This is a genomic window from Erythrobacter sp. NAP1, from assembly GCF_000152865.1.
Classification (GTDB): Bacteria; Pseudomonadota; Alphaproteobacteria; order Sphingomonadales; family Sphingomonadaceae; genus Erythrobacter.
In genome coordinates this window covers 2419535-2531866 of sequence record NZ_CH672390.1, presented here as the reverse complement: position 1 = coordinate 2531866, position 112332 = coordinate 2419535, and the positions used below count along the sequence as shown (strand labels likewise).

The window sequence follows — 112332 nt, the reverse complement described above, 5'->3', positions numbered from 1 at the left end:
GATGCCGCCGCCCGCGACATTGACGGGTTGCTCACCCTGCGTGCGCTGGGCGTAGCGTTGTTCCCATTCTTCCTTGTTCCACGAACCATCGGTGGCCTCGCCAAGCTGGCGGCACACCACGATCTCGCCCGCGATCCGGCCTGCATCGGCCTCTTCCTCGCAGTCTTCTTCAAGGAGGCGGTCCGATTCCTCGCGCGGGACCGTCACCGACAGGTCTAGCCGAAGCGGGCGGGGCGCGCGGCGCGGGGTCGCGGCGCTATCGGGCGCGGCGTCTTCGGCATCAGCCTCGGGCTCAGTTTCGGCTTCCTGTGTCACCGGTTGGTCATTCTGCGCGGCCACAGGAGCGGCAAGCGCGATGCCCAATCCTGCTGCAACCCCGAAAAGGGTCGATTTTCGGGGAAGGCGGGCGGCATTGCTCGACAAATGCGGCTCCTCCTGTCTAAGCGCATTGCGTTTCGAAGCTGAGCCGATGACAAGGCGCAAGAGGACTGAATTTCGCATGAACACCCCTACTGACACAGATGTGCTGGCGGCAAAAGAGCCTGAAGATTCAAACGCGATCGACCGTGTTTTGGTCCTGGAGATGGTTCGCGTGACCGAGGCCGCTGCGGTCGCCGCAGCGCAGCTGATCGGACGCGGGGACGAGAAGGCCGCTGATGCCGCTGCGGTAGAAGCGATGCGCCGCGCTTTCGACACGCTTTACATGGATGGCACCGTCGTAATCGGCGAAGGCGAACGCGACGAAGCGCCGATGCTCTATATCGGCGAGAAGGTCGGCATGGGCGCAGATGGCGGCAAGGCTCCGAAGATCGACATCGCGCTCGACCCGCTCGAAGGCACCACTATCACCGCCAAGGCTGGCCCCAACGCGCTTGCCGTTCTGGCAGCAGCGGAGAAGGGCGACCTTCTCAATGCGCCCGACGTCTACATGGACAAGCTCGCGGTTGGCCCCGGCCTTCCTGCCGACGTGATCGACCTTGCGAAGTCTCCGACCGAGAACGTGCAAGCAGTTGCGGCAGCCAAGGGCGTCGAGCCAAGCGCGATCAATGTCTGCGTCCTCGACCGCCCGCGCCATGCCGACCTCATCGCAGAGCTACGCGCGCTCGGTTGCGGCGTTTACCTGATCGGCGATGGCGACGTTGCAGGCGTGATCGCCGTGACCGATCAGGACACCGGGATCGACATGTATATGGGTCAGGGCGGAGCACCCGAAGGCGTGTTGGCCGCTGCCGCGCTTCGCTGTGTCGGCGGACAGTTCAATGGCCGCCTCGTCTTCCGCAACGACGATGAAAAGGCGCGCGCGAAGAAGTGGGGCATCGAGGACCTGGGTCGCATCTACAAGCTCGACGATCTTGCGAAAGGCGATTGCATCTTTGCAGCCACCGGCGTGACCGACGGCTCACTGCTGGACGGCGTGAAGAAGCGCCGCAAGTCAACGGGCGCAACGATCATGACCACCGAAAGCGTCGTGATGCGCGCATCCTCAGGCACGGTAAGGTGGATCAAGGGCGAGCACCGCATCACTCCGCACCGGAGTTGAGCCAAGGCAATATGCAATCGCAACAGTCCTCGCACCCGCAGCAAATCACGTGCGCTGGATCAAGGGCGAGCACCGCATCACTCCGCACCGGAGTTGAGCCAAGGCAATAAGCTATCGCAACGGCCCTCGCACCCGCAGCAAATCACGTGCGCTGGATCAAGGGCGAGCACCGCATCACTCCGCACCGGAGTTGAGGGGCGGCTCGCCGCTAAACCATTGCTGACCCAGCCAAAACGCGCAGGCTGACCTTTGAACAAGGGGGCAAGCATGCTTTGGCTTTTTGGACCGGTTATCCTCACGGCGGCGAGCGCGCAGGGCGCCGCTTCCGGCGATGCTCCCATCCCGCCCACCGAGCCCGAAGTGCTGGGCGTTGGAACGGTCTCGCAAGAGGGTCGCTACGAGTTCTGCTCGACCATGTCGCGCGACCGGCGCACGATCACTATCGGGATCGAGCATGGCGAGTGGCAGTCGATGGAGGCGTGGCGCTGGGAAGACGGCGAGTGGACGGGGCCTCAGCATATTCTCGGCACGCCCGAATACACCGCGCAGGACCCCTATCTCAGCGAGGACGAGGCGCGGCTCTATTTCATTACGCGGGTGCGCGGCGATGCAGATATCGGCTACCTGACCCGCGACGAGGCTGGCGATTGGGCGGACCCGGTCCTGCTCGATGCGCCCATCAATGGGCCGGGCAATGACTACTTCGTCTCGATCACGCGTGCAGGCGAGGCCTACTGGTCATCCGATCGCGCCAATGACGAGGGCGGTTACGATATCTATTCGGCCAGTCTTGAGGGTGCGAGCGATAGCGAGGCCACCCGCCTTCCATCGCCCGTCAACACCCGCGCCTATGAAGGAGATCCTTATATCGACCCGGAAGGTCGCTACCTGATCTTCGCCTCAAGCCGCCGCCGGGGGCTGGGGCGGGGCGATCTCTACCTATCCCTGCCCGACGGAGAGGGCGGCTGGTCCTATCCGATCGCATTCGATGAGCGGGTAAACACGCCGGGCCATGAGCTGTGCCCGCTGGTAACGCTCGACGGATCGGCGCTGCTTTTCACAAGCAATGAGGACATTCGGTGGGTGTCGACAACCATCATCGACGAGATGATTGCCGAGCACTCCGAAGCGTCGGCTGAACGCTAGCGCGGCTGCTCGTCCCACTCGGCCTCTCTGGCACGATCACGTCCATACTCGATCAGGCAGCGCATGAAGCGGCGGTGAAATTCGACCGGGTCGTCCTGTGCATCGTCGATGCTGCGCCATTCCTCGCAGGTCTTGGGGCCCTGATCTTCGAAATCGGGGATCGAATAGCGGCGATGCGGATCGCTCAGATCCTGATTGCGGATGCGCGCAAAGAAGAACGGCAGGTTCTGGTTGCGAGCGCGCTCGCGGGCGCGGTCAACCGAAAGCCGCCTGATCTGGTTTTCGAACAATTCAAGCGTGCGCACAGCAAGGTCCAGCACCTCCCAGTCCTTGCGCTGGCCGAACAAGGCCCGCTCGGGCGTGCAGTCGTCTGGATTGACCTTCTGACACTCTTCGCGCGAATCCCCCGACGCGTTGAGGATCAGGTAAAGCGCGTGGCGGTCCCCCGTGCGGACAGGCACATTCACAGGAGAAGGGCGCAACACTTCGCTGAAGCGGTCGTCGAAGACGGCGTAGCGCACGCCGCCGTCAATATACATGCGGTTGTCGATGAAGGACGGGCGCGCGCCCGGCGGGACAATCGATGAGGCGACGAGCGCTTCGATGTAGCAGTCCTTGTGACGATCGCGATCGGCCTTGGTTTTGGCCTCCGCATAGTCGAACGCGATCTTGGTCATGTCGAATGCTACGGCGACGCCGAGGTCGACATCGGTCGCGCCGGCGAGCAGGTAGGAGCGGTTATCGGGATCGCGGTAACGGTCCGCCACCTCTCTCAGGACCTCGTCGGTCATGATCTCGTCCAGCCGATCGCGCAGCGGGATGAGGTCCGAGATCGCACCTTTGGTCAGCAGTTTGTAGATCGCCTTGGGGCTGAACCCGTCATCGACATCCGAGCCATCGACATAGGTGACGAGCAGGCGGCCCTCATCATCAATCGTGTAGCCGTTTACGGAAATCTCCGGCCGCCCGATGAAAGCGCCGGTCGATTGCAGCGCTCCGGTGCTTATTCCGGTGACGAGCCTGAAATTCGGCATCGTGCCGCTCTTGTGCCAGCCATCGAGAAAGCCGACCCCGAACGCCCCGTTCTGGCTGCCGCCCGACAGGAGCAGCATGTTTCCGGGATTTTCTGCGATGACACTGCTGAGGGGCCGTTCGCCCGGCAAGGATGTCTCGAGCGAATAGCGCGTTATATTGCACAGCTTGTCTTGCGGCGTGAACTTCGGCGTGTGCGAGCATGCGCCGAGGAAAATCAGCGCGAGGAATGCGACCCAAAAAGACTTCATGAAACGACCCCCATTTGCGTAACGCCCTTGGACTGACACCAAAAAAGCGCGGATGCAAACAGGAGCGCGGCAAACACGCATTAGGGCAATCTGACGACAACGCGGACGCATGTGTTGCAATTGCATGACGCTTGGCTAGGCGTGGCGGGACAGCAGCACACCTCGTCGGGGATTCGCATTCATGAAAATCATGTCGGGCAACTCGAACCTGCCGCTTGCGCGCGCGATTGCGGCCTATCTCGAAATCCCGCTGACCGATGCGAGCGTTCGCCGGTTTGCCGACGAAGAGATCTTCGTCGAAATCCATGAAAACGTGCGCGGCGAAGACGTCTTCCTCGTCCAGCCGACCGGCTATCCGGCGAACGACAATCTCATGGAATTGCTGATCTGCATCGACGCGCTACGGCGCGCGTCGGCCAAGCGGATTACCGCGGTGATTCCTTATTTCGGCTATGCCCGGCAGGACCGGAAGCCCGGCCCGCGCACGCCGATCTCGGCAAAGCTCGTGGCCAACCTCATCACCGAAGCTGGCGCAGACCGCGTGCTCGCGGTGGACCTGCACGCAGGGCAGATCCAGGGCTTCTTCGATATCCCGACCGATAACCTCTACGCAGCGCCCGTCATGGCCGCCGATATTCAGGCGCGTTATGGCGACCAGGACCTGATGGTGGTGTCGCCCGACGTCGGCGGCGTGGTGCGCGCCCGTGCGCTTGCCAAGCGGCTCGACAACGCTCCGCTCGCCATCGTCGACAAGCGCCGCGACCGTCCCGGCGAGAGCGAGGTCATGAACATCATCGGCGACGTCGAGGGGCGGCACTGCATCATGATCGACGACATCGTCGATTCGGGCGGGACGCTGTGCAACGCAGCCGACGCGCTGCTTGAGGGCGGAGCGAAGTCGGTTGCCGCCTACATCACCCACGGTGTCCTTTCGGGCGGCGCGGTGGCGCGCATCGACGGGTCGCAGCTGAAGGAACTGGTGATCTCCGATTCGATCCGCCCGACCGAAGCGGCCGAAGCATCCGAGAAGATCCGCATCCTCACGATGGCCCCACTGGTAGGCGAAGCGATCCGCCGGATTGCGGACGAGAGCAGCGTTTCCAGCCTGTTTGACTGATGGGATCGGTCGCAACGCGACCGCAAGGCCGACCGGCCGCCCGCAGCGACGCGATCTTTGATCGCATGAGCGAGGAAGTCGCGCGCCCGGATGGGCGTGCGCAAGAACAATAGTGTTTGATCCCATCGAAGTTCGCGAACTCCTCATTGGCGCTGCCCGCGCAGGAAACGCGCTGACCTATTCGCAGATGCTCCGCCTGCTCGGCTACCGCTTCACGCGGCCCAAGATGCGTGCGCTGTGCAAGGTGCTCGACTCGATCGATCAGGACGGACGCGTGGCGGGGGAGCCTGACCTTGCGGTTCTCGTAGTGCGCCAGTCCGACGGGCTTCCCGGCCAAGGCTGGTTCGTCGCCCGCTCGCATCTGGCAGAGACTATGAAAGGCACATGGCCGCTCGACTGGGAAGGCGCGGATGCGAAGGCCTATGTCAAATTGCACCAAGAACAGGCTTTCGAATATTGGCGGGAAAGGTAGAGGGGAGCGCATGACTCCAGCCGATCTCCAACTCGCCAACCGCCTCGCCGATGCTGCAGGCGCAGCTATCCGTCCCTTGTTCCGCGGCGAATGGGCCGAAGAGCGTAAGGAGGACCGCTCCTTCGTCACCGAGGCCGATCGCGCAGCCGAAGCCGCGATGCGCCAGATCATCGAGGCGGAGCGCTCAGAAGACGGCATTATCGGCGAGGAATACGGCACCCGCAACGAAGGCGCAGGGCGCCAATGGGTGCTCGACCCGATCGACGGCACGACCAGCTTCATCGCCGGTCGCCCGATCTTCGGCACGCTGATCGCACTCCTTCAGGACGGCTGGCCCGTCCTCGGTGTCATCGACCAGCCGATTGCGAAAGAGCGCTGGGTCGGGCGGATCGGGGAAGGCACGACCTTCAATGGCAAGCCTGCCAAGGTTCGCCCCTGCAAGGACTTCTCCGACGCGGTGCTCGGCACCACCACTCCGCACCAGTTCGCAGGCGACGATGTCGATGCTTTCATGGGCGTCGCCAAGGCGGTCGCCGAGCGCAAGATCATCTATGGCGGGGACTGCTACAACTACGGACTCGTCGCATCGGGCCATGTCGATGTCGTGATCGAAGCAGGCCTCAAAATCCACGACTTCGCCGCGCTCGTCCCCGTGGTCGAAGGCGCTGGCGGCACGATGAGCGACTGGCAGGGCAACCCGCTCGATGCGGGCAGCGACGGGCGCGTGATCGCACTTGGGGACCCAGCACGGCTTGAGGACGTTCTTGAAGCGATGGGGTGATCCGCCCCGCTGCCATTCGAGGACACGCATGCCACATATGACGACCAGCGGTATCACCGACTGGACCCCCGACGAACTTCCCGATCTCACCGACAAGCGCTTCCTCATAACCGGAGGCAATTCCGGGATCGGCTTCGAAGCTGCGAAGATCCTTGCGAGCAAGAACGGCGATGTCGTGATCGCGTGCCGCAGCGAGGAGAAGGGCAAGCAGGCGCTCGCCAAGCTGGTGAACGAGGGGGAGGGGCGCTGCGAGCTGCTGCGAATGGACCTTGCCGACATGTCCTCGATCCGCGCAGCGGCGGACGAGGCGAAGGACCGGTTCGGGGCGATCTGGGGCCTCGTCAACAATGCAGGCGTGATGCAGACGCCCAAGTTCAAGACCAAGGACGGGTTCGAGCTGCAGCTTGGCACCAATCACCTTGGCCATTTCCTCTGGACCGCGCTGATGATGGATCAGGTCGACGGGCGCGGCGGGCGTGTGGTCACGGTCGCCAGCATCGCGCACAAATTCGGGCGGATCGATTTCGACAATCTGATGATGGAGCGCGGCTATGACCGCAGCCGCGCTTACCTGCGCTCCAAACTTGCAAACCTGCTGTTTGCGATGGAGCTTCACCGCAGGCTCGATGCGGCGGGCTCGAAGGTGAAGTCTGTCGCCTGCCACCCCGGCTATTCCTCGACGCCGCTCCTCAGCAAGACGCAAAACCCGCTCTCGCGCATCGTCAATGGCGTTAGCTCGGCGGTCTTCGCGCAATCGCCGGTGCGCGGTTCATGGCCCACGGCTCTCGCAGCAGCAGATGACCGCGCGGAAAGCGGAGGCTATTATGGCCCCACCGGCTTTTTCGATGCGCGCGGCCCTGTCGGCGACAGCGACGTGGAGGCGCGCGCTCTCGACGAAACCGTCGCCAAGCGGCTGTGGGGCGTGAGCGAGGAACTTGTCGGGGAGACCTTTTCGATATGAGCAGCGAACAACCCGCGACCCTGTTCTTCTACGGCGTTTTGCAGGACGGGCTTGGTCCCGGCGGACAGGACTGGCCGTTTCTGAAAGGTCTGGGCCTTGGTGCGAAGGCGAGCGTGCATGGTTCATTGTTCGCGATCCCTGACGAGAACGGCTGGTATCCTGCACTCATCCCCACGCAGGCGCGGCTTTCGTCGGTTGTGCAGGGCACGATCCACGATGCAAGCGGGGTGGATATCGCGGCAATCGATGCGTTCGAAGGGCCCAACTACACTCGCCAGCCGATGCCGGTCGATGGCTGGGACGGATATGGCGAGACACACGCCGACACATATGTCTGGACCGCCGAGCTGCCCGAAGGTGCCGAAGTGATCGTGAGCGGCGATTTCAAACTGTGGCTTGAGACGACGGGGCGTAAACCCTTCAGCGGGTGAGCGTTCGCAGCGTTTTCCTACAGCGCTGCGGGCCGCTATGTTCGCTCGCGCTCTTTCCCATCGTCGGCCAGCCTTCAGCTTACACAAACGGGGTGACACTTGATGAGCGCGAAGGTGACACTTTTGGCACTCTAGGTGACGGTTCTCGCCCTAAGGTGACGGTTTCACAGCACCAGAGTGACAGGTGAGTAGTTTTGGCCCTGGACCGTGTAACATGCGGTCCACTTCTTGCCTGCAGGACCCCCTCACAACGCTTGCAATCCTGCGCCAAAACGCTAAATGGCGCGTCTTCAACGACACGAATCAAGCGACCGGCCTGGCTGAAAGGGCTGCCAGGGCTGGTTTGACGTGTCTCTGATCAAAGGAGATGAAAATGCCCAAGCTTAAGACCAAGAGCGGTGTGAAGAAACGCTTCAAGATCACCGCCAACGGCAAGGTCAAGCACGGTGTTGCTGGTAAGCGCCACCGACTGATCAGCCACAATGCGAAGTACATCCGCCAGAACCGCGGCACCACTGTCCTGTCCGAACACGACACGAAGACGGTGAAGAAATGGGCCCCTTACGGGCTCGACTGATCGCGATCTAAGGAGAAACTGATATGCCTCGCATCAAACGCGGCGTTACCACGCGCGCCAAGCACAAGCGTCTGCTCGATCAAGCCAAGGGCTATCGCGGTCGTCGCAAGAACACCATCCGCATCGCTCGTCAGGCCGTCGAAAAGGCCGGCCAGTACGCCTACCGCGATCGCCGCATCAAGAAGCGCAACTTCCGCGCTCTGTGGATCCAGCGCATCAACGCGGCGGTCCGCGCTGAAGGCCTGACCTACTCGCAGTTCATGCACGGCGTGAAGCTTGCCGGGATCGAGCTCGACCGCAAGGTCATGGCCGACCTCGCCATGAACGAAGAAGCGGCGTTCAAGACGATCATCGCTCAGGCGAAGAAAGCACTTCCCGCCTAAGCAGCATTGATCTGCTGACACCCCAAAAAGGGCCCCGGTGCAGGTGATGCACCGGGGCCCTTTTGCGTTGGAAGCAGGCGTTCGGCGCCCGCGTCTTATGCACCGCGCTCTTGTAGCAATGCGCCAGAACGCTTGTAGAAGTTCGTCAATTGGCGCAGACTTCAACTCATGGGGATTGAACAGGACATGCGAACCGGGGCAATCGCCCCCGCAGCCGGGCTGACGGGCCCCCGGCACTCTGTCCGCAGCCAGTTCTTCGCACCGACGAGCGAGTTCGACGGGTGCTTCACCACGTTCTACCACCTTGAACTCGACGTGGCCGATGGCGGCACGGTCGAAGACTACCTGCAGCCCGAATGGGGCAATATCCGGTTCTTCAGCGGCTCACTGCCGAAATCGCAGATCGGAAACACCTCGCTTGAGGGGGCTCGGTTCAACACCACCGGCCCAAGCTCGCTGCCCTGTCACTTCACAGTCGGCACGACGCGCATGTGGGGGATCGGCTTTCTCCCGATGGGCTGGGCGCGTTTCGTCGATGCGGAAGCCTACGACCTTGCCAACACGGTCTTTGAAGGAACCCGGCACCGGGCCTTTCGCAAGTTCGATGAGCTGTCAGGCGTGCTGTGCGATCCCGATGCGACGCTTGAAGAGCAATACGCTCACATCATCGAGGTCATGGGCAGGCTGATGCGGCCCTCGCGCGATGAGGCCAAGATCGTGCGCGTCCATGCAGCCCTTGTCAGCGGAGAGCATTTCGCGGTGGGCGACCTTGCCGACGCCTGCGGGATGAGCATTCGCACCCTCGAACGGGTTTGCCACCGCTACTTTGGCTTCGCACCCAAGCTGCTGATGCGTCGCCAGCGCTTCATGCGCAGCCTCACCAGTTTCATGCTCCATCGCGGGCAGGGTAGCAGTGTACGGTGGACCGAAGCTATGGACGGCGACTATCACGACCAAGCGCAGTTCACGCGCGAGTTCACCGAGTTCATGACGATGACGCCGAGCCAGTATGCGGCGCTCGACAAGCCGGTGCTGACCTCTTTCATGGAAGCCAGGGCCCGCGTCTGGGGAAGCGCAGCGCAGACGCTCGATGAACCCAAACAAGGTGAGGGGACCTAACTCGCACGACGATCCGTGCAGTTTGCGGTTTCCTACCGGGCAAGGCGTCGCTACGTAACAGCTCTTCACAGGTAATGGGGTGAAGTCTCAGGCGGCCTTAAGCGGGGCCAACGGGACCACAAAACGGGCAGTTGGGGGTTCGCACACCGTAAATGCGGAACGAGTTGGGTAATGCGATCACGATCCGCTTCGCGCTGCCTGCTGAAGAGCTGCGCCCTTATGTGACGACCTATTACTGCACCGAAGTTGCCGCTTCGCCCAAAGAGCCGGTGCTCGAAGATTACCTGCATCCCGAATGGGCCAATCTGCGCTTCATGGACGAGGGCTGGGCACAGAGCGCGATCGGCGATGCGCCGCTTGAAGCCTCGCCCGCATTCTCGGCTACCGGCCCGACCAGCAAGGCGGCCCGCTTTCGCATCGGCACCGGAAGAAGCTGGGGGATTGGCCTGATGCCGCTGGGCTGGGCCAACTTCGTGGACGCTCCCGCGAGCGATTACGCTGATCGCACCGCTGACGGGAATGCCGACAACGCCTTTGCGGCGTTCCAGCCGCTTGCCCGCGCTCTGGCCGCAAGCACTGGCGACTTTGCATCCGAACTGCGCCTGATCGAAGCGCACATGGCGCAGATTGCCCCCACCGAGAATGCATCGGCGCAGGCGATTCAGCGCATCAATGCGCAGCTGGTCGATCCAGAGCTTTCGAAGGTCGCCGATCTCGCCGACCGGGTGGCGATGAACGTGCGCTCGCTTGAACGGCTGTCGAAGCGCGCCTTCGGCTTCACGCCCAAACTGCTGCTGCGCCGCCAGCGGTTCCTGCGCAGTCTTGCCCAGTTCATGCTCGATCCTTCGCTCAGATGGCTTTCGACGCTCGACTACCAGTATCACGACCAGGCGCATTTCGTGCGCGATTTCAAGCGCTTCATGGGCATGAGCCCGACCGCCTATTCAAGGCTGGAGAAGCCGCTGCTGGTCGCTGCTGCCCGGGCGCGCATGGCGATTGCGGGCGAGGCGGTGCAGGGCTTGCACGACCCGCGCAACAAGGGTTCGTAAGCCACACCCGCGCCTGGCTCGCTCGCACCTGCAACAAGCGCTTTGCAACTGGAGCCAATAGGCGCTAGCGGACCCGCTCACCCAAGCAGGCCAGACAATGACCGAACTGACACAACAAAAGACCACCGCTCTTGAAGCGATCGCGGCCTCGACGTCGCTCGATGCGCTCGAGGAACAACGCGTTGCCGCGCTCGGCAAGAAGGGCTGGGTAAGCCTTGCTCTCAAGACGCTCGGCCAGATGAGCCCAGAGGAGCGCAAGGACGCAGCTCCCGCCATCCAGGCCGTGCGCGCCGAAGTCGCCGAAGCCATTGACGCGCGCAAGGCTGCGCTCGAAGCGGAAGCTCTCGAAGCGCAGCTGGCAAGCGAGACGATCGACCTGACGCTTCCCGCGCCAGACACTCACAAGGGCTCGATCCACCCGGTGAGCCAGGTGATGGACGAGCTGGCAGAGATCTTCGCCGACCTCGGCTTCCAGGTCGCGACCGGTCCCGAGATCGAGGACGATTGGCATAACTTCACCGCGCTCAACATGGATGAGAGCCACCCGGCGCGCGCGATGCACGACACGTTCTACTTCCCGGACAAGTCGGCGGATGGTGGCGAGATGCTGCTGCGCACGCACACGTCACCGGTGCAGATCCGCTCGATGAAGGAGCAAGGCGCGCCCATCCGCATCATCGCGCCGGGCCGAGTCTATCGCTCTGACAGCGACGCGACGCACACGCCGATGTTCCACCAGGTCGAGGGCCTCGTCGTCGACAAAGGCATTCATCTGGGCCACCTCAAATGGACGCTGGAGACCTTCTTCAAGGCCTTCTTCGAGCGCGAGGACATCACCCTTCGCCTGCGCCCCTCCTACTTCCCCTTCACCGAGCCTTCGGTCGAAGTCGATGTCGGCTACTCGAACGAGGGCAACCGCCGCGTGGTCGGCGGTCACGGCGATGATGAGGGCCATGACTGGATGGAGCTGGGCGGCAGCGGGATGGTGAACCGCCGCGTGCTGGAAATGGCGGGCGTCGATGCGGACGAGTACCAGGGCTTTGCCTTCGGTCTCGGCATCGACCGTATCGCCATGCTCAAATACGGGATGAACGACTTGCGCGCCTTCTTCGATGGCGATCCGCGCTGGCTGCAGCATTATGGCTTCTCGCCCTACGATCAGCCAACCCTCTCCGCAGGTGTAGGAGCGCGGCCATGAAGTTCTCGATCACATGGCTGAAAGACCACCTCGAAACCGAGGCTTCGCTTCAGGAAATCACCGATACGCTGAACGCGATCGGGCTTGAGGTCGAAGGCGTTGAAGACCCGTCCGAAACGCTTGCCGGCTTCAAGGTCGCCAAGGTCCTGACGGCAGAGAAGCATCCCGATGCGGACAAGCTTCAGGTGCTCACCGTCGATACTGGCGAAGGCGATCCGTTGCAGGTCGTGTGCGGCGCTCCGAATGCGCGTGCTGGTATGAAAGGCGTTCTGGGTCTGCCCGGCGCGGTCGTGCCCGCCAATGGCATGGAGCTCAGGAAGAGCGCGATCCGAGGGGTCGAATCGAACGGTATGATGTGCTCTGTGCGCGAGCTTGAGCTGGGTGATGAGCATGATGGCATCATTGAACTGCCCGAGGATGCGAGCGTCGCGCACAGCTTTGCTGACTATCAGGGCTCCTCGCCGATCATTGACGTCGCAATTACGCCGAATCGCCCCGACTGCATGGGTGTCTACGGCATTGCCCGCGACCTTGCGGCAGCTGGCCTCGGCACGCTGAAGCCGATCGCCTTTCCCGAATTCGCAGCCTCGGGCGATTGCCCGGTCGAAATCCGCACTGACGACCCCGAAGGCTGCCCAGCCTTTTATGGCCGCGTGATCAAGGGAGTGACAAACGGTCCGTCGCCTGATTGGCTGCAGCAGCGGCTGAAGAGCGCGGGCCAGCGTCCGATCTCGCTGCTGGTTGACCTCACCAACTATCTGATGCTCGCGTTCGGGCGTCCGGCGCACGTTTACGACCTCGCCAAATTGTCGGGCGCAGTCGTCGCCCGCCGCGCGAAGGACGGCGAGCAGGTGCTGGCGCTGAACGAGAAGACCTACACGCTCGATGAGAGCATGGTCGTGATCGCGGACGACAACGAAGTCCACGACATCGCAGGCATCATGGGCGGCGAGAATTCGGGCGTTCAGGACGAGACGACCGACGTTCTGCTCGAGATCGCTTACTTCGACCCGCCGCGTATTGGCGTCACGGGTCGCAAGCTGGGCCTGGCCTCCGACGCGCGCACCCGGTTCGAGCGCGGGGTCGATCCCGCATTCCTCGAAGACGGTCTCGACCTTTTGACCGGCCTGATCGTCGAACTTGCAGGCGGAAGCGCGAGCGAAGCCGTGCAGGCCGGCGTCCCACCAATGGCTCCGAAAGTCGTGCTGTTCGACACCGACCTCACCGCCAAACTCGGCGGCGTCGATGTACCAGCCGATGAGCAACGCCGTACCCTTGAAAGCCTCGACTTCACGGTCGATTCCAACTGGAACGTCACCTGCCCGCTGCGCCGTCACGACATCGAAGGGCCCGCTGACCTCGTCGAAGAAGTCGTGCGCATCCATGGCCTCGACAAGGTCGAAAGCGTTGCACTCCCTCGCATGGACGGCGTGGCTCGTCCGACTGCTACGCCGCAGCAGCAGATGGAGCGCAAGCTTCGCCGCGCCGCTGCCGGAAGCGGGCTGGACGAGGCAGTGACCTGGTCGTTCCTGCCCGAAGATGCCGCCGCGCACTTCACCGCGACCGACGATCTGTGGAAGCTCGACAACCCGATCAGCGAGGACATGAAGGTCATGCGCCCCTCGCTCATTCCGGGCCTGCTGATCGCCGCCAAGCGTAATGCCGATCGCGGCGCGGGCGCCTCGCGCCTGTTCGAACTCGGCCGCCGCTACTTCCGCGGCAAGAATGGCATGAGCGACGAGCGCGCGACGCTTGGCGTGGTGCTGACGGGTGAGAAGGTCCAGCGCGGCTGGGCAAGTGGCAAGGCCGCGATGTACGATGCCTACGACGCGAAGGCCGCCGCGCTCTCGCTGCTCGAGGCGGCAGGCGCACCTGCGGATAAGCTGATGGTGATGGGTGAGGCTGGCGACCAGTTCCACCCGGGACAGTCGGCAACCGTGCGCCTTGGTCCCAAGAACGTGCTTGCGCGCTTCGGCATGCTCCATCCCGCAACGCTCAAGGCGTTCGACATGGATGGCCCCGTCGCAGCGGTCGAGCTGTTCCTCGATGCGATCCCGGCGAAGAAGGCACCCAAGGGGCCGGTCAGCTTCGCACGTCCGGGCTTCACGCCGCCCGCGCTGCAGGCCGTGACCCGCGACTTCGCCTTTCTCGTGCCCGCCGACCTTGCAGCAGAAGACCTGCTCAAGGCAGTTCGCGGCAGCGACAAGACGAACATCACCGCCGCGCGCGTCTTCGACCTCTTCACCGGCGAAGGCGTGCCCGAAGGCAAGAAATCGCTCGCGATCGAGGTCACGCTGCAGCCGCAGGACAAGAGCTACAAAGACAAGGACCTCAAAGCGATTGCGGACAATGTGGTCGCTGCTGCGGCCAAGCTGGGAGCGGAACTGCGCGGCTGATCCGCAGGCCAGATTGTCATGTCGAACAGAAGAACCTTCGCGATCATCTCGCACCCAGACGCGGGTAAAACGACGCTGACCGAAAAGCTGCTGCTGCAAGGCGGAGCAATCCACCTCGCGGGCGAGGTCAAGGCGCGCGGGGCTGCACGGCGGGCGCGCTCGGACTGGATGAAGATCGAGCAGCAACGCGGTATCTCTGTGACGTCCAGCGTGATGACCTTCGAGCGTGACGGCGTGACCTTCAACCTGCTCGACACGCCGGGGCACGAGGACTTCTCCGAAGACACCTACCGCACGCTGACTGCGGTGGACTCGGCGGTCATGGTGATCGACGCGGCCAAGGGTATCGAGCCGCAGACGCGCAAGCTGTTTGAGGTCTGCCGCCTGCGGAACGTCCCGATCATCACCTTCGTCAACAAGGTCGACCGCGAAGGCCGCGATCCGTTCGAGACCCTCGATGAAGTCGCCGACATGCTCGCGCTCGACGTCAGCCCGCAAGGCTGGCCGATCGGCATGGGCGGGCGGTTTGAAGGCATTCTCGACTTCGAAACAGGCGAAGTCAGCCGCCCGGAGGGGCCCTCAAAGGAATTCTTGGGCAAGCGCGATGCCAACCCCGAGATACCCGAGGAATTCGCAGAGGAGGCCGAGCTTGCACAGGTCGGCTATCCCGAATTCGACCTCGAAGCCTATCGTAGCGGCGACCTGACGCCTGTCTATTTCGGATCGGCCCTCAAGAATTTCGGTGTGACCGAACTGATCGAAGCCATCGCGCGGGTAGCGCCCCCGCCGCGGCCGCAACCTGCGGGCGAGGAGCAGATCGCGCCTGACCACGGCGAGGTCACCGGCTTCATCTTCAAGGTGCAGGCCAATATGGATCCCAACCACCGCGACCGCATCGCTTTCATGCGGCAGGTGTCGGGCACCTTCAAACGCGGGATGAAGCTGACGCCGTCAGGTCTCGGCAAACCGATTGCGATCCACTCGCCGATCCTGTTCTTTGCGCAGGACCGCGAGATTGCGGATACGGCAGAAGCGGGCGACATCATCGGCATTCCGAACCACGGCACGCTGCGCGTGGGCGATACGCTGTCGGAAAAGAACGAACTTCGCTTTACTGGCCTGCCCAACTTCGCGCCGGAAATCCTGCGCCGTGTGCAACTGAAGGACCCGACCAAGACCAAGCAGCTTCGCAAGGCGCTCGATGATTTGTCCGAAGAAGGGGTGATCCAGGTGTTCTATCCCGAGATCGGCGCACAGCACATTGTCGGCGTGGTCGGACAGCTTCAGCTTGACGTGCTCATCTCGCGGCTGTCGGCGGAATACAAGGTCGAGGCCGCACTCGAAGCCTCACCCTTCGCGACCGCGCGCTGGATCAAGGGCGATGCAAAGGCGCTTGCCGAGTTCGAAAGCTTCAACCGCGCCAACCTCGCGCGCGACCGGGATGGCGATCTCGTCTTCATGGCCAAGAGCCCGTGGGACGTGAACTACCAGGTCGAGAAGAACCCCGAGCTTACGTTTAGCGCGACCAAGGAAAGGTGAGGTTGCGGGAGCCGCAACTTCGGGCCATTGGAACCGAATGAACGGTTCAGGCCCCACCTCACAAAGCTTCATCTCCCAGCGGCTCAAGCTCAATTACGAGGATTGGGGTGCCGAAAATCAGGGACGCGGAAAGCCTCCATTAGTCCTCGTCCATGGCGGACGCGATCATGCGCGCAGCTGGGACTGGACCGCCGAGGCGCTGCGTGACGAATACCATGTCATCGCGATGGACCACCGCGGCCATGGCGACAGCGACTGGGTGTCCGACGGCAATTACGGCGCGGGCGATATGGTCTATGACCTTGCCCAGCTAATCCACCAGCTTGGCGTTGGCCCGGTGCGGATCGTGTCGCACTCAATGGGCGGCAATGTCGCGCTGCGTTACTCCGGCATGTTCCCGGAGATGGTCACTAAGCTCGTCGCGATCGAAGGCCTTGGCCCGTCGCCCGAGTGGAAGGATAAGCAGCGCGAGACGCCTTACCCTGAACGCATGCGCGAATGGATTGAGAAGAAGCGCAAGGCGGCAGGGCGAAGCCCACGCAAGTATGAGAGCATCGAGGCCGCCTTTGCCCGGATGATCGAGGAGAACTCCTACCTCACAGAGGATCAGGCGCGCCACCTCACCATCCACGGCGTCAACCGCAACGAGGACGGCACGTACAGCTGGAAGTTCGACCCGCACCTCAATGTCTGGGGCGTAGAGGATATCGCCGACGAATTCATGGAGGCGATCTGGGGCGCGATCACCTGTCCAACGCTCCTGATGTACGGTGCAGACAGCTGGGCCTCGAACCCGGAGAAGGACGGGCGGATCAAACACTTCAACACCGCCGAGGTGATCGAATTCGAGAAGGCGGGCCACTGGCTCCACCACGACCAGTTTGACCGCTTCATCGGGGTCGTGCGAGACTTCCTCAAGGATTAGGAGACCAAGAACATGTCTGATTTCTTCGACGCGCTTGAGCCCAAACACTTGGCGATGATCGAGAAACAGCCGGTGTTCTTTGTCGCCACTGCCGCCGCGGATGCGCGCATCAATCTCAGCCCTAAGGGCTACGATGCTTTTCGCGTGCTCGAGCCGGGCAAGGTCGCTTATCTCGACCTTGGCGGATCGGGGAACGAGACTCACGCCCACCTGGCTGCGGATGGCCGCATCACCATCATGTTCTGCAATTTCGAGCGGCCCGCTCTGATCCTGCGCATCTATGGTCGCGGGAGGCCGGTTCTGCCGCAGGATACCGAATGGGAGGAGCTTGCGGCCCATTTCACACTGCTTCCCGGCACGCGACAGATCTTCATAATCGACATCGACAGCGTCCAGACCAGCTGCGGCTGGGGCGTTCCTTTCATGAGCCTCGAGGGTGAGCGCGAAACGCTCAAGAAAGCCCACAAGCAGTCCAATCCGGAGGAGTGGGAGGCCAAAGCCGCATCTCGCACAAGCAGCATTGATGGACTGCCGACCCGCGCGACAACGCAATATATTGCAGGCGAGTAGCCCACTGCGGTTACAAAGTAACATCAGAGAGGCGTCAATTGCGGTAAATCAACTAACCTTGCTCAAAAAATAAACAAATGATTAAACCTTAGGCACGCACTTTTGTGCAGGTGCGAAGAAAGCGCCTGATTCCCCAGCGTCAACCGTGTTGCACAATTGTGGCACGCCCCTTGCAGACCAATCGGTCAGCCGGATGAGCCGGCCAAAGCCAAAGGGGGCACGGATGAAGTTCATCATCGCCATCATAAAACCGTTTAAGCTTGATGAGGTCCGCGAAGCGCTGGGCTCCATCGGGGTCGCTGGGATGACTGTTTCCGAAGTTAAGGGGTTCGGGCGCCAGAAGGGCCAGACCGAAATCTATCGCGGGGCCGAATACTCCACCAACATGTTGCCGAAGGTGAAGCTGGAGATTGCTGCGAGCGACGATATCGCTCCGCAAGTGGTCGAGACGATCCAGCAAACCGCCAACACCGAGGCCATCGGTGATGGCAAGATCTTCGTGCTCGACCTTGCATCGGCCACCCGCATTCGCACCGGCGAAGCCGGCGAAACCGCGCTCTAATTCGGGGGACCTGAACTCATGAAAAAGCCTCTCCTTACCGGCGCTGCCCTATTGGCAGGCTCGGCATTCGCCGCGCAGCCCGCTCTTGCTGCCGTGCCTGACGCGGAAGTCGTTTCGGCTGGCACTGCGTATATCTTCAACACGCTGCTGTTTCTCATCGGCGGCTTTCTCGTCATGTGGATGGCAGCCGGCTTCGCAATGCTCGAAGCAGGCCTTGTCCGCGCCAAAAACACCTCCACCCAATGTATCAAGAATATTGGCCTATATTCGATTGCCGGCCTGATGTTCTGGGTGATCGGCTATTCGATCGCGTATCCTGGCTTTGCCGAGGGTTCGCTTGGCCTGTTCGGCATCGGCGCTGCGCCTTATTCGATGCAAGGGGTGGGCGAAGCCGACACTGGCACGGGTTACTCCGTCGCGTCGGACTGGTTCTTCCAGATGGTTTTCTGCGCGACCACCGCCTCGATCGTTTCGGGAACCGTGGCTGAGCGTGTGAAGATCGTTCCGTTCTTTATTTTCGTTACCATCCTGACCGGCATCATCTATCCGGTGGTCGTCAGCTGGGAGTGGGGCGGGGGTTACCTCGACACCGTCCACGGCTTCAGCGATTTTGCTGGTTCGACTCTGGTCCACTCGACCGGTGGCTGGGCTGCGCTTGTTGGTGCTGTCATCATCGGCGCTCGTGCCGGTCGCTATGGCGCGGATGGCAAGGTCAACGTATTCCCGGGCGCGAACATTCCGCTCGCAACACTTGGTACCTTCATCCTGTGGCTCGGCTGGTTCGGCTTCAACGGCGCATCGCAGCTTGCGATGGGCACGGTTGGCGATGCTTCCGATGTTTCGAAGATCTTCGTGAACACCAACATGGCAGCCTGTGCCGGTGTGGTCGTCGCGATCATCCTCACCCAGGTCATGTACAAGAAGGCCGACGTTACCATGGCGCTCAACGGCGCACTGGCTGGCCTCGTGTCGATCACGGCAGAGCCTCTTGCACCCACCGTTGGCCAATCGATCCTGATCGGCGGTATCGGCGGCGTCATCGTGGTCCTGACGGTCCCGATGCTCGACAAGCTAAAGATCGACGACGTTGTCGGCGCCATCCCGGTTCATCTCTTCGCAGGTATCTGGGGCACGCTGATCGTTGCCTGGACTGGTGATGCGACCTTCCTTGGCCAGCTGGTCGGCGTGCTGCTCACCGCAGTCTGGGTTAGCCTAGCTTCGGCAGTTGTCTGGCTCGCTCTCAAGTACACCATCGGGGTCCGCCCGACGGAAGAAGAAGAGATGGCAGGCCTCGACCATGCCGAGATTGGTGTGGAAGCCTATCCCGAATTCGCTCGAACCTGAGCGCAAACAGTTTGGCGGGGGGAGGCTCTCTCTCTCTTCTCCCCTCTCCCCGCCAAAAGCCGTTCCTCCTGCGAACGAACAGACTGATGAAGGCCGGAGCGGCATGTTCGCTCCGGCCTCTTTTTTGTTGGGTTCGCTATGCGCCGCGCGCCTTGGGTAGCGCTAACTGCACTACGTGTTACACGCCTACTTTTTCAGCTGCCTTGATGAAGTCAGCGCAGCGTTCGCCGATCATGATGCTGGGAGCGTTGGTGTTGCCGCTAACTATCTTGGGCATGATGCTCGCATCGGCAATCCAGAGACCATCTATCCCGCGCGCTTTCAGCGTCGGGTCGACGACAGCATCGTCATCCGCGCCCATCCGGCATGTGCCGACTGGGTGGTAGACCGTGTCGGCACGCTCGCGGATCAGCTGATCGAGCGCATCGTTATCCTGAAGGTCAACCGGATGGCGGTCAGTGGGCCCGTAAACCTGCATCGCTGGCGTATCGACAATGCGGTGCGACAGGCGCACGCCCTCGCGCAGCACCGCGATATCGCGATCATCGTCGAGGAAATTGGGGTCGATCACCGGAGCCGCAGCTGCGTCCCGTGACCCGAGGCGCACAGTTCCGCGGCTTTCGGGGCGCAGCACGCAGGCGTGCAGCGAGAAGCCGTAACCCTTCACATTCTCGCGCCCGTGATCCTCAAGCACCGCGGGGACGAAGTGCCATTGCACATCGGGCGCAGGGGCTTCATCCATGACCTGCCAGAACCCGCCGGCTTCGGCGAAGCACGTGGTCATGGTTCCGGTACGTTTGCGACGATGTTCCAATACAGCCGCCGCCATTTTGAGCGTGCCTTTCAACGTGCCGCCGATCGGCACGTCGCTGTCGGTTTGCCAGCCGGAGACATAGTCGATGTGATCCTGAAGCTCGGAGCCCACCGCTGGCTTGTCGAGCACGACGTCGATGCCATGCTCCTTCAAGTGTTCGGCGGGGCCAATGCCCGACAGCATGAGGATTTGCGGCGAGCCGAATGCGCCTGCTGAAAGGATTACGCCATGCTTTGCGTGCAAAGTCTTCGACGTCTTGCCGTCGCGGATTTGGACCCCGGTGACCCGGCCATCCTCGATCACCAGCTTTTCAACCAGCGTCTTGGTGCGAACGGCGAAATTGCCCTGCTCGCGGATCGGCTCGACATAGCCGCGCGCGGCGGACCAGCGCTCGCCGTCACGCTGCGTGACCTGATAGAGGCCAAAGCCCGACTGTCGCTCCCCGTTGAAATCATCGTTGGTGCGAAGCTGGAGAGACGCGGCGCCTTCGACGAAAGCGTGGCTTGTGGGATTGGGCGCGCGTTGGTTGGAAACGAAGAGCGGCCCTCCGCCGCCGTGATACTCGTCCCCGCCATTCTCGTTCGATTCGGACTTGCGGAAATAGGGAAGCACGTCGTCATAGGCCCAGCCGGTGCAGCCCATGTCTGCCCAATTGTCGTAGTCCCACTTGTTTCCGCGGATATAGACCATCGCGTTGATGGCCGAGGATCCGCCCAAGCCCTTGCCGCGCGGCTGATAGCCAATGCGTCCGTTCAAGCCCTTTTGCGGGACGGTATCGAACTTGTAGTTCGACGAGTTGCGGATGAACGGCATAAAGCCGGGCGTCTTGATCAGGACGTTGTCGTTGCGCCCGCCCGCTTCGAGCAGGCAGACCCGCCGCGTTCCATCAACCGCAAGCCGGCCCGCTACAGCGCTGCCGCCACTGCCACCGCCGATGACGATGTAGTCAAAGCTTTCCATATTCTCTCCTCTTGGCGAGGGAGGTTAGGCAGCTTGGCCGGGGCTTTCAATCGGGTTTCTTGTCGCAACCGAATTTGTGGGGGCATCGGCATGCCTTGTCTGCGCGTCTTGCCGCTCCAGCCAGCGCGCGCGGATCGTGTCGGATGTGTCGCGGCTGCCGTCATGCGTCCAGCCGGGCTCGCGAAGGAGGTAGGAAAGTTTGTGCTTCCACGGCGCGCTCCAGATATCGCGCACCATGCCGATCCATTCGTGAAACACAGCCCACAGCAGGTTGAACGAGCCTAGCTGTTTGATAATGCCGTAGCGGATCTGTTCTTCGTCGCGCTCTGGCTCGAAGGTGCCGAACATCTTGTCCCAGACGATGAAGACGCCCGCATAGTTGCGGTCGAGATAGCGCGGATTGGTTGCGTGGTGGACGCGGTGGTGGCTCGGCGTGTTCATGACCGCCTCAAACCAGCGAGGCATGCGGTCGATTGCCTCGGTGTGGATCCAGAACTGGTAGATGAGATTGAAGCCGCCACAGATCGCGATCATCAGCGGATGAAAGCCGAGCAGCACGAGGGGGATCGCGAACAGCAGGCCGAACGTGAAAGCGCCGGTCCAGCTCTGCCTAAGCGCAGTCGAAAGGTTGTAGTGCTGTGATGAGTGGTGGTTCACATGGCTCGCCCACATCCAGCGGATGCGATGGCCCGCGCGGTGGACCCAGTAATACTTGAGGTCATCGAGCACGAAGCAAAGCGGCCATGCCCACCAAACCGCCCACCACTCAGGGCCGAAATCGAACAACCGATATTCGTAGGCCTCGATAAAGACGTAAGCAGCAAACCCACCGAAAAGCGCGCCCGCCACCGTCGATCCCAGCCCAAAGGCGAGACTGACGAGCGTATCCATCGGCTCGTATGCTTCCGGACGGCGCAGGCGCGACCAGATCATCTCGGCAAGCACGGCGACCACGAATAGCGGCACGGCATATTGGGTGGGTGAGAAGTCGGGCATTGAACGCTCTATAGCCGGTTGATCGCGTCAGCCCAATATCCGGGGTCGTCGAGAGATAACCGGACTGTTCCGAATCGCGCCTCTCCGAGATCGACTATCAGTGCATCGATCACCTCACTCACCGAAGCACGTGCGTCCAGCACCCTGCCAGCGAACCGATTGCCGTGGAGCTTGATCACCATGATCTGTCCCGACGCGTCGCGGGCAAGGGCAGCCGAACCGCCGCGCGCTATCGATATGCGCGTTGCCTCGTAGCCATCGAGCACTTCACCCGCGACCCGGCGCACATCGGCCTCGTCATTTAAGGTCGGCTTGTCCCCGAGCTTGAGCCAGCGCGCCAGCACAAAGAGCGCAAAGATTGCAATGAGCGACCCGCCAAACTGAAAGAGGAGTGGGGGGATATCCATGCGTGATGAGAGAGACTGCCTGCGGTGAAGCCTGGCTTCAGCGCGCTGCGAGCATGTCGATCATTGGTCGGATCGGGCTGACATCATACCCTGCCGCCATTGCAGCGCTGACGATCTCGTCAGGTGCAGCGCCGCTCTTCGCCTGAGCAAGGGCCCACAGAAAGGTCGAGCGGGTCCCCGACCGGCAATAGGCGAGAACAGGGCCGTCGGCTGCGTCGAGTGCAGCAACCATCTCGTTCACCTGCGCTTCGCTGAATCCGGTATGCCCGATTGGAATGGCGACATACTCAAGTCCCGCATCGCGCGCGAGGTTGGCGATCTCATCTCCCTGCGGCGCGGTTGGCTCCTCGCCATCGGGGCGGTTGTTGACGATCATCGCGAAGCCCTGCTCCTTTGCTGCAGCGATATCCTCTGCGCCGATCTGAGGGCTTGCGGAGACGGAATTGGAGAGCTTGCGAAAATCTGACATCGTTCCTGCGCTTTCTTCTGGCTTGTCGCGACCTGCGTGGCAATGCCCTCGCTTGATCCGGCATGCAAGATCAGCAGATCCATCAGGACCCCTCGAAATTGTCACATTTTTACGTCAAGACACTGTCTTGAGTTAAATCATTCGCATAGCGCCGCTTTGTGCGCTATGAGTTGATCAATGAAGAGTTCTCTCGAATGTGGGAGCACGATTCTTCGTCTGGTGCGGGTTGTTGCCCACGTTACCAGCGATTTGGAGGCCGGGCAGCGTGATAAGGTACGTACTAAGTTATGGGTTACGACAGGGGACGTCGGCGCGGACGGGACAAGCGGGACGGATTCGGCGAAGACAGCTTTGATCCATTTGGCGGAGGTGATGGCTTCTCGCCTCCTTCCGATTACGGAAATGATCGTGGTGGCGACCGTTTCGGCGGTGGTGATCGTTATGGCGGCGGAGGCGGTGGTGATCGCTTCGGCGGCGGCGATCGAAACGGTGGAGGCGGCGGCTTCGGCGGCGGTCCTCGTGGCGGCGGCGGTGGTGGCCGCGGCGGCGGCGCTGGTGGCGGTGGCGGCGGCTTCAACCGCATGCCCGCTCAGGTCGTTGGCACCGGCAAAGGTACGGTAAAGTTCTTCAACGGCCAGAAAGGCTTCGGCTTCATCCAGCAGGAAAGCGGCGGTGAAGACGTCTTCGTTCACATCAGCGCAGTCGAACGCGCAGGGCTCGAAGGTCTTGCCGAAGGTCAGGAGCTGGAGTTCAACCTGGTCGACCGCGGCGGCAAGGTGTCCGCCCAGGATCTGCAGGTTGTGGGTGACGTGATCGCCGTCCAGCAGGCCGGCGGCCCGCCCAAACGCGAACTCACAGGCGAAAAGGCAACCGGCACCGTCAAGTTCTTCAACAGCATGAAAGGCTTCGGCTTCCTCGTGCGCGATGATGGCCAGCCGGACGCTTTTGTTCACATCAGCGCAGTTGAGCGCTCGGGCCTCTCGGCGATCAACGAAGGCGAACGTTTCGAGTTCGACCTCGAAGTCGATCGACGCGGGAAGTATTCGGCGGTCAACCTCGTGCCGGTGCAGGGCTAAAACTCTCAACATCCGGCCGTTTGACCATTCAGGTGAGCGGCCCTATTTCAAAACGAATGGCGGCTCATAGACGAGCCGCCATTTGCTTTTGAGCTGCAAACACAATCAGGGATTAAACTCATGTCGATATCGCCGCTTATGCCAGTCTATCCGCGTTGCGGAGTGCGGCCTGTCCGAGGCGAGCATTGCCACCTTATCGACGAGGACGGCACGCGTTACCTGGATTTTGCCAGCGGCATCGCGGTGAACCTGCTTGGTCATTCTCATCCCGGGCTGACCAAGGCGATCCAGGATCAGGCGGCGACCCTGATGCATGTCTCGAACCTATATGGCAGCCCGCAAGGCGAGAAGCTGGCGCAGCAGTTGGTCGACAAGACCTTCGCCGATACCGTTTTCTTCACCAACTCGGGAGCAGAAGCGGTGGAAGGCGCGATCAAGGCAGCGCGCGCCTATCACCAGAACGCCGGTGAGCACGGGGACAAGGATCGCTTTGAGCTGATTACGTTCAGCAATGCCTTCCATGGACGTACGATGGCGACGATCAGCGCGTCCAACCAGACCAAGATGCATCACGGCTTCTCGCCAATGCTCGAAGGTTTCAAATACGCGGAGTTCGACAATCTCGAGTCTGCGAAAGAATTCATCGGTCCGCGCACGGCAGGCTTCTTGGTAGAACCGATTCAGGGCGAAGGTGGCATCCGGCCTGCTTCCGACAGTTTCATGAAGGGGTTGCGCGAACTCGCCGACCAGCACGACCTGATGCTGGTTCTGGATGAGGTTCAGTGCGGCGTTGCTCGAACCGGTAAGATGTACGCTTACCAACATTACGGGATCGAGCCAGACATTCTCGCCACGGCGAAAGGGCTAGGCGGAGGTTTCCCGATCGGGGCCGTTCTCGCAACCGAGAAAGCTGCGCGCGGCATGACCTTTGGCACGCACGGCTCGACCTACGGCGGTAATCCGCTCGCAATGGCCGCAGGCGGCGCTGTCATGGACGCGGTCGCAAACGAGGAATTCCTCGCTGAAGTAACAGAGAAGGGCGAGCGCATCCGAGCCCGGCTCGAACAATTCATCGGAAACTATCCAGAGCTGTTCGAACTTGTTCGGGGCAAGGGGCTGATGCTTGGGATTAAGATGAAGGTCGAAAGCCGACCCTTCTTCGTCCACCTGCGCGATAATCACCAATTGCTCACTGTTGCCGCTGGCGATCAAACTCTGCGTGTTTTGCCGCCGCTGGTGATCGGCGATGCTGAGATTGACGAGTTTTTCGAGAAGCTCTCGGCTGGGGCGGCAAGCTTCAAAGTGCCCGAGGCCGCGTGATGACTGTTGCCCGGCATTTTCTCGATCTTGGCGATGCCGGAGCCGACGCAATAGCCGCGATGATTTCGGACGCTCTCGACCGCAAGGAAGCGCGGCGCGATTGGCCGAAGGGCAAGACGGACGCGGATGAGCCGCTCAAGGGGCGTGTCTTGGCGCTCGTCTTTGAGAAGAACTCGACTCGAACCCGTGTCAGCTTTGATGTGGCGATGCGGCAATTGGGCGGGACCGTGCTGATCCTCGAAGCGGGATCGAGCCAATTGGGCAGAGGCGAAACTATCGCTGACACCGCAAGAGTGCTCAGCCGGATGGTAGATGCGATCATGCTGCGCACCGACGATCATGCGAAGATCGAAGAAATGGCCCGCCATGCGAGCGTACCGGTCATAAACGGCCTGACCGATCGTTCTCATCCCTGTCAGATTGTGGCCGACCTCTTGACCATCATTGAACATAAGAAGCCTTTACCCGGCCTCGAAGTTGCATGGTTTGGAGACGGCAACAACGTGTTGCACTCGGTTCTTGAGGCCGCAGGGCTGCTTAAGTTCAACGTGCGAGTGGCCACCCCAGAGGGTTACGAACCAGCGGCGGAGTTTGTCGAGATAGCTCGTTCAGGCGGCGCAAGCGTGACGCTGACGCATAACGCTCAGCAAGCCGCAGATGGCGCCGATGTGCTTGTTACGGACACTTGGATATCGATGGGTCAGGCAGATGCCGACGATAAGCGCAAGGCAATGGCCCCCTATCAGGTCAACGGCGACTTGATGGCGCGTGCCAAGCCCGAGGCAATCTTCCTACATTGCTTGCCGGCCCATGTGGGCGAAGAGGTGAGCGAGGACGTGTTCGAAAGCTCACAGTCTGTCGTATTTGACGAAGCAGAAAACCGCATCCACGCCCAAAAGTCGGTGCTTCTTTGGAGTTTCGGACTCTTGGCCAACGGCTGAGAATTTCAGGAACTCGGCAAGAGGGCTTCAAGGCAAGCATATCACCCACCATATGATGGGGATGGAGAACCAACCTGAGACTTTTGCCGACAAGTTGCTCGGCTTTACACTGCCTTTGCGCAATGCCCGCGCGAGGGTTGTGAGGCTAGACCGCGTCATAGACGACGTTCTTGCCGCCCATGATTACCCGCCCCCGATCACTCACTTGCTAGGAGAAGCGCTGGTCCTCGGCGCCCTCATGGGCGGCTTGCTCAAAGCTGATGGCGACGATGCCCAACTGACAATGCAGGCTCAGACCAAGGACGGGGCGGTATCGCTTCTCGTGTGCGACTATCGCGGTGGGCAATTGCGCGGATATGCTGATTTTGACGATGCACGCCTGTCGCAGCTTGGGGCCAACCCGTCGCTGACCGCCCTGTTCGGTGAAGGATATCTCGCGATCACATTCGAGACTGGCCAGGGGCAGAGATACCAAGGAATTGTTCCGCTCGAAGGCGATAATTTGGCTCAGGCGTGTGAAAGCTATTTCACCCAGTCTGAACAGATCCCCACGCTAATCCGAATTGCCAGCAAGTCTTCTTCGACCGGGCGAGTTGCAGCGGGTATTCTCGTTCAGCATTTGGCAGACGGAGAAGAAGGCAGGGAGCGTCTGCATGTTCGGATGGATCATCCAGACTGGGAGCACATCGTCGCATTGGCGGGTACGATCAGTCACGAAGAATTACTGGACCCCGCTCTGTCGCTGGAAGGCATCGCGTGGCGCCTTTTCCACGAAGAGCCAGAGATCAGGATACAGCCAGGAGCAGCCCTTTCGCGAGGCTGTCGCTGCAATGCCGAGTATTATAACACCGTGATCGCGCGGTTTCCTGAGGCCGAACGTGAAGAAATGCGCGATGAGCAAGGACTTATCGTCGTTGACTGCGCATTTTGCGCAAAGAAATTTGAACTGTCAGTTTAACGATTTGCCGCTGTTCAGAAACGGCTCATCGTACTTAGCCTAATTTGAACAAGTGAAATTCATGCAATCCCGCAAGGACACCAATATGACTGAGCGTGTTCAACTCTCGCCGATTGGCATAATCGCAGCCTTGGGAATGATTATCCTGGGGCTCACGGTCCCGGCTGCCGCGCAGTCAGATAGCCTGTCCATGCTGACTGGGCTTTCGAAAGGCGAATGGACGATCAAACATCGAGACGGATCGGCAGATCGCAAGGTCTGTGTCAGGACCGGTGAGGAGCTCATTCAGCTGCGTCATATGACCTCTGGTTGCAGTCGATTCGTTGTTGAGGACGATGCGAGCAAGGTGACCGTTCAGTATACGTGTCCCGGCAATGGCTATGGCCGCACCAACATCCGTAAGGAGACCGGCGCGCTCGTGCAGATTGAAAGCCAGGGGATCGCTTCAGGACTGCCGTTTCAATTTGTTGCAGAAGCGCGGCGTACGGGCAGCTGCTAGGTCTGAGACCAGTAAGTCGGGGTGGATTGCTAATTCGTCTACGTCCGCTAGTTGGTCTTGATGAAAAACAAAGGAAACCAAAGCGGTCGACCCAAGGCGGTGGTTCTATTGTCTGGTGGGCTCGACTCGATGGTCAGTGCGGCGACTGCTCTCGAGAACGGTTTCGACGTTCATGCCCTGACAATAGACTACGGCCAGCGCCATAGGCGGGAACTGGCAGCGGCGAGGTCGATTGCTGAGAAACTTGATCTGAGCAGCCAGACTGAACTCGCTCTCGATTTGACTGCGTTTGGCGGATCAGCGCTTACTGACGAGATTGATGTGCCGAAAGGAGGGGTCGGGGACGATATTCCGGTCACTTATGTGCCAGCGCGCAACCTCGTCTTCCTCGCGCTCACCACAGCTTGTGCTGAGGCCGCAGGAGCAAATGACATCTTCATCGGGGTGAATGCGCTCGATTATTCAGGCTATCCTGATTGTCGGCCCGAATTCATTGCCAGTTTTGCGGAAACAGCAAAGCTCGGGACAAAGGCTGGCGTGGAAGCGGCTCCCTTCAAGATTCACGCACCGCTACAAAACATGACGAAGGCTGATATTGCGCGCGAATGCGCGAGGCTTCGCCTCGATCCGTCATGGAGCTGGTCTTGCTATGATCCGACGCCTGAAGGCCTTGCATGTGGCCTGTGCGATTCCTGTCGGCTTCGCAAGAAAGGGTTTGAAGAAGCAGGGCTCATCGACACCACGCCCTACGCCAACTGATTGAAGCTCTTCAGAATCCTCTTTGAGCCACCTGCGAAGATCGCCGAGCCAAAAAGAAAGGGGCCGGATCTCTCCGGCCCCTTCTTTACTTTGTGGCTGAAGCAAATTCTTACATGCCCGAGCCCGGACCGTAAGTAACTTCAACGCGACGGTTCTGCAGTTCGCGAACACCGTCAGCGGTCGGAACACGCGGCTGTGACTCGCCGAATGCTTCGCTGCTGATGCGGCCGTCCGGAATACCGCGACCCGTGAGGTATGCGCGGACCGATGCGTTGCGACGCTCAGCCAGACCCATGTTGTAGGTCACGCTGCCCGAACGGTCGGTGTGACCTGCGAGCATCACTGCAGCGGTGCCGCAGTTTGCGTAAGCCGTGACCGCGTTGTCCAGGATCGTCGCAGCATCAGCCGTGATGACCGATTCATCGAAGTCAAAGAAGACGATGTAAGGGCCCGTGTTGCACGGCGGCGGCGGCGGCGGTGGAGGCGGCGGCGGCGGCGGTGGCGGAGGAGGCGGCGGCGGCGGTGGCGGCGGCGGCGGAGGCGGAGGAGGCGGTGCTTCACCACCGAAGTTGTACGTCAGCGTACCAAGGATCGAGTGCGTGTTGAAATCGCCTTCGAGCGGACGACCGAGCGGGTCAATGATGCTCACGCTTTCGGCGTTGAAGTAACGATACTTCAGCCCGACGTCGAAGCTGTCGCTAAGCGGCGCACGGATACCTGCAAGCAGCTGCCATGCGAGACCGGTGTCGGAATCGTCCCACACGCCAGGGCCGTTGGTGTTCACGCGACCATCGAGATCGACACGAGCAACACCAACACCAGCGCCGGCAAAGCCCTGAATACCGTCGTCCGAACCGAAGTCGAACAGGCCGTTGATCATGAAGCTGAGCGCGCTCGTTTCACCGAGAGCGTCACGCACGTCAAAGAAGCGGTTAAAACCACCTTGAGCCGACGGGTTCAGCGCGAGGCCTTCCGTGCCTGCAGCCACTTCGTCAAGTTCAGCTTCTTTGTAGCTAACCTCTGCTTCGAGACGGAATGCTCCGAAGTCATAACCGACAAGCGCACCAAAGTCGCCTCCGGTGTCGTGGTCAGCAACGGCGTCGCCGGGGCTGCCGTCTACATCAAATGTGGTGTCTTCGACGAGCATCACACCAGCATCACCCTGTACGTACCATTGGCCTTCGCGGGCCATGGCGGGCGCGGTGAGTGCGGTCGAAGCCATCGCCAAGCCGATGACTAATTTACGCATTCTAGAATTCCCCTTCTTTTAAGTCTGAGGCGCCCAATATCTCTATCTTCTCCACAGATGAGTAGCAAGCGATCAATGCCGCAGATGTGTTGCAAGAATGCCGCTATTGGGGTGCTTTGCTGCAAAATGTGCAATTCTGACCAGAGCACTTTGCAAGGCGACCGCTGTTCCCAGCGCTCTTAAGCCGAGTTTCTCGGAAAAACTCCAATCATTCGAAGCGCTTCAATTAACTCGCCGATGGCGGCACGAGCTTCGCTATCGACAGTCGCCCCGCCGGTTGGGATTGCCGGTTCTGATGCTGCGCTCCAGCCTGCCTCGAAAAGCAGTGTCGCCATCGTTTCACGATTGAAGACCTGCATGCCGTCTTGAGGCGAGACATACTGCCAAGCCCCGGCGATCCACATAGCAATTTCGTCAATGTGGCCGGCCCATCCATCGATTGGGTCCGGACCGACCAGGAAACAGGCACCTTCCGCGGGATTGTCAGGCGGTGTGCTTGTGTGCTGCTCAACTGCACGAGGCAGCAAGGCATCGAGAATGGAAAAGGCTTGGTTTAGGAAGAATTCCTTCTGAGCCTGCCCCGAAAACAGCAGCGGTAGCGCGGCGTTTGGGGTGGTCGAGGGAAAGTGAATGGGGACAGCCATAACGAGTGCTCCTGAAGTTAGTCGATTGTTGCAAGCAGAAGGGCGCTTGATTGGCCGAAAGTGCCGATCTGTCTGACCCAAAGGGCGTTGCTGCCGTGTTGAGCGAGAAGCTCAGCCCGCATCGACTGCGAGAGCGAGAAGCTCGCAGCCGTTACAAGCCAAGCCTTTGCAGGATTTTCGCAAGAGCCATAACCGACGGTATAGGCTTCCTTTTCCTCAACGAGAGGCACCTCACTGGCATCGGGCCAATGCCATTGTCCACGCGCGCGCCTTGTCCAACAGAACGTTTGTTCACCGTCAGCCTGTCGGGTCGAGCGCGGCGCCATGGGCATAAGCGGACGTTGCGACAAGCCCGCATTGTGAATGCTGGAAAAGACCGGTTCCTGGTCGGCGCGCCCGATGGCAGCGATCCTCGAACCTGCTCCCGGTTCCACCAAAGTCGGATCGATAGTTGTCAGTCTATGGTCTAGCAGCACAACGAGAGTCCCCGCTGCATGTCCTTCGGATGCAACGTCTTCTGTACCAGCGCGTGCTCGCAACAGGCCTTGGAGCCGCCACTGTGTCTCCGTGAGGCGCTGTGCAGACAAGAACTGGATGATCTCTCCGCCCACCAGCAAGCGATTGGCTCCCATGGCCAGCCCAGTCACATCGGTATCGTCGAACGCCAGGTCGTCCGCAGCGAGAGCAACGTCGAGGTGCGCATTGGGCTCCAGCAATGCACCTGAGGACGCCCCGACTGGCGCAGATAGCTCACCCGCGACAGCCCGGTCCTTGGCGCTCACACCGATTTCTTCGAGAGTCCCGGCGCGCTCGGCATAAAGAGCCGATCCCCGCCACCCTGCCCCTGAGGAGGATGCAGCCGCCATCACTATAGGATTGGTGGGCGATGAGCCATTCTCCGGGGGCAGTTCAAAGGCCCAAAGGAGGCTTGGCGTCGCAATCAAATCCGCAGGGATGTTTGCAGCCCCTGCATCGCTCGACAAGGTTTCGGGAAGGACAGGTGCAAGTCGCTCGAGGCCAAGCTCGATTCCGCGGTCGAACCACTCCCAGCTTCGCACCTTCCAGTTCCCGGTCTTGTTGGGCAGGCGAACCACGCTCCCAGGAGCTACGTTGGGGTCAAGTTCTCCAATGCGCCAAACAACCTGCTCGTTGCGCCACCGAGCGCGGTAGGCGTTCGAATTCGCGAGCCTTCGTGCGCCTTGAGCGGTCATCGTGGCGGGTAGGTCGACCATCATCTCACGGCCATTTGGGCGCAAGCCCGCCGCGCGTTGCACGCCTGGCTGATAATCCCGTTGCTCGTCGTAGTAACGAATGGCCAAAGGCTCTGGGCCCGGCGCGGCCTCGCGCCGCGTGACTTGCTCGCTCGCCTCTTCGCTGTCGCGGTCAGACAGTTGTTCGGGCAGGACTGGAATTTCGCTCGGCAGGATACTCGCCGATGACAAGCGCAAGCCTTCACGCTGCGTCACGCAATCCATGGGAAAGACGCGGTTAATTGCGGAGAGTGAGGACCCCACTGCCCCTCCATCATCGGTAAACCCGCGAGCATCTTGAAGCTTGGATTGAGGTGAGTCCGAGATGCATTCCGGAACCAGCCGGTCGAGCGTTACTGCCGCGTCGTGGTCCGCGAATATCTCGAAGCTCAGCGCTGGGATGCGATTGCCATACTCGCTCAGTTGCAAGTTTTCGAACACGACATGAGCGCAATCGCGAAAGGCGGGTGCCGAAACGCCCTTGTCGGCCGAGATTGCCGGGTCGACCGAATTGTCGCCCGTACCAAGGTAAACCCGCATATCGCCATCTGCCTTGAGGTCGCCGCTTGCACCTCGCAACAGATTGCCATCCGCCCATATGCGCCCAATTCCTGCGATCGGAGTGCTTGAAAGAGCGACGGCAAAGGAGACCGAATAGGAGTAGGTCGTGGTCGAAGGACGGCCCTTGCCGCCACCTTGTTTCGCCGAGGTTTCGACCAGATCTGTTGACCAGATGATCGTCCCTGCCGTTCGCACTCGCCCGAAGTTGCGCGGAATCGACTGGCCGTACGTCGATGTGGTGACGGAGAGCTCTTTCAGCCTCGGGCCTTCCCGGGTTCCTGCTCCGACAATGATGTTGTCGGCCTGTCTTCCGACGAAAGCACCGACTGCGCCCCCAAGCGGGCCGCCGATCGCAGTGCCGATCGCGGTGAATAACAAGGTGGCCATGGCCGCTCCTCAAATGTTCATGATGGAAAGCGCCAGCGCGCAACTGTAGTAAGCGTCGGATCGCGCCGCCCGCGAACAACACGCCTGATCCCGGCATGCGCGTGAATGATTTCCGAGGACGCTTCGATGATCTGAATGTGCTGCTGGCCAGGCCCCGGCTGTACAAGCAACACGTCGCCGCGCCTGTCGCAGCCTGTCGCCTGTTCCAGACCATACTGGCCGGCGGCCGCGAACCATCGCGAAGGAGCGCTGTTGCGCAATCTGTATCCTGATGGCGCAGGTGCTGATATTCCGATCCTGCGCAGGCTTTCATGAAGCAGACCGATACAATCGAGGCCTGTTTCGACATCCCTGCCATACAGCCGAAATGGCGTTCCGATCAGCCCCGCGGCGGCTTGGGCAAGCGCGTCGCCGCGCGACACCTCGGCGTTATCTGCTGCCATTTCCGTACCGGGCTAAAAGATCATTGCCGGGAAGGAATGGCTCACCGCGAAAATTGATCGAGTTGCCGAAGCGCGAAGTGCAAGTCGCGAGCAGATGATCGCAGCCCTGCAATAGCTCGGCCTGCACGCCGGCTTCGATCTGCGCGCTGATTGGCCGGTCTAGTGTGAGCCAGTCCTCTTCGCCGCCTAGAACGCCAAAAACTGAACCGGTCTGGGGGCCAACAAGAAAGCGAACCTGCCCCTCGATGTGATCCGCGGCCAGAACGTCAGCGACCTTGATGCGGTTGCGTTCATGATCGACCGCCGCGACGGTGCGCCTCGAAGTGAAGCGCGGGGCAGAAAGCCCACAGCCAGGCCCGCAAAACTGGGCTCGGCAAGTGGGACTTGTTCGCGGCACGAGGTCGCGTTCGAGGATATGCTTCGCTGACTTCAACTCGCCCGAAAACGCGCGACCGTCATCCTCGATGGAGCCAAGAATTCCGGAATAGATCGTATGGTGATCGAGCGTTTCCCAATCCACTATTCCAACTTCGATCGTCGCGTCATCAAAGAGGCCGTTGGCGAGATCATCTTCTCGGATTGAAGCATGACTAAGCGCACCTTCGACACCTGCACTGTCTTCCGACAGATCGGACGTCATTCGAATGGCGGCTGGAACCATGCCCGGCGCTGCGCGGTGCGTTATTCCGTCGATTAGGAGATCGCGATTGTGACTGGTGAAGCCATACGCCACTCCATCGCGGCGGAAGATCCGCCAGAAGGTGGCAGCCGTTTCGAGCTCGCTGGAGAAAAACCGCCGCATCAGATTTCTTCGCGAAGCTCGATCAGCGGCACGCTTGGCGCTTCTCCAGCTTCGAAGTTCACAGCCGAAATGTCGATGCGATCCTCGGCAAATCGAACTGGGACGTCGAACAGAAAACCCGCCCGGATTTCATCGCCTTCAACCGGCGCGGTGGCAAAAGTCAGAAGGCCTTTCTCACCGAGCGTCCAGTCAGTGTTGGGGCTGCCGCCAACACTAACCAACAGGCTTTCAGGGCGTGGACGTGTGATCGGACGGATTTGTGGATCGGAGCCTGATCCATATGATTTGACTAGCTGAAAATCTGCAGTGAGCCCGTCCCCAGTCCCGATCAACTGGTCGAACATGGACGGCGTACCGGTCATTGCGTTTGTGCTGTTGTCGAAGGGGTCGCTTATACGAAATCCTCGCGCCGCCCCACGCCTGGCGCGGAAGAAGGCCACCAGTTGCGAGAGCTCGCTTTCCGACCGGATCCCCGGCCCCACGTCGAAATGCACGCGTGCATCGGACCAAAGCGAATTGCGGCGCTCATGACCTGACGCGGTAACTGACACCGAAGTTGCAAACTCTGGAGCGACAGCGGTGCTCCGCCCGAGGGGGAAGGGGTAAAGCGTGTCGTCAAATGCATCCATGGCATCCTCCAGAATTGTTGGCAGGCGGGTGTAGCCATCGCGGTTGATCTGAGGCTGCGCCCAAACATATCGGCGCATGATCGAACGCCGTGCGGCTTCGTCGATGCCCGCATCAATGCGGGTCCAGAATGTCTTGGCGTCCTCTGGCAGCAAAACGAAACCAGCGAGGTAATCCTGCTCTTCAAGCGGATACTTCAATCGCTCGTCCACAAAAGCGTAGGCATTGCGGCGCAAGGCGTCTGCCCCGCCAGTCAGCCAATCGTAGTCTTCAAGTTGCAGGCGATCGAAGGCGGGGTGCGCCCATCCTGTCGGAAGGTTTGCCCGATACAGCTCGGGCATGTTGGGATCGAGGATAGTTGGCGTGAATGCGAGAAGCAGAACCTGCGCATCACCGGTAGCCGCGCTTTGAATATCCGAGGTGAGAGCGGCAGTCGATTGGGCGAGCAGCTCTCCTGCGGCCTCCAACAGCGCGATCTGTGCTGAATCGAGTGGCAAACGCATATCGGCGATTTCAGGTGGCGAACCGCCGAAGACAGCTCGCGCGGCATCGTCATATAGGCAGATTTGTGCGTCGCTCGTAGTCCACCACCACGGTTCCCCAATCTGCATTCGAACAGGCTGGGACGATTGTTCGAGCAGGCTGACAAACCGAAGAGCACCGGCGCTGAGCCAGGCCATGGCATCGGAGTTGGCTGGAGACAGAAGCGTTGAAGGAGGTATCCATCCTGTCAATGCTGGTGCACCGCTTGATGTTCTTTGCTTCCATTCCTCCGGGCAATACGCATCGAACAGTTCATAAGAGATCGATGCAATCGTCTCCAAATCCTGATCGGCTGCCAGTTTGAAGAAGTTCGCGTGCCATTCCGCCGCCGGGGTACACAATTCGCCGATTGGGCTTGCCAGGAGGTCCGAGCCTTGCCGTTCAAGCCGCATGAAGTGGCTCATTCCGACGTAGTGAACGATGTCCTCGCGATAACCCAGACCGATGACCCCGCGCAGGAGGCGAGCGGGTGTCTGGTCGTATCCATCGTCATAAGCCGTTGCCATGCGTTCGCCGTGTATGGGCAAGCGCACGTCACCGATTTCCAGCATCGAGTTGAGGCCATCAGCGTTGATTTGCGAGATCGTCACCCGGCCATTGAATCGCTCCGACAAAGGAGCGTTGCTGCCAGCGACATATCCAGGCGCGACCATCGAGATGAACATCCGGTCGATATCGGCCGCGTTGATCGGCGCGCCGGGCAGAGCGAAGCCTGACTGGATTTCGGAGAATGGCAACTCGATCTCGGCATCGGTTGGCGTCCCGGATGCATAATTCCACAAACGAATGAACCAGGTTTGCGGATTGCCTGCGTCGTCGCGGCCCTCGATCGTCAGGGTCGGCCCGTTGACCGCGTCGAGCGGGATCACGCCTTGCGACTTCCAGCGAAAGCTCAGCGTCGTGTGCGAATAATCCAGGCTGGTTTCATATGCGAGAAGCGGATGGTCAAGCCGATCCACACTGTCCCAGATCAGCCCGACAAGCTCGCCCTCGTTATGGAGCTCAAGGTCGACCTGCATGCTGTCGGCGCTGGTCGTGATGACCGATGCCATCGCGGGCCGCGGAAAATTGACCGTCCAGAAGCGTGGATCAAAGCGCTGGATAAAGCTCGATTGCTGTCCCCTGCGTCCGTCTGCGAGATAAAATGACACGGGCCTTTCTCCTCTCTCAGCGGTCGCGCAAAGCGCGGCGAACTGCGCTTGCGACCTGGCGTGACGAGCGTTTCATCGCGGTGGGCGCTGCCGTTCCGCGCGGTGTTGCGAGTTGAATAGAGACCTGCACATTTTGGCCCGGTGCAGACGTTCCAGCGTTCGGCGCGATGCTGCCGGCGCTGGTGGGCACGAAAAGTTCAGGACCATTCTCACCGACGACATAGCCGCGTCCGGGTGAAACCGGGCCGCCGGTTGCACGTCCCGGCAATCCGAGCAAAGCTCCAAGCGATCCGCCGAGAAGTTTGCCCGCTCCGCTTTTCGAGTTTGAGAAAAGAGATCCGATCCCGGCGCTGATCGCATGCGCGGCGATGGAGTCCATCGCACGAAAAGCGACACGCTTGAGGTCGTCGAAGCCGAGTACCCCTCGGCGCAAGGCCGAGGTGAGGCCGCGTTCGAGGACAGAGCCTGCGCGCCCGAAACCATCGACCAGAGACGTGTCGAGCGCCCCCCGCATCGATTGCAAGTCTGACGTGAAGCCGTCGGTAGTCGCTCGCACGTCGATCACGAGTTCATCGAAGTTGTCATCCATTTTGATCGCGCTCCATCAATTGGGAGATCAGGTCGCGGCTGGGCGCTGCAGCGCCTAGCGAGTGGGTTTCGGGGTCGCGCAGGGCTGCGATGAGCTCGGCTGGAGTTGCGCTCCAGAACTCGGCTGGACGCCAATTGAGCAGGCGCGAGGCGAGGCTGCACCACGGCGGCCAGCAATCTGCGAAAGCTGCCTCACGATCCTCACTCACGTTTTGCCTTGCAGCACTTGAGCGAGGATCGCGCGCACCGGCTTGGTGGCTTCAACCAGGCCGCCGTTGACCACTGCCTCGCCGAATGCTTCGCGCTTCGGCCGCGTGTCTTCGGAGGCGCAGTGCCACAAGAGTGCTGCGATCTCTGAAATCGTGAGCGAGCCTTCCGAGGCCCGTTCGACAAGAGCGAAGAGCGACCCGATTTCGCCCTCTGCCGCGACAAGACTTTCGAAAGTCGGGCGCAGCACGAACTCCTGCCCGTCGACCGAAAAGCTGGTCTCGCCTCTGTGCGGATTGGCAGCCATTTTCAGGCTGCCACCACTGGGCCAGAGCTTTCGAGCTGGAGCGTGTAGTTGCGCTCCCCGTTGAAGTCGCCCGAGTAATCGAGGCGCTGAACGAGAAAACGCCCGCGTAGCTTTTCCCCGTCTTCGAAAGACAATTCATAATCGTCGATTGTCCCGGCAAGGGCATGCGAGCGAACAGCGCCTTCTTCCGTGCTCCCGAGGAAAATGCCAGCAGCGCTGACCGAAACCGATCTGGTGCCGGCCCCTGAAAGAAGGTCTCGCCAACCGCCCGATTGCTTGTGTGTTATCGCGACTGGATCGCCGTTGATAGTCATCTGCGTGGTCCTGAGACCCGCAACAGTCCGGTAGGCGACAGGGGAACCCTGGTCTGAAATCTTAAGAAGGAAAGCTGAGCCGTTTTGCGCAGGCATAGAGAATTCTCCTTGGGTAATATCAGGATTGTGGGGCGAAGATCCGGAAGCGGAATTCGAGCAGCGCGCCGCGAAGGTTGTTCGCACGCTCTTCGCTGCGAGATCTGAGGAAGCGAATTGAGGCCACCTCGAACTCGGTTTGAAATGGTGGAAGGTCGAGCACGCGCTGCTCGATCGCGGCAACAAGCAGGCCATCAGCGTCAGCCTCATCCGCGCGGCTTTCGAGCTCAAGCGCAATTCGAACCTCGCGCCCCGGTCGATCCTTGGTCCCCCAGTCGGTCGAAGCGCTTGCTGCAATGCCCAGCCACGGCGCGCTTGCGGTGATGGGCGCCTCTTCCTCGATCGCGTTGATTTGAGTGAGTGCAGGGTCAGCGCGGAGCCAGTCGATCAGCTCGCGGCGCAGGAAGTTTTCCATAATGTCACTCCATTCCCAGGTCAGGCCAAAGCGATGCGGGCGAATGCCAGTCCGCGCGTGACTGACGTGTGCGCACGGACAGCCTCTGCGTGTGCTTGTCACCAAGACGCTGAGCGGCCGTTCGCAGGCGACGGGCAAGGCTGTCGATGTCGGTAAAGGCCTCGATCATGCGATCCGCACGCCGCGCCAAGGGCGCCAAAGCGCGCTCACGCTCGCGGGCGGAATTGAGAGACTTTTGCTCTCTCCTACCCTGTCGCGCTCGCGATACTCGAACGCGCAAAGCCGGATGATGCCTTGCTTGAGCGGACCGGGAATGTCGTTCCATGTCCCGGCGATCCCGGTTCGGACCCGGACAGCGATCGCCTGGCCTTCGACCTCGCGATACAATTGAAAACAAGCAGTGCCGTCCTGTTGCAGCTCGAATGAAAAGCTCTCAGCTTCCAGCGCCATTCGCGAACCACCCTGCGCAACCACTTCAACCGTTGCGAGTGAGGCAACTGGTCGTGCGCTGAGCTGGGTGGAGCCACGGCGCACTGGCAGGCGCTCTTCAACCAGCTGCGACAAAGGGGACTGCCCGGTGAATGCCTCGCAGGTCGAGAGTGCCGAGCGCAGCAGGCTTAGCAGTCGGCTGTCTTCATTCGACCTCGTGATCCCGAGCCAGTCTTTGAGGTCATCCAGAGCAGCCCCGCTGAGATCGGCTGGTTCGACTATAGTTCGCCGCATCGCGGTCTCCCACAAACAGAGTTTCGTATGTCAAATGTGCACCCGCGCCGCTCGCGCTCGAGACCGGAGGACGCCGTCGGGGCGGCGCGGGTGCGAGATGCCGGCAGGGGAGAAAGGGGGGCTCGACCTTGCCGGGAACTGGCGAACCGCGCGATCGCGCAGTCCGCCAGCTATCTTCAGCTAGGCCTCGATCTTGAGCAGCTTGATCGCGTTCGAGTCGAGCACCTGTCCGCCAACGCGCTTGGTTGCGTAGAAATGGACGAAGGGCTTGTTCGAGAACGGATCGCGAAGCACGCGGGTCGCGCTGTGTTCTGCGATCAGGTAGCCGTGGCGGAAGTTGCCGAAAGCGATCGGGAACTCGCCCGCTGCGACATCGGGCATGTCCTCTGCCTCGACCACGGGATAGCCGAGCAGGCGATCGGGCTGACCTTCGACTAGGCCCGGCTGCCACAGAAACGCGCCATCCGCCGTCTTGAGCTTGCGAACCGACGCGAGCGTGGTCGAATTCATCACGAAGCTCGCGCCCTGACGGTGGCCGGCCTTGAGCGAATGGATGAGATCGATGAGCTTTGCATCGGGCGCTGCATCGAAACCGCTGGCATCGCCCGACCCGATATACTGCACGCTGCCAAACGCACGCACGCCGTCTTCAGCGGTGCTTGTCGCAGTGTTGAGGAACCCTTCGGGCTGGTTGGTTCCGGACCCATTGACGAACGCGGAGCCTTCGGCGCGGGCGAACTCGATCGCGATCTCGTTTGCAAGCCAGCTTTCAAGGTCGAATGCGACATCGTCGAGCATGCTCTGGCTCGCAGCCGGGTTAGCGTAGAGATCGCCGGAAGGCGGTGCGATTTCGGCAAAGTTAGGCGTGTCTGTTTCGGGGCGTGCAGCGGTCTCGCTAACCCAGCCCGATGCAGTGCCGCCGGTCGACACCAGCTTGCGATAGCCGGACGTGCCGGTCTGCACGACCTGTGCGATCGAACGGATCGGGCTGATTTCGGTCAGCTCGCGCGCGATGACAGCGTCGATATCCCGCGGGACTGCGAAGCCGCCATCTGAGGGCGATGCTCCATTGATCGACTTCACTTCGGTTTCGCGGCCACGACGCAGATAGCCATCGACGAAGCCCTTGACCTCCTCAGTCTTGGCGGCAGCGCCGCCGATCACGGGGCGAGAAGCTGCGCGCGAGACTTTGTCGAGCCGTGCTTTCACCTCATCGACATCGCCGCGCAGGACCTTGATATCGGCCTCGGCCTGATCCTGACGCGCGACGATATCGAAGCTCTGCTCCAAGGTGTCGGCGGGCGTGTCAGCGGGAGATTGGGGCAGTGTATCCATAGAAAATGGGCCTTTCAGTTGGGCATAAAAAAGGCCGCCCCAGTGGCGGCCCGGCTTGGAACTTCTCTGATTGACTCAGGCGACGAAGTGCACCCGCGCACCGTGTTGAAGCGGATGAGTGACGAGGCTGACTTCGAAGAGGTCGATCGACAGTAGCTCCCGGCCAGCTGAGGTGTGACGAGCTTCGCGCGCCCGATATCCGAAACTCAAGCCGCTCACCTGCCGCGCTGCCAACATCGATGCGGCGCGGCTTTGGAGGCGTTCAATTCTGGCAATCACCTTCAGACCACGCAGGTCCTCTTCGATGCGCTCGATTTCGCCAATTTGCTGGTTGGCGCGGTGTTGCCACAAGAGGGGAAGGGGTTTGCTCGCTTGTCGAAGGCTCTCTGCAAATGCGCCGCGCCGAATTGTATCGCGATCAGCGTCAGGGATGTCGAACAGTCCAGCATAGCCTGCAAATCGCAACGGAGCGTGGGGGACGACGGCTTGTGTCATCAGCCGGCCTCCCAGACACCAAGACGCACGGAAATCCCGATCAGCAATACGGCGAAAACCGCGCGGACGGCCCAGTCGATGAAGGCCTTCCAGGCGCTGGCCTTTGCGTCGCGCCATGCGCCGAGCAATTCGCGCAGCTCATCGAGGTCACCCTCTGCGCCCGCGTCTGCGAGGCCAAGCCTGTCGAGCACCCGCTTGGCCGCAAGTTCGCTTGTCTCTTCGACAATTGCGCGCAGCGTGACAACATCGGCGCCTTGGTCGTTCGCCTGGACCATCAGGCTGGCCAGCGTTTCTTCCTGCCTCATGCGCTCTCTCCATCATTTGAAAAGCCGAGCAATTCGCGCTTCTCGCTTCGCGTAAGGAAGTCGGCGTCCGAGACTTGCTTCCAAAGCCGCTCGCGGTCCTCGGAAAGTGCAGTGATGCGGTCGAGGTCCACTTCGATCCGCGCTCCTTCGAACCACGGGGCAAGACCCTGCTGGAGTGAGGAGAAGAGCTTGCTGGCAAGCGGCAGAAGCGTGAGGCGCCACAAGGCCCGGTTCGCCTCGCGATAATTGGAATAGGTGTTATCGCCCGGCAGCCCCAACAACATGGGCGGCACGCCGAAAGCGAGGGCAATCTCGCGCGATGCTGCGCTTTTGAGGGTCGCAAAATCCATGTCGGCTGGGGTCATGGCCATCGATTGCCATTTGAGGCCGCCATCAAGCAGCATCGGGCGCCCGGCATTGCCAGCCCCCGAAAAGGCTAGCTCAAGTTCGTGTTTAAGCCGCTCGAACTGTTCGCTCGTCAAGCCGGCGCCGTCGCCGGTTTCGTAAACCAGCGCTCCAGACGGGCGCGCGGCATTTTCCAGTAGCGATCGGTTCCAGTTCGAGGCTGCGTTGTGGATGGCGATAGCCTGCTGCGCGGCTGCCAAAGCGCTTGCCCCATTGTGGTCGTCGAGCGGATGCATGGTCTTGACCTGGACGATGTTGGGCCATCCGTCCTCGTCCTCGACCGGGATCCTCAAACGCTCGCCCGGCACCGAGTACTCGAACGCACATGGCCAACCGTCATTGCCCGGCACGATGGTCACCCTGTCAGGGCGCAGCGCAAAGAGCTCGGTCGGCCTGCCGCTTGCATCTTTCATGATTTGCACGAAGCCGTTGCCATGCAGGAGGACTTGACAGGCAAGCGTTTCAATCAGCGATTGACCAGCGCTGGTCGATGTCAGGAGCGCTGCAATCTCAGGGTCGCTCACAGACAGGGGGGCCTGCCCCACACCTTCGGCCACAATCCGCACGGCACGCTGAGCGATCGGATTGGCAAGAAATCCCTCGCGCACATCGGTTTCGTAGCGGAAGGGACGCAGGCTACAGTTGTCGGAATAGGTCGGCCTCCAGTTTTGCAGGACACCCGATGACAAGGGGGCAGGGTTATTTGCTCCGCCCTTGAAAGCAGAGAGCATTTGGTCGAGCAACGCCATGACGTGTTCCTTCGTGAGTGGTGCGCTCAGAGCGAGCGAACGCTGGGGCTGGCCGCGCGGCCAAGCATCAATTCGGAAAGAGCCCAGACGAGCGCGTCGAGCCGGTCGGGCGAACGCCCCGGCCCTGCATATTCACCGCCAATCAGCATGCCGCACATCTGGTCTTGTAGCTGCGGGAAATTGCCCGCGTGTCGGACCCGGTCCGAGGCGTAGAGCGCAGCTACGGGTTCAGCGCGGGCGACCTTGCCGCGGCTTGCATGGACGAGCTTAACAGGCAGACCGGCATCGGCTGCGCGCAGAACGCTTTCGACCATTTCTCCGCCTTGGTTAGCCTCCGCAATAATACGATCGCTTCTCCAATGGTGCGCTGCTTCGGCAACGGCTCTGGCCCATTGTTCGGGCTGAGCTCTTGCAACGGAGCAATCGGCCAGCACCCACGCTTTGTTGTCTTCGCCCAAGGCCGCCACAACGATCCCGCATTCGTCTCCGGTCGACGAAGTTGGTGGATCGACGCCTATGACGATTCGCCGGAAACCGGGTGGGCCAGCCTCTTCTTTGCTTTGTTCAAGAAGCGAACGGCTCCACAAGGCCCCTTCTATGTCTTCAATCAACTCGCCTTCGATTTCCTGCCGCCCCAGCTGCGAGCCAGCGAACTCGTCCGCGATCGCTTCGAGAAAGCGAGCCGGAAGATTGGCCGAATTGTCGTAAGTCGAACCGCGCGTTACCGCGGTGGCCTGACTGGTTTCCTGCTTGAGCAAGCGCTGTACGAGCGGGACGGCTCTTGGGGTTGTGGTGACAGCGATGCGCGGATCGTCACCGAGGCGTAGCCCCATCAGTAAATTGTCCCACGCCCGTGTTGCCCGGCTATGCGAAATCGGCCATTTGCCTACCTCATCGCACCACGCATGACTAAACTGCGGTCCGCGCAGGGCTTCCGGTTCACCGGCGGAATAAAGATGTGCCTCGGCCCCATTGGGAAAGCGAACGCGGCGCAAGGATGGCTCGAACTCGGGGCGCCGGTCTGGCGGTGAACAGGCGAGCAGACCGCTTTCCCCTTCGACCATGACCGCTCGCGCTTCGGCGAGCGACGACGAGACTAGGGCTATGCGCGCTTCGCTATGGCTTTCGGCGATGCTCCTAACCCATTCAGCGCCTGCTCTGGTCTTTCCGAAACCGCGCCCAGCCATGATGAGCCAGACGCGCCATTCTCCATCGGGCGGCAATTGAGCCGACCGTGCGATCATGTTCCAATGGTAATCGAACTCGTTGCGTTCTTCCTGATTGAGCGCTGCTGCCAATTGCCGGGCGACCTTGTTTTCCTGTCTTGCGATCCAGTCGAGCTCGCTGGTCACTTATCGTCACCTTTGCGTTCTTTCTCCTTCATCACCTGCTCGCGGATGGCCTGCACCTTGCGGTCAATCGAGGCGCGAACCTGTGCGGCGCTGACATTGCGCTGCGAGGCTTGTGCTCTGGCAGCGTTGTCGCGGTGAGCGGCAAGCAGACGAATTGCGTTTGCAAAGTCGTACTTGTCGCTGTCCCTGGTCTGCTGATCGCCTTCGCGCAGGCGCCGGAGAACTTCCATCTCGAGGTGGAGGTATCCCTCGTACAGCGCGTCCAGCCACTGGCGGGCGAATTCGGGTTCCGCCCGGCGAACCTTGTAGGCCCGGCTTACGCTGATGCCTGCGTTTCGGGCCGAAAGGCTGACATTCGAGCTTTCTGCAAGGTAGTCGAGGAAAAGCCCCCTCCAGTGACGGTTCAGGCCAGACTTCTCTCCTTGTTTGAGCTGAGATTTGATTCTGGTGCGTTTACGGATCGAAGCCATGAGCAGCCTTTCGGATTACCGGAAAAGAAAAGGCGACCCTTTCGAATGAAAGAGCCGCCAGCTGCGCGTCCCGGTTGGCCCGGAAGCGAATCACAGATTTTTGATCCTTCACCTACCTAACCAAAGAGCGTGACGATGTCAAGATAAATAACCAAATGGGTTATAACAAATTGAGTTGCACGGGTGAGGGCTGTGCCTTAACCCCCCGCGCCAGAAAACAGATAAGGACTTCCTTCGGTGGCTTGGCTGCGCGCTCTCTACAACTGGACAATGGACAAGGCCGCGCACCCGCATGCGGTTTGGTGGCTGGCCTTCTTCTGCTTCATCGAAGCCAGTTTTTTCCCGATCCCGCCGCATCCCCTGCTGGGCCTCATGTGTCTTGCCGAGCCAAAGAAGGCGCTCCGGTTCTCTATCATCGCAACGCTGGCATCGGTCGCTGGCGGCTTGTTTGGCTACGCGATTGGATACCTGCTCTACGATTCGGTGGGTGTCCCGCTGCTGACGATGATCGGCCTTATCGACAGCCTGCCCGCAGCCAAGTGCACGTTCGACGAATACGGCGCTTACGCGGTGACAATTGCAGCGGCGACGCCTGTCCCGTTCAAACTGCTGACCATCACCGCCGGATTCCTGGCGATGGACCTGGTGCCTTTCCTCATCGCAAGCCTTGCGGGAAGGGCGCTGATCTTTGTGACGGTCGGCATCCTGTTCCAGATCTTCGGACGCCCGATCAAGCGGATCATCGATGAGTATCTTGGCACTGTAACGACGGTCTTCGTGCTGCTTGTGGTAGGCGGTTTCCTTGCGATCACTCAGCTTGGCGGAGGTGATGACGAGGCAGGCGACGAGGACGTTTGCGCTGCCGCAATAGAAGAACCGGCGCAGCAACAGTGATTGAGAATTTCCGCCCCGGAGCCGCTCAGAAAGTCGTCTCCGAGGCTGCCGGGAGCGGAGCTTCTTCCTATTCGTGGCCGTGATCGGCTCAGGGATCATGGCTGAGACGCTCGCTGGCGGGAACGTCGCAATCGCCTTGCTTGCGAACACCGTGGCAACAGGTGCGATCCTCTATGTGCTGATCGCCGTGCTCGGCCCGATTTCGGGCGCTCATTTCAATCCGGCGGTGACTTTTGCATTTCTCATTCGGCGCGAAATCAGCGCGAAGATGGCGGCGGCATTCGTGTCCGCCCAGATCGTCGGCGGTGCAATCGGGGCTTTTGCCGCGCACCTCATGTTCGATCTGCCAGTCTTTCAGTTCTCGACAAAGGCGAGGGCCGGGATCGGGCAGTGGACTGGGGAGTTCGTTGCGACCTTCGGCCTTGTGCTGACGATCCTGTTGCTCGTCAGGCTCCGACCGAGCGCTATCCCGGCGACGGTCGGGCTCTACATCACCAGCGCTTACTGGTTCACCTCATCGACCAGCTTTGCGAACCCGGCGATCACCGTGGTGCGATCTCTATCGGACACCTTTGCAGGCATCGCGCCGGTCGATGTGCCGCTTTTCATTGCCGCGCAATTCGCCGGGGCAGGGGTTGCAGTCGCGCTCGCCGCCTGGCTCGCGCCGAGGAACGTCAGGAGATAATCCCGACAGCCTTTCCAGCACGCTCGAACATCGAGAGGATCGTTTCGACCTCTTCCGATGAGTGCTCGGCGCACAGCGAACACCGCAGCAGCGTCATGTTCGCAGGCGTTGCAGGAGGACGGGCGAGGTTGACGTAGAGGCCCTCTTTCAAGAGCGCTTCCCACATTGCAGCACCGCGTTCGAGGTCGGGCATGATCACCGCGACAATCGCGCTCTGCGGCTCATCGGTGCCGATTTCGAAACCAAGCTCGGTAAGCCCTGCATGCAGGCGCTTCGAATTCTCCCACAGATGCGCGCGCTTGTTCGCGCCGTGCATCAGCTTGCGGATCGATGTGGCAGCGGTTGCAACGACGCTCGGCGGCAGGCTGGCGGTGAAGACATACGGACGGCAGACGAGCCGCAAGATGTCGAACTTGGGATGATTGGAGACGCAGAAGCCGCCGACAGTGCCGACGCTCTTGGAAAAGGTGCCGATGATGAAATCGACATCTTCGATGACGCCCTGTTCCTCGCAAACGCCGCGACCGTTCTCGCCGATGAAGCCCATCGAGTGCGCTTCGTCGACCAGCACCATCGCGCCGTAATTTTTGGCGATAGCGACCATTTCCTTGAGCGGCGCGACATCGCCGAGCATCGAGTAGACACCTTCGAGCACCACCAGAATGCCCGCGCCTTCAGGAATGCGCTTCAAGCGCTTTTCCATCGCTTCGATGTCGTTGTGGCGGAACGGCACGATCTCCGCATTGCCCATCGCGCAGCCATCATAGATCGATGCGTGGCTGTCGATGTCGAGGACGATATAATCGCCTTTGCCAGCCAGCGTCGAGATGATCCCGAGGTTCGCCTGATAGCCGGTTGAGAAGACCATCGCGTGGTCCATCGCGTAAAATTCCTTGAGCGCGTCCTCGCACTCCTTGTGACCCTGATACGTGCCATTAAGGACCCGGCTACCCGTCGTGCCCGAGCCGAATTCGGTCAACGCATCGCGGCCGGCATCGAGCACGTCCGGATCAAAGGTCATGCCCATGTAATTGTAGGTGCCGAGCAGGATCGTATCGCGCCCGTTACAGATTGCGCGGGTCGGCGAGAGCACCTTTTCCATCACCAGATTGAACGGGTCTTCCACGCCGCTTGCGAGAAGGGTCTCGCGGGTCTGGATGATCGGATCGAACTTGGCGAACAGGTCCGCGCCCGGCGTCTTGGTCTGGGTTGCGCTGTCGGTCATGGGGGTCTCTTCTTAGCTGCCTTGCAGCTTGTGCACGGCTGTGACGAGCTGGCCGTAAGTCTCGATCTCGGCCTGCTGGTTCATGCTGATGATGATGTCGAATTCGTCCTCGATCTCGGCGACGAAGTCCATCACCGTGAGGCTGTCGAATTCCAGATCGTTTGCGAAAGTCGTGTCATTCGTGATCGTCACGCCCTTCTTGTTAAAGGGTTCGATCAGCGCGCGGATGCGTTCATCAACTTCGGCTTCGGTCATCGTGAATATCGCTCTTTCGCAAATCTTGAGGCTTTGCAGGTCTCAGGTGGCCTTGCAAAGCGTGGAGAGGCCAAGCTTGTCAAGCTTTCGCGCCGGTGGCACACCTTGTCCCTGCAATTGGGGAAAGTGTGGGGAATGGCACAAGTTGGGCCGGACATAGGGACTGAGGAAGGTACGGTAAAGGCCGCGCCTGCAGATGCAGAGCCCAAGGACCGCGAATTCTCCGCACATGCGATCCATCTTTTGCGCACCTCGCAAATTAACACACTGACACTTTCGCAGATGGCCGACCAGAAGGCTTCGATCCTGATCGGTGCGACCTTTGTCGTGTTCTCGCTGGCTGTGACCCGGCTGATCGGAACCGAGATGAGCTGGTCGACGGTTTCGCTGGCGGTGACCGCCTTCCTGTCATCGCTGAGCGCGGTTTTCGCGGTCATCCCCTCGCTCAGCAAACCGCCGAAGGATCTTAACCTGCTCAATCCGTTATTCTTTGGGCATTTCGCGGCAATGGGAACCGATGAGTGGTCGGACGAGATACTTGATCGGCTGGAATGTGACGAAGATCTGTTCCGAACGATGCTCAGGGACATTCATCAAAACGGCCAAGTGCTTTACCGCCGCAAATACCGTTTTCTGACATGGGCTTACCGCATATTCCTGTTCGGACTGGCGGTGACGATGATGATCTATTTTGGCGAATCGATCACCGCCTCTTGATGGTCAAGTGGGCAGCAGCTCATTCACTGCATTCATGAACGGCATGATCGACACAGGTTTCGCAAGATAGCTGGCGGCACCGGCTGCGCGGATACGCTCTTCATCGCCTTTCGCGGCAAAAGCGGTAACCGCAAGCACCGGAATGTCCGATAGTCCGCTATCCTGCTTGGCCTGCGCGATGAGTTCGATGCCCGAAATTCCCGGAAGCTGAATATCCATGATGATCAAATCAGGCTGAACGCTTCGTGCAGTTTCGAGCACTTTTTCGCCTTCGGCCACAGGTTCAACCTCGAAACCGTTCGCTTTTAGCACGTCGCAGAACAATCTCCGGTTGAGATCGTTATCCTCGACAACCATAACTCGCTTTGTCACACCCGCGCCCCAAAGGTTGATCTAAGAGATCAGCGTAACCCTGCAAGAAGGCCATCACAATCCCTCTCTCTACTGAAACGCAAATGGATCGCGGGCCGGCGCATGGCCCGCAGCGTGCCGCGACGCTCGCTCTCGCAGCGATCGGCTGGCTAATGCAGGACACTGATCGTGCAGAACGTTATCTGGCGCTGACCGGGTTGGACCCTGACGCTCTTAGAGCGGGCCTCGGCGACAATCAGGTGCTTTCATCCGCGCTGGATTTCCTCGCCAATCACGAGCCCGATCTCGTGCGTGCTGCCGAAGCTCTGGCGGTGACGCCCGAAGAGCTGGTGGCTGCCAGAAAGGAGCTCGCAGCATGAGCCGCCCACTCGTCATCAGCGATTGCGACGAAGTCATCCTGCACATGGTCGCACACTTCAAGGAATGGCTTGAGGAAACCCAGGGCGTCAATTTCGACCTCGTCGGTGGTAATTTTGGCGAGGCTTTGAGCTGGCAGGAAACCGGCAAGGTGCTCGAAGCCTCCGAGGTTTGGCGTATGCTTGGCGGTTTCTTCGACACAGAAATGGAGCGGCAATTGCCAATCGCAGGCGCGGTCGATGCGCTGAATGAGCTGAACGAGCATGCCGATGTCGTGATCCTCACCAATCTCGTGGATTTCCGCCGCGACAAGCGCGCAGAGCAACTTGCTGCTCACGGACTTCACGCCAAGGTCTTCACCAACCAGGGGCCAAAGGGCCCGGCGCTTCAAAAGATCATCGAAGAATATGCACCCAGCCGCGCGATGTTCATCGACGATCTGGCGCAGCATCACCGGTCGGTGAAAGAAACGGCGCCGGACGTCGTTCGCTTGCATTTTTGCGGCGAGCCTATGATCGCCGATGGCATTGACTGCGCGCACGAGGCTGGACACGCCGATGCCCGGATCGACGTCTGGTCCGACGCGCTCCCTTGGCTCAAGGCACAATTGGAGAAGTAAATTCATGTCTATCGAAGCACGCCTTGCCGAACTCGGCATCGACCTTCCCGCTGCCGCTGCGCCTGTTGCGAGCTATGTTCCGCTCGTGGAGCAGGGGGGCTTCGTGCACATCTCCGGCCAGCTCCCCTTTGTAGATGGCAAGGTCGTTACCGGAAGATTGGGCGAAGATGTCGACCTAGAAGGCGGGATGGAGGCTGCAAGAGCATGCGGATTGATGATCCTTGCGCAGCTCAAGGCAGCTGGATTGCTTGAAAAGGTCGAGCGGGTCGTAAAGCTTGGCGCTTTCGTTAACTCGACTGGCGAATTCACCGATCAGCCCAAGGTCGCAAATGGCGCATCGGACCTGATGTTCGAGGTCTTCGGCGAAAAGGGGCGCCATGCACGCGCGGCTGTGGGCGTGCCGGTCCTGCCGCTGGGTGCTGCTGTCGAGGTGGATGCTGTCATCGCCATCGCGCAATGACCCGGCGCAACGCGCCCGACTGGCTGACCAAGTGGGAATACGCCCATCGCGGGTTGCACTCACCCGGTGTGCCCGAAAACTCGCTTGCCGCGGCCAGAGCTGCGATGGCTGCGGGCATGGGGATCGAGTGCGACATCCAGCGCACTCTCGACAAGCAGCCCATGGTTTTTCACGACTGGGAACTGGGCAGGCTTACGGATGGATCGGGCCTGACCGAGGTTTTCAGCGCTGAGGAACTGGAAGCTTTGTTCCTTCAGGACAGCGAAGAACGGCCGCTTCGCCTGTCTAGGTTGCTCGAAGAAGTCGCAGGCAAGGTGCCGCTGCTGATCGAGATCAAATCGCGGCCAGAATACGACGTGGAGCGTACCTGCCTGTGCACCGCCGAAATGTTGAAAGACTATGACGGGGAACATGCCGTGATGAGCTTCGATTACAAAGTCGGCGAATGGTTCGCCGCGAACTCGCCGGAAACCGTGCGCGGGCTGGTCTGCACCGACACTCTCGACCTCGGCTTTCTCGGTGCCTGGCGTGCGTCGGGAGCTATCGAGTCGGCCGCACCCGATTTTCTCGCCATGGACATCCGCGACCTGCCCTCGGCGATCCCCTCCATGTGGCGCGAGAGCGGGCGGCCCTTGCTAAGCTGGACGGTTCGCAGCGCTGAGTTGCGCGAACATGCCCTGGCGCACGTCGATGCCCTTATCAGCGAGGGCGAGGGGCTTGCGTGACGGCAGAGGCGGCTGATCCCGGCGAACTGACTGTCCGCCTCGCACCCGGAGTGCGGGAATTCGAGGCGGAGGATTGGAACGCGCTCGGCGGTTTTCGCAATCCGTTTGTCAGCCATGAATTCCTGACCGCGCTCGAAGATTCGGGCAGCGTGGGGGAGGGCACCGGCTGGGACCCCGTGCCGATAGTCGTCACCGACGCTGAAGGTCGCCTAAAGGCCGCAATGCCCAGCTACGCTAAGGGGCACAGCCAAGGCGAGTATGTTTTCGATCACGCCTGGGCGGATGCGCTGCACCGAGCGGGGCGGCACTACTACCCCAAGCTGCAGATTGCGGCCCCCTTCACGCCAGCGAACGGACCGCGGCTGCTCTTGTCCGACAACGCATTCGCGCCGCACCTGCTGAAAGGCGCGGAGGTCGTATGCGAACAAAACGGCCTGTCCGGCGCCCATGCGACATTCATTGAGCCGGATCAGGTTTCGCTGTTCGAGGCGGGCGGCTGGCTGATGAGGAGCGACATTCAGTTCCACTGGCTCAACCGCGACTACGACAACTTCGATGGTTTTCTGGACGCGCTTGCTTCGCGCAAACGCAAGAACCTACGAAAAGAGCGCGCAGCGGCGCAGGATGGCCTGAAAATCGAGCGTCTGAGCGGAGACGACATCAAGCCGCATCACTGGGACGCGTTCTGGGTGTTCTATCAGGACACAGGTGCGCGCAAGTGGGGCACACCGTATCTGACGCGCGAGGCCTTCACGCTGATGGGCGAACGCATGGGTGAAAAGATGGTTCTCATCCTCGCATATGAGGATGACGAACCGATCGCAGGCGCGCTCAATTTTGTGGGAAGCGATGCGATCTACGGGCGATACTGGGGCTGCACGCGCGATGTGCGCTTTCTGCATTTCGAGCTGTGCTATTATCAGGCGATCGACATCGCGATTGAGCGGGGGCTTCCAAGGGTGGAAGCAGGCGCTCAGGGTGGGCACAAACTCGCGCGCGGATATGAGCCGGTCAAGACATTGTCAGCGCATTGGCTGGCCGATGAAGGGTTTCGCGCAGCGGTTGCCGACTTTCTCGAAAGAGAACGAGAGGGCGTTTCAACCGATCAGGTATTCCTCGATCGCCGCACGCCCTTCAAAAAAGAGGACTGAGCCCCCAGCAATCAGGCGGCGCGGCGCTCTTCCGACAGCCAGCGACGCGCGCGGCGCTGAGCTTCGGCGATTTCGCGGGCGGTCATTTCGTCAGAGACGTCAGCGCGGCACCAGCCGGCTTCTTCGTGCCCGCGCGATGCTGCAAGGTTGAACCACTTGTGTGCCTCGACCAGGTCGCATTCGACCCCATTGCTGCCGGTTGAATAGGATACGCCGAGATTGAAGAGCGCGGCGATGTCGCCACCCGCTGCATCGGCTAAAAATCCAGCAATCGTCAGATCGATCGCACCGCTTTGAAGCGACCGGGCTTCTCCTGCATTGAACGTTTCAAGTTTCATTTCAATTCCCCGTTAACCCCCGGCCCATTCCCCCTTTGAGGTAAACCCCAATCGGACCGTGCACCCCCAGACCTCACGGATCATGGTCAACAAATGGTTAACGTTGCGCGCCTTTTTTCGCGCAGTATGAGGCTGATGCGCCGTATTTGAGCGGTTTTCGACATGCAATCGACCGGCGTTTGGCAAAGCGGCTTGCGGGGAATTGGCTGCTTGCCTATAGGCCGCGCGAGAGACGAGGCTTGTCATGCGGCAAGCGGGCCAAGGGAACATCCACGCAAAAACCCTGGATGGTTTTGCGAGAGGTTTTGGGATTAGAGAACCAGATGGCAGCGGCGGCTTCTGACGACAGTAAAATTCTCGATAAAGCGAAGAGTCTTTTTCCTGAGAATTACGTCCCCAGCGACGACGAAGAATACATGAACGAGCGGCAGCAGGCTTATTTTCAGATGCTGCTGATCGAATGGAAGCGCTCTATTCACACAGCCGCAGGTCAAACGCTCCAGTCGCTTGCCGACGGCCCGATCCGCGAAGCTGACCTGAATGACCGCGCATCAAGCGAGACCGATTGGGGGATCGAGCTGCGCACCCGCGACCGCCAGCGCAAGCTTGTTTCCAAGATCGACTCCGCGCTGCGCCGCATCGACCAGGGCGAATATGGATATTGCGAAGTGACAGGCGATCCGATCGGATTGAAGCGCCTCATCGCAAGGCCAGTCGCCACGATGACTGTCGAAGCGCAAGAAGCGCATGAGCGCCGCGAGAAGATCTCGCGCGACGACTAGGCAACTTAGTCTCTTCAACGCTCAAAACGGGCGTTGCGCATTCAAGTCTGTCGATCTTTCGTTCCAGAATGAGACGCTAGTTCATTGAACCGGCGCTGCGGCCTTATTCTTTACGGCTCGTTTACCTCGAAGTCTTAGCTCCCCTCTTGCGTTCGGCGAGCGGTGCAGTGAACCTTGTCGAACGGGGGTCGAAAACAAAAAGATCATCCCGATGGGGCTAGGAGTTACTGCTAATGACGGGTGTCGAAACCAGAAGCGATTCACGCGACAGCCTATTCTTGCTTGCCAATGTGAGCATCGAGAACGAGAGCGAACAGCACCGGGTCCGTGTGCGCAATCTGTCCGATGGCGGTATGATGGGCGAAGGTCCCATGCGTGTCGCGCGTGGCAATCGCGTCACTGTCGAACTGCGCAATGTCGGTAAAATCAAAGGCAACGTAGCCTGGGTGCAAGACCAGCGCTTCGGTATCGCATTCGATGAAGAGATCGACTCTCAGGCAGCCCGCAAGCCGAGCGGTGCTCCGCAGGAATCGTCGGTCGGCTCTGCAATGATGTCGCATGCACACCGCGCTCCGCCGCCACCAAAACCGCAGAATATCCGCAAGGTCTGACACTGCACGCTATTCGCGTCGACAGACACGACACTTTGGACTGAATAATCTCGCGCAAGCTGCTAATCCGGCAGGCGTGATACGATTCCTCGCTACCTTCCTGTCTGCACTTTTAGCCGCGTCCTGCAGCCCCGGTGGCGAGCGCGGTCCGGTCGACGTCGCGATTTTCGGAAACGAGAACGCGCTCTTTCAGCAGGGCGTGAGGCTTTCCAGCGCCGCCCAGCATTTGCGCGCTGCAACCAATGAAGGCCTCGTTGCGCTTGACCCTTCGGGACAGGTCGTCCCGGCGATTGCCGAACGCTGGATCGTTACCGATGACGGGCGCAGCTACATCTTCCGACTTCGCGACGCGAATTGGCCGGATGGCGAGGAACTGACGGCCGAGGACGTGCGGACCGCTCTTCGGGAGAGGATTGCCCAGCTCGAAGGAACGTCACTGGGCCTCGATCTCGCCAAAGTGACGGAAATTCGCGCAATGACCGGGCGGGTCGTCGAGTTGCGCTTGTCGGGGCCGATGCCCGAATTCCTCCGCCTCCTCGCCCAACCCGAATTGGGCCTGACCAAGCGAGGGAGCGGTGTAGGGCCCATGGTCATGTCTCGCGACGAGGATTCGTCCCTGGCGCGCCTTAGCGTTCTCCCACCTGAGGCGCGGGGCCTGCCTGCTCGTGAAGACTGGGAGGATCTTTCGCGCGGGCTGACCATTCGTGCAATCAGCGGGCAAGCGGCGGTCGATGCCTTTACCAGCGGCGAGGTCGACCTGCTTCTCAACGGTACAATCGCGACCTTCCCGCTCGCGCAGTTGGGACCGCTTTCACGCGGGACAGTTCAGGTCGACCCTGCGTTAGGCTTGTTCGGGCTGATCTTTCGCAGCGATGCGGGCCTGCTTTCCGATCCCGACCGACGCGAGGCGCTGTCGATGGCAATCGATCGAGCGGCGCTCATCCAGCCTTTCGGGCTAGGCGGTTGGCGAGCGAGCACCTGGATTGTGCCGTCCGACCTGTTCAGTCCGCAGCGCTATCCCGCCTCGCGGTGGGACGACCTGACTTTCGAGCAGAGGCAAGCAACCGCCCGTGCGCGCATTGCTGCATGGGAGGCTGAGACGGGCGAGGAGGCAAGCGTCACGGTCGGAATGCCCGCCGGACCGGGGAGCGAGTTGCTGTTTCGTCAGATCGCCACTGCCTGGCAGTCGATCGGGGTCAGCGCGACACGCGTTGGAATGGGTGAAGGCGGCGACCTTGAACTGCGTGACCGCCTCGCGCGCTACTCCTCGCCCCGCTGGTTCCTCAACCAGCTCAACTGCACCATCGAACTGGGCCTGTGCTCTCCGACTGCCGACGAACTTGTGCGGGATTCGCTCGAACTGCGCGATCCGGCAGCCAAGCAGGCGTTGCTCGCAGAAGCGCATGCCGAATTGGTCGCAGCAGAGGTCTTCATTCCCTTCGGTGTACCCGTGCGTTGGTCGCTGGTGCGCGGTGCGGTGAGCGGATACCAGGCGAACCCCTGGGGCCTGCACCCCTTGTTCCCGCTGTCGGAGCCCACCACATAGATTGGAAAGGAGAGTGCAATGAACGGTCCTGAAGGACCCCGCCGCCCCGTGGTCGAAAACCCATTTGCAGAGCGTCCCCAAGTCATGGGCATGTCGCTGCCAACCGGCACCGATCCCGCATCGGTCCGTGCCCGCGTAGAGGCGATGGAAATGCTGCTAGAACGCAGCTTTCGGGTGCCGGGCGTCAACGTACCTATCGGGCTCGATGCATTGATCGGGCTCGTCCCGGTGATCGGCGATTTCATCACCACCGCGCTTGGCGCCTACATCGTGTGGGAAGCCCGCAATCTCGGCATGTCGAAGTGGCAGCTGACACGCATGGGCACCAATGTCGCGTTCGATACGCTACTGGGACTCGTTCCGCTGGTCGGCGATGCGGCGGACTTCGTGTTCCGCTCGAACACTCGCAACCTGCGCATCATCAAGAAGCACCTCGACAAGCACCACCCCGAAACGCGCGTCCTCGAAGGCTGAGCCGCTCACGGCTGGTTTCAATCGATACCGTCTTGGTCTAGCGGTGAGGCATGGCCGACACCGTCACTTACACGAGCTATCTCGACCTCGGGAAAATCCTCGACAGTCAGCATCCGGCATCGGGCGCGCATGACGAGATGCTGTTCATCATCGTCCACCAGTCGGGCGAATTGTGGCTCAAGCTGTGCCTTCACGAATTGACGCTGGCGCGCGAGCATATCGAGGCAGATGATCTGCGCCCGGCGTTCAAGATGCTTTCACGCGTGGCGCGGGCGCAGGAGCAACTGATCCAGAGTTGGGACGTGCTCTCGACCATGACCCCGCACGATTATTCGACGATCCGCCCGCATCTCGGGTCTTCGAGCGGCTTCCAGTCCCCGCAATACCGGATGATGGAATTCATGCTCGGCGCGCGCGACGCAAAGCACATCCGCCTCCATGAAAAGACCGGCGACTGGTCACAGCGCCTCGAGAGCGAAACGACCCGCGCGAGCATTTACGATGCGGCGATCCACTTGCTGGCGAAGCGCGGATTTGCAATCGACGCGGATGTGCTGGAGCGCGATCCGACCAAGCCTTACGTCCACAATGCCAGCGTCGAGGCTGCTTGGGCCCAGATTTACCGCAAGCCGAGCGCGCACTGGGACCTTTATGAACTCGCGGAGAAACTGGTCGACCTCGAATATCACTTTCAGCGTTGGCGGTTCGGCCATCTGAAGACGGTCGAGCGGATCATCGGCTTCAAGCGCGGCACGGGCGGGACGCCGGGTGTGCCTTACCTCGAAGGCGTCTTGAAACAGGCGTTTTTCCCCGAGCTTTTGAGCGTCAGGACCGCGATCTGATGGCTCGCAAGATCTGGGACATTTCGCAGCCGCTGCGGCCCTCGCTTCCCGTTTGGCCGGGCGATACCGCCTTCACGCAGGCGCGCACGTGGCAGATGGAAGACGGATCGCCGGTCAACGTTTCGGCGCTGACCTTGTCGACCCATTCGGGCGCCCATGCGGATGCGCCGCTGCACTATTCGCAGGAAGCGCCGGACATCGCCTCAGTCGGTCTTGACCCTTATCTTGGCGAATGCCTGGTGGTCGATGCACGCGAAGTGGGGGCGCTTATCGAAGTCGGCGACCTACCTCACATCAATTCCGCCGATCGCGTGCTCTTTCGCACTTTCAAGAGCTTTCCGCACGAGGAATGGGACGAGCAAACGACCGCGATTGCACCTGAGACGATCGAATGGCTCGCCGTGCAAGGCGTGAAGCTGATCGGGATCGACGGCCCCTCGATCGACCCGCAGTCCTCCAAGACGATGGACGCGCACAAGGCGGTGCTCAAACACGATATCCGCGTGCTGGAGGGGTTGGTGCTCGATGACGTGGAGGAGGGACGATACGAATTGATCGCTCTCCCACTCCTTATCGTTTCCGGCGACGCATCGCCCGTGCGGGCCATTTTGAGGGAACTCCCCGATGCTTGATCGCGCCCGCGAACTCGATGCGGCCGACCCACTCGGCGCCTACCGCGACCGCTTCGTAGTGCCAGAGGGCGTGATCTACCTCGACGGCAATTCATTGGGCTGCCTGCCCAAAGCAACGCCTGCCGCGATGGCGCGAGCGGTGGAGCGCGAATGGGGTGAAGGCCTCATCCGCAGCTGGAACGAAGCTGGCTGGTTTGGCCTCGGCGCGCGCGTGGGCGCAAAGATCGCCCCCTTAATCGGCGCGCAGCCTCACGAAGTCATCGCCTGCGACACTGTAAGCGCGAACCTCTTCAAGCTGATCGCAGCTGCGCTCGACATGAGGCCGGGGCGCAATGTGATCCTGTCCGAGCCGGGTAACTTCCCGACCGACATCTACATGATCCAGGGTCTTGAGCGGCAGGGCTTGGCGACCCAGCGCCTTGCGCCGCGCGATCAGATACCCGCGGCGTTGGACGATGATGTCGCACTGCTGATGCTCACCCACGCGCATTACAAGTCCGGCGAGTTGTTCGATATGGCGGCGCTGACCAAGGCTGCTCATGATGCGGGTGCGCTGGTCCTGTGGGACCTGTCGCATTCGACCGGAGCGATGCCGGTCGACCTCAATGGCGTGAACGCGGATTTCGCCACCGGGTGCGGATACAAATATCTGTGCGGCGGCCCCGGCGCACCTGCCTTTGCTTTCGTTGCGGAGCGCCATCTTGCGGACCTCAAGCAGCCGCTCACCGGCTGGTTCGGCCATGCGCGCCCGTTCGCTTTTTCCGACGAATACGAAGCCGCTCCCGGTATCGAGCAATTGCAATGCGGCACCTCGCCCGTCCTCGGCCTGACCGCGCTTGAAATCGGGGTGGACCTCATCGCAGAAATCGGAATTGGTCGGCTTTATGCAAAATCGCAGGCGCTTTCGGAGTATTTCCTCGAATGCCTGTCTCAAGTTGGCATCGATCTCGACCTCATCAGCCCGCCCGTTTCCAGCGAGCGCGGCAGCCAGCTCTCCTTTCGCCATCCGCAGGCCTACGCGATTTGCCAGGCGCTGATCGGGCGCGGCGTTATCGGAGACTTCCGCGATCCGGATATCCTGCGCCTCGGCTTTGCGCCTGCCTATCTGCGTTTCGAAGACATGGCCGAGGCTGCGCGGCATCTGGCCGAGGTGCTCGGAAGCGAGGAATGGCGGCGAGACGAATTCAACCGTCGCAGCGCGGTTACGTAATCGCCCGACTAATCCCTCGCGCAAACTTGCCAGCGTGAAAGAGCCTTGCCATCCCTTGTCTCGCTACGCGAACTGGGGGGTGAGCACGATGGCAGATACCGCGAGATCCGGCCGCTTTTTCGAGATCATGGGGTGGATTTTCCTTGCCCTCGTCATCGCAGGCTTTGGCACGTTGCAGGTGGTCAGCCCGGAACTGACCAGCCCGATGCGCCCGACGCTCCTCGTGCATATCGTGCTCTTCCTGGCTTGGTATGCCCTCCTGATTGTCCAGCCGCGCCTCATCGCGGCCCGCGATATCCAGACTCATATGAAAGTCGGCAAAGCCAGCATCGCGCTAGCTTTCGCAATGGTAGGCATCGGCTTTGTCGTGATCCGCGAAGCCTACCTCAAGCCCGGCTGGTCGATCGCCGGAATGTCCCCGCAGGCATCGGTGATGTTCCCGTTCACCGACATGATTTTCTTCCCGCTCGCATACGGACTGGCGATCTACAATCGCGGCAAGGCCGACGCGCATAAACGCTTCATGCTGTTTGCCGGCATGGTGATGCTCGATCCGGCTTTGGCACGCCTCGTTGGAGGGCTGGGACTGCCGCCGCCGATCATCATGGCGATCGAGCTGACGCTGGTTGCCTCAGTCATTATCTATGACCGCAGGACGCTTGGACGGGTACACCCCGCGACATGGGTGGGCTCGGCCATGATCGTGCTGACCTATCCGGCGGTGTTTGTGCTGGCGCAAACACAGGGATGGAGTGACTTCGTGACCGCAATGTTCGGAGTCGCGCCGACACCCTAGCTTCGAAGGCCTTGCCGACTTGTGCGCGCGGTGATGGCTTAGCTTTTCCCGGCCCCATTGTGTCGCCAGTGTCTTTCCATGAACAGATAGGTGACCGAAGCCGTCCAGGTGACCATGACGAGACCATTCAAAGCCTCGACTCCGCTAAGCATGCGAACCTGTCCGGTGGGGTAAATGTCGCCGATGCCGAGCGTCGTGTAGCTCGTGATGGAGAAATAGAAGGCATCGTAGAAAACGCCTGTTTCCGGTCCTGCAATCGCTCCCACTGACCAGACATGCTCGAGCAAGATGAAGCCTCCGGCATAGAGGAGCACGTGAGCGATATGCGATACGATCGCCGACGACAGCATGATCCAAAGGCGTGTGCGGGGGCGAACCTCGAACTCATCAGCCCCGCGCGCAGCGAGCCTGAGGGTCTCATAGTGAATGAGGATCGTAGCTGCGATCAGCAACGCTGATAGTGCAATAGCGGCCATTCCGAAATCATCGAACGGATCGCCGCCAAACGCAACAATTCGCGCAAGAGCGGTTTTCTAGGCCTCCAGCTCGATATCCCAGTAGAGCCAGTCCCGCCACGTCTCGTGGAGGTAGTTGGGCGGGAATTGCTTGCCATGCTGTTGCAGCTGCCAGCTGGTCGGGCGGATCGGCTTCATCCGCACGGGCATATGCGCTTGTTTAGGTGTGCGTCCGCCCTTCTTCATGTTGCACGGCGCGCAGGCGGTGATGATGTTCTCCCACGTGGTCTTTCCGCCGAGCCTTCGCGGCATGACGTGGTCGAACGTCAGGTTGTCGGGGCTTCCGCAATACTGGCAGCTGAACTTGTCGCGCAGGAAAACGTTGAAGCGTGTGAAGGCGGGAAACTCGCTCTGTTTCACATATTGGCGCAGCGCGATCACGCTCGGGATCTTCATGTCGAGCGATGGCGAGTGAACCTCGCGGTCATAGCTCTCGACGATGTCCACCCGGTCGAGGAACACCGCCTTGATCGCGGTCTGCCAAGGCCACAGGCTCAAGGGATAATAGGAAAGCGGGGTGTAGTCCGCATTCAGGACCAGCGCGGGGCATGCCGACAGGTTGCGTGTCGGGTCCTCCTCAGCGCTGCGGAACTTGGCCGCCGTTTCGATCAGTTCGCTTCTGAACACGGGTTAGCGTTCCTCCCTGATTGAATAGAACATGCCGTGGCAACTTTAAGAGTCAAAGTCGTGACAATGTGGCTATCCACAGGGACAGCCTGTGGATGACCTGTGAAGAGCGAAAGAATATGACCTTTTTGCAGCCTTGTGTCATGTCTGGTGCATGAGCGACCTTCCCCTCGTAACGCGATTTGCGCCAAGCCCCAACGGGCATTTGCACCTGGGGCACGCTCTTTCGGCCATCGTCGCGCATGACATCGCGAAGGCCGCAAACGGCCGATTTCTCATGCGGATCGAGGACATAGACGGCCCGCGCTCGCATCCCGAACTGGCTGACGAGTTTCGCCGCGATCTCGAATGGCTGGGGCTCGAATGGGAAGAGGTTCCGGCTCAATCGACCCGGCTTGACAGCTATGCCGAGGCGGCGAGCGATCTTGTCGAGAGGGGCTTGCTTTATCCGTGCACCTGCACGCGCAAGGAGATCGCATCTCTGCCGAAGCGCACTGGCGCGGACGGCATCGAATTTCCCGGCTCCTGCCGGGACAAATGTGATGGTGCTGCGGGCGAAGGAGCGGCGCTCAGGATTGATGTCGAGCGGGCGCTTGCCGAGGTAGGCGAGATCGTCTGGGTGGACGAGAAGATCGGCTCGGTCGTTGCTGATCCAAGGGCGCTCGGTGACGTCGTAATAATGCGCAAGGACCTGCCCGCAAGCTACAATCTCGCCGTTACTCTCGACGATGCCGCTGACGGTGTGACGCTGGTAACGCGCGGGGAGGACCTGCTTGAGACCACGCATATCCACCGCGTCCTGCAGGAGCTTCTGAAGCTTCCTGTGCCGACCTGGCACCACCATGAACTCGTTCTCGACGAAGACGGTGAGAAGCTTGCAAAACGGCGTGGATCGCCGCCTCTTTCCGACCGCCGAAAGGCCGGAGAAGACGGACTCGTGCTTGCCGAGCAAGTGCGGTTGCGCAATTTCGAGCTTGGAACTTAAGGTCCGACCGCCCATTTAACTGTCATGAATTACATTCTCGTTCCCATTCTCGTCATCCTCTGCATCCTCGTGGTCGTATCGCTGGTGCGTGGGATTATCGCCTTTCTCAAGACGACCAAGATCGATCTTGAAAGCGGCGAGGCCGAAACCGTGACCGAGATGCAGATGTTGCAGAACAAGGCCATGTTCTCGCGCATCAAGTACCAGGCCATGGCGATCGCGGTCGTGGCGGTGATTGCCCTGCTTGCAAGCGGCGGCTAACCCGCTGGCCTATGGTCAAGCTCAACAAGATTTACACGCGCACCGGTGATGACGGGACGACTGGTCTCGTCGATGGGTCACGCTCGCCCAAGCATTCGGCGCGGATCGCAGCGATCGGCGCGGTGGACGAAGCCAATAGCGCGATAGGCTTGGCACTGGTGGCCACGGGCCAGAAAACGCCCATCGGTGGAGCTTTGCTGCGCGTGCAGAACGACCTCTTCGACCTTGGAGCAGACTTGGCGACGCCGAAAGGCGCGCTGGATGGCGAAGATTTCCAACCCGGCGAAATGGTGCTGCGCGTCGTGCAGGGCCAGGTTGACTGGATCGAGACACAGATCGACCACTTCAACGAAAAGCTTGAACCGCTTTCGAGCTTCATCCTTCCCGGCGGAAGCGAGGCAGCGGCTCGTATGCATGTGGCGCGCGCCTCGACCCGTGCGGCTGAGCGCGCTGTTACGGCGCTCGCAGAGCTTGAGCCGGTTAATCCGGCGGCTTCATCCTACGTGAACCGCCTGTCAGACCTGCTCTTTGTGCTTGCTCGCTGCTGCAACGCAAACGGGGCGGACGACGTGAAATGGGTCCCCGGCGCTAATCGCTAGCCAGCGCGCTGCATCCTCGCTAGTGAGCGCGCTTTGCTGCACTTGCGAAGGGAAATGACGCCATGCGGAATATCGCCGTTATCGGAGCGGGCCAGATGGGCACCGGGATTGCTCAGACTGTTGCTGCGCATGGAATGCAAGTAATGTTGTCCGACGTAGACCTCGCCACTGCCGAGGCGGGCAAAGGCAAGGTCGAAAAGGCGCTGGTCAAGCTCGCAGGGCGCGGCAAGATCGAAGCGGACGAGGCTGAAAAGCTGCTTTCGCGCATCACTCCTGTCGCCGACTATTCGCCGATGACGGATGCCGACCTCATCATCGAAGCCGCAACCGAGCGCGAGGAGATCAAGAACGCGATCTTCGAAGCGGCTGGCAAGGTCCTTCGCGAAGACGCGATTATGGCGTCGAACACCAGCTCGATCCCAATCACACGCATGGCGAACCATTCGCCCGATCCCGCGCGCTTCATCGGCCTTCATTTCTTCAATCCCGTTCCCGTCATGGGCCTGATCGAGGTTATTCCGGGCCTCGCAACCGCCAAAGCGACAACTGAAACCGTCACCGCGTTTGCCGAAGGCCTGGGCAAGGAAGTGGTGTTGAGCCAGGACGAGCCCGGATTCGTCGTGAACCGCATTTTGCTGCCGATGATCAACGAAGCGGTCTTCGTGCTCGGCCAATCAACCGCCGGGATCGAGGATATCGACAAGGGCTGCCGCCTCGGCCTCAACCATCCGATGGGTCCGCTCCAGCTTGCTGACTTTGTCGGGCTCGACACCTGCCTCGACATCATCAAGGTGCTCTACAAGACCACCCGTGACAGCAAGTATCGTCCAGCGCCGCTTCTCGTGAAATATGTCGAAGCTGGCTGGCTGGGGCGCAAGACGGGCCGCGGTTTCTACGATTACACGGGTGAGGCGCCGGTTCCGACCCGCTAAGGCACCGTCCTGCCGTCACTGCGCTGATCTTTGTGGAACTCCTGGCGGGGCGAAACGGTATCTCTCTTGAAGGAGAAACCCGATGACCGACACGACCAAGCCGCTGAGCCAGGAAGAACGCATGTCTTCGCTCGCCCCCGAAATGCATAATGACGAGCAGGACGATCACCGCAGTCAGGCGCAGGAAATCGCCATGCAGGCCAAAGAGCACGCTCAGAATGCAGCGCCGACAGAAGGTCTGAAAGTGGCATCACCCGGCGTCGACAATGTCGCAGGCAGCGAAACCGACATGATCGACCAGATGCGCGACATGGAAGACAGCGGCCACATCGACAATGACGCGTTCGCTGGTGAGCCGAACCACGACGACAACGTCGACAAGTACGACAGCTAAGAATCTATCGGAAAATGGTACGAGCGCCTGGCGAGAGCCGGGCGCTTAGCTGTGTTCAGAAGCCTTCGCCGGGCTGGGGAACCCTGTCGCCGACCGCTGTCGATGGTGCGCGAAAATCCCTTGCATTGGGGTTTGGGCCGCTCTCGCTGCCGCCTCGGCCTCTGGACGCAAAGCTGTTCGTCGAAGAACTGCCGCTGTCCTCGGGCTCGTAATCGCCGAAGTCCACGTCAAGCTCGCTCGCGCCTTGCGAAAAGCCGTTTCCGCCTTGCGAACTTGCTGCCGGACCTACATTCCAGTCGTCCGACAATCCATCATCCGACCACCCGCTGACGGCCACCTCTTCGGCGGGTTTTTCTGTCGCTGCTTGCGCTTCCTGCTCGGCGGCGGCGCGCTCGTACTGGTTCGGACCGGAGGGTGTCACGAAGGATCCCGCTCCGAGCGAAATCACGACGGCTGATGCCGCGACGACACCGACAAAAGCGAGCGTACGCTTCGGGTTTCCAAGGACGTTTTTCGACATAGTCCCACTTGCTTATAGCATGGTGGTTAAGGTTTGGTAGAAGCGTGTTCAGTCTAGCGAGCGCTTGAGATCGTAAAGCAAATCCAGCGCATCGCGCGGCGACAGGGCGTCTAGGTCCGTATCGCGCAGTTTGGCCGCGAGCGCGTCTTCAACTGTCGCCTGTGGCTCGGGTACGGCCGCAGCAAACAACGGGAGTTCGCCGAGTCCGGCAGCAAGCCCACCGGTTTCCTCGCGCGAGCGTTCCAGCTTTTCCAACACCGCCTTTGCCCGCGCCACCACATCTTTGGGGACACCGGCGAGTTTCGCAACGGCGAGGCCGTAGGATCTGTCCGCCGGGCCCTCTGCGAGCTCATGAAGAAGGACCAGATCACCCTTCCATTCGCGCGCACGGACATGGTGAAGCGAAAGGCTTTCGCAGCTTTCTGCCAGGCGTGAGAGCTCGTGGTAATGCGTTGCGAACAGGCAGCGACACTCGATCCGCGAATGCACCCCCTCGACCACAGCCCATGCGAGCGCGAGGCCGTCATAGGTCGAGGTGCCGCGTCCGACTTCATCGAGGATGACGAAGCTGCGCTGCGTCGCCTGGCTCAGGATCGCTGCGGTCTCGACCATCTCCACCATGAAAGTCGAACGCCCGCGCGCAAGATTGTCGGATGCACCCACGCGGCTGAACAGGCGGTCGACCAGCCCAATTCGAGCTGACGCGGCCGGCACGAAGCACCCCGCCTGCGCCATCAGAACAATCAGCGCGTTCTGGCGCAGGAAGGTCGATTTACCGCCCATATTCGGGCCGCCGATGAGCCACAGGCGGTCGTCGCACCCGAGGTTGCAATCATTCGCAACGAACCGGTCGCCTACCTTGGCGAGTGCGGCTTCGACGACGGGATGGCGGCCTGCCTCGATGTCGAGCGCGTATTCCTCTGAGATCTCGGGGCGGCACCAGTCGCCCTCGCTTGCGCGCTCGGCATTAGCGGCGCTGACATCGATCCGGGCGAGCGCGGCGGCGGTCGCAGCAATCGCCTCGCGCGCTTCGACGACCGCACCTACCAGGTCCTCGAAATGCGCCTCCTCTGCAGCTAGCGCACGCCCGCCTGCTTCCGAAATGCGCGAGGCTTCTTCGTGCAGCGAGAGCGAATTGAAGCGCACCGCGCCTTTCATCGTCTGCCGGTGCGTGAAGCCGCTGTCGGGCGCCATCAGGGCATCGCCATGGCGGCTGGGCACTTCGATGAAATAACCAAGCACACCATTGTGCTTGATCTTGAGCGAGGCAATCCCCGTTTCCTCGCGGTAGCGCGCTTCCATCGCGGCAATCGCGCGCCGTGCATTGCCGGAGACTTCGCGCAATTCGTCGAGGCTCGCATCGTAGCCTTCAGCAATAAATCCGCCGTTGGAACGCTCGGTCGGAGGAGACGGAACAAGCGCGCGGGACAACAGATCGGTCAGCGCGCCGTGGCCTGCAAGCTGGGGCACGAGCGCCTCGAGCAGGGCAGGGCGGTCGTCCTCACGCGACAGCCAATAATAGAGCCGCCATGCTTCGCCGAGCCCGTCACGGATCTGGCCAAGGTCACGCGGACTCCCGCGTCCCGCCACCAGCCGTCCGAGAGCACGGCCGATATCGGGCAGGGCGCGGAGCACATCGCGCAAGTTCGCGCGCTCGATCGGTCGCTCGCGCCAGAACTGGACCAGCGAGAGGCGGTCCTCGATTGCAGCGTGGTCGAGCAGCGGCGCGGAGAGGTCTTGCGCGAGCAGCCTCGAACCGGCGCCAGTCGAGCAGCGATCGAGCGCTGCAACGAGGCTGCCCGTGCGCGCTCCGTTCTGGCTTTCGAGGATTTCGAGGCTCCCTCGCGTTGCCTCGTCCATCACCATTCCGGCAGAATTGTCGCGCAAAACAGGCGGCAGCAGCAGCGGTAAAGTGCCGCGCCCCACGTGATCGAGATAGCCGATCAGGCCTCCGGCGGCGGCCAGCATGGCGCGCGAGAAATCGCCGAAGCCATCCAGCGTGGAAACGCCGTGGACCTTCTGCAATGCGTCGGACCCGCCATCGCTCGAAAATGCGCTGCGGGCGTGGAAGCTCGCTTCTTCCGGTCCGTGCTCCCACCCCTCTGGCACGACGACTTCGGTCGCGCCAAGACGTGCGAGCTCCGCGCCGAGCATTGCGGGCGAGCACTCTTCAAGCGTCATCGTCCCGGTCGATATGTCACAAGCCGCAAGCCCAATCGTGCCGCGCACATCGGCCAGCGCGACTAGTAGGTTGGCGGCGCGCGGGTTAAGCAGTGCCTCTTCGGTCAGCGTGCCCGCCGTGACGAAGCGCACGATGTCGCGCCCGACCAAAGCCTTTGACGCGGGCTTTCCTTCGCGCTTGGCACGCGCCTTCGCTTCGTCGGGCGTTTCGACCTGCTCGGCAATCGCGACCCGCTGTCCCGCCTTGATCAGGCGCGCGAGATACCCTTCCGCTGAATGCACAGGCACACCGCACATTGCGACCGGCTCGCCGTCGTGTTCGCCGCGAGATGTGAGGGCAATGTCAAGAATGTTAGCCGCGACTTTCGCATCGTCGAAAAACAGCTCGAAAAAATCGCCCATTCGATAGAACAGCAACGACTCGCCCGCCTCGCTCTTGAGCGCAAGGTATTGCTCCATCATCGGAGTGGGTTTGGACGCATCGGATCGGGCCATCTGTCCGGGTTAGCGAGGGTCCAGCCGATTCGGGAGTCGGCCCCGCGCACTTATCCAACGCGCACTTCTGGATCGCGCAGTTGCAGATGACGCATTGGGCCTATCATCTGTCACGCAAGGCAGCTAAGTCTGGCGCAACACGAAAATTTGGTGGGATTTGAAGGGGGGACTTCGATAATGGCTGATGCACCCAAGGGCGGCTTTACCAGCCGCGAGGCGCTGTTTTATCACGAGACCGGCAGGCCCGGTAAGATCGAGATCGTCGCAACGAAGCCGATGACCTCGCAGCGCGACTTGAGCCTTGCCTATTCGCCGGGCGTCGCGGTTCCGGTCGAAGCGATCGCCGAAGACCCCAAGCTTGCCGCACGATACACCGCCAAGGCCAATCTCGTCGCCGTGATCTCGAACGGGTCCGCGATCCTTGGCCTCGGCAATCTGGGCGCGCTCGCCTCCAAGCCGGTGATGGAAGGCAAGGCGGTGCTGTTCAAACGCTTCGCCGACGTCGATTCGATCGATATCGAGCTCGACACCGAAGACCCCGAAGCCTTTATCAACGCGGTTGCGCTGATGGAGCCGAGCTTTGGCGGCATCAACCTTGAAGACATCAAAGCGCCCGAATGCTTCATCATCGAGCAGGCGCTGCGTGAGCGGATGAATATTCCGATCATGCACGATGACCAGCACGGCACTGCGATTATTACCGCAGCTGGATTGCTCAACGCCTGCTATCTCACCGACCGCAAGATCGAGGATGTGAAGGTCGTCGTGAATGGCGCGGGCGCAGCGGCTATTGCGTGTACCGCTCTCGTCAAGGCGATGGGCGTGCGTCACGAAAACGTGATCATGTGCGATCGCAAAGGCCCGATCACACCGGGCCGCGAAGGGGTCGACCAGTGGAAAAGCGCGCATGCAGTCCAGACCGATGCGACGACACTCGAAGAAGCGCTAAAAGGTGCGGACATTTTCCTCGGCCTGTCGGCGGCGGGCGCTCTCAAGCCTGAATGGGTTGCCGAGATGGCGGACAAGCCGATCATCTTCGCGATGGCCAACCCGGTCCCGGAAATCATGCCGGACGAAGCCAAAGCCGTGCGCGCCGATGCGATTATTGCAACCGGGCGCAGCGACTTCCCGAACCAGGTCAACAACGTCCTCGGCTTCCCGTTCATCTTCCGCGGCGCGCTCGACGTGCAGGCGACGACGATCAACGAGGAAATGAAGGTTGCCGCCGCAACGGCGATTGCCGAACTCGCACGCGAACGCGTGCCTGAGGAAGTGGCGAGCGCCTATGGCAAGAACCAGAAGTTCGGCACCGACTACATCATCCCGGCCCCCTTCGATCCGCGCCTGATCGAGGTGGTTTCGTCTGCTGTAGCCAAGGCTGCGATGGATTCGGGCGTTGCCCAGACCACCATCGACGATTTCGAAGCATACGGCATTTCGCTGCGCTCGCGCCTCAATCCGACAACCTCGGTGCTCACCGGCGTCTACAACGAGGCCAAGGCGAACCCGAAGCGCATGGTCTTTGCCGAAGCGGAGGAGGAAGTGGTGCTGCGCGCCGCGATCCAGTTCCGCGATTTCGGCTACGGCACGCCCATTCTCGTGGGCCGGACCAAGGCGGTGCTCGACAAGCTGCATCAGCTGAGCGTGTCCGATCCCGGCGGCTTCGAGATCCAGAACTCGGCAGACAGCGAGCATGTGCCCGCGATGGTCGACTTTCTCTATCAGCGTCTGCAGCGCCGCGGATACACGCAGCGTGACGTGCGACGGATGGTCAATCAAGAGCGTAACGTCTTTGCTGCTCTGCTGGTCGCGCTCGGCCATGGCGATGGCATGATATCGGGCGTCACGCGTACTTATGCGCAGACCATGCGCGAAGTCAGCCTTGTCCTCGACAAGAAGGCGGACGCGCTTGCATTCGGCATTCACATGATGATTGGCAAGAACCACACGACCTTCCTTGCCGACACGACCATCAATGAACGTCCCACCAGCGAGGAATTGGCCTATATCGCCAAGGAAACCGCTGCGGTGGCCCGGCGCATGGGCCACGAGCCGCGCGTTGCGTTTCTTTCCTATTCGACCTTCGGCAATCCCTCGGGTCAGTGGCTCGGCAATATTCGCGATGCGGTTGCGATCCTCGACCGCGACGGGTGCGATTTCGAATATGAGGGCGAAATGGCTCCCGATGCCGCGCTCAACGATAAGGTCATGGGGCTTTACCCCTTCAGCCGACTGTCGGGGCCAGCCAACGTGCTGATCATGCCGGGGCTGCAATCGGCCAACCTGTCCGCCAAGCTCCTGCGCGAGCTTGGCGCGAACACGACGGTCGGACCGATGCTGATCGGTATGGAAAAGCCGGTCCAGATCGTTCCGATGACTGCAGCGGCGCCCGATCTTCTCACGCTCTCCGTCCTGTCGAGCGCAGGGATCGTCGGCTAAGGCCAGCGTGTCGAATGCGCATGAAAAAAGGGCCTGGGATCAACTCCCGGGCCCTTTTTCGTGAGGTCAGTTAGATACGACCAATCGTGGTTTTCACGCGGCCAATGCTTCAGCGTTCACTTCGCCGGTCGCGATCGAGGTCATGCGGCGGTCGCCATCATAGGTGTTGTCGAGGCATTCCTGCAGGACCTTGGAGTCGTCTTCGAGGCCGAGGCGCTTTGCGAATGCGACGGCGGTTCCGTAGCCGGCGAGACCATAGTGGGTCATGCGCTGATACTGGGTGATGATCGACGCATCGAGGACGTCCTTGTCGTCGATGTCGGCGTTGATTGCGTGGGCCTTGGCTTCGTTTACGAGGCCTTCCATGCCCTTGCAGTGTTCGCCATTGGGGTTGGCGTCATGGTTCTGGATCAGGCCTTTGACCTTTTCCATGCCCTTCGAAATGCCGCAGGTGCCATCTTCAAGCGCGGCGCGCAGCTCTTCCGAGGTCGCCTTATCGTGCAGCTTTTTCGTCGCGTCGAGCGATTGCTTGTCGGCGCTGTAGATGTCCTGAAGCTGGTCGATATAGAGGTCTTTGAGGGTGCTGATAGTCATGAGCGGGGTACTCCTTCGTTTGCGGGGGTTCTCAACCAGCTAATGAAGTCAGGCCGCCAATCGTTCCATAAAAACTCGTTGTAATTCCGTCACATAAGTTCAGCCGGGAGTCGTCCGCGACGAGCCGTTAGGAAGCGCGCTCATTGAGGGCCTCAATTGGCACGTAATCGAGATCATATCCGAAATAGCGCGGGCTGAAGACTTCAAGGCCTGCCTCGCTGCGCCATAGAGGATCGGATCGGAAGCCAAGCACTGCGACGCGCTGACCGCGCTCATATCCGGGGTTCACGATCCCGTCTCCGCTCTCCACGTCGATGATGCTGATGAGGTCGGGGCAGGTGGCGACCACTGCTCCATTGCGGCGTGCGACGAGATGCTCGTTCTTGACCTGCGTTTCGAAGCTTTGTCCGTCGAAGCCGTCTGTTCCCGCAAGTGTGACTTCGCCGACCAGAAACCCATCCTCGTCGCGCCAGTCGAAACCGGCGACTGTCCCGGTGAACAGCAGGTAGCCATCAGCAGCCGCGCGGGCTGCTTCGATTGCGTCAGAGCCTGCGGCCTTCGCCTCGCGCACTGCCGTGCCGATCCTGCGCGAAAGGGTAAGGCTCTCGGTCACGAGAGTGCCTTCACGTTTGGCGAGCCGTCCGGAAATCGGACTGTCGGTCACACCGCACTCGCGGCTCACCACGGCAATGGACCGCAGGATATCCTCGGCCCGCGTCGGGTCGCCCAACGTCTCGACTATCATCTCGTCGCCAAAGGGCGTTGCGGCCCCGATGGGTGTGAGCGGAATGCCTGCAACCTTAACCGAATGCTGGTTGATCTCCGGCACGGCGCGCCCAACCGTGTCTGCATCGAGCGCAGGCACGCCGAGGCGGGCCGCGATCGACAGCCCTTCGGCAAGGCTGAGCGGCCCGATCTCGCCCATGATGACGCCTGCGAATTTCTGACCAAGGTGGCGCTCGAGCGCTTCGAAGGCTGCCTGGACAGGAACCTCGACCCGGTTCTCGATCGCGTCGAGCCGAGCCTGCATGTCCGCGCTCGTCTCGGCGAGGCTCGCAAGACCATAGGGGCACGCCACCCTGTCGCTGTCCGCGAGCGCTTCAACCGGCAACATCGAGAATGTAAGTCCCGCGCTCAGGTCCTTGGCGATCAGTTCGCGTGCCTCAGAAAGGCTCCCGCCGCCGCCGGTTCCGAGATAGGAGCTCCCGACCAGAATGTCCTCGAGCGCCTGCGCATCAAGTTCGGTGCTCGCGCCCGCCTGAGCGCGCTCGGGACGCTCTGCGCTGTCGCCGGAAGAGATCTCACGGCACGCGGCAAGAGTGCCCGCCGCAACTGCCAGTCCACCCAGGAATTGTCTGCGCGCTACCATCTTCGCCTCCCCCTTCGCTTCGGGAGTGGCACAGTGACCATTGCGAGGCAATCAGTCCATGCGCGCGCCGACGCCCGCACATGTTGCGGGCTCGCTCACTCGCGTCGGCGGAACCTGAAGTACCAGACCTCGTGCCCGAACTTCTCGCGTGCCTTTTGCTCATAGCGCGTCTCGCACCAGCCTGACGGGCGTTCCTGCCAGCTCTTTGGGCCCGTTGCGACCCATTCGAACTCGTCGGTGAAGCGCTGCATAACCATGAGGGCGTGGCGGACATAGACCGGGTGATCGGTGCCGAAGCGAAACTCGCCGCCCGGCTTGATCTTGTCGGCAATCAGGCGAACCGGGCCATCGTTCATCATGCGTCGCTTCGCATGCTTGTTCTTGGGCCAGGGGTCAGGGTGAAGCAGGTAGGCCATCGTCAGCGCTCCATCGGGAATGCGCTTTAAGACCTCGATCGCGTCGCCGTGATGGATGCGCACGTTCGCGAGGCGGCCTTCCTCGACATGGGTGAGCGCCTGCGCGACGCCGTTCAGGAATGGCTCGGCACCGATGAAGCCATGGTTGGGCAAGAGGTCGGCCCGGTAAGCCATGTGCTCGCCTCCGCCAAAGCCGATCTCGAAATGAAGCGGGCAATCCTCACCAAACAGGGTCTGCGCGGTCACCGGGTCCTCTTCTGGCACGCTGATCTGCGGCAACAGCTTGTCGACCAATGCCTGCTGCTTTGCACGCAGCGGCTTGCCGACGCTGCGCCCGTACAGACGGCTGAGAGTGGTGGGGTCGCCTTCCTTGAATGCGGTCATGGCGCGCTCGCTAATAGCGCAGGCAGCCGCTTGTCCAGCCCCATCTCGCAGCCAGCAATCGGAGGCGCTGGGGATACTTCCCCTTGAGGGGCACGGCGACATGCCTATATCGCGCGGGCTAATGGAACAGCTCCTCGACACTTTCTACGCTCAGCCGCTCTGGCTCCAGTCCTTGCTGGGCCTGACGTTGCTCTTCACCGCCGCGTTGCTGGTGAACTATGTCCTCAAACATGTGATCCTGCGTATCGCCGCGCCGTATCTCGACCGGAAGACCAAGACGATCGACAAGGCGGCTGCATGGCTCGCCACCGCCGCGCCATTGCTCATCATTTCGCGCGGGATCGCGTTGGTCCCCAACCTGCCGGATGAGGTTTACACGCTGGTCCGCAACTCCGCGCAGGCGCTGATCGTGATTTCGGTCGCGATGGCGATCGTGAAGGGGCTGACTTACGCAAACGAGCTGTATGAGCGCCTTCCGCGATCCAAGAACCGCCCGATCAAGGGGTTTGTTCAGGTCGTGAAGATCGTCGTGCTGTGCGGCGCGGCGATTATCCTCATCTCCGTCCTGATCGACGAATCTCCGCTTCTCCTGCTTTCGGGGCTTGGCGCGGTGACGGCAGTGCTGCTGCTGGTGTTCAAGGACACGATCCTAAGCCTCGTCGCGAGTGTGCAGCTGACCACACAGGACATGCTGCGCGTCGGCGACTGGATCACGATGCCAAGCATGGGCGCAGATGGTGATGTGATCGACATCTCGCTTCACACCGTGAAGGTGCAGAATTTCGACAAGACCATCGTCACCATCCCGACCCATCGGCTGGTGTCCGATAGCTACCAGAACTGGCGCGGGATGAGCGAGAGCGGTGGGCGCCGGATCAAACGTTCAATCGCATTAGACCAAAACTCGGTGCGCTTCCTGAGCGATGAGGAAGTGGTGGACCTCAAGAAATTCAAGATGCTCAAGGACTATCTCGTCGCGAAGCGCGAGGAGATCACCGAGTGGAACGCAAAGGAACTTGCCGGCGAAGATGCGCCGGTCAATGCGCGGCGGCTGACCAATATCGGCACGTTGCGCGCCTACATCGCCGCCTATCTCGAATGGCATCCGCGGATCGATAAAAAGTTCACGCTGATGGTCCGCCAATTGCCGTCGGGACCGCAAGGTCTGCCCCTGGAAGTGTATTGCTTCACCGACACGACGTCATGGCCGATCTACGAAGGTATTCAGGCGGACATTTTCGACCACCTCGTCGCGATCCTGCCAGAGTTCGACCTGAGGCTTTTCCAGGAGCCGACGGGCAAGGATCTGGCAGAGGGCCTGGCGGCCTGATCCCAAAAACGAAAACGCCCGAGGCGCGATGCCCCGGGCGTATCGATTACGGTGTACCGGAAGATTAGGCGGCTTCGGCCTCGTCCTGCGGATCGCGCAGCACGTAGCCGCGGCCCCAGACGGTTTCGATGTAGTTCTCACCGCCGCATGCGTGACTGAGCTTCTTGCGCAGCTTGCAGATAAAGACGTCGATGATCTTGAGTTCGGGTTCGTCCATGCCGCCATAAAGGTGGTTGAGGAACATTTCCTTGGTCAGCGTCGTGCCCTTGCGCAGCGAAAGCAGCTCGAGCATCGCGTATTCCTTGCCGGTGAGGTGGACGCGGGCGCTGTCGACTTCGACAGTCTTCGCATCGAGGTTCACGGCGAGCTTGCCGGTGCGGATGACCGACTGCGAGTGGCCTTTCGAACGGCGCACAACAGCGTGAATGCGGGCAACCAGTTCTTCGCGGTGGAAAGGCTTGGTCACGTAGTCGTCGGCACCGAAGCCAAACGAACGGATCTTCGAATCCATCTCGGCAATGCCGGAGAGGATGAGAACCGGTGTCTGCACCTTGGCGACACGCAGCTTCTTGAGCACGTCGTAGCCGTGCATGTCCGGCAGGTTCAGGTCGAGCAGGATGATGTCGTAGTCATACAGCTTACCCAGATCCAAGCCTTCTTCGCCAAGGTCGGTCGAATAGACATTGAAGCCTTCGGTCGTAAGCATGAGCTCGATAGCCTTTGCGGTTGTCGGCTCGTCTTCGATCAGCAGCACTCGCATTATACGTCCCCTAATTGCCCCTAATGGCGGACATGTGTCGCGTGGTAACGCCTCGCTAAGAGGTGTTGCCCTCTATTAACCACACAACATCTGAACGGAAAAGGTTAACGCGTCGTAAATGGGTTACCGAAAACTTGCTGAGTCTTTTAGGTAACAGGGGGTTAGGGGCAGGTCCTACGGACAGTCAGCCCCGGATCGGAGCAATTTCAGAGCCCGGCCAGTTTCTTGGCGCGGCGGCGCTGAGCGCTCGAACCGATGCCGATCGCCTCGCGATACTTGGCAACGGTGCGCCGAGCGAGGTCGAAGCCCTCCTCCTTCAGAAGATCAGCGAGCTTCTGGTCAGACAGGACCTTCTTGGGGTCTTCGGCATCGGTGAGCGCCTTGATCCGTGCCTTGATCGCTTCGGACGATGCGCCTTCTCCATCGCCAGAACCACCGACACGGGCGACACCGCTTGAGAAGAAGTATTTGAGCTCGAAGCTACCCCGGTCGCAGTGCAGGTACTTGTTGCTGGTGACACGGCTGACCGTGCTTTCGTGCATGTCGATCTCTTCGGCCACCTCGCGCAAGGTGAGCGGCTTCAGCTCCGACACGCCGCGGCGAAAGAAGCCTTCCTGCTGTTTCACGATTTCGGCGGCGGTCTTCAGAATTGTCTTTTGCCGCTGGTCGAGCGCGCGGATCAGCCAATGCGCGTCGGCCAGCTTCTCCTTGAGCCAGCTCTGCGCTTCGGCTCCGGGCGATCCGCTTTCGAGTTCGACATAATAACTGCGGTTCACCACCAGTCGCGGGAGCGTCGCTTCGTTGAGTTTTATGTCCCAACCTCCGCTCTCGCTGCTTGTCACGAGCACGTCTGGCACGACGGCCTCATCGCTGGCCGGTGCAAAGGCGAGGCCCGGCTTGGGATCGTACTCGCGAAGTTCGCGCAGCATATCGGAGAAGTCTTCGTCATCGACCTGGCAAAGCCGTTTCAGTCGCGCGACTTCTCCCTTGGCGACAAGGTCGAGATTATCGAGCAGCGTGTCCATGCACGGGTCGAGCCGGTCTGCTTCCTTCGCTTGTAGGCGAAGGCATTCAGCAAGGTCTCGCGCGCCCACGCCGGTCGGGTCGCACATCTGGACAACTTCGAGCGCGTCTTCGACGCTGTCCATATCCACACCGAGGTCCTGCGCTACTTCGCGCAGGGAGGTCGGCAAGTACCCCGCATCGTCAAGCAATCCGGCGATGTGCCGGGCGACGAAGGCTTCCTGTTCGTTGCAGGCAAGCGCGCCGATCTGCGCATCGAGATGTTCGCTGAGCGACAATTCAGCCGCGCGACTGGCCTCGATCCCCGGCAGATCGTCTGCCCCGAGGCCCGAGCCGCCGGCAGAGCCCCATTCCGCATCCGACATGCGCGCGCCGTCGCCTGTCTCCCGGTCGCGGTCGATTGCGCTCACGTCGATATCCAGCGGTGCTTCGCTTTCGCCCTGCGCCTGCGCCATTAATTGGTCGGAGGTGAATTCCTCCCTCGGAATGTCGTCAGGCTCGCTGGAAGGACCGGTGTCTTCGCGCGACACGGCGCCTGCTTCGAGCAGCGGATTGCTCTCCAGCGCTTCGCCGATGAAGGTCTCGATCTCGAGGTTGGATGCCGCCAGCAGCTTGATCGCCTGCTGCAGCTGAGGTGTCATCACCAGCTGTTGCGATTGTCGAAGATCGAGGCGCGGACCCAGGGCCATCAGGATTGCTCGCTCACGCTCGGACGGTGCCTGCCCACACCAACACCCGACCAACCCATGGAATTATCCTGTTGGGTTGACCGGACGCGGGTATGGGCAGGAGCCGCCCCGGCGGACCTTGATCCGCCAAATTGCATCAGGTTGCCTCCCGCCGGGTCATCACAACGTAAAGTTCTCGCCGAGATAAAGGCGCTTCACGTTTTCGTCCGCGACCAGTTCTTGCGGCGTTCCGGCGAAGAGGACCTGTCCGCCATAGATGATGCAGGCGCGATCGACGATATCGAGCGTCTCGCGCACATTGTGGTCGGTGATGAGGACACCGATCCCGCGCCGTTTCAGGTCTTTGACGAGGTCGCGGATGTCGCTGATCGAGAGCGGGTCGATCCCGGCGAAGGGTTCGTCGAGCAACATGATCGAAGGCTTGGCCGCGAGCGCGCGGGCGATTTCGCAGCGGCGGCGCTCACCGCCAGACAGGGCCATAGCGGGGCTTTCGCGCAGGCGGGTCAGGCCAAATTCGCCGAGCAGGCGTTCAAGCTCATCCCTGCGGGTAGATGCGTCGGGTTCGACCATTTCGAGCACGCAATTTATGTTCTGCTCGACCGTCATCCCGCGAAAGATGCTCGTTTCCTGTGGCAAATAGCCAAGCCCGAGGATCGCGCGGCGATACATCGGCAGGTTGGTCACATCCTCGCCGTCCATCAGGATTCGGCCCGAATCGGGCTTCACGAGGCCCATGATCGAATAGAAACAGGTGGTCTTGCCCGCCCCATTGGGGCCGAGCAGGCCAAGCACCTCGCCTTTTCCGACGGTCAGGGAGATATCGGTCAGGACGGCGCGCTTGTCATAGCTTTTCGCAATCGAAATGACTTCCAGACCGCCATCGGGCAGCGGGGCGGTGGCATCGACCGTTTCGGCGCTAACGGCCTGTGCGGCCTCATCGAATGTGGGGGTCTCGCTCATATCGGGCCGGTGATAGCACCCTCGCAGCGTGAGAAAAGGGAGGGCGAGCGCTTTTGCGCCCGTTTTGGCAAGATTTTTGCTTTCGAGAGCCTCAAAACGCGGCTGCGCCACCTTGCAATATGGTTACGAAGCTTGATCCTTGCGCGACTCTTTGGAATACTCACGGCACAAACACACCGTTGGGGAGCGGACCTATGAACGATATTCTGCACGGGCAGGAAAGCCGCGCGAGCGAACGGCCGCGCGATTGGCGCAAATCCATGAGCGACCACGTCGCATGGGCCCTGCTGGTGTATACCGGTCTCCAGATCTTCATGACGGTGAAGGCGATGAGCGAGGGGCTCCCTTCGATCGTTCCTTATCTCGCCCTTGTCATTTTGGTTGCCGGCATCATCCCGGCATGCCGCTGGTTCGAACGCCGCTGGACCGGTCTCAGTGATGCCGAGGCCGCCGATGAAAGCTATGCTGCAGCTTTCAAGCGCGACGTGATTGGGCTTTGGGCGCTCGCAATCCTTCTGCCGGTTGGACTGACCGCGCTCTTCAAGGCGATCTTCTCCTTCATCTGATCGTACAATCCCGCGCCTTTGCGGGAACATCGATCCGCCTGAGTTGGTTTCTCCTTGGACACCAAGGGGACACCACCTGTGAACGCAATCCGCACTTTGATCCTTCTGGCGCTGCTGGCTCTCGCTTCTCCGGCTTATGCGCTGCTGCCTGCCGGGGACGCTGGCGGACCGGAACAGGCCGAACCCGCAAGCGCAGAGCCGCTGATCGAGCAGGCCCCCGATGAGGGCGACGATGAGCGAATAGCCGAGCGGATTGAAGGCATTTTCGGAGAGCTTCCTGCCTTCGAGACGGTCGATGTCGAAGTAAGCGAGGGCGTCGTCTCGCTGAGTGGCACGCTGCCCGATGCAGACACCATCGCCCGCGCTGAGGCAATTGCGAGCCGGGTTTCGGGCGTCGTCACGGTCGAGAACGGCATCGAGCGCGATCTCTCGGTCGAGCAAAACCTCTCCATTCTGGGCAAGGCGTCTGAGCTCATCGAGAGCGCGCTTGCCGGACTGCCCCTGTTCCTGGTGGCGGTGGTCGTGGCGCTCGCGATTGGGACGCTCGGTTATCTGATCGCGGGGCTCGGGTTCCTATGGGACCGCATCGCGCCCAACGCGTTTCTGGGCGAGCTCATCCGCAGCGCGATCCGTTTCGTTTTCGTAGTCGGCGGCGTGGTCATCGCACTCGACATGCTGGGCGCGGGCGCATTGCTTGGCGCGGTGCTCGGCGGGGCAGGCGTGGTCGGGATCGCGCTCGGCTTTGCGATGCGCGACACGATCGAGAACTATGTCGCGAGCCTCATGCTGAGCCTTCGCCAGCCGTTTCGCCCCAATGATCATGTCCTGATCGACGACCTCGAAGGCCGCGTCATTCGTCTCACCAGCCGCGCCACCGTGTTGATGACCCTCGAAGGCAACCACCTGCGCATCCCGAACGCACAGGTCTTCAAGGCAGTGATCCTCAATTATACTCGAAACCCGCAGCGCCGCTTCGATTTCGAGCTTGGTATCGACGCCGATGACGATCCGCGCGCGGCAATGAAGCTGGGCGGTGAGGTGCTGCGTTCGCTTGGCTTCGTGCTCGGCGACCCTGCGCCTGCTGCTCGCATCAGCAATGTGGGCGATTCGAACATCGCGATCCTGTTCCTTGGCTGGATCGACCAGAACGAGGCCGACTGGTTCAAATCGCGCAGCCTCGCCATTGCGGCTGTGAAGGACGCGCTTGAGGAAGCCGGTTTTGCCTTGCCCGAACCGATCTACCGCCTGCGCTTCGACGGGCGCACCGACCCCTTACCCATCGGGCGCTCTGCCAGCGTAACCGAGGCAAAGCCTGCCGAGAAACCACGAGCCACGTCCGGCGCGGACGAGGACGTTCGCCCCGAAAGCGAAATCAGCGAGTTGGTTGAGGCAGAACGCCGCAGCGACGATGAACAGTCGAAAGACCTTCTAGACACCTCGCGTCCGGTGGAGTGAGCCCGCGCCTCAGCGTGTTTTCGGAATGTCGCGGCAGAGGTAAGCCGTGCTGTAAGGCTCATCCCAGCAGAGTCTGAGCCCTTCGAGCACGTCCAGATTTTGCGGCCACGGCATCGAGATGGGCTGCCCGTGCGCACCGACTGCGTTGTCCCAGCCCGGCGGTTTCGGAAGCGCGACTAGACTGGCAATTGCAGCCTCGAACCCATCACGATCCCGGCGCAGGAACGCGATGGTCCCGTCGACATAAAGGTTCCAGGCTCGGCCCGAATTTGCCTCGTCAGCGTCAATCGCATCGAAGATCGGCATCGCCAGATCATTGCGACCCGCGAACGCCCACATCTGCGCTTCGTGCCATGCCAAAGTCCGCAGGAGTTGAGCCTCGCGCCGGTTCTCTGGCGACAGATTGCCGCTGTTCTCGGCGCGCCAGTCTCGTAGGATCTCGGCCGCTTCGACATAGCAACCCGAATCATAGAGCGGGCGCCATCCCTGGCCCTCGGTCTGGTCGAAGGTGACCACATCAAGCGCCAGCATTGCCTCTTTGTCGAAGGCGCAATTAGGCGCAGCCGGCTGGGCTCCCATTGCTGCCAAAAATGCCAGAAGCGCAAACACGCCGCGAGACTAGCTGCGAGCGCGGTTGTTCACAACAACCCCGCTCGCGAAGCCAGTGCTTAGCTCTTCTTCGCGCGTTCGATCGCTTCGATAACGATCTGGCGTGCTTCGGCGCGGTCGCCCCATTTGCCGACGCGCACCCACTTCTCGGCTTCCAGATCCTTGTAGTGGGTGAAGAAGTGCTCGATCTGCTGCATGATGATCGAGGGCAGGTCCTTCGTTTCGCCGACATCCGAGTAATAGGGGAAGGTCGTGTCGACCGGCACGCAGACCAGCTTTTCGTCACCGCCATGCTCGTCTTCGAGGTTCAGCACGCCAATCGGGCGGGCCTTCACCACGCATCCCGGAATAAAGGGCGAGCGCGCGATGACGAGCGCATCGAGCGGGTCGCCATCGGGCGAAAGCGTGTGCGGCACGAAGCCATAATTGGCGGGGTAGCGCATCGGGGTGTGCAAAATGCGGTCCACGAACAGCGCGCCCGAGGCCTTGTCGAATTCATACTTCACCGGTTCGCCACCGGTGGGCACTTCGATAATGACATTGAGGCTTTCGGGGGGATTGTCGCCTGTCGGAATGTTGTCGATGCGCATGATTTTCTCGTTCTTTATTGGGAGAGGAATTGGATGGCCGCGCCGATAGCGGTTGCGGAGCCATTGCGAAAGCCCTCCCTTGGTCGTAATCGCGCCCGAAACGACAAAAGGCAGCCATGAGCAAGAATACCCCCAAAGCCATTCGCGGAACACAGGACATCTTCGGTGCAGACGCCGAGGCTTTCGCTTTCGTGGTCGAAACCTTCGAGCGCGTGCGCAAGCTCTATCGTTTCCGCCGGGTCGAGATGCCGGTTTTCGAAAAGACCGAAGTATTCAGCCGCGCCATCGGCGAGACGACCGATGTTGTTTCCAAGGAGATGTATTCCTTTGAGGATCGCGGCGGCGATTCGCTGACGCTGCGGCCTGAGTTCACCGCGGGCATCTCGCGCGCCTTTCTGACAAACGGCTGGCAGCAGCACGCGCCCTTAAAGGTTGCGACCCACGGACCGCTGTTCCGCTATGAGCGCCCGCAGAAGGGCCGCTATCGCCAGTTCCACCAGATCGATGCCGAGATCATCGGCGCTGCCGAACCGCAGGCGGATGTCGAGCTGCTTGCTATGGCCGACCAGCTTTTGAAAGAGCTCGGTATCGAAGGCGTAACGCTGCATCTCAACACGCTGGGTGATGCTCAAAGCCGCGATGCGTGGCGCGCCGGGCTCATCGAATATTTCGGCGCAGTGAAGGGTGAGCTGTCCGAAGATTCGCAGGAGCGACTTGAGAAAAACCCGCTGCGCATCCTCGATTCCAAAGACCCACGCGACAAGGTTTTCGTCGCCGACGCCCCCAAGATCGACGCTTTCCTGTCAGACGATGCGCTGGCCTTCTTCGGCGCGGTGACGAGCGGACTTGATGCCGCAGGGGTCAAGTGGGAGCGCGCCGAAAGCCTGGTACGCGGTCTCGATTATTATCGCCACACCGCGTTCGAGTTCATCCCGGACGAGGGTTCTGCAGCGGCAGGTGCACTGGGCAGTCAGAGCACGGTACTGGGCGGTGGCCGCTATGACGGGCTGATGGAAAGCCTCGGCGGTCCGGCAACCCCGGCAGTGGGCTGGGCTGCCGGGATCGAGCGGCTGGCCATGCTGGTCGGCGAAAAGGCCGAGGAGCCTGCCGATCTCATCATCGTGGTCGAAGATCGCAGCGAGGCGGCACTTGTCCGCGCTACGAGCGCTCTCAAATCGGCAAGGCTTGCAGGCTTGAGCGCGGAGATGATCGCTGAAGGATCGCCGCGCAAGCGCTATGACAAGGCCGTGAAGCGCTCACCGCGCGCAATCGTCAGCTTCGAGGAGGACGGCCACAGAGTTAGCGGCGGCGATGAAGGCGGTCCGGACCTCGAAAAGGTCTTGGGTCTCTAGCGACCTTTCCTACATGACGTGACCGGCGCTATCGTCGGTGCAAATGACCGCAAAGCGCCCACCAGTTTCCCACCCAGGACCATGTAACATGCGGTCCACTTCTCACCTCAACCGAGCCTGAAGCCCTTGCAAATCCCACCCGAACGCCTTGACCAGATCGCCAACCGCTTCGCCGAACTCGAAGCGCGCATGGCTTCGGGCACGCTTGAGGGCGAGGAGTTCGTTGCGGCAAGCCGCGATTATGCCGAGCTTGAACCGGTCGCCAAGATCGCGGGGGAGGTGAAGGCCATGCGCGAGGAGATCGAGGGGCTGGAGGAGATGCTCGCTGATCCCGAAATGAAGGCGATGGCCGAGGAAGAACTCAGCGCGATCCGCGAGGCGCTGCCCGAGAAGGAGCGCTCGCTTGCCATCGCGCTGCTGCCACGTGATCGGGCCGATGCAAAACCCGCCATGCTCGAAATCCGCGCCGGCACGGGAGGCGACGAGGCTGCGCTGTTCGCAGGCGACCTGTTCCGCATGTACGAGAAGTACGCCGCTGAGCAGGGCTGGCGCGTCGAACCGGTCAGCATGAGCGCAAGCGAAGTCGGCGGCTTCAAGGAGATCGTCGCCAATGTGAGCGGTCAGGGCGTCTTCGCCAAGCTCAAGTTCGAAAGCGGCGTCCACCGCGTGCAGCGCGTTCCCGTCACTGAAAGTGGCGGACGCATCCACACCTCGGCTGCGACCGTTGCGGTGCTGCCAGAGCCTGACGAGGTCGATGTGCAGATCGACCCGGGCGACCTCAAGATCGACACCTATCGCGCCTCGGGCGCAGGCGGTCAGCACGTCAACACCACCGATTCCGCGATTCGCATCACGCACGAGCCGACCGGGCTTGTCGTTACCTGCCAGGACGGGCGCAGCCAGCACAAGAATCGCGAAAAGGCGATGCAGGTGCTGCGCGCGCGACTCTACGAGAAGACCCGCGACGAAGCGCAGGGCGCAGAGGCCGAGGCTCGCAAGGCGATGGTCGGCAGCGGAGACCGCTCTGAGCGCATCCGCACATACAACTTCCCGCAGGGGCGCGTCACCGATCACCGTATCGGCCTGACGCTTCACAAGCTTGAGGAGGTGCTCGCAGGGCCGGGACTTGACGAGTTGGTCGATGCTCTAATCGCGGAGGATGAAGGCAAGCGGCTGGCGGCGCTGGCTGAGTGACCGTTTCCGAGGCCCTGCGCGAGGCTGCACAGCGCCTTTCCGGCAGCAGCGACACGGCAAGGCTCGACGCCGAACTGCTGATGGCTCACGCATTGGGAGTGAGTCGGTCGGACATGCTGCTGCGGCATATGTCGGACGCAGAGCCGGAAGGCTTCGCGAGCCTTGTCGAACGCCGTGCCGCGCATGAGCCGGTCGCGCACATTACCGGCACTCAGGAGTTCTACGGGCGCGAATTCGCCGTCTCGCCGCATGTCCTGATCCCGCGCGGCGATAGCGAGACGCTTATCGACACGGTGCTTGAGAGCGCTCCAAATGCAAAACGCGTGCTCGACCTTGGCACTGGATCGGGAGCGCTGCTCATCACCACGCTTCTCGAACTCGAAGGCGCGAGCGGGCTAGGCATTGATGCCTCGGAGCCGGCGCTGGAACTGGCCCGCAGCAACGCGCAGGCGCTTGGCCTCATTGGATCACGGGCGCGGTTCCTTCGTCGCGATTGGCACGAGGAGGGATGGGACGACGATCTCGGAACGTTCGACCTCATTGTGTGCAACCCGCCTTATGTCGAGGAGGACGCCGAGCTCGACGCAGACGTGCGCGACTACGAACCGGCCTCGGCGCTGTTTGCGGGGCCCGAGGGGCTTGACGACTACCGCGTCATCATTCCGCAGCTGCGCAAGCTCTTATCGGCCGAAGGCATGGCGGTCCTGGAAATCGGCGCTTCGCAAGGCGAGGCGGTGAGCAAAATCGCCACAGAACACGGATTCTGCGTGAAAATACTCAAGGATCTTGCAAATCGGCCACGCTGCGCGGTCCTTTCTTGAGGAAAACACCACAGGGGCTTGGCAAACGGGGTTCGGCTCGCTACCTCCGAATCAGGTCTCCGATCTGCGAAGGGCGCAAATCGGGTGGGCCAAGCTCCAAATTCGATGTCACACGGCCGTCAGGGCTCGCCCTCGGCCATAGGCAGCGCGGGGCGCTGCGCTCTGTCGGGCGCACAGACGAGAGGTCTATTGGCCAAGGGCGCATGCAAGTATCCGCTGCGTCAGGTCGTTAATGGGATGAATATCCTTGAATAACAATCGCAACAATCGTCGCCGCGGTCGCGGAAATCGCAGCAATCAGGGCGGCGCGAACAACCAGAACCGGATCGATAGCCGCGCACGTGGCAACGCGCCGCAGCTTCTCGACAAGTACAAGAAGCTTGCTCAGGACGCGCAGCACAATGGCGACCGGGTTCAGGCCGAATACTATCTGCAGTTTGCCGACCACTATTTCCGTGTGATCGCCGATAACAAGGCTCGCCAGGATGAGGCGCGCGCAAAGCGCAACGAGAGCCGTGGTGATGATCGCGGACAGGCAAACGATGACAGCGACGAGGAAGACGGTAACAACAACCGCAAGAGCAACCGTCGCTCACGAAGCCGCCGCGATGGGCAAGACCAGGACGCGCGTGACACCGTTTCGCCCGAAGAAGGCGAAAAAGGCTTTGAAGGTGAAGAGGCTGGCGCCGAGGAAGAATCGGCCAAGCCCAAGCGCCGCGCTCGCAAGCCGAAGTCCGACGATGCCGGTGACAAGCCACGTCGCAAGCCGCGTCGCAAGGCTGACGAGGATACGGGCGAAGGCGAGATCGACTCTGCCGTTCTGCCCCCAGCGATCAGCGCTTCGACAGCGTCGGATGACGACGACAGCCTTGAGGCTGTTGGCTGAGCCAATACCGATCACTTGAGGATCGACAGAATATGGCCGGTCCCGAGCTGGATTCCGACAGTGCGCTCCTGGCGCGGCTGACCGCACGCATAAGTGCTTTTGCGATGAGCTGGCCGGGTCTTGTGTCGGCACTGCTCGGCCTTGTCGCTGCTTGTGGCTTTCCGCCGCTCCACGCCTGGTGGGCCGCACTTCCCGCGCTCGCGCTGTTCGTCGCGCATATGCATTCCGCTCCCTCCTGGAAGAGCGCTGCTTGGCGTGGCTGGATGTTCGGGTGGGCGCATCTCACGCTGGCCAACAACTGGATTGCGACTGCCTTTACGTACCAGGCCAACATGCCTGAGTGGCTCGGCTGGCTGGCAGTGCCGTTGCTGTGCGTCTATCTGGCGGTCTATCCCGCTCTCGCGGCGGTGGCGGCGCATTTGGCTGCGAAGCGATCAGGACTGCTCGTGTTCGGAGCGGTGTTCGCGGCTTGCTGGATCGTGACCGAATGGCTGAGAAGCTGGGTGTTCACAGGATATCCCTGGCCTCCGCTTGGACTGATGCTGTTGGGCGGATGGGAGGCGCAAGGTGTTGCGCGCCTACTGCCTTGGTTAGGCACTTATGCCTTGTCGGGGTTGGCGATCTGGATTGCTGCGATCCTCGTGTGGCTCGCCGTCAGTCCCATGCCATCGAAGTGGCACCGGGCAATCGCGGTCGTCGGTTTCAGTGGTGCCGTGATTGTCGGGCCCATGGTCATCCCGCATCGAGCCACGGATAGCTCCGACATCTCTTACACCCTCATTCAGCCGCTCATCCCGCAGGACGAGATCAATGACGGGACCAAGTTCGAAGAGCAGTTTCAGCGTACAGCAGATCTGACCCGGCCCGGCAACGACACTTCGCGCCTCGTCCTGTGGCCGGAGAGCGCGATCCCAGACTACCTCGAGGAAGGCTACCCGGACCGATATTACCGCGCGACCACTTACGCTGCGAGCCCGACGCTCGCTCGCGAACGGATCGGACGCGTGATTGGCGAGGATACGACGCTTCTGACCGGCGTGGTCAATCTCGACATCGGCATTCGGCCAAGCGGCGTTCCGGGCGCAATCACCGCGCGCAATTCGGTCGTGGCTTTGAATGGCGAGGGCGAGATCACGCACCATTATGCCAAGGCTCACCTCGTCCCTTACGGCGAATATCTGCCGCTTGAGAGTTGGCTGGGCGCTATAGGTTTGTCGCGGCTTACGGCTGGCACCGTACCCTACCAGCCGGGGCCAGGCCCAGGGACGCTGGATCTTGGCGAGCATGGGCTGGCCGGTGTCCAGATCTGCTACGAGATCGTGTTCTCAGGCCAGGTGGTCGACCGGGACAATCGGCCCGACTACCTCTTCAACCCTTCCAACGATGGCTGGTTCGGAAGCTGGGGTCCACCGCAGCATCTGGCGCAAGCACGTATGCGCGCGCTTGAGGAAGGGCTGCCCGTTCTGCGTTCGACGACAACAGGGATCAGCGCAGTGATCGATGCCGATGGTACTGTGCGGCAGAGCATTCCAACCGGAGTGGCTGGCAAGGTCGAGGGCTTCATTCCCGCTGCCAAGCCACCCACCCTCTTTGCCAAGTTCGGAAACGCGTTGCCGCTCGCATGGGCGGCCCTGCTTGCAATTCTGGCGCTAGGCCTGCCGAGATTGCTTGCGCTGCGCTCGGAGCGCAGCTAGTGCGCTTGGCTATGGATATAAAGGTTTCCTTATGTCTACATAAGGTGGCCTGAGGCGACAAATGAAAGTCACGGGAGGCCTTCTTAGGAACGACTATGCGCAGCGATTATCTCTTCACTTCCGAAAGCGTTTCCGAGGGGCATCCTGACAAGGTTTCCGACCAGATTTCCGACGCCATCGTCGACCTCATGCTGGCCAAGGATCCCGAAGCGCGGGTCGCTTGTGAGACCATGACGACGACGCAGCGCGTGATCTTGTCAGGCGAAATTCGCTGCAAGCCGATGTACGATGACAAGAACGAGGACTGGGCTTTCAACGGCGGCTGGGCGCCGGGTGCGAAAGATGAGATCGAACGAGCCGTTCGCTCCACCGTTCGCGATATCGGTTACGAGCAGGACGGCTTCCACTGGAAGACCCTGACATTCGAAAACCACCTCCACGGACAATCCGCTCACATCGCACAGGGCGTGGATGCGGGCGCGGAAGGCTCCAACAAGGACGAGGGAGCCGGCGACCAAGGCATCATGTTCGGCTTTGCCTGCGACGAGACGCCCGACCTGATGCCGGCAACGCTCGATTACAGCCACAAAATCCTCGAGCGACTGGCGAGGGACCGTCATTCGGGAGCCGCGCCATTTCTTGAACCTGATGCCAAGAGCCAGGTGACGCTGCGCTACAAGGACGGCAAGCCGGTTGCCTGCACCGCGATCGTCGTCAGCACTCAGCATGCACCGGGTTACGATGACGGTGAGAAGGAAGCTCAACTCCACTCCTACGTGAAAGATGTGGTTTCAGAGATCCTGCCCGATGGCTTCATCTCCGACGAGACCATCTGGCACATCAATCCCACCGGCAGCTTTGTGATCGGCGGCCCGGACGGAGATGCTGGGCTGACCGGCCGCAAGATTATCGTCGATACGTACGGTGGGGCATCCCCGCATGGTGGCGGTGCGTTCAGCGGCAAGGATCCGACGAAAGTCGATCGTAGCGCCGCTTACATCACGCGCTATCTTGCAAAGAACGTCGTGGCTGCCGGGTTTGCCAAGCGCTGCACAATTCAAATCGCCTACGCAATCGGCGTCTCGGAACCACTTTCGCTCTATGTCGACACACATGGCACTTGCGGCGACGGCATCGACGACGCCGCCATCGAAGAAGCGATCAAGGGCATCACCAAGCTTGGTGGCCTAACGCCGCGTGGCATCCGCGAGCATCTTGGCCTGAACAAGCCGATCTACCGCATCAGTGCAGCCTATGGTCACTTTGGCCGCACGGCTGATGGTGACCTGTTCCCCTGGGAGCGTACGGATTTGGTCGATGAGTTGAAGGCAGCGCTTACCTGACCTGTTAGGGCGCACTTCATGGCAGCGCCCGACCATTCCCAAGACGCGAGCCGCGTTGTCGAGCTGGACGCCTTGCGCGGGCTGGCCGTCCTCGGCATCGCGTGGATGAACGTCTACGCTTTTGCGCTGCCGATACAGGCCTACGCCAATCCAATGGTCTGGGGCGGCGAAGGCGCTCTCGACCGGTTGGTTTGGGCGTCAAGCTTCGTCTTTATCGAAGACAAGTTTCGAACCCTGTTCGCGATGCTGTTCGGCGCGGGATGCCTGATCCTGATCGAGCGATCTGGCGAGAATGTCTGGCGCTCTCATCTGGCCCGTATGGCGGTGCTTTTCATTATCGGCTTCGTCCATGCATTGCTGCTTGCGAGCAATGACGTGCTTCGCACCTATGCGCTAGCCGGGCTGGCGATCCCATTGCTCGCCCCGCTTGGCCACCGCGCCCTATATGCGACCGCGATCGGGCTGGTCGCGCTTCACGTCGGGGGCGGGATGGTCGCCTTTGGAAGCGCTGTGGTTGATGTGTATGTCGGCCGGGTTGGAAGCGACGCTGCGCTTTTTGCCGAGCGCCAATTCGGCAGTGACCCGGGGGCTCTGAAGTATGCTCTGGAGCTAGGCCGGCAAACTCTGGCCGAGCGGATAGACAGAAGGATTGGCGGGTTCAGCTCGCAATTTGCGATCCTCGCTGCCTCGATCCCGCTCAACCTTGCGGCGATGGCGCTCGGCATGGCGCTTTGGAAGGATCGGATGCTCAGAGCCGAATGGCGCACCTTCAGGCTCCAGCGGCTTGCGGCAATTTGCGCTCTGCTGGCGATACCGCCGCTTCTTGCACTTGCCTGGTGGGTTTCGGACAGCGCCTTTGCACCCGCTTTCGCAGGGGCGGCCGCGATTGTCCTGTCAGCCCCTTTCGATACGCTACTGGGGCTCGCCTATGCAGCGCTCGCCATGGCGTTTTTTGATCGGGAGGGAGGCTTCACAAAGAGACTCGCAGCGGTGGGCAGGCTCTCGCTAACCAACTACCTCATGACCTCGGTGATCTTCGCCTCATTGTTTGCCAGCTGGGGGCTGGGACTTTTCGGAGAGGTCAGCCGTTCGCAGGCATTCGCGCTCAGCTTCATACCCATTGCAGCGGTGCTGGCATGGTCACCAGCATGGTTAGAGCGGTTTGGAAATGGGCCATTCGAGCGCGTCTGGCGATGGGCCTCGATCCGCCTCGGCTAGCCGTCCTCACCAAGCATTGGTGAAGGACGGTCGAGCGCAAGCTCAGCATCCGAAAATGTGAACGGGCTACGAACCCCTGGCATTCCGCCGAGATCGATCCGCATACCGCGAGCGATCACCTGAGGGTCCGAGAACACCTCATCCAAGTGATTGATTGGTCCGGCAGGCACGCCTTTGGCCTTGCATGCAGCCAACAGGTCGGCCTTGGACCAAGTGACCGTCGCCTGGGCGATGAGTTCGTCGAGTTCACCTGCATTTGTGACACGATCGCCATTGCCAGCGAAACGCGGATCATTTGCAAGCTCGGGGAGGCCGAGAACCTCTACGAGCCTTGCGAAAAGGCGATCATTGGCAGGGGCGAGGATGACGTGCCCGTCGCTCACTGGAAACACGCCGTAGGGTGCAACCTGCGCATGCGCGTTGCCCATGCGCGGCGGGTTTTCGCCAGTCGTAAAGTGATAGCTTGCCTGGTTTGCGAGCAATGCGACCGAGCAATCGAGCAGACTCATGTCGACATGTTGCCCCTTGCCGGTGCGCGCACGCTGAAGAAGCGCAGCCTGAATTGCGTTCGCCGCGTAAACGCCCGTAGACAGGTCGCTTATAGATACGCCCATCTTGACCGGCACGCCGTCAGGTTCGCCCGTCACGGACATAAAGCCGCTCATGCCCTGAATGACGAAATCGTAGCCCGCTTCGTGAGCGCGAGGGCCTGTCTGGCCAAAGCCTGTGATCGAACAATAGACCAGCGCGGGATTGATCTGCGAAAGCGCTTCATAATCCAGCCCGAACTTTATCAGACCACCGGTCTTGAAATTCTCGATCAAAACGTCAGCGCCGCGCGCGAGCTCGACAATCCGCTCGCGGTCGGATTGGTCCGCGAAGTCCGCAATGATGGAGCGCTTCCCGCGATTGGCTGCGTGGTAATAGGCCGCCTCGCGCCGGGTTTCGCCATCAGGCCCTCTGCGTTCGACCCAGGGCGGTCCCCAAAGCCGAGTTCCATCGCCTTCGGGGCTTTCGACCTTGATGACATCAGCGCCAAGATCGGACAGGATCTGTCCAGCCCATGGGCCCGCGAGAACGCGCGCGAGTTCCAGCACCTTGAATCCGGCAAGCGGGGCGTTGGGATTACGGGGTGTGTCGAGCCACATATTGAGGAAATCGCAGTCAGGCTGCCGCGAGCGCGACCTCGTAATTCGCGCTGGTGCTCGCCGCGATGTCCGCCTCGCTCACTCCGGGGGCAAGTTCGATCAGCTGGAAAGCCGATTGCTTGTCTGGCCTGAAGAACACGCCGAGATTGGTGATGATCATGTCCACCACACCAGTGCCGGTCAGGGGCAAAGTGCATTCGGGAATAAACTTGGGATCACCCGCCTTGCTCGTGTGATCCATGACAACGATGATCTTCTTCACGCCCGCAACGAGATCCATCGCGCCGCCCATGCCCTTGATCATCTTGCCCGGGATCATCCAGTTGGCGATGTCGCCGTTCTGAGCGACTTCCATCGCTCCCAGCACGGTCAGGTCGATATGCCCGCCGCGGATCATCGAAAAGCTCGTCGCGCTGTCGAAATATGCGCTGTGCGGCAGTTCGCTGATGGTTTGCTTGCCGGCGTTGATAAGGTCGGGATCAACCTCGTCCTCGTAGGGGAAGGGGCCGATCCCCAGCATTCCATTTTCGCTTTGCAGCGTGACCAGCATGCCCTCGGGAATGTGGTTTGCGACCAGCGTCGGGATGCCGATGCCAAGGTTGACGTAGTAGCCATCCTCCAGTTCCTTCGCAGCGCGCGCTGCCATCTGGTCACGGGTCCAGCCTTTCGGTTGGTCGGTCATCAATTGGGCCTTTCGGACAAGAGCGGGGTGGGGATGAGGAACCAGCCCTCACCGATCAACGGCTCGAGCACCGCTGCGTCACCGGGATTGAGGAGATAGTCGTAGAGTTCGTCGAAATCAGAGCGATCATCGCCAGCGATTGCGATCAGGCAGGTTTGCTGAGCGAGCTGTTCGCGGCGGATTTGCTTACGGTCATCGGGTCCGCGCATGAGTAGAAGCTGATCGGCTCCCGATTCATCAAGGCCCGTGCGTGCGAGCGCGTCACGGTAGATTTCCGAGAAGGACGACGAACCGCTCGAAATCCATGCGATCGCCACTCCGGCAGCGCGCAGCCGGTCGAGTCCGGCAGCAAGACCCGCGGGCGGGTTCTGCGCATCGACCGGTGAGAACGTGCCCTCCTTGGGGTCGAGGTCGATCAGGACGGTCGGCTGGATGCCTACGCAATTAGCGCGATCTGCTTCGAGATTGACCCTGTCGATCAGCATCGCCGAGGTCCGCGATTGGCCCGGTGTAAACTCGAACTTGCTCTGGTTGGCGTAAGAGATGAGCGCAGTGATCGCTGTCGGATCGGATGCTGATGACGCCGACGCCGAAATGGGAATCACGGGCGATTGGTCCGCCGATGGCTCGGGGGGCACCGCAGGATTGCGCACGGTTGCGCTCGGCGCAGCAGTCGTCGTCGCTGCTGCGACTGTCGTTGACCCTGTCGCAAGCGCGGCAGCAGCTTCCGCGGCAGAAACGGTAGGCTCGTTCGCAGTGGTATCCGCAAGCGCCACTTGGGAATCGACCGTGATCCTGCGGACCGACGTGTCATCCAAGTCGGATCTGCGGCCAGAAACCGGGGCTGCTTCCGGTTGCTCGATGGTGGCAACCAGTTCCGGGTCTTCGCTGGCCGACATTGCGGGGCCTCGGCCATCCATGGTCTCAACCGAGTTCTCGGTTTCTGCGAAAGCAGAAGTGAATTCGTCCGATGCGGACGGCGTGCTTTCGACGCTCGCGGTTGCGGCCATTTCGGTGGCGGTCATTGCTTCTTCGGCAGTTGCCGCCGAGGCAGAGTCGGGGAGTTCGACTGCCAATTGAGCGGGCTCTTCGACAGCTGCCACCTGGGCCTCGACAGCCATGCGGGTGACAGAGCTGGTTTGTGGCGCAGGCGCAGGACTGCTCTCGACGAAGGCGCTTTGTGAAGGTGACGTTTCGATGATGACGCTTGGGTCCGTGACAGGCCCCGCAACTGCGGCTGCTGGTTCATCATCGCCGTCGATAGCGCTAGCCCCCATGAGGCCGCTTGCCGCGAGTGGTACGACGGCCGCGACGCAACCTTGCAGCATTGTTGCCGCTCCGGCGAGCAATGCCAGCTTGTAGATTTTTCTCCCCTCCATGACCCGTTACGCCTCCTCGCGTTCTCTTACGGTGCGAAATTCGATTTTCTTGTCGTAGGGTGCTCCGAGCACCATCCGGTTTACAAAGACGCCCGGCAGGTGGATCGCGTCTGCATCAAGCGCGCCAGCGGGCACGATCTCTTCGACCTCTGCGATGCAAACCTTGCCGCAAGTGGCAGCGGGCTGGTTGAAGTTGCGCGCCGTTTTGCGGAAGATGAGATTGCCGGTTTCATCAGCCTTCCAGGCCTTGACGATGGCAAGGTCGGCGAAAATCCCGCTTTCCAGAATATATGTCGACATAACGCCGTCCTGATCGGGAAAGTCCTTGTGCTCCTTGCCCTCTGCCACCTGTGTGCCCACGCCGGTCTTGGTGTAAAAACCGGGTATGCCAGCGCCGCCTGCACGCATACGTTCCGCCAGCGTTCCTTGCGGACAGAATTCAACTTCGAGCTCGCCGGCGAGATATTGGCGCTCGAACTCCTTGTTCTCGCCGACATAGGACGAGATCATTTTTCTCACTTGCTTGGTGCGAAGGAGCTTGCCGATACCCTCGTTGTCGATGCCAGCATTGTTGCTGGCGAAGGTGAGGCCTGTGACTCCGCTGTCGCGGATCGCATCGAGGAGCCTCTCAGGTATCCCGCACAATCCGAAGCCTCCCGATGCGATAAGAATATCGTCGGCGATGACCCCGTCGAGCGCAGCTGCGGCGTCAGGAAAAATCTTTGACATGAATTGTGCCGGTCCCTTGCAGTCCAATCATGCCCTGACAGCTTTGTCAGGGACGTAGAGTCCTGATTGATTAGTAGCTTGTGTCGGCCATGTCACGGGCGGGGATTAAGCCACCTCCTCGCAGGGCAAGTCGCGCTGCACTGCAACATGAATGAACTTTCAAATTGCTGTAAAATTAGGCCAGTGACTAATAATTAATCAGCTTGCGATGCAAAAAATGTCATAAATCGCGCAGATTTGGCCAATCAGATTGCGGAATTTGCAATGTGCAGTGCGGCTTTCGCATTTGCACAATAATGAGCCTCGCATCATACCTGATCCTGCCTTTTAGGCATCCTCTCCCAAACTTTCACAGCCCGGCCCCGTGCCGGGCTTTTTTTGTCTGCGCTCGGGACCCGTCCCAACGGCTGAGCGACGGGAAAGAACCCGTCTCGCGCCGGATCAATCGGCGAGCTTGTCGGTTTGCATAAAGACCTGCCGCTTCCTAGCTAGCGGACAGCCGAACTTTTTGCCGAATCTAACCGACCAGAGGACTTGCCCATGGCCGACGCGCCGAGTGAAACTGACGCTACTACTTCAGATCGCACGGTGCGCTTGCAAGTTGCTCCAGCCAGGCAAGAGGAATCAGGACAGGGCATCGCGAGAATGCCGCGAACCGCGTTCCAGCAGCTTGGGATCACCGAGGGCGATGTCGTCGAGATCAGTGGGAAGCGCGCTACCGCCGCGATTGCGATGGCGGCCTATCCCGAGGACGATTCACTCGATGTCGTGAGGCTCGACGGCCTCCAGCGTGGCAACGCAGAGGCAGCCTCTGGTGAGCATGTCGAAATCGTCGTTGCCGAATCGCGCCCCGCAACTCGCGTGGTGTTTGCGCCGGCACAGCGCGAGATGCGGCTTCAGGGCCCGGCTCAAGCGCTCAAGCGCAATTTCTTCAAGAAGCCCATCACGGCTGGCGACCTCGTTGCAACGACTGGTCAACAGCCGGTCCAGAACATGCCGCCGGACGTGCGCCAGATGCTTCGCGCTCCAGCGTACGCGCTTACCCAGATCAGGCTCTCGGTCCATTCGACCAGCCCCAAGGGCATCGTCCATATCGACGAGAATACCGAGGTCGAGTTGCGCACAGAGTTCGAGGAACCGCGCGATGCACGCGGCATGGTCAACTATGACGATGTCGGCGGGATGGAGGACACCATCCAGCAGCTGCGCGAAATGGTCGAGCTGCCCCTGCGCTATCCCGAACTGTTCACGCGCCTCGGCGTCGACCCTCCCAAAGGCGTGCTGCTCCACGGCCCTCCGGGAACCGGCAAGACCCGCCTCGCTCAGGCTGTGGCCAATGAAAGCGATGCCGAGTTCTTCACCATCAATGGCCCGGAAATCATGGGCTCTGGCTATGGCGAAAGCGAAAAGCGGCTGCGCGAGGTCTTCGAGGAAGCGACCCGTGCATCGCCTGCCATCGTCTTCATCGACGAGATCGACTCGATCGCTCCCAAGCGCAGCGGCGTGCCCGGCGAGGCAGAAAAGCGCTTGGTCGCGCAAATGCTGACTTTGATGGACGGAATTGAATCACGCGCAAACCTTGTGGTGATCGCGGCGACAAATCGTCCCGATGCCATCGACGAGGCACTCCGCCGACCGGGGCGCTTCGACCGTGAGATCGTCATCGGTGTCCCCGACCAACGCGGCAGGCGCGAGATTCTCGCGATCCACACGCGCGGCATGCCGCTTGAAGAAGCGGTCGACTTGTCCGAACTCGCGCGTGTCACGCATGGGTTCGTCGGAGCGGATATCGCGGCACTAGCCCGAGAAGCTGCGATCGATGCCGTCCGCAGGATCATGCCGCGCCTCAATCTTGAAGAGCGCACCATTCCTCAGGACGTGCTCGAAGATCTGTGCGTCACCCGCGCCGACTTCTTCAGTGCGCTGAAACGCATCCAGCCCTCAGCGATGCGCGAAGTGATGGTGCAGGTTCCCAATGTCGGCTGGGACAACATTGGCGGGGTCGGTGATGCGATCGACAAGCTGAAGGAAGGCATTGAGCTACCCCTCAAGAACGCCGAAGCTTTCCGCCGTCTGGGTATTCGCCCGGCCAAGGGCTTTCTGCTGTATGGCCCGCCGGGCACCGGCAAAACACTGCTGGCAAAGGCTGTCGCCAAAGAGGCGGAAGCCAACTTCATCTCGATGAAGAGCTCGGATCTCTTGTCCAAGTGGTTTGGCGAGAGTGAGCAGCAGATCGCAAAACTCTTCGCTCGCGCCCGTGCGGTGGCTCCCTGTGTAGTCTTCATCGACGAAATCGACAGCCTCGTGCCCGCACGCGGCAGTGGCCAGAGCGAACCGCAGGTGACGGGACGCGTTGTCAACACGATCCTTGCCGAGATGGACGGTCTCGAAGAATTGCAATCGGTCATCGTAATCGGTGCGACCAACCGGCCAGCACTGGTCGACCCTGCACTGCTTCGTCCGGGCCGTTTCGATGAGCTTGTCTATGTCGGAACGCCTGACAAGGAAGGCCGCGAGCATATCCTTGGCATCCACACCAAGGACATGCCGCTTGCCAGCAATGTCGACCTCGCCGAAATCGCTGAAAAAACCGACCGCTTTACGGGCGCCGATCTCGAAGACGTGGTGCGCCGTGCAGGGCTTGGTGCGCTGAGGCGCATGGGCGGCGACGTGAAGGCGGTTGAAATGCAAGACTTCGAGGATGCGCTGGAAGACAGCCGGGCCACGGTCACTCCGCGAATGGAAGCCGAATATCGCAGGATGCGCGGTGAACTGAAAAAGCGCGCGGCGGAGGCCAATCCGATCGGTTTCTTTGCACCAGACTCGCTTGCGCCTGCCCGCGCGAAGAAACACGGGAGCGACGAAGAGGCTTAAGGTTCGCCAGCCTTGGGGTGCCCGTGCGGCACTTCGAGGCGGTGGCGGATCAGCACCTCTTCCATGTTCTCGCGCAACCACGCCATCATGTGTTCGCGCACATCACAGCGCAGCGTCCACAGATCGCCGGGATTCTCTGCACTGACGACAATCCTGAGTTCTAGGCTCTCAGGATAAGCCTCCGTGACCGCGAGACCGTGGTTGCGGCCATCAAACAGCTCGTGGGTCTCGACATAACGCTCGAACTCGGCCCGAATTGGAGCGACATCGGTAATCGGGTCGAGATGCATGAACACCGTGCCGGTAAGCGTTTCATCGAGCCGCGACCAGTTCTCGAAGGTCTCGTCAAGGAATCGGCTGGTAGGAACCACAAGCACCCGGTCATCCCACGTGCGCACCGTGACGAAGCTCATGTGAATTTCCTCGACCCGGCCCGTGTCGCCGTCGACCTTTACAAGATCGCCAATACGCATGGGCTCGGTCAGCGCGACCTGCACGCCGGCGATGAGCGATTTGAGAGCTGGCTGCGCGGCGGCTCCGATGGCCAAAGCTGCGAGGCCCGCTGAAGCAAGCATGGTTGTCCCGATTGCCCGCACTGAGGGTATCGAGAACAGCATCAGTCCCACGGTGATGACGACGATTGCAAAGACCACGATACGCGAGAGCACAGCAACACGCGTACGGCGGCTGCGCGTGGCGACCGGATCGGCATCGGCCATACGCAGCTCCATCGCGGCGGTCAGACCGCGCACAACGTTATAAGCAATCCAGCCAAGCAGGGCGGGCCGCAGAAAGCGCGCCAGCGGCTCCCACCATTGGCGAAGTTCGGGATCGTACTGCGCCGCGATGGTCACGCTGATCGCGAGGAAGGACCACTTGATCGGCTGGCGGATGCGTTTGACGAGGATTTCGTCGACCGCAATCTCCGACAGATGCGCGAGCCTGCCGATGATCTTGAAGACGATCAGGTAAGCAACATAGGCGATCGCGAGCGCGACCAGCACTGTCAAAGCTGAAACCGCGAATGCGTCCCAGTCGATGGTCAGCGTCCCTGTGATGATCCGCTCAATCAATGCGCTGCGTCCCATGATTGGCCCGTGCCGATATCGACCGCCAGAGGCACGTCTAGCGAGACCGCAGGCAACGCAGCCTCTGCCATGACCCGTTCGATGATCGGGGAGGCTTTCTCAACATCGCCGTCGGGCAATTCGAAGACCAATTCATCGTGCACCTGCAGCAGCATGCGCACGTTGCCCAGACCCTCATCGCGAAGGGCAGGGAGCATGCGCGCCATCGCTCGCTTGATGATGTCGGCGCTGGTTCCCTGGATCGGCGCGTTGATTGCAGCTCGTTCCGAGCCCTGGCGCTCGGCCTGGTTCTTGGAGGTGATGCGCGGGAACCAGGTCTTGCGACCGAAAAGCGTCTCGGAATAGCCGCGCTCGCGAACGGTTTCGAGCGTTTCCATGATGTAGCGCTGGATGCCAGGGAAGCGCTGGAAATAGGTATCGATCATGTCCTGCGCTTCGTCGGGTTCGACCTCGAGCCGGCCCGCAAGTCCCCAGCGCGAAATGCCATAAAGGATGGCGAAGTTGATCGTCTTGGCACGGGCGCGCGTGTCGCGGGTGACTTCGCCGAACATCTCGGTCGCCGTGCGCGCGTGGATGTCTTCGCCGTTGGCGAAGGCCTCCTTGAGCGTGTCGACATCGGCCATGTGCGCGGCGAGGCGCAGTTCGATCTGCGAATAGTCAGCAGCGAGAAGCACGTTGCCATCTTCAGGCACGAAAGCCTCGCGAATGGTCCGCCCGATTTCAGTGCGGATCGGAATATTCTGGAGGTTGGGATCAGTCGAAGACAGCCGCCCTGTCTGCGCGCCGACAAGACTGTAGCTCGTGTGAACGCGGCCCGTTTCAGGATTGATTTGCGCCTGCAGAGCGTCGGTATAGGTCGACTTCAGTTTCGACAGATGCCGCCACTCGAGAACCTTGTCTGCAATCGGCTTTGCGGCCTCGTCCTTGGCAAGATTTTCGAGCACGGACTGATCGGTCGAATAAGCTCCGCTCTTGCCTTTCTTGCCGCCCTTGAAGCCCATCTTGTCAAACAGGATTTCACCAAGCTGCTTCGGGCTTCCGACAGCAAATTGCTGCCCGGCAATCTCGTGGATTTCCTTTTCGAGTGAAGCCGTTGTGGTGGCGAATTCTTCCGACAGCTTGGCGAGGCGCGCTCGGTCGACCTTAATGCCTTCGCGCTCCATTCCTGCGACGACCGGGATCAGTGGGCGGTCCACGCGCTCATAGATTTTCGTGCCGCCTTCTTCGGAAAGGCGCGGCTTGAGCATGCGGTAGAGCCGCAAGGTGACGTCCGCGTCCTCGGCAGCATATTCGGTTGCGCGGTCGAGCGGGACTTCGCCGAACGGGATCGCTTTCTTGCCGGTCCCGCACACGTCCTTGAAGGCGAGCGGTTTGTGGAGCAGGTGGCGTTCGGACAGTTCGTCCATCCCATGACCGCCGCCCATGCCTTCGCCGCGCCCTGCGTCGAGGTCGAAGCTCATAACCATGGTGTCCTCGATCGGCGAAACGTCGATGCCGACCCGCGCCAGGACATTGAGGTCGTATTTGCCGTTCTGGAAGACTTTCAGAACGCTGTCGTCCTCGAGCAGCAGCTTCAGAGCAGCGAGCGCGTCCTCCATCGCTACCTGTTCCGGCTTGTCGGAGAACATGTCGGTGCCGCCATGGGCAAGCGGGATGTAACAGGCATCGTTGGGTGCGAGGGCGAGGCTGACGCCGACCAGATCGGCCTCCATGGCGTCGAGCGAGGAGGTCTCTGTATCAACCGCGACCAAGCGTGCGGCTGAGGCGCGGTCGATCCATGCCTGCAGCCGATCCAGCGTTTGCACGGTCTCGTAGGCGCTGCGATCCACCTTTGGCATTTCGGGAAGCGGCTGGCGATTTCCCTCTGCATCGCCCTGGTCGCCGGCCTTGTCTACTTTAGCCGGATTGAGGTCATTCGGGCGATCCGGGCTGCCAGCACCTGCGCCGAGCCGCTTCAACAGCGAGGTAAAACCGTGCTTTTCGAGAAATGCCGCCAGAGGCTCGGATGGGATGCCTTCCAGCTTCATTTCATCGATAGCCATCGGAAGGTCGCAATCTTCCTTGAGCGTGACCAGAACGCGGCTCATCTCGGCATCTTCGCGGCCGTCGATTAGGCGCTCTTTAAGTTTCGACTTCTTCATGTCAGGCGCCTGGTCGAGCGCCGCGGTGAGCGAACCATGCTCTGAGATCAGTTTGGAAGCTGTCTTGGGTCCAACGCCGTAAATGCCGGGAATATTGTCGACGCTGTCGCCCATCAGCGCGAGGACGTCTCCGACCTTTTCGGGTGGGACGCCGAATTTCTCTTCCACTTCCTCGATGTAGATGCGCGCGCTTTTCATCGTGTCGAGCATGTCGATCTTCGCGCCGTTTTCTTCGCCGACCAGCTGCATCAAGTCCTTGTCGGAAGAGACGATGGTGACGTTCCAGCCCTCGCGTTGGGCAGCACGCGCATAGGAGGCGATGAGGTCGTCTGCTTCCAGCCCCGATTCCTCAATACACGGCAGGCTGAAAGCGCGGGTCGCGTCGCGAATCAGGGGGAATTGCGGGCGAAGATCTTCGGGCGGTTCGGGACGGTTCGCCTTGTATTCAGGGTAGATATCATTGCGGAAGCTCTTGGAATCTTTATCGAGAATGACCGCAAGGTGCGTCGGCCCCTCTGCCGCATCGAGGTCATCGGCCAGCTTCCACAGCATCGTGGTGTAGCCATAGACTGCACCGACCGGAGTGCCCTCCGGATCGGTGAGCGGGGGCAGGCGGTGATAGGCGCGAAAGATATATGACGAACCATCGACGAGATAGAGGTGCTGCTGCTCAGATGACATGGCCGGTGTGCTAGCACCGCTTCGGTTTGCGCGTAAGCCGGTTTGCATGGGGTCATGCACCGATAAATGCGCCGATACGGGCTGCGATGAACCGGTGGCAAAAAGCGGCCAAATTGAGGCGGGAAAAGGGCAATTATGAGCAATTTCGCCACATTTCGCTTGTATCGCCACATTTCGGCCATTATTTAGGCATCGGAGCCGGGGGGATCATCCGGCTTTGGCAGGGACTTCATTTCGAAGCCCGCCTGTTCCATTCGCTGAACAAGGAATTTGAATTATGCGTAAGATCGTTCTTGCTGCTGCAATCGCAACCTCGGCTCTCGGCCTCGCTGCATGTGCTGAAGAAGCTGCTGAAGCCGACGCTGAAGTAGACGCAATGGCTGCTGAAGCAGACGCAATGGCTAACGAAACCGCTGCAGAAGTCGACGCAGCTGCTGCCGACGCCGAAGCTGCTGCTGAAGGCGCTGCTGCCGACGTCGAAGCTGCTGCTGAAGAAGCTGCTGCCGACGCTGAAGAAATGATGGAAGGCGAAGGCGAGTAATCGCTTAAGCTTGCATCATCGCCTTCTAGGCAATGCAAAAGAAAAGGCGGCGTCCAACCGGGCGCCGCCTTTTTCTATGGGCGATTTGTAATTGGGCCTCAGCCGCCGGTGCGCGGTGCCGAAGTCCAGTTGCGGTTCTGGCGCGCTCGGGCTGCGAAGCCATCGTAGAGCGCGCGCGCAATCGACGCGATGCGCGCTTCTCGATTGCGGCGGGTGCCTTGCCCGGTGACGTAAATAGCAACGGCAATCGCTCGGCCATCGGGAGATTCGATGATGCCGATATCGCTCGACGTGTTGTTGAGCGAGCCGGTCTTGTGGCTCACCACTGCTTCGTCAGGCATATTGGCGGGGATACGGCGACGGCCAGTGACCGTGCGGCTCATCGCACCAAGCAGCACCTGACGGCTCTGGTCCGACAGGAAATCGCCGCGATAAAGTCCTTGAAGCAGGCGCACCATCGCGCGCGGGGTGGCCGCGTCACGCGGGTCGATCCAGTTCGCCGGATCGTACTCCCCATCGTCGCGTACGAGCGTTGCGATGTCACGGTCGATCGAGAAATCGGTAATGCCCTGACGGCGCATCCAGTCATTCACTTTCTCAGGCCCGCCCACCGCAGCAAGAAGTGCGTCAGTCGCCGGATTGCTTGAGCGCGTGATCATGATCTCGATGAGGTCGATTGCGGGCATGTAGTTGCCCCTGCGCACTGGAGCGGCGGGAGATGAGAATTTCGCCGAGCGGATCGGAATCAACAGCGGGAATTCCGAGGTGAGCGAGTATTTGTTCTGCTCGACCATCTCCAGATAAGTCGCAGCGACTGCGATCTTGCTGGTCGATGCCATGGGAAAGAGCTGGTCGCCCAGGACTGCAACGCTTTCGCCTGTCGCGAGGTCGAGCGCGGCAACGCCGATGCGACCGCGATCCCCGTCGGCGAGTTCAGCAATGCGCTGTTCGAAACTGTTCGCATAAATCGCCTCGAACGTCTCGGGCGCACGCATCTCGGTGCCGAAAGCATCGTCAAAGTTCGCCTGGAGCTCGTTGGTCTGCGCATTCGCGGTGGCGGAGAAAGTCGCGGCAAGGGCGGCGACGAGACCAAAAATCCGGGAGCGATGTCTGAGAGCCATCAGCGGTAAATACTCCTAACAGGGTTAGCGGGGCCTTAATTGCGCAGTCTTGATCGGGCGGATTCGTCGCGGCAAGCACTCGATTCGCCGCGTGCGATGAATTGTGCGGCGCACGCGCCAGATTCCAGTCTGCGCTCACTATACGCCCTGAAACCGGAACATCTCGGCGCTTGAAAGGTTCCTGTTGTGCCTTCGTCGATGCTTGACCGGTTGCTCTGGGAGACCCCTTGACTGTCAAGCGGCATCCGGCAAGCAAGGCCGACCTATTTTCGCGAACAGGGACTGACATGAAAATCACACGTAATGCCGCTGAGCGTGCGGCCATTATTGGCACGCGCTCTTTTGTTACCGCCATGCTTCTGACCGGTTCGAGCCTCGCCATGGCTCAGACCGCTCCCATCGTCCAACCGGGCGCGCCCGGACAGGCAAGCAAGACCCTGAGCGCAGACGAAGCAAGCGAGATCGCCAAGTCTAGCTACATCAATGCCGATGTCGCATTCCTGCAGGGCATGATTGTCCATCACCAGCAGGCGGTAGAGATGGCGCAGCTTGTTGCCGATCGCACCAACAACGAAGAAGTCGTGACGATCGCTGACAAGATCCTCGCCAGCCAGGCTGACGAGATCGAGTTCATGAACGAATGGCTGGCGGCTCGCGGTGAAAAGACCGTGATGGCCGGTATGGATCATTCCGGCATGGACCACTCGGGCATGGACCACTCGAACCATGCGATGGTTGACCATTCCACGATGGCTGGGATGGCAACGCCTGAGCAGATGGCGCAGCTTGCCACACTCGAAGGCAGCGATTTCGACCGCATGTTCCTCACCCTGATGATCGCGCACCACGAAGGCGCGATCGACATGACCGAGGAACTGCTGCGTCAACCGGGCAGCGCCGCCGATCCGATCCTGTTCCGCTTTGTCGGAGATATCGACAACGACCAGAGCTCTGAAATTGAGCGCATGGACAAGATCCTTGCGAGCCTCTCGGACGATCCGCGCGCAGGCCTGAAGCCCGGCTTTGCCGATGCAGGCGAAGCGATCTGGAACCTGCGTAAGGTCGTCTCACTTCCCAAGCCCGCCGGTTTCTTCAACCCGGAAAACCCGGCTGACCTGCGCGCCGTGGTTCCGCCGCGTGAGGAAGAAGTGGACGATGCGCTGGAGGCCGAGGCCGAAGCGAACCTGATCGATGCCAGCGAATCCGATGTCGTCGCGGTCGAAGCCGACCCGGAAGGCGCTGACAACGAGATCGCTGAACCCGACGAGGATGGTGAGAGTCTCACTCAGTTCGCCGAGCGTTCGCCGCTCCTCGACTTTGCCAACACCGACATGGCGTTCTTCGACGACATCATGGTCACCGGCAATTATCACGGCTTCAACATCTACCGCCTCGGCGATGATGGTGTGCCCAATTTGCTCTCCTCGGTCGTGTGTCCGGGTGGTCAGGGCGACGTTTCGGTCGTCGGCAACCTCCTTGTGATGAGCGTCGAGCAGACCCGTGGCCGCGTCGATTGCGGCCTGCAGGGCGTCGAAGGCGATGTCAGCGAAGAACGTTTCCGCGGCCTTCGCATCTTCGACATCTCGGACCTGACTGCCGTTCGCCAGGTCGGCCAGGTCCAGACCTGCCGCGGCAGCCACACGCACTCGGTCGTGAGCGCGGACGCTGAAAAGATCATCGTCTACAATTCGGGCACGTCGAGCGTTCGCAAGACCGAAGAGCTTGAGCGTTGCATCGCCAACCGTTCGGACTCGCGCACTGCGCTGTTTAGCATCGACGTGATCGAAATCCCGGTCGCCAATCCGGCAGCCGCTCGCATCGTCAGCAGCCCGCGTGTTTTCGCTGACGAAAGCACTGGCGAGATCGCAGGCCTCTGGGAAGGCGGCGAGATCGAGGACGGCGCGCAGAACACGCGTCAGACCAACCAGTGCCACGACATCACCGTGTTCCCGTCGCTGAACATCGCGGCTGGCGCATGCTCGGGCAACGGCATCCTCATGGACATCTCGGACCCTTACAACCCGGTCCGCACCGATGCCGTGTTCGACAAGGGCTTTGCCTACTGGCACTCGGCCACGTTCAACAATGACGGCACCAAAGTCATCTTCACCGACGAATGGGGCGGCGGTGGCCGCCCGCGTTGCAAGGCGTCGGACCCGATGACCTGGGGCGCGAACGCGATCTACGACATCGTCGACGGCAAGCTCGAATTCCGCAGCCACTACAAGATGCCCGGACCGCAGGGTGAGTACGAAAACTGCGTTGCTCACAACGGTTCGATCGTTCCGGTCCCCGGCCGTGATATCTTCGTGCAAAGCTGGTACCAGGGCGGCATCAGCGTGATGGACTTCACCGACAGCGCGAACCCGACGGAGATTGCCTACTTCGATCGCGGCGCGATTGATGACGAACAGCTCGTCGTCGGCGGTTTCTGGTCATCCTACTGGTACAATGGCCGCATCTACGGAACTGAGATCACGCGCGGCCTCGACGTGTTCGCGCTCGAGCCGAGCGAGTACCTGACCGCTGCCGAGATCGCTGCGGCCGAAGCGGCATCCTATGCCAACACGCGCTTCAATCCGCAGACCCAGACACAGGTCATCTGGTCGGAAGCGGATATCGAAGCAGCCGAGGCGAGCCGCTCGGGCGGCTGACCGACGCATTTAACAAGCCCAATAGGAAAGGGCGGGTAGCCAGACGCTACCCCGCCCTTTTTCATTCGCCAGGCCTTGTCGCCTTAGCTTTCCTTGACCGATGCGATCCAGTTGTCGACGCGGCGTTCGAGCACGGACAGCGGCATCGAGCCCCCATCGAGCACGGTGTCGTGGAAGCCGCGAATGTCGAAGTCGTCACCCAGTTCTTCGGCGGCCTTGGCGCGCAGTTCCTGTATACGGATCATGCCGATCTTGTACCCGGTCGCCTGACCCGGCAGCACGAAGTAACGTTGCACCTCGCTGCGGGCGACGGTTTCGGGATTTGGCGAGTTCTCGAGGCAGTAGGCAACGGCCTCGTCCTCGGTCCAGCCCTTCGAGTGGATGCCGGTGTCGACCACCAGCCTGATCGCGCGCCACATCTCGCTCTGCAGGCGGCCAAACTCCGAATAGGGGTCCTGATAGCCGCCCATCTCCTTGGCGAGGGCCTCGGAATAAAGCGCCCAGCCTTCGACATAGGCGTTCTGGAAGTTGCCCTGCGTGCGGAAACGCGGGATGTCTTCAAGTTCCTGCGAGATCGAGATCTGCATGTGGTGGCCCGGATTGCCTTCGTGATAGGCGATCGCCTCAAGCGGAGGGATCGGCATCGCGGTCATGTCGGACAAGTGAGCATAGTAGATGCCCGGGCGTGAGCCGTCAGGCGTGCCGGGACGGTAGTGCTGTGCAGCGCCCGGTTGTTCGCGGAACGGTTCGACCCGGCGCACTTCAAGCTCGGCCTTGGGTAGCCTGCCGAAGAACTCGGGCAGGCGTTCGGTTAGCTCGTTGATGTGCATGGTTGCGCGGTCGATATAGTCCTGCGCGCCTGCCTCATCGTCGGAAAAGAAGAACTGATCGTCGGTGCGGATGAAGACGAAGAAGTCCTGAAGGCTGCCTTCGAACCCGACCTGCTCCTTGATCGCTTCCATCTCGCCGCGAATACGCGCGACATCGGCGAGGCCGATCTCGTGGATTTCGTCCGCGGTCAGCTCAGTCGTGGTCATCTGGCGCAGCATATAATTGTAGTAGTCTTCGCCATTGGAAAGCGTACCTACACCCTGCGCGACGTCGGCGGTGTTTGGACGATCCTCAGTGAACCAATCTACGACGCGCAGATATGCCGGAGCCATCTGGCCGGTCAGCGCACTGCGCGCTTCCTCACGCAGTTCGTCGGCGCGTTCCTCGGTGATGGTTCCGGCTTCGACGAGGCTCGCGAGACGCTCTTCCGTACCAGTCCAAAGTGCCGAGGGTTCGCCATCATCAAATGGAGCGCCGCTGATGAGACCTTGCGATTCCGCGATGACCGCGTCGTAGGAAAAGCGCGGCGGACGGGTGCCTGCTGCGGCATTGGCTTGCGCGCGCTCGAGCAGTTGGTCCATCGCCGTGCCCATCGCAGCCAGACGCGCGACAAAGGCTTCCATGTCGCTTTCGCTTTCGACCGTGTGCTGGCTCAAAAGGAAGCTCGGCAGGAAGGCATGCGCTCCCTGCATCTGGTGAAGGATGTATTCCTGCTCCAGATATTCGGTGCGCTCTTCCATGCTGGCAGTCATTTCGGCGAAGAGGTCGTAAGACTGTTTTGCCTCGTCGGTCAGCTCGTCATAATCGAAGTTTGCTTCCATGTCGGCGCGCGCCTGACGCGCCCATGCAGCCTGCTCCTCGATGCCTGCGACGCTGAAGTCGTCGAGCTTGTCATAGTCGGTCTTGATGCCGAGGCTGGTCTGGAGGATCGGGCTGAACTGGAGGCCTTCTTCGAACTTCTCGTCGAACCAGCTGTTGATGCATTCGGTCTGTGTCGAGGCGCATTCGATCGTCGCCGTACTCGTCGTCATCGCATCGCAGCCAGCGAGCGCGACCGACGCGAGCAGCAGCGCTGCAAACTTCGTTTTCAATGGATTTCCCCTCTACGTGAAACTGCGAGGGGTTATGCGGCACGGGCCAACGGTTGGGAAGGGGAGCAATCGACCAACGAAAAACCCCGGAAGACGAATGTCCTCCGGGGTCCCCGATGATTGCTTATGGTTGCTTATTCGGCAGCGACAATTGCCTTTTCGATCTCGTCGACGGGCTGGTTGGTCAGCGTTTTGTCGATTTCGCCGACAACGCGTTTCTCGAGCTCACCGTGATAGTGGTTGCGCATCTCGCCGAGCGACTTTGGGTCGGCGATAATCAGGACATCGTGCAGATCGCCCGAGACGGCCTTTGCGCTGAGCCATTCGGCAACCGCAGCACCATGCGCGAGTTCGTCAAGCTGGGTGCGGCCGAGTTCCTGTCCGATATCGTCCTGGTGGCGCACGCCTGCGCTGAAATTGGTCACGTCGAGGTCAGGGCTTTCTTCCTTGCGCAGTTTGGGTTCGAACAGCTGACCTTCATTGCGGAAGAGGAGGAAAGTCTCTCCATCGACAACGGCAACGTGCGCATTGTGTGGCAGTTTCATGATCTTGATCTCCTTTACTCGCTTACACGCGAGCATGCCGCGTGGTTGCAAAGGAGGTACGAAAAAGGCCCCGCCGGACGTTGCCGACGGGGCCTTTTTAAAGGATTGGCTGGGGGTGAGTGGCTTAGAAGCCGCCCATGCCGCCCATACCGCCCATGCCGCCCATGTCGGGCATTGCAGGCGCAGCCTTGTCATCTTCCGGAGCGTCGGTGATCGCCGCTTCGGTGGTGATGAGCAGGCCAGCAACCGAAGCTGCGTCCTGAAGTGCGGTGCGAACGACCTTGGTCGGATCGATAACGCCGGCCTTCACCAGGTCTTCGTAAGTGTCGGTTGCAGCGTTGAAGCCCTGGCTCTCGTTGTCTTCGCGAAGCAGGTTGCCAGAGACAACTGCACCGTCATGGCCAGCGTTCTGGGCGATCTGGCGAACCGGCGCCATGATCGCGCGGCGAACGATGTCGATGCCGCGGGTCTGGTCGTCGTTGTCGCCCTTGAGGCCCTCGAGAACCTTCGTGGCGTAGAGCAGAGCGGTACCACCGCCCGGGACGATGCCTTCTTCAACGGCTGCGCGGGTTGCGTGCAGAGCGTCGTCAACGCGGTCCTTGCGCTCCTTCACTTCGACTTCCGAAGCACCGCCGACCTTGATCACGGCGACGCCGCCAGCAAGCTTGGCGAGACGCTCTTGCAGCTTCTCGCGGTCGTAGTCGCTGGTGGTGTTGTCGATCTGCGTGCGGATTTCGCCGACGCGGGCCTTGATGTCGTCTTCGCTGCCAGCGCCGTCGACAATGGTGGTGTTGTCCTTGTCGATGGTGACGCGCTTGGCTTCGCCGAGCATTCCGAGCGTGACGTTTTCAAGCTTGATGCCGAGGTCTTCGCTGATCATCTCACCCTTGGTGAGGATCGCGATGTCCTGCAGCATGGCCTTGCGACGATCGCCGAAGCCCGGTGCCTTGACCGCCGCAACCTTGAGGCCGCCGCGCAGCTTGTTCACGACGAGGGTCGCGAGCGCTTCGCCTTCGATGTCTTCAGCGATGATCAGCAGCGGACGACCGCTCTGAACAGCCGCTTCGAGCACAGGCAGCATGGCCTGCAGGTTCGAGAGCTTCTTTTCGTGGATCAGGATGTATGGGTTGTCGAGTTCGACCTGCATCTTGTCCGGGTTGGTGATGAAGTAAGGCGAGAGGTAGCCGCGGTCGAACTGCATGCCTTCGACAACGTCGAGCTCGAATTCGAGGCCCTTGGCTTCCTCGACTGTGATGACGCCTTCCTTGCCGACCTTTTCCATTGCTTCGGCGATCTTTTCGCCGACTTCACGGTCGCCGTTTGCCGAGATTACGCCAACCTGGGCGATTTCTTCGGAGCCGGAGACGTCCTTCGAACGCGCCTTGAGGTTCTCGACGACCTTGGTGGTGGCTAGGTCGATGCCGCGCTTGAGGTCCATCGGGTTCATGCCGGCAGCAACTGCGGTCATGCCTTCGCGGGCGATCGCCTGACCCAGAACGGTTGCAGTCGTGGTGCCGTCACCGGCGAGATCGTTGGTCTTCGATGCCACTTCCTTGAGCATCTGCGCGCCCATGTTCTCGAACTTGTCCTTAAGTTCGATTTCCTTGGCGACGGTAACGCCGTCCTTGGTGATGCGCGGTGCGCCGAAGCTCTTGTCGATCACGACGTTGCGACCCTTCGGGCCGAGAGTGACCTTCACGGCGTTGGCGAGCGTGTCGACGCCCTTGAGGATGCCCTCGCGGGCCTCGCGGCTGAACTTTACGTCCTTTGCAGCCATTGGTGTTTCTCCTGAGAATTGGGTGTTGAATTAGAAAACGTTGAGGGTCGGCTCAGCCCCAAGGGCTCAACCAATGATCCCCATGATGTCGCTTTCCTTCATGATCAGCAGGTCTTCGCCGTCGATCTTGACTTCGGTGCCGGACCACTTGCCGAACAGGACGCGGTCGCCAGCCTTCACGTCCATGGCGACGCGGTTGCCAGCGTCGTCACGAGCGCCTTCGCCAACGGAGACGATTTCGCCTTCGCTGGGCTTTTCCTGGGCGCTGTCGGGGATAATGATGCCGCCTGCGGTCTTGGTGTCGGCTTCGATGCGACGGACCACCACGCGGTCGTGGAGTGGACGAAATGCCATTTTGATGACCTTTCTACTTGGGTTGAAAATCACGAATTGGCACTCTTGGCATAAGAGTGCCAGCGGCAGCGCAGATGGTTGCGCGGCGTTCACGAGTCAAGGATTGTTCATCAAAAAAATGGGCCGGATCGGCACAAATTTTCGCTTCAGTGGCCAAGCGCGCGTCCAATCGTTAGGTAGCGCTGAACCTTTTCCCGAAACCGCCTGAATTCAGCGGCGTTCCTATTCAGCGCTGGAGTAACCGCGCGCGGCACAAATCAACCGAGGCTTCTCACTTAATGACATTCGATGCAGACATTTCCGCACTGACTATCCCTGAACAGATATTCGTCTGGCTGCGGCTCAACATGATGGACATTGTCGGCGCGATTGCGGTGCTGGTGATCGGCTTGTTGGTTGCAGGATTGATTTCGCGCTTTGTCTCGAACGCGCTCACCCGCTCCGACAAGCTCGATGCAAGCGTCGCGAGCCTTCTTGCAAGCCTCGTCAAATATGCGCTCTGGGTGCTTCTTGCGGTAACAGTGCTCACGCAATTCGGGGTTGAGACCACGAGTATCATTGCAGCGCTCGGTGGTATGGCGCTCGCCATCGGCTTGGCGCTTCAGGGCACGCTCAGCAATGTTGCCTCTGGTGTCATGATCCTGATCCAGAAGCCGTTCCGAGTGGGTGAGGCCATCACCGTGGGATCAATCACCGGTGTGGTGCAGCAGATCGGCCTGTTCACCACCGAGCTCAAGCAGTTCGATGGCCTCTTCGTGATGATGCCCAATAACGAGCTCTGGAACAAACCGATCGTCAACTTCAACCGCCACCCCGTGCGCCGCTTCGAGCTGGTGGTCGGGATCGGTTACGGCGACAGCATGGAGCAAGCACGCGAGACGCTGCTTGGCCTCGCCGAGGCGGATGAGCGCGTGTTGGACGATCCCGCACCGCAGGCTTTCGTCAATTCGCTCGACGACAGTTCGGTCGGGATTGGTCTTCGCGTTTGGTGCAGCACAGCTGACTATGTCGGCCTGTCATGGGACCTTACCGAAGCGGCCAAGACAAAGTTTGACGAGGTTGGCCTGACCATCCCGTTCCCGCAGCGCGAGGTGACTACGCGGGCAGCGGCGTAACCGCTTCGCCCTTGCCGCGGATCGTCAGGCCGAGCCGCTCGCGCCAGACCCAGCGCCACAGCAACAGTACGGCTGCGAAGGCGAGACCGGTGGCAAGCCCGATCCATACACCAACGCCTTCAAGCCCGGCTCCGAATCCCAGGCCAACAGCAGCGCCGATGCCCGGCACCCAGTAACTGAAGATCGCGATCCACATCGGGATGCGCGTGTCCTGCAGTCCCCGCAATGCGCCTGCTGCAACCGCCTGCACACCGTCGACCAGTTGGAAGGCTGCGGCGAATACGAGGAATTGCAGAGCGAAGCCGACCACAGCTGTGTTCTTCGCTGCCTGCGGGTCGACATAGATCGACAAAAGCGCTTCGGGGAACAGCACCATCGCCGCCGCTGTCATCGACATGAAGGCGACGCTGAGCCCGAGCGCAGACCAGCCAGCGCGCGTGATGCCGACAGGGTCGCGCGCGCCGTAAAAATAGCCGACGCGGATCGTCACTGCCTGGCCCACTCCAAACGGTACCTGAAAGGCGAGCGCGGCAAGCTGGATTGCGAGCGCGTGCCCTGCGACCTGCGCGGGACCGAACATGCCCATCAGGAACGGCGCTGCGCCGAAAATACCTGCCTCGGCCATGACAGTGAAGGCGATCGGCGTGCCGATGCTGATGATCTGGCGCATGCGCGTCCAGTCGGCGCGGTGCAGGCGATAGAAGATGCGATAACGGGCGAGCGCCGGATTGGTCACGATGGCGAGCACATAAGCACCCAGAACTACCAGCGCGGTGATGTTGGTCGCGATCGCTGCGCCCGCGAGGCCCAGCTCCGGCGCTCCGAAATTACCGAATATGAAGGCGTAGTTCGCAATGCTGTTCACCACGATGCCGAGCGCGGTGATGAGCGTCGCAAAGATCGGCCGGCCCAGCGCGGAAACGAAATTGCGCAGCACGCCTGCAAGCAGCATCGGGATCATCGAGAAGACGACGATGGAGTTGTACTCGTTGGCTAGCGGGATCAGTGCCTCGTCCTGACCGCTCAGAACCATTAGGGGGACCAGCAAGAGGCACACGCCCATTCCGGCCGTGCCCGACATGACAGCCAGCCACAGTGCCATGCGCGTCGCGCGTCGGACGGGGCGAGGTGTGCGGGCGCGCGCGCCGATGGCCTCTGCGATCAGCGGCGCGACCGCTCCCGTCAGGGCGGTGAGCGCCCACAAGACCATGCCAAACAGCGAAACCGAAAGCGTCGAGGCGGCAAGCGGATCCTCTCCAAGCCGCGCAATGAAGATCACGTCCACCGCATAGGTCAGCATCTGCAGCAGATTGGCGAGCGCCAGTGGTGCTGCGAGCGCTATCGTGGCTCGAAGCTCCTGACCCCAGGTCAGTCGGGTCGCGCTGGGCTGACCAGAAGGCTTGGCAATACTCGTCATGTCATGTCCGCTCGCTGAGCCAGACCGTGACAAGCGAGCCGGACCGGATAGGGATTTGTGGGGGTCGGGGAAAGCGGAAACTTGTATCAGCGCGGGGCGCTGCGGGGACCGAAACGAGAAACTGCTTTAAAAGCATGGTGAAAATCTTCATAACGCTGCGTAAGGTTCTAAGGGGGGAATCCGTGCCTGCACGTATTCAACATGAGGGGGCAGCGCCTGAACTGGCCTGCAATGCGCAAAGCGTGGGGGATGCACACCTCCTCCCAGCGCCATTGACGGTGGCCGAACTAGCCGCGCGCGAAGCGAGCCTTCACACCAGCCAGCACCGCCGCGCGATGAACGCGCGCATGATGGCAGGCGCCGCTGCCGTGGCGGTCGCCGTTACCATTCCAGACATGTCACTGGGCGCAATGGGTACGCCGCTCATGCGCATCAGCATGGAGCGCGAAGTCGCCGAATTGCCAGCGACGCTCTGGTCGCCCTCTGCAGGAGCGACAACGCCAGTCTACGCGCCTGTGATCGCAGCCGAGGAAATCGCGCCCGATGCGGTGACGATGGGCAACCTCGTCACCTATCGCGAGATCGACCAGGTCATTCCGCTCGAATTTCTCGCCACCGGAGCGGATCGTTTCGAGCTCGCCTTTGCCAATATCGAGATGCCGACAGTTGAATCGGTATCGCTTTCGGCTCGCGTTCGCCGGGACCAAATGACTGCACCGCGCCTCGCCGAAGCGGTTCGAGCGCCGTTGGCAGGGCTCGTCGAAGTCCAGCAAGTCACGGTGTCGAACGGCTTCCCCGGCGCAACAACACCCGCTTTCGAAGGTGTCGGCGCGAGTGAAGCTCCGACTGCAGAATTCGGCGAAGTTTCTCAGCGCACCGTATCGCGCGGGTTCGTCGCAGCGCCCGCGCCCGAAGTGGCAACACTGGATGCATCCGGGCTGCCGCCTTCGGTGGTGTTGAGCTCGGCTTTCGCACCTGTCGAGGAGCGCACGGTCTCACGCGGTTTCGTTGCAGCGCCTATTCCCGGTTTCAACGGGACAGAGGCACCCCGTGCTCCTCGCGCCGACCTAGTCGAGGTCCAGCAACTGACCGTCTCGCGCGGCTTCCAGGCCAGGCCGGCGCCGGGCCTTGCCCGCCGTGCCGAAGCGCTTGCTCCAGCAACGACCTCGGTCGGGCCGGTCACTCGCCAAAGTGTCTCTGCAGCGAATGAATCGATCGAGGCCGCGTTTGCCGGTGCGATCGACGTATCAAACGAGGCGCGCCGGTCGATCCCGACAGTTTCTGGCCGTGAGCCGCAATTGCCCGCGCCGGTCGCGGCAGGCGAAACGCAGCTGGTCCCGATCCCCGCACCCGACGCTGGCGTCAGCGCAAGCGCGGCTGCACAAGCAGAATTGGTCCAAAAGACCAAGCTTGATGCTCGCCTGAACGGCGTGTTGACCGGTTCGGTCGATTTCCGCCAGCTCGATGGCACAATTGCGATCCGGCTTGGGTCAGTGGTGGACGTTCTGCACGAGCGCTTCAGCCCTGGTGAGATCGAGCATCTTCGCGCTGGCGACTCGATCGACACCTTCGTCACTCTTGCCGAGTTGCAAGCAGCGGGTATCCCGATCAGCTACAATCCGGCCTATGACGAGGTCGAATTCGGCGTCGATTATCAGGATGCCCCATACGCCGGGAAAGTGCAGATCGACCAGATTGGCGCTCCAACCGTCGGGACACAGCGAGCCGGGATCGACCAGATCATCCCACGCTAGCCCGAGGCACTCGGCACAAAGAGAAGGGGCGGCGCCATCGCTGGCACCGCCCCTCTTTTTTGAGCAGTAGCTCGAAAGAAGCTTACTTGAGCTCGACGGTACCGCCAGCTGCTTCGATCTTGCCCTTGATCTCTTCGGCTTCCGCCTTGTTGACGCCTTCCTTGAGCGGCTTGGGCGCGCCTTCGACGAGACCCTTGGCTTCGGTGAGGCCGAGACCGGTAATGGCACGGACTTCCTTGATGACCTGGATCTTCTTGCCGCCGTCGCCGGTGAGAATGACGTCGAATTCGTCCTTCTCTTCAGCCGGTGCACCAGCGTCGCCACCGCCGGCCGGGCCAGCAACAGCAACTGCAGCAGCAGCGCTAACGCCCCACTCTTCTTCAAGAGCGGTTGCAAGTTCAGCCGCCTCGAGGACGGTCAGCTTCGAAAGTTCTTCAACAAGCTTGGCAATATCAGCCATGATGTTCACTCCAATATGTGGCGGGGCTTTTCAAATGCCCCATGATGT

At 60.9% G+C, this 112332-nt stretch carries 115 protein-coding genes (1 of these 115 running past the window's edge); 61 read left to right on the top strand and 54 right to left on the bottom strand.

Annotated features, from left to right (window positions below; translation table 11 throughout):
* On the bottom strand, nt 1–501 hold the 5' portion of the coding sequence (locus NAP1_RS16590; RefSeq protein ID WP_007165590.1) for a hypothetical protein. It extends 228 nt beyond the left edge of the window; 501 of the gene's 729 nt are visible here — the first part of the coding sequence; the start codon lies at nt 499–501; its stop codon lies off the left edge, out of view.
* Here NAP1_RS16590 and glpX point away from each other — a divergent pair.
* Nucleotides 500–1540 carry a class II fructose-bisphosphatase gene (gene glpX, locus NAP1_RS12075; RefSeq protein ID WP_007165589.1) on the top strand — a complete coding sequence of 347 codons (1041 nt, stop codon included), beginning with the start codon at nt 500–502 and terminating at the stop codon, nt 1538–1540. The genes NAP1_RS16590 and glpX overlap by 2 nt on opposite strands.
* A gap of 267 nt (nt 1541–1807) precedes the next feature.
* A complete protein-coding gene (locus NAP1_RS12070; RefSeq protein WP_007165588.1) occupies nt 1808–2686 on the top strand; it encodes a PD40 domain-containing protein in 879 nt (292 codons plus the stop codon).
* On the opposite strand, the gene NAP1_RS12065 is transcribed toward NAP1_RS12070, so the two are convergent.
* Complete coding sequence (locus tag NAP1_RS12065; protein WP_007165587.1) at nt 2683–3969, bottom strand: patatin-like phospholipase family protein; 1287 nt, start codon at nt 3967–3969, stop codon at nt 2683–2685. The two genes, NAP1_RS12070 and NAP1_RS12065, sit on opposite strands and share 4 nt — an antisense overlap.
* A gap of 181 nt (nt 3970–4150) precedes the next feature.
* Between NAP1_RS12065 and NAP1_RS12060 the strand changes: the two genes are divergently transcribed.
* The 16 genes from NAP1_RS12060 to NAP1_RS11985 all read left to right on the top strand — a co-directional run bounded on the left by NAP1_RS12060 (nt 4151) and on the right by NAP1_RS11985 (nt 19393).
* Entirely contained in the window at nt 4151–5086 is a 936-nt protein-coding gene (locus NAP1_RS12060) for a ribose-phosphate pyrophosphokinase (protein WP_007165586.1), read from the top strand.
* Between the two features lie 112 nt (nt 5087–5198).
* Nucleotides 5199–5558: a hypothetical protein gene (locus NAP1_RS12055; RefSeq protein WP_007165584.1), complete on the top strand. Its 360-nt coding sequence runs from the start codon at nt 5199–5201 to the stop codon at nt 5556–5558.
* Between the two features lie 10 nt (nt 5559–5568).
* Complete coding sequence (hisN, locus tag NAP1_RS12050) at nt 5569–6339, top strand: histidinol-phosphatase (RefSeq protein ID WP_007165583.1); 771 nt, start codon at nt 5569–5571, stop codon at nt 6337–6339.
* Between the two features lie 28 nt (nt 6340–6367).
* Nucleotides 6368–7300, top strand: a complete 933-nt coding sequence (locus tag NAP1_RS12045) for an oxidoreductase (protein WP_040464450.1) — start codon at nt 6368–6370, stop codon at nt 7298–7300.
* Nucleotides 7297–7731, top strand: a complete 435-nt coding sequence (locus NAP1_RS16030; protein WP_007165581.1) for a gamma-glutamylcyclotransferase — start codon at nt 7297–7299, stop codon at nt 7729–7731. The genes NAP1_RS12045 and NAP1_RS16030 overlap by 4 nt, the downstream gene beginning before the upstream one ends.
* 373 nt (nt 7732–8104) lie before the next feature.
* Nucleotides 8105–8308 carry a 50S ribosomal protein L35 gene (rpmI, locus tag NAP1_RS12035; protein WP_040464994.1) on the top strand — a complete coding sequence of 68 codons (204 nt, stop codon included), beginning with the start codon at nt 8105–8107 and terminating at the stop codon, nt 8306–8308.
* A gap of 23 nt (nt 8309–8331) precedes the next feature.
* Nucleotides 8332–8691, top strand: a complete 360-nt coding sequence (rplT, locus tag NAP1_RS12030) for a 50S ribosomal protein L20 (protein WP_007165579.1) — start codon at nt 8332–8334, stop codon at nt 8689–8691.
* 186 nt (nt 8692–8877) lie between these two features.
* Nucleotides 8878–9810: an AraC family transcriptional regulator gene (locus tag NAP1_RS12025; protein ID WP_156777267.1), complete on the top strand. Its 933-nt coding sequence runs from the start codon at nt 8878–8880 to the stop codon at nt 9808–9810.
* Nucleotides 9811–9962: 152 nt separating this feature from the next.
* Entirely contained in the window at nt 9963–10859 is an 897-nt protein-coding gene (locus tag NAP1_RS12020; RefSeq protein WP_007165577.1) for an AraC family transcriptional regulator, read from the top strand.
* Between the two features lie 97 nt (nt 10860–10956).
* The gene (pheS, locus tag NAP1_RS12015) at nt 10957–12057 is read left to right on the top strand and encodes a phenylalanine--tRNA ligase subunit alpha (RefSeq protein ID WP_007165576.1); all 1101 of its coding nucleotides are present in this window, start codon (nt 10957–10959) and stop codon (nt 12055–12057) included.
* Nucleotides 12054–14453 carry a phenylalanine--tRNA ligase subunit beta gene (pheT, locus tag NAP1_RS12010; RefSeq protein ID WP_007165575.1) on the top strand — a complete coding sequence of 800 codons (2400 nt, stop codon included), beginning with the start codon at nt 12054–12056 and terminating at the stop codon, nt 14451–14453. The genes pheS and pheT overlap by 4 nt, the downstream gene beginning before the upstream one ends.
* Before the next feature lie 18 nt (nt 14454–14471).
* On the top strand, nt 14472–15992 hold the full coding sequence (locus NAP1_RS12005) for a peptide chain release factor 3 (protein ID WP_007165574.1): 1521 nt from the start codon (nt 14472–14474) through the stop codon (nt 15990–15992).
* A 37-nt stretch (nt 15993–16029) separates the two neighbouring features.
* A complete protein-coding gene (locus tag NAP1_RS12000; protein ID WP_007165573.1) occupies nt 16030–16917 on the top strand; it encodes an alpha/beta fold hydrolase in 888 nt (295 codons plus the stop codon).
* A gap of 12 nt (nt 16918–16929) precedes the next feature.
* Nucleotides 16930–17487: a pyridoxamine 5'-phosphate oxidase family protein gene (locus NAP1_RS11995; protein ID WP_007165572.1), complete on the top strand. Its 558-nt coding sequence runs from the start codon at nt 16930–16932 to the stop codon at nt 17485–17487.
* Between the two features lie 223 nt (nt 17488–17710).
* Nucleotides 17711–18049, top strand: a complete 339-nt coding sequence (locus tag NAP1_RS11990; RefSeq protein ID WP_007165571.1) for a P-II family nitrogen regulator — start codon at nt 17711–17713, stop codon at nt 18047–18049.
* An 18-nt stretch (nt 18050–18067) separates the two neighbouring features.
* Nucleotides 18068–19393: an ammonium transporter gene (locus NAP1_RS11985; RefSeq protein ID WP_007165570.1), complete on the top strand. Its 1326-nt coding sequence runs from the start codon at nt 18068–18070 to the stop codon at nt 19391–19393.
* A 178-nt stretch (nt 19394–19571) separates the two neighbouring features.
* On the opposite strand, the gene NAP1_RS11980 is transcribed toward NAP1_RS11985, so the two are convergent.
* From NAP1_RS11980 to NAP1_RS11965, 4 genes are read right to left on the bottom strand one after another with little or no spacing between them, the layout of a single operon-like run.
* The gene (locus NAP1_RS11980) at nt 19572–21167 is read right to left on the bottom strand and encodes a GMC family oxidoreductase (RefSeq protein WP_007165569.1); all 1596 of its coding nucleotides are present in this window, start codon (nt 21165–21167) and stop codon (nt 19572–19574) included.
* 24 nt (nt 21168–21191) lie between these two features.
* Complete coding sequence (locus NAP1_RS11975) at nt 21192–22163, bottom strand: sterol desaturase family protein (RefSeq protein ID WP_007165568.1); 972 nt, start codon at nt 22161–22163, stop codon at nt 21192–21194.
* 8 nt (nt 22164–22171) lie between these two features.
* Nucleotides 22172–22570, bottom strand: coding sequence for a hypothetical protein (locus NAP1_RS11970; protein WP_007165567.1), 399 nt, complete (start codon nt 22568–22570; stop codon nt 22172–22174).
* 37 nt (nt 22571–22607) lie between these two features.
* Nucleotides 22608–23039 carry a TIGR01244 family sulfur transferase gene (locus NAP1_RS11965; RefSeq protein ID WP_007165566.1) on the bottom strand — a complete coding sequence of 144 codons (432 nt, stop codon included), beginning with the start codon at nt 23037–23039 and terminating at the stop codon, nt 22608–22610.
* Between the two features lie 287 nt (nt 23040–23326).
* Between NAP1_RS11965 and NAP1_RS16740 the strand changes: the two genes are divergently transcribed.
* The 6 genes from NAP1_RS16740 to queC all read left to right on the top strand — a co-directional run bounded on the left by NAP1_RS16740 (nt 23327) and on the right by queC (nt 28592).
* Nucleotides 23327–24115 carry a cold-shock protein gene (locus tag NAP1_RS16740; RefSeq protein WP_007165565.1) on the top strand — a complete coding sequence of 263 codons (789 nt, stop codon included), beginning with the start codon at nt 23327–23329 and terminating at the stop codon, nt 24113–24115.
* 120 nt (nt 24116–24235) lie between these two features.
* Nucleotides 24236–25435, top strand: a complete 1200-nt coding sequence (locus tag NAP1_RS11955) for an aspartate aminotransferase family protein (protein WP_007165564.1) — start codon at nt 24236–24238, stop codon at nt 25433–25435.
* Nucleotides 25435–26376, top strand: a complete 942-nt coding sequence (gene argF / locus NAP1_RS11950) for an ornithine carbamoyltransferase (protein ID WP_007165563.1) — start codon at nt 25435–25437, stop codon at nt 26374–26376. The genes NAP1_RS11955 and argF overlap by 1 nt, the downstream gene beginning before the upstream one ends.
* Nucleotides 26377–26428: 52 nt before the next feature.
* Nucleotides 26429–27334, top strand: coding sequence for an Hsp33 family molecular chaperone HslO (locus tag NAP1_RS11945; protein WP_007165562.1), 906 nt, complete (start codon nt 26429–26431; stop codon nt 27332–27334).
* Between the two features lie 85 nt (nt 27335–27419).
* Nucleotides 27420–27833 carry a hypothetical protein gene (locus NAP1_RS11940; RefSeq protein ID WP_040464992.1) on the top strand — a complete coding sequence of 138 codons (414 nt, stop codon included), beginning with the start codon at nt 27420–27422 and terminating at the stop codon, nt 27831–27833.
* A 60-nt stretch (nt 27834–27893) separates the two neighbouring features.
* A complete protein-coding gene (gene queC / locus NAP1_RS11935; RefSeq protein WP_007165560.1) occupies nt 27894–28592 on the top strand; it encodes a 7-cyano-7-deazaguanine synthase QueC in 699 nt (232 codons plus the stop codon).
* A gap of 109 nt (nt 28593–28701) precedes the next feature.
* Here the strand turns inward: queC and NAP1_RS11930 are convergent, their stop codons facing one another.
* The 19 genes from NAP1_RS11930 to NAP1_RS11845 all read right to left on the bottom strand — a co-directional run bounded on the left by NAP1_RS11930 (nt 28702) and on the right by NAP1_RS11845 (nt 44010).
* Nucleotides 28702–29841 carry an OmpA family protein gene (locus NAP1_RS11930; protein ID WP_040464445.1) on the bottom strand — a complete coding sequence of 380 codons (1140 nt, stop codon included), beginning with the start codon at nt 29839–29841 and terminating at the stop codon, nt 28702–28704.
* Between the two features lie 179 nt (nt 29842–30020).
* Nucleotides 30021–30485, bottom strand: coding sequence for a DUF2793 domain-containing protein (locus NAP1_RS11925; RefSeq protein WP_007165558.1), 465 nt, complete (start codon nt 30483–30485; stop codon nt 30021–30023).
* A 17-nt stretch (nt 30486–30502) separates the two neighbouring features.
* Nucleotides 30503–32683 carry a phage tail protein gene (locus NAP1_RS11920; protein ID WP_007165557.1) on the bottom strand — a complete coding sequence of 727 codons (2181 nt, stop codon included), beginning with the start codon at nt 32681–32683 and terminating at the stop codon, nt 30503–30505.
* A gap of 17 nt (nt 32684–32700) precedes the next feature.
* Entirely contained in the window at nt 32701–33126 is a 426-nt protein-coding gene (locus NAP1_RS11915; protein ID WP_007165556.1) for an NlpC/P60 family protein, read from the bottom strand.
* On the bottom strand, nt 33113–33928 hold the full coding sequence (locus NAP1_RS11910) for a DUF2163 domain-containing protein (protein WP_007165555.1): 816 nt from the start codon (nt 33926–33928) through the stop codon (nt 33113–33115). The genes NAP1_RS11915 and NAP1_RS11910 overlap by 14 nt, the downstream gene beginning before the upstream one ends.
* Complete coding sequence (locus NAP1_RS11905; RefSeq protein ID WP_007165554.1) at nt 33928–36249, bottom strand: DUF2460 domain-containing protein; 2322 nt, start codon at nt 36247–36249, stop codon at nt 33928–33930. The genes NAP1_RS11910 and NAP1_RS11905 overlap by 1 nt, the downstream gene beginning before the upstream one ends.
* A gap of 16 nt (nt 36250–36265) precedes the next feature.
* The gene (locus NAP1_RS11900; protein WP_007165553.1) at nt 36266–36838 is read right to left on the bottom strand and encodes a hypothetical protein; all 573 of its coding nucleotides are present in this window, start codon (nt 36836–36838) and stop codon (nt 36266–36268) included.
* Nucleotides 36831–37046, bottom strand: coding sequence for a phage tail assembly chaperone (locus tag NAP1_RS11895; RefSeq protein ID WP_007165552.1), 216 nt, complete (start codon nt 37044–37046; stop codon nt 36831–36833). The genes NAP1_RS11900 and NAP1_RS11895 overlap by 8 nt, the downstream gene beginning before the upstream one ends.
* Nucleotides 37043–37351 (bottom strand): gene transfer agent family protein, encoded by a 309-nt coding sequence (locus NAP1_RS11890; RefSeq protein ID WP_007165551.1) that lies wholly within the window; start codon nt 37349–37351, stop codon nt 37043–37045. The genes NAP1_RS11895 and NAP1_RS11890 overlap by 4 nt, the downstream gene beginning before the upstream one ends.
* Nucleotides 37352–37353: 2 nt before the next feature.
* Complete coding sequence (locus tag NAP1_RS11885; RefSeq protein ID WP_007165550.1) at nt 37354–37761, bottom strand: phage major tail protein, TP901-1 family; 408 nt, start codon at nt 37759–37761, stop codon at nt 37354–37356.
* A gap of 22 nt (nt 37762–37783) precedes the next feature.
* The gene (locus NAP1_RS11880; protein ID WP_007165549.1) at nt 37784–38176 is read right to left on the bottom strand and encodes a DUF3168 domain-containing protein; all 393 of its coding nucleotides are present in this window, start codon (nt 38174–38176) and stop codon (nt 37784–37786) included.
* A 4-nt stretch (nt 38177–38180) separates the two neighbouring features.
* A complete protein-coding gene (locus NAP1_RS16500) occupies nt 38181–38345 on the bottom strand; it encodes a hypothetical protein (RefSeq protein ID WP_007165548.1) in 165 nt (54 codons plus the stop codon).
* Nucleotides 38342–38899, bottom strand: coding sequence for a phage head-tail connector protein (locus NAP1_RS11875; protein ID WP_007165547.1), 558 nt, complete (start codon nt 38897–38899; stop codon nt 38342–38344). The genes NAP1_RS16500 and NAP1_RS11875 overlap by 4 nt, the downstream gene beginning before the upstream one ends.
* A 180-nt stretch (nt 38900–39079) precedes the next feature.
* Nucleotides 39080–40234, bottom strand: coding sequence for a phage major capsid protein (locus tag NAP1_RS11870; protein ID WP_007165546.1), 1155 nt, complete (start codon nt 40232–40234; stop codon nt 39080–39082).
* A 75-nt stretch (nt 40235–40309) separates the two neighbouring features.
* Nucleotides 40310–40729 (bottom strand): HK97 family phage prohead protease, encoded by a 420-nt coding sequence (locus tag NAP1_RS11865; RefSeq protein ID WP_007165545.1) that lies wholly within the window; start codon nt 40727–40729, stop codon nt 40310–40312.
* The gene (locus tag NAP1_RS11860) at nt 40729–41034 is read right to left on the bottom strand and encodes a DUF6127 family protein (RefSeq protein ID WP_007165544.1); all 306 of its coding nucleotides are present in this window, start codon (nt 41032–41034) and stop codon (nt 40729–40731) included. The genes NAP1_RS11865 and NAP1_RS11860 overlap by 1 nt, the downstream gene beginning before the upstream one ends.
* A complete protein-coding gene (locus NAP1_RS11855; protein ID WP_007165543.1) occupies nt 41031–42188 on the bottom strand; it encodes a phage portal protein in 1158 nt (385 codons plus the stop codon). The genes NAP1_RS11860 and NAP1_RS11855 overlap by 4 nt, the downstream gene beginning before the upstream one ends.
* A gap of 26 nt (nt 42189–42214) precedes the next feature.
* Nucleotides 42215–43540 (bottom strand): DNA-packaging protein, encoded by a 1326-nt coding sequence (locus tag NAP1_RS11850; protein WP_007165542.1) that lies wholly within the window; start codon nt 43538–43540, stop codon nt 42215–42217.
* Nucleotides 43537–44010, bottom strand: coding sequence for a hypothetical protein (locus NAP1_RS11845; protein WP_007165541.1), 474 nt, complete (start codon nt 44008–44010; stop codon nt 43537–43539). The genes NAP1_RS11850 and NAP1_RS11845 overlap by 4 nt, the downstream gene beginning before the upstream one ends.
* A gap of 270 nt (nt 44011–44280) precedes the next feature.
* On the opposite strand from NAP1_RS11845, the gene NAP1_RS11840 reads away from it, so the two are divergent.
* Both NAP1_RS11840 and NAP1_RS11835 read left to right on the top strand, forming a co-directional pair.
* Complete coding sequence (locus tag NAP1_RS11840) at nt 44281–44904, top strand: YqaA family protein (protein ID WP_007165540.1); 624 nt, start codon at nt 44281–44283, stop codon at nt 44902–44904.
* Nucleotides 44905–44977: 73 nt separating this feature from the next.
* The gene (locus tag NAP1_RS11835) at nt 44978–45589 is read left to right on the top strand and encodes an aquaporin (RefSeq protein ID WP_007165539.1); all 612 of its coding nucleotides are present in this window, start codon (nt 44978–44980) and stop codon (nt 45587–45589) included.
* Here the strand turns inward: NAP1_RS11835 and NAP1_RS11830 are convergent.
* Together NAP1_RS11830 and NAP1_RS11825 are read right to left on the bottom strand one after the other, a co-directional pair.
* Nucleotides 45579–46814, bottom strand: a complete 1236-nt coding sequence (locus NAP1_RS11830) for an aminotransferase class I/II-fold pyridoxal phosphate-dependent enzyme (protein ID WP_007165538.1) — start codon at nt 46812–46814, stop codon at nt 45579–45581. The genes NAP1_RS11835 and NAP1_RS11830 overlap by 11 nt on opposite strands.
* Nucleotides 46815–46826: 12 nt before the next feature.
* On the bottom strand, nt 46827–47069 hold the full coding sequence (locus tag NAP1_RS11825; RefSeq protein WP_007165537.1) for an acyl carrier protein: 243 nt from the start codon (nt 47067–47069) through the stop codon (nt 46827–46829).
* 135 nt (nt 47070–47204) lie between these two features.
* Here NAP1_RS11825 and NAP1_RS11820 point away from each other — a divergent pair, with 135 nt between their 5' ends.
* Nucleotides 47205–47786 (top strand): Pycsar system effector family protein, encoded by a 582-nt coding sequence (locus NAP1_RS11820; RefSeq protein WP_007165536.1) that lies wholly within the window; start codon nt 47205–47207, stop codon nt 47784–47786.
* Nucleotides 47787–47789: 3 nt separating this feature from the next.
* On the opposite strand, the gene NAP1_RS11815 is transcribed toward NAP1_RS11820, so the two are convergent.
* Nucleotides 47790–48158, bottom strand: coding sequence for a response regulator (locus NAP1_RS11815; protein ID WP_040464442.1), 369 nt, complete (start codon nt 48156–48158; stop codon nt 47790–47792).
* Nucleotides 48159–48241: 83 nt separating this feature from the next.
* Here NAP1_RS11815 and NAP1_RS11810 point away from each other — a divergent pair, with 83 nt between their 5' ends.
* From NAP1_RS11810 to NAP1_RS11790, 5 genes are read left to right on the top strand one after another with little or no spacing between them, the layout of a single operon-like run.
* Complete coding sequence (locus NAP1_RS11810) at nt 48242–48517, top strand: DUF3572 family protein (protein WP_007165534.1); 276 nt, start codon at nt 48242–48244, stop codon at nt 48515–48517.
* Nucleotides 48514–49134, top strand: coding sequence for a hypothetical protein (locus NAP1_RS11805; RefSeq protein WP_007165533.1), 621 nt, complete (start codon nt 48514–48516; stop codon nt 49132–49134). Before NAP1_RS11810 ends, NAP1_RS11805 begins: the two co-directional genes overlap by 4 nt.
* Nucleotides 49135–49138: 4 nt before the next feature.
* Entirely contained in the window at nt 49139–49594 is a 456-nt protein-coding gene (locus NAP1_RS11800) for a RidA family protein (protein ID WP_007165532.1), read from the top strand.
* A complete protein-coding gene (locus tag NAP1_RS11795) occupies nt 49591–50319 on the top strand; it encodes a glycerophosphodiester phosphodiesterase family protein (protein ID WP_007165531.1) in 729 nt (242 codons plus the stop codon). The genes NAP1_RS11800 and NAP1_RS11795 overlap by 4 nt, the downstream gene beginning before the upstream one ends.
* Entirely contained in the window at nt 50316–51470 is a 1155-nt protein-coding gene (locus NAP1_RS11790; RefSeq protein ID WP_007165530.1) for a GNAT family N-acetyltransferase, read from the top strand. The genes NAP1_RS11795 and NAP1_RS11790 overlap by 4 nt, the downstream gene beginning before the upstream one ends.
* A gap of 11 nt (nt 51471–51481) precedes the next feature.
* Here NAP1_RS11790 and NAP1_RS11785 read toward each other — a convergent pair whose 3' ends face one another.
* On the bottom strand, nt 51482–51808 hold the full coding sequence (locus NAP1_RS11785; protein ID WP_007165529.1) for a sel1 repeat family protein: 327 nt from the start codon (nt 51806–51808) through the stop codon (nt 51482–51484).
* 323 nt (nt 51809–52131) lie between these two features.
* Here NAP1_RS11785 and dksA point away from each other — a divergent pair, with 323 nt between their 5' ends.
* From dksA to NAP1_RS11745, 8 genes are all read left to right on the top strand, one after another.
* Nucleotides 52132–52590, top strand: a complete 459-nt coding sequence (gene dksA, locus NAP1_RS11780) for an RNA polymerase-binding protein DksA (RefSeq protein WP_007165528.1) — start codon at nt 52132–52134, stop codon at nt 52588–52590.
* 233 nt (nt 52591–52823) lie between these two features.
* The gene (locus NAP1_RS11775) at nt 52824–53201 is read left to right on the top strand and encodes a PilZ domain-containing protein (RefSeq protein ID WP_007165527.1); all 378 of its coding nucleotides are present in this window, start codon (nt 52824–52826) and stop codon (nt 53199–53201) included.
* Between the two features lie 76 nt (nt 53202–53277).
* A complete protein-coding gene (locus NAP1_RS11770) occupies nt 53278–54747 on the top strand; it encodes an ABC transporter substrate-binding protein (RefSeq protein WP_241761215.1) in 1470 nt (489 codons plus the stop codon).
* Between the two features lie 90 nt (nt 54748–54837).
* Nucleotides 54838–55221, top strand: a complete 384-nt coding sequence (locus NAP1_RS11765; protein WP_156777386.1) for a DUF4112 domain-containing protein — start codon at nt 54838–54840, stop codon at nt 55219–55221.
* A 50-nt stretch (nt 55222–55271) separates the two neighbouring features.
* Nucleotides 55272–56063: a tryptophan 2,3-dioxygenase gene (locus NAP1_RS11760; RefSeq protein ID WP_007165523.1), complete on the top strand. Its 792-nt coding sequence runs from the start codon at nt 55272–55274 to the stop codon at nt 56061–56063.
* On the top strand, nt 56063–56695 hold the full coding sequence (gene kynB, locus NAP1_RS11755; protein WP_007165522.1) for an arylformamidase: 633 nt from the start codon (nt 56063–56065) through the stop codon (nt 56693–56695). Before NAP1_RS11760 ends, kynB begins: the two co-directional genes overlap by 1 nt.
* Complete coding sequence (gene kynU / locus NAP1_RS11750) at nt 56688–57905, top strand: kynureninase (protein WP_007165521.1); 1218 nt, start codon at nt 56688–56690, stop codon at nt 57903–57905. The genes kynB and kynU overlap by 8 nt, the downstream gene beginning before the upstream one ends.
* An 88-nt stretch (nt 57906–57993) precedes the next feature.
* Nucleotides 57994–58701 (top strand): hypothetical protein, encoded by a 708-nt coding sequence (locus tag NAP1_RS11745; protein ID WP_007165520.1) that lies wholly within the window; start codon nt 57994–57996, stop codon nt 58699–58701.
* A 38-nt stretch (nt 58702–58739) separates the two neighbouring features.
* Here NAP1_RS11745 and NAP1_RS11740 read toward each other — a convergent pair whose 3' ends face one another.
* Complete coding sequence (locus NAP1_RS11740; RefSeq protein ID WP_007165519.1) at nt 58740–59177, bottom strand: potassium channel family protein; 438 nt, start codon at nt 59175–59177, stop codon at nt 58740–58742.
* A gap of 57 nt (nt 59178–59234) precedes the next feature.
* Nucleotides 59235–59828: an HNH endonuclease gene (locus NAP1_RS11735; protein ID WP_371170589.1), complete on the bottom strand. Its 594-nt coding sequence runs from the start codon at nt 59826–59828 to the stop codon at nt 59235–59237.
* A 169-nt stretch (nt 59829–59997) separates the two neighbouring features.
* Between NAP1_RS11735 and gluQRS the strand changes: the two genes are divergently transcribed.
* From gluQRS to NAP1_RS11710, 5 genes are all read left to right on the top strand, one after another.
* Nucleotides 59998–60828: a tRNA glutamyl-Q(34) synthetase GluQRS gene (gluQRS, locus tag NAP1_RS11730; RefSeq protein ID WP_007165517.1), complete on the top strand. Its 831-nt coding sequence runs from the start codon at nt 59998–60000 to the stop codon at nt 60826–60828.
* Between the two features lie 24 nt (nt 60829–60852).
* Entirely contained in the window at nt 60853–61089 is a 237-nt protein-coding gene (locus NAP1_RS11725; RefSeq protein WP_007165516.1) for an HIG1 domain-containing protein, read from the top strand.
* An 11-nt stretch (nt 61090–61100) separates the two neighbouring features.
* A complete protein-coding gene (locus tag NAP1_RS11720; protein WP_007165515.1) occupies nt 61101–61688 on the top strand; it encodes a cob(I)yrinic acid a,c-diamide adenosyltransferase in 588 nt (195 codons plus the stop codon).
* A 62-nt stretch (nt 61689–61750) separates the two neighbouring features.
* On the top strand, nt 61751–62620 hold the full coding sequence (locus NAP1_RS11715; RefSeq protein WP_007165514.1) for a 3-hydroxyacyl-CoA dehydrogenase NAD-binding domain-containing protein: 870 nt from the start codon (nt 61751–61753) through the stop codon (nt 62618–62620).
* Nucleotides 62621–62702: 82 nt separating this feature from the next.
* A complete protein-coding gene (locus NAP1_RS11710) occupies nt 62703–63014 on the top strand; it encodes a hypothetical protein (RefSeq protein ID WP_007165513.1) in 312 nt (103 codons plus the stop codon).
* Nucleotides 63015–63069: 55 nt separating this feature from the next.
* Here NAP1_RS11710 and NAP1_RS11705 read toward each other — a convergent pair whose 3' ends face one another.
* Nucleotides 63070–63534, bottom strand: coding sequence for a hypothetical protein (locus NAP1_RS11705; RefSeq protein ID WP_007165512.1), 465 nt, complete (start codon nt 63532–63534; stop codon nt 63070–63072).
* 48 nt (nt 63535–63582) lie between these two features.
* Nucleotides 63583–66177, bottom strand: coding sequence for a DNA mismatch repair protein MutS (gene mutS, locus NAP1_RS11700; protein WP_007165511.1), 2595 nt, complete (start codon nt 66175–66177; stop codon nt 63583–63585).
* 210 nt (nt 66178–66387) lie between these two features.
* Between mutS and NAP1_RS11695 the strand changes: the two genes are divergently transcribed.
* Nucleotides 66388–68649, top strand: coding sequence for an NADP-dependent malic enzyme (locus NAP1_RS11695; RefSeq protein ID WP_007165510.1), 2262 nt, complete (start codon nt 66388–66390; stop codon nt 68647–68649).
* 93 nt (nt 68650–68742) lie between these two features.
* Here NAP1_RS11695 and NAP1_RS11690 read toward each other — a convergent pair whose 3' ends face one another.
* The 3 genes from NAP1_RS11690 to NAP1_RS11680 form a co-directional block, all read right to left on the bottom strand.
* Nucleotides 68743–69243 (bottom strand): ferritin-like domain-containing protein, encoded by a 501-nt coding sequence (locus tag NAP1_RS11690; protein WP_007165509.1) that lies wholly within the window; start codon nt 69241–69243, stop codon nt 68743–68745.
* Between the two features lie 127 nt (nt 69244–69370).
* A complete protein-coding gene (locus NAP1_RS11685; protein WP_007165508.1) occupies nt 69371–70612 on the bottom strand; it encodes a DUF917 domain-containing protein in 1242 nt (413 codons plus the stop codon).
* A gap of 95 nt (nt 70613–70707) precedes the next feature.
* Nucleotides 70708–71412, bottom strand: coding sequence for a tRNA (guanosine(46)-N(7))-methyltransferase TrmB (locus NAP1_RS11680; protein WP_007165507.1), 705 nt, complete (start codon nt 71410–71412; stop codon nt 70708–70710).
* Nucleotides 71413–71533: 121 nt separating this feature from the next.
* On the opposite strand from NAP1_RS11680, the gene NAP1_RS11675 reads away from it, so the two are divergent.
* Entirely contained in the window at nt 71534–72742 is a 1209-nt protein-coding gene (locus tag NAP1_RS11675) for a mechanosensitive ion channel family protein (protein WP_007165506.1), read from the top strand.
* A 64-nt stretch (nt 72743–72806) separates the two neighbouring features.
* Here the strand turns inward: NAP1_RS11675 and ctrA are convergent, their stop codons facing one another.
* From ctrA to lptB, 3 genes are all read right to left on the bottom strand, one after another.
* Nucleotides 72807–73502 carry a response regulator transcription factor CtrA gene (ctrA, locus tag NAP1_RS11670; protein WP_007165505.1) on the bottom strand — a complete coding sequence of 232 codons (696 nt, stop codon included), beginning with the start codon at nt 73500–73502 and terminating at the stop codon, nt 72807–72809.
* 206 nt (nt 73503–73708) lie between these two features.
* Nucleotides 73709–75214, bottom strand: a complete 1506-nt coding sequence (gene rpoN / locus NAP1_RS11665) for an RNA polymerase factor sigma-54 (RefSeq protein ID WP_007165504.1) — start codon at nt 75212–75214, stop codon at nt 73709–73711.
* Between the two features lie 159 nt (nt 75215–75373).
* On the bottom strand, nt 75374–76174 hold the full coding sequence (gene lptB, locus NAP1_RS11660; RefSeq protein WP_040464986.1) for an LPS export ABC transporter ATP-binding protein: 801 nt from the start codon (nt 76172–76174) through the stop codon (nt 75374–75376).
* 194 nt (nt 76175–76368) lie between these two features.
* Here lptB and NAP1_RS11655 point away from each other — a divergent pair, with 194 nt between their 5' ends.
* Together NAP1_RS11655 and NAP1_RS11650 are read left to right on the top strand one after the other, a co-directional pair.
* Nucleotides 76369–76740 carry a hypothetical protein gene (locus NAP1_RS11655; protein WP_007165502.1) on the top strand — a complete coding sequence of 124 codons (372 nt, stop codon included), beginning with the start codon at nt 76369–76371 and terminating at the stop codon, nt 76738–76740.
* 78 nt (nt 76741–76818) lie between these two features.
* On the top strand, nt 76819–78195 hold the full coding sequence (locus NAP1_RS11650; RefSeq protein ID WP_007165501.1) for a mechanosensitive ion channel family protein: 1377 nt from the start codon (nt 76819–76821) through the stop codon (nt 78193–78195).
* Nucleotides 78196–78204: 9 nt separating this feature from the next.
* Here the strand turns inward: NAP1_RS11650 and NAP1_RS11645 are convergent, their stop codons facing one another.
* Together NAP1_RS11645 and ppa are read right to left on the bottom strand one after the other, a co-directional pair.
* Nucleotides 78205–78726 (bottom strand): hypothetical protein, encoded by a 522-nt coding sequence (locus NAP1_RS11645; RefSeq protein WP_156777264.1) that lies wholly within the window; start codon nt 78724–78726, stop codon nt 78205–78207.
* Nucleotides 78727–78863: 137 nt separating this feature from the next.
* Nucleotides 78864–79394: an inorganic diphosphatase gene (ppa, locus tag NAP1_RS11640; RefSeq protein WP_040464438.1), complete on the bottom strand. Its 531-nt coding sequence runs from the start codon at nt 79392–79394 to the stop codon at nt 78864–78866.
* Between the two features lie 116 nt (nt 79395–79510).
* Between ppa and hisS the strand changes: the two genes are divergently transcribed.
* From hisS to NAP1_RS11605, 7 genes are all read left to right on the top strand, one after another.
* Nucleotides 79511–80746 carry a histidine--tRNA ligase gene (gene hisS, locus NAP1_RS11635; protein ID WP_007165498.1) on the top strand — a complete coding sequence of 412 codons (1236 nt, stop codon included), beginning with the start codon at nt 79511–79513 and terminating at the stop codon, nt 80744–80746.
* Nucleotides 80747–80872: 126 nt separating this feature from the next.
* Nucleotides 80873–81940, top strand: a complete 1068-nt coding sequence (prfA, locus tag NAP1_RS11630) for a peptide chain release factor 1 (protein WP_007165497.1) — start codon at nt 80873–80875, stop codon at nt 81938–81940.
* Nucleotides 81937–82761, top strand: a complete 825-nt coding sequence (prmC, locus tag NAP1_RS11625; RefSeq protein WP_007165496.1) for a peptide chain release factor N(5)-glutamine methyltransferase — start codon at nt 81937–81939, stop codon at nt 82759–82761. The genes prfA and prmC overlap by 4 nt, the downstream gene beginning before the upstream one ends.
* A gap of 247 nt (nt 82762–83008) precedes the next feature.
* The gene (locus tag NAP1_RS11620) at nt 83009–83647 is read left to right on the top strand and encodes a DUF4167 domain-containing protein (RefSeq protein WP_007165495.1); all 639 of its coding nucleotides are present in this window, start codon (nt 83009–83011) and stop codon (nt 83645–83647) included.
* Nucleotides 83648–83679: 32 nt separating this feature from the next.
* The gene (gene lnt, locus NAP1_RS11615; RefSeq protein ID WP_007165494.1) at nt 83680–85341 is read left to right on the top strand and encodes an apolipoprotein N-acyltransferase; all 1662 of its coding nucleotides are present in this window, start codon (nt 83680–83682) and stop codon (nt 85339–85341) included.
* Between the two features lie 95 nt (nt 85342–85436).
* Nucleotides 85437–86684: a methionine adenosyltransferase gene (gene metK, locus NAP1_RS11610; RefSeq protein ID WP_007165493.1), complete on the top strand. Its 1248-nt coding sequence runs from the start codon at nt 85437–85439 to the stop codon at nt 86682–86684.
* 18 nt (nt 86685–86702) lie between these two features.
* Nucleotides 86703–87902 (top strand): DUF418 domain-containing protein, encoded by a 1200-nt coding sequence (locus NAP1_RS11605; protein ID WP_007165492.1) that lies wholly within the window; start codon nt 86703–86705, stop codon nt 87900–87902.
* Here NAP1_RS11605 and NAP1_RS11600 read toward each other — a convergent pair.
* Genes NAP1_RS11600 through NAP1_RS11585 form a run of 4 tightly spaced genes read right to left on the bottom strand, consistent with a single transcriptional unit; the run spans nt 87899 to nt 91840 of the window.
* Nucleotides 87899–89050 (bottom strand): CaiB/BaiF CoA-transferase family protein, encoded by a 1152-nt coding sequence (locus tag NAP1_RS11600; protein ID WP_007165491.1) that lies wholly within the window; start codon nt 89048–89050, stop codon nt 87899–87901. The genes NAP1_RS11605 and NAP1_RS11600 overlap by 4 nt on opposite strands.
* Nucleotides 89051–89066: 16 nt before the next feature.
* Complete coding sequence (locus NAP1_RS11595; protein ID WP_007165490.1) at nt 89067–89732, bottom strand: CoA transferase subunit B; 666 nt, start codon at nt 89730–89732, stop codon at nt 89067–89069.
* Nucleotides 89732–91111: a hypothetical protein gene (locus NAP1_RS16025; RefSeq protein ID WP_007165489.1), complete on the bottom strand. Its 1380-nt coding sequence runs from the start codon at nt 91109–91111 to the stop codon at nt 89732–89734. The genes NAP1_RS11595 and NAP1_RS16025 overlap by 1 nt, the downstream gene beginning before the upstream one ends.
* 6 nt (nt 91112–91117) lie before the next feature.
* Complete coding sequence (locus NAP1_RS11585) at nt 91118–91840, bottom strand: CoA transferase subunit A (RefSeq protein WP_007165488.1); 723 nt, start codon at nt 91838–91840, stop codon at nt 91118–91120.
* Nucleotides 91841–92380: 540 nt separating this feature from the next.
* Between NAP1_RS11585 and NAP1_RS11580 the strand changes: the two genes are divergently transcribed.
* A complete protein-coding gene (locus NAP1_RS11580; protein WP_040464437.1) occupies nt 92381–94714 on the top strand; it encodes a CDC48 family AAA ATPase in 2334 nt (777 codons plus the stop codon).
* On the opposite strand, the gene NAP1_RS11575 is transcribed toward NAP1_RS11580, so the two are convergent.
* Nucleotides 94711–95802, bottom strand: coding sequence for a mechanosensitive ion channel family protein (locus NAP1_RS11575; protein ID WP_007165486.1), 1092 nt, complete (start codon nt 95800–95802; stop codon nt 94711–94713). The two genes, NAP1_RS11580 and NAP1_RS11575, sit on opposite strands and share 4 nt — an antisense overlap.
* Nucleotides 95784–98624: a DNA polymerase I gene (polA, locus tag NAP1_RS11570; protein WP_007165485.1), complete on the bottom strand. Its 2841-nt coding sequence runs from the start codon at nt 98622–98624 to the stop codon at nt 95784–95786. Before polA ends, NAP1_RS11575 begins: the two co-directional genes overlap by 19 nt.
* A 277-nt stretch (nt 98625–98901) precedes the next feature.
* Here polA and NAP1_RS11565 point away from each other — a divergent pair, with 277 nt between their 5' ends.
* Nucleotides 98902–99165 (top strand): hypothetical protein, encoded by a 264-nt coding sequence (locus NAP1_RS11565; RefSeq protein WP_007165484.1) that lies wholly within the window; start codon nt 98902–98904, stop codon nt 99163–99165.
* A 98-nt stretch (nt 99166–99263) separates the two neighbouring features.
* On the opposite strand, the gene NAP1_RS11560 is transcribed toward NAP1_RS11565, so the two are convergent.
* Nucleotides 99264–100286, bottom strand: coding sequence for a serine hydrolase (locus NAP1_RS11560; RefSeq protein ID WP_007165483.1), 1023 nt, complete (start codon nt 100284–100286; stop codon nt 99264–99266).
* A 287-nt stretch (nt 100287–100573) separates the two neighbouring features.
* Between NAP1_RS11560 and NAP1_RS11555 the strand changes: the two genes are divergently transcribed.
* Nucleotides 100574–102940, top strand: coding sequence for a DUF305 domain-containing protein (locus NAP1_RS11555; protein ID WP_007165482.1), 2367 nt, complete (start codon nt 100574–100576; stop codon nt 102938–102940).
* Nucleotides 102941–103023: 83 nt separating this feature from the next.
* On the opposite strand, the gene NAP1_RS11550 is transcribed toward NAP1_RS11555, so the two are convergent.
* The 4 genes from NAP1_RS11550 to groES form a co-directional block, all read right to left on the bottom strand.
* Entirely contained in the window at nt 103024–104862 is a 1839-nt protein-coding gene (locus NAP1_RS11550) for a DUF885 family protein (protein ID WP_007165481.1), read from the bottom strand.
* Nucleotides 104863–104996: 134 nt separating this feature from the next.
* A complete protein-coding gene (locus NAP1_RS11545; RefSeq protein ID WP_040464982.1) occupies nt 104997–105407 on the bottom strand; it encodes a host attachment protein in 411 nt (136 codons plus the stop codon).
* A 124-nt stretch (nt 105408–105531) separates the two neighbouring features.
* Nucleotides 105532–107184, bottom strand: coding sequence for a chaperonin GroEL (groL, locus tag NAP1_RS11540; protein WP_007165479.1), 1653 nt, complete (start codon nt 107182–107184; stop codon nt 105532–105534).
* Nucleotides 107185–107250: 66 nt separating this feature from the next.
* On the bottom strand, nt 107251–107538 hold the full coding sequence (groES, locus tag NAP1_RS11535; protein ID WP_007165478.1) for a co-chaperone GroES: 288 nt from the start codon (nt 107536–107538) through the stop codon (nt 107251–107253).
* A gap of 278 nt (nt 107539–107816) precedes the next feature.
* On the opposite strand from groES, the gene NAP1_RS11530 reads away from it, so the two are divergent.
* Nucleotides 107817–108653: a mechanosensitive ion channel family protein gene (locus NAP1_RS11530; RefSeq protein WP_007165477.1), complete on the top strand. Its 837-nt coding sequence runs from the start codon at nt 107817–107819 to the stop codon at nt 108651–108653.
* Here NAP1_RS11530 and NAP1_RS11525 read toward each other — a convergent pair.
* Nucleotides 108634–110070 (bottom strand): MATE family efflux transporter, encoded by a 1437-nt coding sequence (locus NAP1_RS11525; RefSeq protein ID WP_007165476.1) that lies wholly within the window; start codon nt 110068–110070, stop codon nt 108634–108636. The two genes, NAP1_RS11530 and NAP1_RS11525, sit on opposite strands and share 20 nt — an antisense overlap.
* Nucleotides 110071–110252: 182 nt before the next feature.
* Here NAP1_RS11525 and NAP1_RS11520 point away from each other — a divergent pair, with 182 nt between their 5' ends.
* On the top strand, nt 110253–111824 hold the full coding sequence (locus NAP1_RS11520) for a hypothetical protein (protein ID WP_156777263.1): 1572 nt from the start codon (nt 110253–110255) through the stop codon (nt 111822–111824).
* A gap of 82 nt (nt 111825–111906) precedes the next feature.
* Here NAP1_RS11520 and rplL read toward each other — a convergent pair whose 3' ends face one another.
* Nucleotides 111907–112284 (bottom strand): 50S ribosomal protein L7/L12, encoded by a 378-nt coding sequence (gene rplL, locus NAP1_RS11515; protein WP_007165475.1) that lies wholly within the window; start codon nt 112282–112284, stop codon nt 111907–111909.
* Between the last annotated feature and the right edge of the window lie 48 nt (nt 112285–112332).

Coding starts and splice junctions, on each gene's coding strand:
- NAP1_RS11575 (WP_007165486.1), bottom strand. CDS start 95,802: ATGGGACGCAGCGCATTGATTGAGCGGATCATCACAGGGACGCTGACC.
- queC (WP_007165560.1), top strand. CDS start 27,894: ATGAAAAACAAAGGAAACCAAAGCGGTCGACCCAAGGCGGTGGTTCTA.
- rplL (WP_007165475.1), bottom strand. CDS start 112,284: ATGGCTGATATTGCCAAGCTTGTTGAAGAACTTTCGAAGCTGACCGTC.
- NAP1_RS12045 (WP_040464450.1), top strand. CDS start 6,368: ATGCCACATATGACGACCAGCGGTATCACCGACTGGACCCCCGACGAA.
- NAP1_RS11985 (WP_007165570.1), top strand. CDS start 18,068: ATGAAAAAGCCTCTCCTTACCGGCGCTGCCCTATTGGCAGGCTCGGCA.
- NAP1_RS11560 (WP_007165483.1), bottom strand. CDS start 100,286: ATGGCTCTCAGACATCGCTCCCGGATTTTTGGTCTCGTCGCCGCCCTT.
- NAP1_RS11710 (WP_007165513.1), top strand. CDS start 62,703: ATGACCGACACGACCAAGCCGCTGAGCCAGGAAGAACGCATGTCTTCG.
- NAP1_RS11765 (WP_156777386.1), top strand. CDS start 54,838: ATGTCGCTGCCAACCGGCACCGATCCCGCATCGGTCCGTGCCCGCGTA.
- NAP1_RS11910 (WP_007165555.1), bottom strand. CDS start 33,928: ATGCGGCGGTTTTTCTCCAGCGAGCTCGAAACGGCTGCCACCTTCTGG.
- NAP1_RS11580 (WP_040464437.1), top strand. CDS start 92,381: ATGGCCGACGCGCCGAGTGAAACTGACGCTACTACTTCAGATCGCACG.
- NAP1_RS11880 (WP_007165549.1), bottom strand. CDS start 38,176: ATGGAAAACTTCCTGCGCCGCGAGCTGATCGACTGGCTCCGCGCTGAC.
- NAP1_RS11775 (WP_007165527.1), top strand. CDS start 52,824: ATGACGGGTGTCGAAACCAGAAGCGATTCACGCGACAGCCTATTCTTG.
- NAP1_RS11745 (WP_007165520.1), top strand. CDS start 57,994: ATGGCAGATACCGCGAGATCCGGCCGCTTTTTCGAGATCATGGGGTGG.
- NAP1_RS11975 (WP_007165568.1), bottom strand. CDS start 22,163: ATGCCCGACTTCTCACCCACCCAATATGCCGTGCCGCTATTCGTGGTC.
- NAP1_RS11605 (WP_007165492.1), top strand. CDS start 86,703: ATGGCAGCGCCCGACCATTCCCAAGACGCGAGCCGCGTTGTCGAGCTG.
- NAP1_RS11980 (WP_007165569.1), bottom strand. CDS start 21,167: ATGGAAAGCTTTGACTACATCGTCATCGGCGGTGGCAGTGGCGGCAGC.
- NAP1_RS11820 (WP_007165536.1), top strand. CDS start 47,205: ATGGCACAAGTTGGGCCGGACATAGGGACTGAGGAAGGTACGGTAAAG.
- NAP1_RS11915 (WP_007165556.1), bottom strand. CDS start 33,126: ATGGCAGCAGATAACGCCGAGGTGTCGCGCGGCGACGCGCTTGCCCAA.
- NAP1_RS11720 (WP_007165515.1), top strand. CDS start 61,101: ATGGTCAAGCTCAACAAGATTTACACGCGCACCGGTGATGACGGGACG.
- NAP1_RS16740 (WP_007165565.1), top strand. CDS start 23,327: ATGGGTTACGACAGGGGACGTCGGCGCGGACGGGACAAGCGGGACGGA.
- NAP1_RS11965 (WP_007165566.1), bottom strand. CDS start 23,039: ATGTCAGATTTTCGCAAGCTCTCCAATTCCGTCTCCGCAAGCCCTCAG.
- metK (WP_007165493.1), top strand. CDS start 85,437: ATGCGCAGCGATTATCTCTTCACTTCCGAAAGCGTTTCCGAGGGGCAT.
- NAP1_RS11600 (WP_007165491.1), bottom strand. CDS start 89,050: ATGTGGCTCGACACACCCCGTAATCCCAACGCCCCGCTTGCCGGATTC.
- NAP1_RS11865 (WP_007165545.1), bottom strand. CDS start 40,729: ATGACACAAGCCGTCGTCCCCCACGCTCCGTTGCGATTTGCAGGCTAT.
- rpoN (WP_007165504.1), bottom strand. CDS start 75,214: ATGGCCCTGGGTCCGCGCCTCGATCTTCGACAATCGCAACAGCTGGTG.
- NAP1_RS11530 (WP_007165477.1), top strand. CDS start 107,817: ATGACATTCGATGCAGACATTTCCGCACTGACTATCCCTGAACAGATA.
- NAP1_RS11555 (WP_007165482.1), top strand. CDS start 100,574: ATGAAAATCACACGTAATGCCGCTGAGCGTGCGGCCATTATTGGCACG.
- ctrA (WP_007165505.1), bottom strand. CDS start 73,502: ATGCGAGTGCTGCTGATCGAAGACGAGCCGACAACCGCAAAGGCTATC.
- NAP1_RS11645 (WP_156777264.1), bottom strand. CDS start 78,726: ATGCTGGCGCTTGATGTGGTCACCTTCGACCAGACCGAGGGCCAGGGA.
- pheT (WP_007165575.1), top strand. CDS start 12,054: ATGAAGTTCTCGATCACATGGCTGAAAGACCACCTCGAAACCGAGGCT.
- NAP1_RS11675 (WP_007165506.1), top strand. CDS start 71,534: ATGGAACAGCTCCTCGACACTTTCTACGCTCAGCCGCTCTGGCTCCAG.
- NAP1_RS11930 (WP_040464445.1), bottom strand. CDS start 29,841: ATGCGTAAATTAGTCATCGGCTTGGCGATGGCTTCGACCGCACTCACC.
- NAP1_RS16030 (WP_007165581.1), top strand. CDS start 7,297: ATGAGCAGCGAACAACCCGCGACCCTGTTCTTCTACGGCGTTTTGCAG.
- NAP1_RS11970 (WP_007165567.1), bottom strand. CDS start 22,570: ATGGATATCCCCCCACTCCTCTTTCAGTTTGGCGGGTCGCTCATTGCA.
- NAP1_RS11795 (WP_007165531.1), top strand. CDS start 49,591: ATGACCCGGCGCAACGCGCCCGACTGGCTGACCAAGTGGGAATACGCC.
- NAP1_RS11900 (WP_007165553.1), bottom strand. CDS start 36,838: ATGGATGACAACTTCGATGAACTCGTGATCGACGTGCGAGCGACTACC.
- rplT (WP_007165579.1), top strand. CDS start 8,332: ATGCCTCGCATCAAACGCGGCGTTACCACGCGCGCCAAGCACAAGCGT.
- NAP1_RS11995 (WP_007165572.1), top strand. CDS start 16,930: ATGTCTGATTTCTTCGACGCGCTTGAGCCCAAACACTTGGCGATGATC.
- kynU (WP_007165521.1), top strand. CDS start 56,688: ATGCTTGATCGCGCCCGCGAACTCGATGCGGCCGACCCACTCGGCGCC.
- ppa (WP_040464438.1), bottom strand. CDS start 79,394: ATGCGCATCGACAACATTCCGACAGGCGACAATCCCCCCGAAAGCCTC.
- lptB (WP_040464986.1), bottom strand. CDS start 76,174: ATGAGCGAGACCCCCACATTCGATGAGGCCGCACAGGCCGTTAGCGCC.
- NAP1_RS12025 (WP_156777267.1), top strand. CDS start 8,878: ATGCGAACCGGGGCAATCGCCCCCGCAGCCGGGCTGACGGGCCCCCGG.
- NAP1_RS11860 (WP_007165544.1), bottom strand. CDS start 41,034: ATGAGGCAGGAAGAAACGCTGGCCAGCCTGATGGTCCAGGCGAACGAC.
- NAP1_RS11705 (WP_007165512.1), bottom strand. CDS start 63,534: ATGTCGAAAAACGTCCTTGGAAACCCGAAGCGTACGCTCGCTTTTGTC.
- kynB (WP_007165522.1), top strand. CDS start 56,063: ATGGCTCGCAAGATCTGGGACATTTCGCAGCCGCTGCGGCCCTCGCTT.
- NAP1_RS12070 (WP_007165588.1), top strand. CDS start 1,808: ATGCTTTGGCTTTTTGGACCGGTTATCCTCACGGCGGCGAGCGCGCAG.
- NAP1_RS12005 (WP_007165574.1), top strand. CDS start 14,472: ATGTCGAACAGAAGAACCTTCGCGATCATCTCGCACCCAGACGCGGGT.
- NAP1_RS11545 (WP_040464982.1), bottom strand. CDS start 105,407: ATGAAACTGCCACACAATGCGCACGTTGCCGTTGTCGATGGAGAGACT.
- NAP1_RS11890 (WP_007165551.1), bottom strand. CDS start 37,351: ATGGCTGCCAATCCGCACAGAGGCGAGACCAGCTTTTCGGTCGACGGG.
- NAP1_RS11565 (WP_007165484.1), top strand. CDS start 98,902: ATGCGTAAGATCGTTCTTGCTGCTGCAATCGCAACCTCGGCTCTCGGC.
- NAP1_RS11990 (WP_007165571.1), top strand. CDS start 17,711: ATGAAGTTCATCATCGCCATCATAAAACCGTTTAAGCTTGATGAGGTC.
- NAP1_RS11685 (WP_007165508.1), bottom strand. CDS start 70,612: ATGGTAGCGCGCAGACAATTCCTGGGTGGACTGGCAGTTGCGGCGGGC.
- NAP1_RS11725 (WP_007165516.1), top strand. CDS start 60,853: ATGAATTACATTCTCGTTCCCATTCTCGTCATCCTCTGCATCCTCGTG.
- NAP1_RS11955 (WP_007165564.1), top strand. CDS start 24,236: ATGTCGATATCGCCGCTTATGCCAGTCTATCCGCGTTGCGGAGTGCGG.
- NAP1_RS11695 (WP_007165510.1), top strand. CDS start 66,388: ATGGCTGATGCACCCAAGGGCGGCTTTACCAGCCGCGAGGCGCTGTTT.
- NAP1_RS11690 (WP_007165509.1), bottom strand. CDS start 69,243: ATGACTATCAGCACCCTCAAAGACCTCTATATCGACCAGCTTCAGGAC.
- NAP1_RS11680 (WP_007165507.1), bottom strand. CDS start 71,412: ATGACCGCATTCAAGGAAGGCGACCCCACCACTCTCAGCCGTCTGTAC.
- NAP1_RS11785 (WP_007165529.1), bottom strand. CDS start 51,808: ATGAAACTTGAAACGTTCAATGCAGGAGAAGCCCGGTCGCTTCAAAGC.
- NAP1_RS11655 (WP_007165502.1), top strand. CDS start 76,369: ATGAACGATATTCTGCACGGGCAGGAAAGCCGCGCGAGCGAACGGCCG.
- NAP1_RS11825 (WP_007165537.1), bottom strand. CDS start 47,069: ATGACCGAAGCCGAAGTTGATGAACGCATCCGCGCGCTGATCGAACCC.
- NAP1_RS11805 (WP_007165533.1), top strand. CDS start 48,514: ATGAGCCGCCCACTCGTCATCAGCGATTGCGACGAAGTCATCCTGCAC.
- dksA (WP_007165528.1), top strand. CDS start 52,132: ATGGCAGCGGCGGCTTCTGACGACAGTAAAATTCTCGATAAAGCGAAG.
- NAP1_RS11840 (WP_007165540.1), top strand. CDS start 44,281: ATGGACAAGGCCGCGCACCCGCATGCGGTTTGGTGGCTGGCCTTCTTC.
- hisN (WP_007165583.1), top strand. CDS start 5,569: ATGACTCCAGCCGATCTCCAACTCGCCAACCGCCTCGCCGATGCTGCA.
- pheS (WP_007165576.1), top strand. CDS start 10,957: ATGACCGAACTGACACAACAAAAGACCACCGCTCTTGAAGCGATCGCG.
- NAP1_RS11920 (WP_007165557.1), bottom strand. CDS start 32,683: ATGGCCACCTTGTTATTCACCGCGATCGGCACTGCGATCGGCGGCCCG.
- NAP1_RS11740 (WP_007165519.1), bottom strand. CDS start 59,177: ATGGCCGCTATTGCACTATCAGCGTTGCTGATCGCAGCTACGATCCTC.
- NAP1_RS11870 (WP_007165546.1), bottom strand. CDS start 40,234: ATGGATACACTGCCCCAATCTCCCGCTGACACGCCCGCCGACACCTTG.
- NAP1_RS11525 (WP_007165476.1), bottom strand. CDS start 110,070: ATGACGAGTATTGCCAAGCCTTCTGGTCAGCCCAGCGCGACCCGACTG.
- NAP1_RS11810 (WP_007165534.1), top strand. CDS start 48,242: ATGGATCGCGGGCCGGCGCATGGCCCGCAGCGTGCCGCGACGCTCGCT.
- NAP1_RS12020 (WP_007165577.1), top strand. CDS start 9,963: ATGCGGAACGAGTTGGGTAATGCGATCACGATCCGCTTCGCGCTGCCT.
- NAP1_RS11885 (WP_007165550.1), bottom strand. CDS start 37,761: ATGCCTGCGCAAAACGGCTCAGCTTTCCTTCTTAAGATTTCAGACCAG.
- lnt (WP_007165494.1), top strand. CDS start 83,680: ATGGCCGGTCCCGAGCTGGATTCCGACAGTGCGCTCCTGGCGCGGCTG.
- groES (WP_007165478.1), bottom strand. CDS start 107,538: ATGGCATTTCGTCCACTCCACGACCGCGTGGTGGTCCGTCGCATCGAA.
- NAP1_RS11830 (WP_007165538.1), bottom strand. CDS start 46,814: ATGACCGACAGCGCAACCCAGACCAAGACGCCGGGCGCGGACCTGTTC.
- NAP1_RS11595 (WP_007165490.1), bottom strand. CDS start 89,732: ATGACCGACCAACCGAAAGGCTGGACCCGTGACCAGATGGCAGCGCGC.
- rpmI (WP_040464994.1), top strand. CDS start 8,105: ATGCCCAAGCTTAAGACCAAGAGCGGTGTGAAGAAACGCTTCAAGATC.
- NAP1_RS16025 (WP_007165489.1), bottom strand. CDS start 91,111: ATGGAGGGGAGAAAAATCTACAAGCTGGCATTGCTCGCCGGAGCGGCA.
- NAP1_RS11940 (WP_040464992.1), top strand. CDS start 27,420: ATGACTGAGCGTGTTCAACTCTCGCCGATTGGCATAATCGCAGCCTTG.
- NAP1_RS12065 (WP_007165587.1), bottom strand. CDS start 3,969: ATGAAGTCTTTTTGGGTCGCATTCCTCGCGCTGATTTTCCTCGGCGCA.
- NAP1_RS11800 (WP_007165532.1), top strand. CDS start 49,139: ATGTCTATCGAAGCACGCCTTGCCGAACTCGGCATCGACCTTCCCGCT.
- hisS (WP_007165498.1), top strand. CDS start 79,511: ATGAGCAAGAATACCCCCAAAGCCATTCGCGGAACACAGGACATCTTC.
- NAP1_RS11585 (WP_007165488.1), bottom strand. CDS start 91,840: ATGTCAAAGATTTTTCCTGACGCCGCAGCTGCGCTCGACGGGGTCATC.
- glpX (WP_007165589.1), top strand. CDS start 500: ATGAACACCCCTACTGACACAGATGTGCTGGCGGCAAAAGAGCCTGAA.
- NAP1_RS11760 (WP_007165523.1), top strand. CDS start 55,272: ATGGCCGACACCGTCACTTACACGAGCTATCTCGACCTCGGGAAAATC.
- NAP1_RS12060 (WP_007165586.1), top strand. CDS start 4,151: ATGAAAATCATGTCGGGCAACTCGAACCTGCCGCTTGCGCGCGCGATT.
- NAP1_RS11715 (WP_007165514.1), top strand. CDS start 61,751: ATGCGGAATATCGCCGTTATCGGAGCGGGCCAGATGGGCACCGGGATT.
- argF (WP_007165563.1), top strand. CDS start 25,435: ATGACTGTTGCCCGGCATTTTCTCGATCTTGGCGATGCCGGAGCCGAC.
- NAP1_RS11945 (WP_007165562.1), top strand. CDS start 26,429: ATGATGGGGATGGAGAACCAACCTGAGACTTTTGCCGACAAGTTGCTC.
- NAP1_RS11925 (WP_007165558.1), bottom strand. CDS start 30,485: ATGGCTGTCCCCATTCACTTTCCCTCGACCACCCCAAACGCCGCGCTA.
- gluQRS (WP_007165517.1), top strand. CDS start 59,998: ATGAGCGACCTTCCCCTCGTAACGCGATTTGCGCCAAGCCCCAACGGG.
- mutS (WP_007165511.1), bottom strand. CDS start 66,177: ATGATGGAGCAATACCTTGCGCTCAAGAGCGAGGCGGGCGAGTCGTTG.
- groL (WP_007165479.1), bottom strand. CDS start 107,184: ATGGCTGCAAAGGACGTAAAGTTCAGCCGCGAGGCCCGCGAGGGCATC.
- NAP1_RS11855 (WP_007165543.1), bottom strand. CDS start 42,188: ATGGCGTTGCTCGACCAAATGCTCTCTGCTTTCAAGGGCGGAGCAAAT.
- NAP1_RS11845 (WP_007165541.1), bottom strand. CDS start 44,010: ATGGCTTCGATCCGTAAACGCACCAGAATCAAATCTCAGCTCAAACAA.
- polA (WP_007165485.1), bottom strand. CDS start 98,624: ATGTCATCTGAGCAGCAGCACCTCTATCTCGTCGATGGTTCGTCATAT.
- NAP1_RS16500 (WP_007165548.1), bottom strand. CDS start 38,345: ATGATCGAGGCCTTTACCGACATCGACAGCCTTGCCCGTCGCCTGCGA.
- NAP1_RS11875 (WP_007165547.1), bottom strand. CDS start 38,899: ATGCGGCGAACTATAGTCGAACCAGCCGATCTCAGCGGGGCTGCTCTG.
- NAP1_RS12000 (WP_007165573.1), top strand. CDS start 16,030: ATGAACGGTTCAGGCCCCACCTCACAAAGCTTCATCTCCCAGCGGCTC.